Genomic DNA, 114,983 nt, shown 5'->3' with positions numbered 1-114,983 from the left:
ATGTCATGCACCGCGAATGGCTGAACGTGGGAGCCGGGCTGGTGCAGCAGGTCCGGCGCACGCGCGAAGCCGGTGGCCGGGTGATCGGCGTCGGCACCACGGTGGTGCGGGCGCTGGAAAGCGCGATGCGCGATGGCGAACTGCTGCCGTTCGCAGGCGAGACGCAGATATTCATCACCCCGGGATACCGGATCCGCAGCGTGGACGCGATGGTGACCAATTTCCACCTGCCGGAAAGCACGCTGCTGATGATGATCTCTGCGTTCGCCGGCAAGGAGCGCGTATTCGAGGCCTACCGCCACGCCATCGAACAGCGCTACCGCTTCTTCAGCTACGGCGATGCGATGTTGTTGTTCCCGCAGGCGGGTTGAGGCGCGACGCCACCCATGCATGGCGTGGATCTGCCACGTCGCCCCGGCAGCGCCGGGCCATGCCCGGCGAGCGCACCTTGCGGCCCGATGCCCGCCTGGCATGGCCCGGCGCTACCTGTAGGTGCACTGTTTGGGGGACAATAGGCGACTATCTGTCCAAACAGCCGCACCATGTCCCGACTGCAGTTCCAGCTCCAGACCACCGATGGCCGTGCCCGTCGTGGCCGCCTCACGTTCCCGCGCGGAACCGTGGAAACCCCCGCATTCATGCCGGTCGGCACCTATGGCTCGGTCAAGGGCATCTTTCCTGACCAGGTTCGCGCGCTGGGCGCGGAAATCATCCTCGGCAACACCTTCCACCTGTACCTGCGGCCCGGCCTGGATGTCATCGCCGACCACGGCGGCCTGCATGGCTTCGCGCGGTGGGATGGCCCCATCCTGACCGATTCCGGCGGCTTCCAGGTGTTCTCCTTGGCGCACCGGCGCAAGATCACCGAACAAGGGGTCACCTTCGCCTCGCCGACCGACGGGGCGCGGGTCTTCCTCGGTCCCGAAGAAAGCATGAAGATCCAGAAAGTGCTCGATTCGGACGTCGTGATGATCTTCGACGAATGCACGCCGTACCCGGCCACCGAAGACGTCGCCCAGCGCTCGATGGAGCTCAGCCTGCGCTGGGCCCGGCGCAGCCGCGACGCCCATGACGCACTGGGCAACGATGCGGCATTGTTCGGCATCGTCCAGGGCGGCGTGCATCCCGGCCTGCGCAGCCGCTCGGCCCATGCCCTGCAGGAGATCGGTTTTGACGGTTATGCCATCGGTGGCCTGGCGGTAGGCGAGCCGGAGCATGAACGCAATGCCATGCTCGACCACCTGCATCCGGAGCTGCCGGCGGACCGCCCGCGTTACCTGATGGGCGTGGGGCGCCCGGAAGACCTGGTGGAAGGGGTCGCCCGGGGCGTGGACATGTTCGACTGCGTGATGCCGACCCGGAACGCGCGCAACGGCCACTATTTCACCGCGTTCGGCACCGTGCGCATCCGCAATGCGCGCTACGAGCGCGACATGGACCCGATCGAGCCGGGTTGCGGCTGTTTCGCCTGCAACGGCGGCTATACCCGGTCCTACCTGCGCCACCTGGACCGCTGCAACGAAATGCTGGCTCCGATGCTGGGCACCCTGCACAACCTGTTCTATTACGAGAAACTGATGGCCGACATGCGTACCGCCATCGCCGCGGGAACCTTCGATGCCTTCCGCGTGTCTTTCTACGCAGCCCGCGGGGCGTCGGTGCCGCCGTTATAAGTGGCCCGACCCTGCCGAAGGGCCCAAGGACGAACGTCCGGGCCCGTGGCATACTTCACGGCTGACCCCGATCCGCGGTCGACACGCCGCGCCCCCCGGGGCCGGAGCGCCGCCCAACCAAAGGACCCACGATGAACCTGATTGCCTTCCTGATTCCCGCCGCCCACGCCCAGGCCGCTGGCGGCCAACCGCAGGGCATGGGCCTGAGCACGCTGCTGTTCCCGGTCATCCTGATCGCCATCATGTACTTCCTGATGATCCGCCCGCAGATGAAGCGGCAGAAGGAGCACAAGGCCATGCTGGAGAAGATCAAGCGCGGCGATGAAGTGCTCACCAACGGCGGCATCGCCGGTGTGGTGATCGACATCGGCGACAGCTTCGTGACGCTCGAAGTGGCCGAGAACGTGCGCATCCGCGTGCAGAAGGGCGCCGTCGGCAACGTGCTGCCGGCCGGTACCCTGAAGTCGGCCGTCTGAGCCACTCCCTTTCCGATGCACAACCGCGGCGCCGGGGATGGCGCCGCGCGGGACCCTAGCAATGCTCGAATTTCCACGCTGGAAGTACGTCGTCATCCTGATCGTCCTGGCGATCAGTACGCTGTACGCGCTGCCCAACATCTACCAGAAGGATCCGGCCATCCAGATCACCGCCAACCGTGGCGGGCAGATCGATGATGCCCTGCGCGAGCGGGTGCTGGCCGACCTCAAGCAGGCCGGCGTGACGCCGATGGCAGCGGAAGCGGAAGGCGACAGCCTGATCGTCCGCCTGCCGGACCTGCAGGCGCAGACTGCCGCCAATGACGTGCTGAAGCAGAGCGTCGGCGAAGATTACGTGGTCGCGCTGAACCTGGCATCCACCGTGCCGGACTGGCTGTCCAACCTGGGCGCGCGTCCGATGACGCTGGGCCTGGACCTGCAGGGCGGCGTGCATTTCGTGCTGCAGGTGGACCAGAAGGCCGCGCTGGACAAGCGCCTGGATGCCTACACCGAAGACGTGCGCACCAGCCTGCGCGATGCGCGCATTCCGTACCAGTCGGTCGAACGCCGTGCCGACAACAGCATCGTCGCCAACCTGAGCCCGTCGGCGGGCGAGGGTGCCGGCCTGCGTGCCCGCGACGCGCTGTTCAAGTCGCAGCCGACGCTGCGCTACGAGGTCGGCGGCAACCGCGTGACCGTCAGCCTGCCGGATACCGAGCTGAACGAGATCGCCAACGGCGCCATCGAACAGAACGTCAACACGTTGCGCAACCGCGTCAACCAGCTCGGCGTGGCCGAGCCGATCATCCAGCGCCAGGGTGCCGACCGCGTGGTCGTGCAGCTGCCCGGCGTGCAGGACACCGCCGAAGCCAAGCGCATGATCGGCGCGACCGCGACGCTGGAATACCGCGCGGTGATCGAAGGCAATGCCCAGGACGCCATCGCCAGCGGCCGCATCCCGCCGGAAGCCAAGGTGTACCAGCTGCGCGACAACCGCGGGCCGGTGCTGCTGGCCAAGCGCGTGATCGTCACCGGTGACCAGATGGTCGCCGCGCAGGCGATGACCGACCAGAACGGGTCACCGGCGGTCAGCGTCACGCTGAACAACGTCGGCGGCCAGCGCATGTTCGACTTCACCAGCGCCAACGTGAACAAGCCGATGGCGGTGGTCTACACCGAACGCGTCCCGACCGTGGAGACGGTCGACGGCAAGGAAGTCCGCAGCTTCCGGGTCAAGGAAGAAGTCATCTCGGTGGCCAACGTCAACGGTGTGTTCGGCAAGAACTTCCAGACCACCGGCCTGGAGAAGCGTGAGTCCGAAGATCTCGCCAAGCTGCTGAAGTCCGGCTCGCTGGCTGCGCCGATGGACTTCGTCGAAGAGAAGATCGTCGGCCCCAGCCTGGGCGCGGAGAACGTGGAACGCGGTGTCACCGCGGTGGGCTTTGCGTTCCTGTTCACCCTGGTGTTCTTCACCATCTACTACCGCATGTTCGGCGTCATCACTTCGGTGGCGATGCTGTTCAACCTGCTGATCGTGGTCGCGGTGATGTCGCTGTTCGGTGCCACGATGACCCTGCCGGGCTTTGCCGGCCTGGCGTTGTCGATCGGCCTGTCGGTGGATGCCAACGTGCTGATCAACGAGCGTATCCGCGAAGAGCTGCGTGCCGGCATGCCGGTCAAGGCGGCCATCGTGGCCGGTTACGAGAAGGCCTCGGGCACCATCCTCGACGCCAACCTGACCGGCATCCTGGCCGGCGTGGCGCTGTATGCGTTCGGTACCGGCCCGCTGAAGGGCTTCGCGGTGACCATGATCGTCGGCATCATCGCCTCGATGTTCACCGCCATCACCGTTTCCCGTGCCCTTGCCGTGCTGCTGTATGGCCGTCGCAAGAAGCTCAAGACCCTGGCCATCTGACGGGAAAAGGATCAATACCATGAAATTGTTTCCGCTCCACCTGATCCCGAACGACACCAAGTTCGACTTCATGCGCACCCGCTGGATTGCCGTCGGCATTGCAGCGCTGGTGTTCATCGCCTCCCTTGGCAGCATCATCGGCAAGGGCTTCAACTACGCACTGGATTTCACCGGTGGCACCGTGGTGGAAGTACGCTTCGACCGGCCAGCCGACGTCGACGCCGTGCGCGAGCACCTGGAAACCGCCGGTTATGCCGGTGCCCAGGTGCAGAGCTTCGGCAGCGGCAGCGACCTGCTGATCCGCCTGCAGCCGCAGGAAGCGGCTGAAGGTGAAAGCGCTGGCGAGGCCAACAACCGCACTGCCGAGGCGGTGCGCACGGCGGTATCGCTGCAGGACAACGCGGCTGCCGTGTTGTCGTCGGAGTTCGTCGGCCCGCAGGTCGGCAAGGAACTGGCGCTCAATGGCCTGTACGCGGCGCTGTTCGTGCTGGTCGGGTTCCTGATCTACATCGGCTTCCGCTTCGAATGGAAGTTCGCGGTGGTGGCCATCATCACCACGCTGTTCGACGTGCTGGTGGTTGCCGCCTACTTCTCCTTCAGCGGCCGCGAGTTCGACCTCACCGTGCTGGCCGGCCTGTTGTCGGTGATGGGCTTCTCCATCAACGACACCATCGTGGTGTTCGACCGCGTGCGCGAGAACTTCCGCAGCCTGCGCGTGGAGCCGCTGGAAGTGATGAACCGTTCGATCAACCAGACCCTGTCGCGCACCATCATCACCTCGCTGGTGTTCTTCCTGTCGGTGCTGGCGCTGTACCTGTACGGCGGTGGTTCGCTGGAAGGGTTGGCGCTGAGCCAGATGATCGGCGCGGTGATCGGCACGCTGTCCTCGATCTTCATCGCCTGCCCGCTGCTGACCATGGGCATGCTGGCGGTGACCAAGCAGGACCTGCTGCCCAAGGCCAAGGACGTGGAAGCGCTCGCGCGCCGCCCGTAACGCCCCACGCAGCACCGGAGAAAGGAAAAGCCGCACACCGTGCGGCTTTTTCTTTTCTTCCAGGCAGGCATGGCCCCGCTCTACCGCGCCGCACACCGCCTCGGCCGGGGCGCCTGCATACGCCGCCGTCGGTTGTGCATATTGCCCGCGCGCACTACGATTCCAGCGTTTCGTGCACGTGCATTGCGCGCCGCACCTGTCCCGTACCGAGGTATCCATGGTCATCAAACCGCGCGTCCGCGGCTTCATCTGCGTCACCACCCACCCGACCGGCTGCGATGCCGCGGTCAAACAGCAGATCGACTTCATCAAGGGCAAGCCGAAGATCGCCAACGGCCCGAAGAAGGTACTGGTGATCGGCGCCTCCACCGGCTACGGCCTGGCTGCGCGCATCACCGCCGCCTTCGGCAGCGACGCCGCCACCCTGGGCGTGTTCTTCGAAAAGCCGGGCAGCGAAACCAAGCCCGGCAGCGCCGGCTGGTACAACTCCGCCGCGTTCCACAAGTACGCCGCAGAGGCCGGCCTGTATGCCAGGAGCATCAACGGCGACGCGTTCTCCGATGAAGTGAAGGCCAAGGTCATCGAACTGATCAAGGCCGACCTCGGCCAGGTCGACCAGGTCGTCTACAGCCTGGCCTCGCCGCGCCGCAGGCACCCCAGGACCGGTGAGGTGATCAACTCCACGCTGAAGCCGATCGGCGAGCCGATCACCCTGCGCGGACTGGATACCGACAAGGAAAAGCTGACCGAGACCCACCTCGAGCCCGCCAGCGCGGAAGAAATCACGGGCACCGTGGCGGTGATGGGCGGCGAGGACTGGCAGATGTGGATCGACGCGCTGGCCGATGCCGACGTGCTGGCCAACGGCTGCACCACCACCGCCTTCACCTATGTCGGCGAGGAGATCACCCAGGCGATCTACTGGAACGGCAGCATCGGCGCGGCGAAGAAGGACCTCGACCAGAAAGTGCTGGGCCTGCGCGAGAAACTGGCGAAGATCGGCGGCGACGCACGCGTATCGGTGCTGAAGGCAGTGGTGACCCAGGCCAGTTCGGCCATCCCGACCATGCCGTTGTACCTGTCGCTGCTGTTCAAGGTGATGAAGGAAAAGGGGACGCACGAAGGCTGCATCGAGCAGCTGGATGTGCTGTACGACATCCTGTACGGCGGCAAGGCCGAAGGCACCGCAGTTGACCGGCTGCGCCACGACCTTGTCGACGGCCAGGGCCGTCCGGTCGCGCTGATCGACGGCGAAGGCCGCCTGCGTGCGGATTACAAGGAAATGGCGCCGGAAGTGCAGGCGGAAGTGCTCGCCCTGTGGCCGCAGGTGACCAACGAGAACCTGTACGAGATCAGCGACCTGGCCGGCTACAAGGCGGATTTCCTGCGCCTGTTCGGCTTTGGCGTGGAAGGCGTGGACTACGACGCCGATGTCGACCCGGACGTGAAGATCGCCAACCTGGTCGACCTGACCTGACCGATCAGCCCCGCCGAGCATGGCTCGGCGCTACGGAGGCGCGGGCGGCATCCTGCCGGCCGCGTCAACCGAAATCGAACTCCATCCGCGGCGTGGCCACGCCGACGAATTCGCCCTGCACGTAATCCACCCCGGCACTGAACAGCAGGGTCATCGAATTGGCATCGGTGATGAACTCGGCGATGGTGGCGATGCCGGCTTCCTGCGCCCGCGCGGTGATTTCCTTGATCTTGTCGAAGTTCTCGCGGGTGCTGGCCAGGTCGCTGGTGAAGCTGCGGTCCAGCTTCAGGAACTGCGGTTGGAAGTGCGCCAGCAACTGGAACGAATCCAGCCCGGTGCCGAACTGTTCCAGGCCGATGCGGCAGCCCAGCGGGGCGACATCGCGCAGGAACTGCTGGGCATTGCGCAGGTGGGTGAACACCTTGGCTTCCGGTGCATGCAGCCACAGCCGGTTGCCTGCTATCCCCTGCGCCTGCAGTTGCTGGCCCAGGAGGGCGATCAGTTGCGGGTCGGCGAAGGATTCGGGGGTGATCTTCACCAGCATCTGCGTGGCGCGCCCGGCGCGTTGCTGCTCGCCCAGGATGGCGATGGCACGCGACACCACCCAGCGGTTGATGTCTGCCAGCAGCCCGTGCTCTTCGGCAATGCCGAGGAAAGCCGCCGGGCTGAGCAGTTCGCCATTGTGGTCCAGGCGCAGGTAGGCCTCGTACAGCTCCAGCGGCTCGCCCTGCAGGTTCAGTACCGGCTGGTAATGCAGCTGGAAGCCATCGCCGGCCAGCGCCTCGCGGATGCGCGACACCCACAGTGCGATGCGTTCTTCTTCCACGCGGTCGGCAGCGGCAGGGTCGAAGATGCGCACGGTGTTGCCCAGTTCGGCGGCCGATTGCGCGCATTCGGTGGCACGTGCCAGTACCTGTCCGATGCTGGCGATCTTCTCGCCGACCTGTACGCCACCGATGCTCACGGTCACCGTTGCAGAGCGTTCGCCGATGCTGAAGACATGCGCGGCATATGCCTGGCGGATGCGTTCGGCCAATGCAGCGGTATCGGCGTAGGAGCCGTCCAGCAGCACGGCGAAGCTATGCTCGCCAAAGCGCGCCAGCCTGGCCTGGCCGGCGACGGTGCGGTCGAGCAGCGAGGCCAGTGCGCCGATCAGCGCGTCGGCCGAATCCAGGCCGATATCCGGCAGCAGCCGCACGTAATGGTCCGGCTCGACCAGCAGCAGGCCGGAACGGCCTTCGCTGCGCCCGGCCTGGGCCACCGCGTTCTCCACGTGCACCATGAAAGTAGGGCGGTTCAACAGCCCGGTCACCTGGTCGCGCTGGCGCAGGTCCTCCACTTCCCGGGCCAGTTCCGGGTCCAGCTCCAGCCGGCGGCGGAACACCACCTGCAGGCAGGACTCGCCCTCGTACGTGGCCGGGGTGAACTCCATGGTCGCGGCGAATGCGCTGCCATCCTGGTGGCGCGCATCGATCTGGTACTGCGGTGGTGGCGCTTCGCCCTTGCTCAATGCCTTCAGCAACTGCTTGAAGCCGTCCACGTCCTGCGCCGCGACCATGTCCAGCAGCGAAATGCCTTCCACGTCGTCGAAATGCTGGAAGCCGAACATCTCCAGGTAGGCCTCGTTGGCCCGGATGTGCATGCCTTCGTGGATATAGGCGATGGGCTCGCGCGAGGAGGCGATCAAGGCATCGCAGCGCCGCTCGGTTTCGCGCATCTGCGCTTCGATGCGGCGCAGGCCACGCCGCGCCTGCAGGTCCACCCACTGGTCGCGCAGCACCGCAAGCAGGTGCGCGTTGCGTTGGCGCAGCGCCAGCGCACGCACGCCCTGTGCACTGGCTTCCACCAGCGCATCTTCTTCGATGCGATCCACCAGCAGGATCAGCGGCACGTCCTTGCCGCTTGCGGCGATCTGCTGTGCTACCTGCGCCAGGCCGATCGCCTGCACCGGTGCCGCCAGCACCAGGTCGATGGCCTGGCTGGCAAGTACCTGCCCCAGTTCGGCCGCATCCTGCGGCCGCCAGGGCCGCACGGCGATGCCACTGTTGCGCACGGCGCTGACGATGGCCTCGGCGTTGTCGCCGCTGTCATCCACGATCACCAGGCGCAGGGTGATGTCATTCGAGTTCTGCATTCATCGCTCCCCAAGCTGCGCATTACATACACGATGCACGTCCGTCGGTCCATGCGCCAGCCCCCTGCCGTGCGCGCCGATCTACTACGTGCCTACACTACACCGCGCTGCCGGCGGCATGGCCGCTGGCCCACGCCCACTGGAAGTTGTAGCCGCCCAGCCAACCACTGACATCCAGCACTTCGCCGATGAAATGCAGGCCCGGAACGCGCCTGGATTCAAACGTGGACGAAGACACCTGCGCGGTGTCCACGCCGCCCAGGGTGACCTCTGCCGTGCGATAGCCCTCGGTGCCGCTGACCACCAACGGGAATGCGCCCAGCAACTGCGCGGCCTGGCGCAACTGCGGCTCATCGATCTGTTTCACCGGGCGGTCCGGCAACCAGTGTTCGCACAGGCGCTGGGCCAACCGTTTGGGCAACACCTCGGCCAGCACCGTGCGCAGTTCGGCCGATGGCCGGTCGCGCTTCATCCGGCGCAGCCAGTCCCCGGCGTCCTGGCCCGGCAGCAGGTCCAGCTCCAGTGCATCGCCGGGTTGCCAGAACGAGGAAACCTGCAGGATCGCCGGACCACTGACGCCACGATGGGTGAGCAGCATCGAGTTGCGGAATGCCATTCCGTTGCTGCGGGCTTCCACCGGCAGGGCGACACCGGACAGGTCGGCCAGGCGCTGCTGGTGGGTGCCGCTCAGCGTCAACGGCACCAGTCCTGCGCGGGTTGGCAGCAGGTCATGGCCGAACTGGCGCGCGATGTCATGGCCAAAGCCGCTGGCGCCCAGGCTGGGAATGGACAAGCCGCCGGTAGCCACCACCAGCGAGGCGGCGAAGAACGCACCCTGCGCGGTGTCCACGTGGAAGCCATCGCTGCCACGCTCGATGCGCTGCACGGCGCAGTCGGTGCGGATCTGCGCGCCTGCGGCCTGGCACTCGTCCACCAGCATCTTCACGATCTGCTTGGAGGACACATCGCAGAACAACTGGCCCAGTTCTTTTTCGTGGTACGCGATGCGATGGCGCTCGACCATTTCGATGAAGTCGGCCGGGCTGTAACGCGCCAGCGCCGATTTGCAGAAATGCGGGTTGGCCGACAGGAAATTGGCCGGCGTGGTGCCGGTGTTGGTGAAGTTGCAGCGCCCGCCACCGGACATCAGGATCTTCTTGCCCACCTTGTTGGCGTGGTCGATGACCTGTACCACGCGGCCGCGCTGGCCGGCTGTCAACGCACACATCAGGCCGGCCGCACCCGCGCCGATCACCAGTACATCGCAACGGATCGTCGCCACCGCGCTCAGTCCTTGGCGCGTTTGCGCCAGATCGGGGTGACCTCCAGCTGCATCTGGTCGTTGATGAGCTGCACTTCGGTGTCCTGGACCAGCACGCTCCAGCGCATCGCGCGCTGGATCTGCTGGCTCCACAGGTCGACGAAGTCGGCTGGCAGGTCCAGCACGGACAGGTTGCCGAAGCGCTCCAGTGCCTTGCCCTGCTTCTGCCACCAGATGTCCGATGCATTGCCACCGTAGTTGACCACCTGGACCTGCCGGCTGCGGTTGCAGGCCTTGCGGATGCGCGATTCGTCCGGATGCCCCAGGTCTATCCACTGCAGGATGTCGCCGGTGTAGTCGTGCTGCCACAGGTCCGGCTCGTCATCGGTGCTCAGGCCGCGACCGAACTCCAGGCGCTCCTCGGCATTCAGCGCAAACGCCAGCAGCCGCACCATCAGCCGCTCGTCGGTCTCCGACGGGTGCTGGGCCAGGGTGAGGTTGTGCGTGGCGTAATAGCCGCGATCCATGTCGCTGATCTGCAGTTCGGCCTTGCGGATGGTGGCGGTGAGTGCCATGGGTGTTCCGTGGACAAAGAGGCCCATGATAATGGTTGCGCCATGCACCCGTCCGAATCGATCCCGCCTGCCGTCGCGCCCAGCCGCCTGCAGTTGCCACCCGGCGACTGGAGCTGCCTGCTGGATGGGCTGTGCGCACGGTTTCCGGGCATTGCCCGTGAGCAGTGGCTGGACCGTTTCTCCCGCGGCCTGGTGCGCGATGCGCAGGGCCGGGCCCTTGCGGCCACGCAGGCATGGCAGGTCGGGCTGGAAATCCGCTATTTCCGTGAAGTGGCCGACGAACCCGTCATTCCGTTCAGTGAGCGCATCGTGCACCACGACGCGCATCTGCTGGTGGTCGACAAACCGCACTTCCTGCCCGTGGCGCCCGCCGGGCGCTTCGTCCAGCAGACCCTGCTGGCCAGGCTGGTGGCGGCCACCGGGAACCGGCAGTTGGTGCCGCTGCACCGGCTGGACCGCCTTACCGCCGGCCTGGTGATGTTCTCCGCCCAGCCCGGAAGCCGTGACGCGTACCAGCGCCTGTTCCGCGAACGGCGCATCGAGAAGGTCTACGAAGCCCGGGCAGCGGCCTTGCCGGCGCTGCAGTTCCCGCTCCAGCGGCAGAGCCGGCTGCAGCCTGGCGAACCGTTCTTCCGCATGGCCGAGGTGCCCGGCACGGCCAACAGTGAAACCTGGATCGAGGTGATCGATGCGACAGGGCCGGCCTGGCAGTATCGGCTGCGGCCGGTAACCGGGCGAAAACACCAGTTGCGCGTGCACATGGCCGCGCTGGGCGCGCCGATCCTGGGTGATGACCTTTACCCTGGATGCCGGCCGACGGCCGCCGACGATTACGCTCGTCCGCTGCAGTTGCTGGCGCGGGGGCTGGCTTTCACCGACCCGCTGACCGGTGAAGCCCGGCAGTTCAGCAGCACGCGCCTGCTGGCTGCGGGGCAGGGGCCAGGTCCCTTTCCTGCAGCAGAAGGGACCTGACTCCTGCCTTTCAGCGTCGGGGCAGCCTGGCCAGCCACTGGTCCAGCGCATTGGCGAACGCCTGGCGATCACGGGCGTGCAGCGGAGCGGGGCCGCCGGTCTGGATGCCCGCGCCACGCAGTTCTTCCATGAAGTTGCGCATCGACAGGCGCTGGGCGATGGTGTCGGGGGTATACAGCTCGCCGCGCGGGTTCAGTGCCACCGCGTGCTTTTCCAGCACCAGCACGGCCAGTGGGATGTCCTGGGTCACCACCAGGTCGCCGGCCCGGGCCTGGGTGACGATCTCGGTATCGGCCACGTCCAGGCCGTGCGGTACCTGGATGGAGCGCAGCCAACGGGAGGGTGGGGTGCGCAGCCAGTGGTTGGCGACCAGGGTCAGCTCCAGCTGGGCACGCTCTGCGGCCCTGAACAGGATCTCGCGGATCGGCACGGGGCAGGCGTCGGCATCGACCCAGATGCGGGGAAACCGGGGAGTGGATTCAGTCATGGACTCCCAGTCTAGGGTAAGAGAAATCTGAATTGGGCTCCGGTCCACGTCACAGGGGCCCCAAGCCCCTTGCCATGTATGGGTTGCAAGCCCAAAACAATGAATAGCTTCCCTATCGCTTTTTGGGCGAAACACGCGTATCGTTCGACCCACTGTGTTTGCTAGGGTCACCGTAAATCGTGGCCTGGTGCAGTTGATCTCACGATCCGCTCCATCGATCCGCTTTGCCAACGCCTGCAACTCAGTCTCGGCCCCGATAACGGAGGCTGCGATTTATTTCACATTGTTTCAGGAGTTTCAAAGATGTCTGATCGTCAGAGCGGTACCGTCAAGTGGTTCAACGATGCCAAGGGCTTCGGCTTCATCACCCCGGAAAGCGGCCCGGACCTGTTCGTGCACTTCCGTGCCATCCAGGGCAACGGCTTCAAGTCGCTGCAGGAAGGCCAGAAGGTGACCTTCGTCGCCGTGCAGGGCCAGAAGGGCATGCAGGCTGACCAGGTGCAGGCTGACTAATCGGCCTGCTGCCGCAAGGTAGCCAGAAACGCCGGAAGCGAAAGCTTCCGGCGTTTTTTTTGCCCGCTGATTGCCATCACATGCCGGCCGACGGCCGCCCTCTACCATGTACCGGTCGATTTCCCTGCCGCGGAACCTGCGCATGATCACCGTCCACCACCTGGAAAACTCCCGTTCGCTGCGCGTGTTGTGGATGCTGGAGGAGTTGGGGCTGGAATATGCGTTGAAGCAGTACCCGCGCGATCCGAAGACGCTGCTGGCGCCACCGGCATTGCGCGAGGTGCACGCACTGGGCAAGGCGCCTGTCCTGCAGGATGGCACACGCGTGCTGGCCGAATCGGGGGCGATCCTCGATTACCTTGCCGACCGCTATGACAGTGCCCGTGTCCTGTCGCCGCCGCCGTTGCCGGCCGACGCGCAGGAACGCATGGATTACCGTTACTGGCTGCATTACGCCGAAGGTTCGGCGATGCCGCCGATGCTGTTGACCCTGGTGCTGTCGCGGATCCGCAGCGCACCGATGCCGTTCTTCGCCCGGCCGATTGCCCGGGCCATCGCCGACAAGGCGGAGAAGGGCTTCGTCGGCCCGCAGCGACGCCTGCACCTGGAATGGATGGAGCGGCGCCTGGCCGACAGTCCCTGGTTCGCCGGTGATCGTTTCACCGCCGCGGACATCCAGATGAGTTTTCCGATCCAGGCGGCCGCCGGCCGTGGCGACGGCCTGGACGACAAGCCGACCCTGCGTGATTTCCTGCGGCGCATCGAACAGCGCCCCGGTTACCAGCGTGCGGTGGCGCGTGGCGGCAGCCTGGACGCACCGCGCGGTCGCTGACGGCGCTTGCCGCCGGCCTGCGGCGCCCCCATGAAGGTGCCATGGATACCGACGTATTGCATTTCGACAACCAGCTGATCCGCGCATTGCCGGGTGACCCGGAACAAGGCCCGCGCCGCCGTGAGGTGCGCGGCGCGGCGTGGTCGTCGGTGTTGCCCACGCCGGTGACGGCCCCCACGCTGCTGGCGCACTGGCCGGAGGTGGCCGATCTGCTTGGCCTGTCTCCGGCGCTGGTCGCCAGCGCGGATTTCGCCCAGGTCTTCGCTGGCAATGCGTTGCTGGAGGGCATGCAGCCATGGGCGGCCAACTATGGTGGCCACCAGTTCGGGCACTGGGCCGGGCAACTGGGCGATGGCCGCGCCATTTCGCTGGGCGAGGTGCTGGCAGCCGATGGCAGGCGCTGGGAACTGCAACTGAAAGGCGCCGGACCGACACCTTACTCGCGCGGCGCCGACGGGCGCGCGGTGCTGCGTTCTTCGATCCGCGAATTCCTGTGCAGTGAAGCGATGCACTACCTGGGCGTACCGACCACGCGCGCGTTGTCGCTGGTCGGCACTGGCGAGGACGTGGTGCGCGACATGTTCTATGACGGTCACGCACGGCCCGAGCCGGGTGCCATCGTCTGCCGCGTCGCGCCCTCGTTCCTGCGCTTTGGCAGCTTCGAACTGCCGGCATCGCGGGGTGAGGAGGCGCTGCTGCAGCAGATGGTCGATGCCTGCATCGCGCGTGATTTCCCCGGCCTGCAGGGCAGCGGTGAATCGCTGCACGGCGACTGGTTCATGCAGGTCTGCGTGCGGACTGCCGAGATGGTGGCGCACTGGATGCGGGTCGGCTTCGTGCATGGGGTGATGAACACCGACAACATGTCCGTGCTCGGCTTGACCATCGACTATGGACCGTACGGCTGGCTGGAGGATTTTGATCCGGGCTGGACACCCAACACCACCGATGCCCAGGGGCGGCGCTACCGCTTCGGCACCCAGCCGCAGGTGGCGTACTGGAACCTCACCCGGTTCGCCCAGGCGCTGGCGCCATTGTTCGGCGACGTACAGCCGCTGCAGGCAGGGCTGGACGCGTACCAGGCCACGCTGGGCGCCTGCGTGCGACGCGATGCGGCAGCCAAGCTGGGACTGTCCGCCGCCAGCGACGATGACCTGCAACTGCACCAGCGCTGGCAGCAGCTGATGGAGCAGGGCGGCATGGACATGACGCTGGCCTACCGCGCGCTGATGACGCTGGATCCGCAGGCGCCCGATCGCGGCGTGCTGGACCACGTCTTCTATGATGATGCGCGCGCCGCGGCGGTGCATGAACCGCTGGTGGCCTGGCTGGATGATTACGCGGCCCGCGTGCGCGCCGATCCACAGCGGCCGGACACGCGGCAGGCAGGCATGGCACGGGCAAATCCGTTGTACGTGCTGCGCAACTGGCTGGCCCAGGAGGCGATCGACCGGGCCGAGCAGGGCGACCTGGGAGGCGTGCTTGCCCTGCAGCAGGTGCTGCGCGATCCGTATACCGAACGGGCCGGGTTGGCGCATTACGCCGGCAAGCGTCCCGCCTGGGCCGACCACAAGGCGGGTTGTTCGATGCTTTCCTGCAGTTCGTAACGCACGGGGCGGGCCTTGCCAAGGCAGGCAGGGCGCGAAGCGGTTACCCTATGCCGCCATCAGACTGCCGATCCTGCCATGACCGACGCTACCGTCGCCGCACCGACCTGGGCCGCGCGCCTGCGCGACATCGCTGATTTCCCCAAGCCGGGCATCCTGTTCAAGGACATCATGCCGCTGCTCGCCGATGGCGATGATTTCCGCGCGGCGATCGCCGCCATGTGCGCGCGCTGGCGTGGCCAGCGGCTGGATGCCGTGGTGGGAATCGAATCGCGTGGTTTCATCCTCGGTGCGGCAATGGCGCATGAGCTGGGCATCGGCTTCGTGCCGGTGCGCAAGCCGGGCAAGCTGCCGGGCAAGGTGCTGCGCGAGGAGTACACGCTGGAATACCGCAGCGACTGCATCGAAATGCATGCCGACGCGCTGCCGGCCGGCGCCCGCGTGGCGGTCATCGACGATGTACTGGCCACCGGCGGAACGCTGGTGGCGGCGTTGGCGCTGGTACGCCGCCTTGGCGTGGACGTGGTCGGTGCCGGCGTGCTGGTCGAGCTGGACGGCCTCGGCGGCCGCGGCCGCTGGGAAGCGGGCCTGCCGCTGCACGCCGAACTGGTTTATTGACGAAGCGACCGTCTGCGGATCCCCTACCGCCGCGGATCCGTAGCGCCGAGCCATGCTCGGCGAGCGCACTGCGCGGTACCCGACGCCGAGCATGGCTCGGCGCTACCTGTATCGTCGGTGCGCCGGCGTGCTGGTCCGCGGATCCGTAGCGCCGAGCCATGCTCGGCGAACGCACTGTACGGTACCCGACCTACATCACCCGGGTGCGGAACCGGCGGCCCTTGATCTTGCCTTCTTCCAGCCTGGCCATGGCCTTGTTGGCGTATTCGCGGGCGATGGCCACGTAGGAACGCGTCGGGTAGATCGCGATCTTGCCGATGTGCTTGCCGGCCAGCCCGGCATCGCCGGTCAGCGCGCCAAGGATGTCGCCCGGGCGCAGCTTGTCGGTCTTGCCGCCATCGATGCGCAGCGTGCGCATGGCCGCCTGTGGCAGTTCGGCCGGACGCGCGGTCGCCAGTGGTGTCTTCTGCCAGTCCAGCGGCTTGCCGCGCTGTGCTTCCAGTGCATCGGCACGGGACTTCTCACGCCCGGCCACCAGGCTGATCGCCATGCCGCTGGCGCCGGCGCGGCCGGTGCGGCCGACGCGGTGCTGGTAGGTTTCGATGTCGGTCGGCAGTTCGTAGTTGATCACCACCGCCAGGTCTTCCACGTCCAGTCCGCGCGCGGCCACGTCACTGGCCACCAGCACGTTGCAGCTGCGGTTGGCGAAGCGCACCAGTACTTCCTCGCGGTCGCGCTGTTCCATGTCGCCATGCAGCGCCAGCGCCGAGAAGCCGAACTGCTGCAGCGAGTTGGCGACCTCGTCGACATCCTTGCGGGTATTGCAGAACACCACCGCCGATTCCGGCGTGTGCTTGAGCAGCAGGCCGGCCAGCGCCTTCTGCCGGTGCGCAGGCTCCACCTCGCAGAACACATGGCGGATGTCCGGCGCATGGTCGGCGCCGTCCACCGTCACTTCCACCGCATCTCGCAGTACATCGTGGCCGATGGCGCGGATCGCATCCGGGAACGTGGCGGAGAACAGCAGCGTCTGGCGGTCCTTGTGGGTGCGCCCGGCGATTTCGCGGATGGGCTCTTCAAAGCCCATGTCCAGCATGCGATCGGCTTCGTCCAGCACCAGCGTGCGCACCGCGCCCAGGTTCAACGCGCGCTTGCGCGCCAGCTCCTGCACGCGACCGGGGGTACCCACCACCACGTGCGGGTGGTGCGCCTCCAGCGAGGCCAGCTGCGGGGCCAGCGGCGTGCCGCCGGTCAGCACCAGCAGCTTCATGTTGGGGATGCCGGTGGCCAGCTTGCGGATCTGCTTGCCGACCTGGTCGGCCAGTTCGCGCGTGGGGCACAGCACCAGTGCCTGCACCCGCTGGGTGGCCGGATCCAGCGCCTGCAGCACGCCCAGGCCGAAGGCCGCGGTCTTGCCGCTGCCGGTGGGGGCCTGTGCGATCACATCGCGGCGGTCGAGGATGGCTGGCAGGCTGCGCGCCTGCACCTCGGTGAGGGTGGTGTAGCCGAGAGCATCCAGGCCGGGCTGCAGGGCCGGGCTCAACGGCAGGGTAGAGAATTCATTCATGGCGCATTGTACCTGCGTGGATGGGTGTCGCCGCCAACCGCCAACCGCCAACCGCCAACCGCCAACCCGTAGCACCGGGCCATGCCCGGCGAGCGCAGCGGAAGGCTTCCGCTCAACCCAGCATCGTCACGCCCCGGTGGATCGCCCCGCCGCCGATCACCAGCCAGGCGAACAGGCAGGCGGCCAGCAGCAGCGGTTTCAGGCCGGCTTCGCGCAGGGCAGACACCTGCGTGGCCAACCCCAACGCGGCCATCGCCATCGCCAGCAGGATCGTGTCCAGCTGCAGCAGCGCCGCGTGCAGGCTGCCGGGCAGCAGATGCAGGGAGTTCAGTCCGGCCACCACCACGAAGCCGAACGCAAACCAGGGCACCATGATCGGCGCGCGACCGCCGCCGGCCTGCGGTGCCTGCCGTGACAGCGCGGCCGACAGCAGCACCAGGAACGGTGCCAGCAACATGACCCGTACCATCTTGGTGATGACCGCCGTATCGGCTGCGGCTTCGCCAACCGCGCGTCCGGCCGCGACCACCTGGGCGACTTCGTGCACGGTGGCCCCGGTATATACCCCGAACTGCCGCGCATCCATTGCCAGCCAGCCGTGGTCCAGGCCGAACCGGTACAGCGCCGGGTAGAGGAACATCGCCAGCGTGCCGAACACCACGACGGTGGATACGGCGACGGTGACCGCGCTGGCGCGGCCACGAACCACCGGTCCGGCCGCCATCACCGCCGCGGCGCCGCAGATGGCGCTGCCCGCGCCAATCAGCATCGCCGTGTCACGCTGCAGCTTGAACACGCGGGTGCCCAGCCAGCATGCCAGGCCGAACGTGCTGGCCACTACCAGCACGTCGATCGCCACCCCGGCCGGGCCGACCTGGCCGATGTCCTGGAAGGTCAGGCGCAGGCCGTACAGCACGATGCCGGCACGCAGCAGCCAGTGCTTGGCGAATCCAACGCCTGCTTCGCAGAGCCCGGCCATGCCCGCGTACACCGAATTGCCGACCACGATCCCGCCGAGGATGGACAGCGTCAACGCGCTCACCCCATGCGCCTGTGCCCATCGTCCCCCTGCCAGCCACAGCGAGGCCGCTGCCAGCAGCCCGACCAGCAGCAGCCCGGGCAGGCGCGGTCGCCAGTCCGCAAGCGGGGAGGGCAGGTAACGGGACAGCGTGGGCAGGTTCATGGGGGCGGAAGGTAGTGGCAACCGCACCAGCCTGCGCCCGTGCCATTTACCTGTAAAACGCATAAAATTGTTGAGACTGACCAGAAATCAGGTTGATTGCCATGCGCCTCACCCTTCGCCAACTGCAGGTGTTCGTTGCCATCGCCGACGAGGGCAGCACCCATGCGGCCGGTCTGGCCGTGGCGTTGTCGCAGTCTGCGAGCAGCGCCGCACTGCAGGAACTGGAATCGCATTTCGGCACGCCCTTGTTTGATCGCATCGGTCGCCGGCTGGTGATCAACGGCCACGGACGCGCGCTGCTGGAGCCGGCGCGGGTGCTGCTGGCCAACGCGGCAGGGCTGGAACGGCAACTGGCATCGGGGCATGAAGCGGGCCGTGGCATGCCGCAGCGCCTGCTGCTGGCGGCCAGCACCACCATCGGCAACTACCTGCTGCCGCCCCGGATCGCCGCGTTGTTGCGGCAGGTGCCGAAGGCCGAAGTGGACCTGCGCATCGACAACAGTGCCGGGGTGGTGGCGGCCGTGCAGCAGTTGCAGGTGGATGCCGGGCTGATCGAAGGGCCCTGCCACGCGCGTGGCCTGCAGGTACTGCCGTGGCAGCAGGATCCGCTGGTGGTGGTGGCGGCGGTCGATGCGCCGCCGCGCTGGACATTGGCTGCATTGCGCCGTGCGCGCTGGCTGCTGCGCGAACCGGGCTCGGGCACGCGCGAAGTGGTGGACCAACTGCTGCTGCCGCACCTGCAGGGGTTCGGGCAGAGCCTCCAGCTCGGCAATACCGAAGCGATCAAGCAGGCGGCCATTGCTGGTCTCGGCCTGGCCTGCCTGTCGCGGCATGCGGTGGAGGACGCGCTGGCGCTGGGGCACCTGCAGGTGCTTGCCACGCCACTGCCAGCGCTGCGTCGACAACTGTGGCTGGTGCGCCATCCCGGCAAGCGCTGGCTGCCGGGGCTCGATGCGTTACTCGGTCCTTTGCCGGGCCTGTTGCTGGCACGGTAAGCGCGCGGCAGGGTACAGGCCTTACAATAGGCGGATGCCTCTGATTACCTTGCAGAACGTCGACTTCAGCGTCGGCGGCCCGTTGTTGCTGGAAAAAGCCGAATTGTCGATCGAGCCGGGCGAGCGTATCGCCCTGATCGGCCGCAACGGCGCCGGCAAATCCACATTGCTCAAGCTGCTGTCCGGCGATCACAAGCCCGACGACGGCGAAGTCCGCGTACAGCAGGGCGTCCGCGTGACCCGGCTGGAGCAGGAGGTGCCGCACGGCGCCGCCGGCAGCGTGTTTGACGTGGTCGCCGATGGCCTGGGCGAGCTGGGCCAATGGCTGGCCGAGTTCCACCACCTCAGCATGGCGGAAGAATTCGACGGCGATGCGCTGGGCCGCGTGCAGGCGAAGATCGATGCCGCCAACGGCTGGGGACTGGATCAGCGGGTCAGCGAAACCCTGACCAAGCTGGACCTGGACGGCGACGCCGAGTTCGCGCGCCTGTCCGGCGGCATGAAGCGCCGCGTGCTGCTGGGCCGCGCGCTGGTGTCCTCGCCGGATCTGCTGCTGCTCGACGAACCGACCAACCACCTGGACATCGAAGCCATCGACTGGCTGGAAATGTTCCTCAAGAACTGGAACGGCAGCGTGGTGTTCGTCACCCATGACCGCCGCTTCCTGCGTGCACTGGCCACCCGCATCGTCGAGATCGACCGCGGCCAGGTCACCAGCTGGCCGGGCGACTGGGCCAACTACGAGCGCCGCCGCGAAGAGCGCATGAACGCGCAGGCGCAGGAAAACGCACGCTTCGACAAACTGCTCGCGCAGGAAGAAATCTGGATCCGCCAAGGCATCAAGGCCCGCCGCACTCGCGACGAAGGCCGTGTGCGCCGCCTCAAGGCAATGCGCAACGATCGCTCGCAGCGCCGCGAACTCGGCGGCAACGTGCGCATGGAAGCGGCGCAGGCGGAGAACTCCGGCAAGAAGGTGATCGACGTCAAGGACATCTCGTTCGCCTTCGGCGAGCGCGTGATGGTCAAGGACTTCAGCACCGTGATCCTGCGCGGCGACCGCATCGGCCTGATCGGGCCGAACGGCAGCGGCAAGACCACGCTGCTCAAGCTGCTGCTGGGCGACCTGCAGCCGCAGAGCGGCGAAGTGCGCGCTGGTACCAACCTGCAGATCGCGTATTTCGACCAGTACCGTGCGGTGCTGCGCGAAGACTGGACCGCGATCGAGAACGTGGCCGAGGGCCGCGATTTCATCGAGTTCAACGGCAAGCGCAAGCACGTGCACGCCTACCTGCAGGACTTCCTGTTCTCGCCCGAGCGCGCCCGCGCGCCGATCACCCGTTTGTCCGGTGGCGAGCGCAACCGCCTGCTGCTGGCCAAGCTGTTCGCGCAGCCGTCCAACCTGCTGGTGATGGATGAACCGACCAACGACCTGGACGTGGAAACCCTCGAGCTGCTCGAAGAGCTGCTGAGCGATTACACCGGCACGTTGCTGCTGGTCAGCCATGACCGTGACTTCCTGGACAACGTGGTGACCTCCACGATGGTGATGGAAGGTGACGGCGTGGTCGGCGAGTACGTCGGCGGCTACACCGATTGGCAGCGCCATGCTGCACGCGTGGCCGCCGCGGCTGCGTCCGCACCGGTGGTGGCGGCCAAGCCGGTTGCTGCGGCCGCTGCTGCCGCAGCGCCGGCCGAGCCCAAGCGCAAGCTCAGCTACAAGGATGCGCGCGAGCTGGAGCAGCTGCCGCTGAAGATCGAAGCGCTGGAGAAGGACGTCGAGGGCCTGACCGCAGCGATGAACGACCCGGCGTTCTACCAGCGCAGCGCCGCCGAAATGGCAGCGCACAACCAGCAGCTGGCCAAGGTCCAGGCCGAGCTGGATGGCGCCTACGCGCGCTGGGAAGAGCTGGACGCCTGAGTGAGGTAGTGACGGCCGCTGGCCGTCACTTGCGACCGCTGCGTTCGCCGACTACCGATGCGTTCGCTGACTACCGCTGCGCTCGCCGACCATGGGTCGGCGCTACGGGGGCTGGGTCGGCGTTACCGGTGGGCTGGGTCGGCGCTGCCGATGGATCGCGTCGGCGTTACCGGCGGTGCTTCATTTCACCCCGTGCAGGTCACGCAGCTGGGTCGGGCGTGAAGCGAAATACGCGGCCAAGTCGGCGATTTCCTGGTCACTCAGCCCGGTGGCCTGCGGGGCCATCAGCGCGTGCTGGCGGTCACCGGAACGATAGGCCTGCAACGAATGGGCCAGGTAATCGCTGTACTGCCCTCCCAGTTTCGGGTACGTGGGATCGATCGGCGCATTGCCGTCGGCACCGTGGCAGTCGATGCAGCTCTGCCCGGTGGCCTTGCCCTTCACCTGCGCGCGCGCCTCACCGGCGGCAATGCGGCCGCTGGGCAATCCAGCCGAAGAGGACGCTCCAGGCAGGTCGCCACTGGCCTGGCCGGGCTGGTCGGGCGACTGCGTGGACGGATCTTCGTGGGACGGGGAACAGGCTGCCAGCAGCATGGCAACGGACAGGGCGATGGCATGACGCGTGAACGGCGCGGCTTTCGACATGTGGACGTGCCTTACTTGACGGTGGACAGGTAAACAGCGAGATCGGCGATCTCCTGTTCGCTGAAGCTCATCGACTGCGCCTGCATGGTCGGGTGCCGACGCTTGCCATGGCGGTATTCGGTGAGTGCCTGCAGCAGGTACGCCTCGCTCTGGCCGCCGATCTTCGGCACGCGGTAGCTGGGATAGGCGTTCTTGTACCCGGTGATGCCGTGGCATCCCTGGCAGGTGTAGGCGAGCACGCGGCCGTTGTCGAAGTTGCCGGTCAGGGCAGCGGCGGGTGCCGGTGCCTGTGGGGCGGGCAAGGGCGCTTCGGCGGCGGGTGCCGGCGGCGTGGTGGCAGGGGCAGGAGCAGCCCGTACGGCGGCCCCGAGGGGCAGCAGGAGGACGGCCAGAGCAAGACAAGCGGCGAGCGGCTGCGGGCGCATGATGTCATATCCGGATTTCGGGTCTGGTCGTTCCGGCGTGGGGTACGGAACGGCCCGAGTATAGCCGCTCATTTCATCTAGCTGAAATGGGGGCCGGCCGACCGGCGGCGTGAAGTCACCATGACCAATGGGATATGGTGTATCTGTGAAGTGGTGAATTACTTTGCTACCACACCTGCCCACGCATCCCCAGGGACTCGACGATGTCACGCCATGCCTTCCTGCCCACCGGCCGCAGCGGAATCTGCGCCGCTGCGCTGCTCATCACCCTCTCGCTGCCGCTGCTGTTGTCCGGCTGTGCGGCGGGTCCCAACAACGAAGCCAATGCGGCCGAAAGCAAGGATGGCAAGGCTGGCGAGAAGAAGGTCGATGCGGTGCCGGTGGAAGTGGCCGTCGCCAGCCATCGCGGCGTGGCGGCCAGCTATACCGGCACCGCTGCATTGGAGCCGCGCGCTGAATCGCAGGTGGTCGCCAAGACCTCCGGTGTTGCCCTGGCCGTGCTGGTCGAAGAAGGCCAGCAGGTGCGTGCCGGGCAGCCGCTGGTGCGGCTGGACCCGGACCGCGCCCGCCTGGCCGTGGCACAGAGCGAAGCGGTGATGCGCAAGCTGGAAAACAACTACCAGCGTGCCTACAAGATGGTCGGCCAACAGTTGGTCAGCGCGGCCGATGTCGATCAGCTGCGCTATGACCTGGAAAACGCACGTGCGCAGTATCGCCTGGCCACGCTGGAGCTGTCCTACACCACCGTGGTCGCGCCGATTTCCGGTGTGATCGCCCTGCGTTCGATCAAGACCGGCAACTTCGTGCAGATCAACACGCCGATCTTCCGCATCGTCGACAACTCGCGGCTGGAAGCCACGCTCAACGTGCCCGAACGCGAACTGGCTACGCTGCGCGCCGGCCAGCCGGTCACCCTGGTCGCCGATGCATTGCCAGGCAAGCGCTTCACCGGCGAGGTGGACCGTATCGCGCCGGTCGTGGATTCCGGCAGCGGCACGTTCCGCGTGGTCAGCACCTTCGACGGCGGAACGCAGTCGCTGCAGCCGGGCATGTTCGGCCGCATCCGCATCGATTACGACCAGCGCGCCGATGCGCTGGTGGTGCCGCGGCTGGCCTTGCTGGACGACGGCGAGCCGGCGGTGTTCCGCGTGCAGGCTGGCAAGGTGGCCCGCGTGCCGGTGACGCTGGGTTACGCCGAAGGCGCATGGGTGGAGATCCGTGACGGCCTGTCCAAGGGCGACCAGGTGGTCACCGCCGGCAAGGTCGCGCTGCGCGATGGCACCGCCGTGCAGGTGATCGTGCCCAATGAACCGAAGAAGGTCGCCGCCGCCAAGCCGGTCGCCAAGGCCGGGAGCGCGCAATGACCTCGGCCGGCAACGATCACGGTCGCGACCCGCACGACGGCCGCGGCCCCGGTGCCATGGGCGGTGGCCTGGTGGAGTTCGCCACCCGCCGGCGCGTCACCATCGCCATGTGCACGGTCACCCTGATCCTGTTCGGGCTGATCGCGCTGGGCAGCCTGAAGGTGAACCTGCTGCCGGACCTGAGCTACCCCACGCTGACGGTGCGCAGCGAGTACACCGGTGCGGCGCCGTCGGAAATCGAAACGCTGATCACCGAACCGGTCGAAGAGGCCGTGGGCGTGGTCAAGAACCTGCGCAAGCTGAAGTCCATTTCGCGCACCGGCCAGAGCGATGTGGTGCTGGAATTTGCCTGGGGCACCGACATGGACCAGGCCAGCTTGGAGGTGCGCGACAAGATGGAAGCGCTGAACCTGCCGCTGGAGGCCAAGGCCCCGGTGCTGCTGCGCTTCAATCCGTCCACCGAACCGATCATGCGGCTGGTGATTTCCAGCAAGGACGCGCCGTCCTCGGAAGCAGGCGCGATCCGCGAGCTGACCGGGCTGCGCCGCTATGCCGACGAAGACCTGAAGAAGAAGCTGGAGCCGGTCACCGGCGTGGCGGCGGTCAAGGTCGGTGGTGGCCTGGAAGATGAAATCCAGGTGGACATCGACCAGCAGAAGCTGGCCCAGCTCAACCTGCCCATCGATACCGTCATCCAGCGGTTGAAAGAAGAGAACATCAACATTTCCGGCGGTCGCCTCGAGGAAGGATCGCAGCGCTTCCTGGTGCGCACGGTCAACCAGTTCGCCGACCTGGACGAGATCCGCAACCTGCTGGTCACCGCGCAGACCTCCAACGGCAGCGCCGCCGATTCGGCGATGGCGCAGATGTTCGCCATTGCCGCGGCGACCGGTTCGGACGCGGCCATCGCCGCGGCATCCGCGGCACAGAGTGCATCGGGTGGCGGCGGCTCCAGCGTGATCGCCAACGGCGTGCCGGTGCGGCTCAAGGACGTCGCCACCGTGCGCCAGGGCTACAAGGAACGCGAGGCGATCATCCGCCTGGGCGGCAAGGAAGCGGTGGAACTGGCGATCTACAAGGAAGGCGACGCCAATACCGTGGCTACCGCCGAAGCCCTGCGCACGCGGCTGGAGCAGATCAAGGCCACGTTCCCGTCCGATGCCGAGCTGACCACCATCGAAGACCAGTCGCGCTTCATCGAACACGCCATCAGCGACGTGAAGAAGGATGCGATGATCGGCGGCCTGCTGGCCATCCTGATCATCTTCCTGTTCCTGCGCGATGGCTGGAGCACCTTCGTGATCAGCCTGTCGCTGCCGGTCTCGATCATCGCCACGTTCTTCTTCATGGGCCAGCTTGGGCTGAGCTTGAACGTGATGTCGCTGGGTGGCCTGGCACTGGCCACCGGCCTGGTGGTGGATGATTCCATCGTGGTGCTGGAGAGCATCGCCAAGGCGCGTGAGCGCGGATTGGGCATACTGCAGGCCGCCATCGCCGGCACCCGCGAAGTGAGCATGGCGGTGGTGGCATCCACCTTGACCACCATCGCGGTGTTCCTGCCGCTGGTGTTCGTCGACGGCATCGCCGGTCAGCTGTTCCGCGACCAGGCCCTGACCGTGGCGATCGCCATCGCGATCTCGCTGCTGGTGTCGATGACCCTGATCCCGATGCTGAGCTCGTTGAAGGGACGGCCGCCGCTGGCGTTCCCGCAGGAACCCGCCGCGGAAGCCTGGCGGCCGCAGAACCGCTGGTTGAAGCCGGTCGCCGGCGGCCGCCGTGGCTTCGTTGCCATGATCCGCTGGAGCTTCTTCGGCGCGGCTTGGTTGGTGGTGCGCGCCTGGCGTGGCGTGGCGGCGGTGGTGGGTCCGGTGATGCGCAAGGCCAGCGACGTGGCGATGAAGCCATACGCCGGTGCCGAGCGCGGCTACCTGCGCCTGCTGCCCAACGCGCTTGCGCATCCGGGCAAGGTGCTGGGGCTGGCTGCGTTGGCGTTCGTCGCCACCATGGCGGTGGTGCCGATGCTGGGCGCGGACCTGATCCCGCAACTGGCACAGGACCGCTTTGAAATGACCGTGAAACTGCCCGCCGGCACCCCGTTGAAGCAGACCGATGCGCTGGTGCGCGAGCTGCAGCTTGAACATGGGAAAGGCAATGGCATCGACTCGCTGTATGGCGTCAGTGGCAGCGGCACGCGGCTGGATGCCAGCCCGACCGAGAGCGGCGAGAACATCGGCAAGTTGACCGTCGTGATGGCCGGTGGCGGTGACGCGCGCACCGAGGCGGCGATCACCGAACGCCTGCGCGGCACCATGGATGCGCATCCGGGCGTACAGGTGGATTTCGCGCGGCCGGCATTGTTCAGCTTCTCGACCCCGCTGGAAATCGAACTGCGCGGGCAGGACATGGCCGGACTGGAACAAGCCGGACAACGCCTGGCGGCGATGCTGCGCGGCAACCCGCACTACGCCGATGTCAAATCCACGGTGGAGGAAGGGTTTCCGGAAGTCCAGATCCGCTTCGACCAGGAACGTGCCGGTGCACTGGGCCTGACCACGCGCCAGATCGCCGACGTGGTGGTGAAGAAGGTGCGCGGCGACGTGGCCACGCGCTACAGCTTCCGCGACCGCAAGATCGATGTGCTGGTGCGTGCGCAGGAAACCGACCGCGCCAGCGTGGACAGCATCCGTCGCCTCATCGTCAATCCGGGCAGCGCCCGTCCTGTCACCCTGGATGCGGTGGCCGAAGTGGTCGCCACCACCGGACCCAGCGAGATCCATCGTGCCGACCAGACGCGCGTGGCGGTGGTGTCTGCGAACCTGCGCGACATCGACCTGGGCGCGGCGATGCGCGAGGTGCAGGCCATGGTTGCCGAACAGCCACTGGGCGCTGCTGTGGGCATGCACATCGGCGGGCAGGGCGAAGAACTGGCCGAGTCGGCACGTTCGCTGATCTTCGCCTTCGGCCTGGCCATCTTCCTGGTCTACCTGGTGATGGCCTCGCAGTTCGAATCGCTGCTGCATCCCTTCGTCATCCTGTTCACCATCCCGCTGGCGCTGGTAGGCGCCGTGCTGGCCCTGTTGCTGAGTGGCAAGCCGATCTCGGTGGTGGTGTTCATCGGCCTGATCCTGCTGGTGGGGCTGGTGACCAAGAACGCGATCATCCTGATCGACAAGGTCAACCAGCTGCGCGAGGCGGGCGTGGCCAAGCACGAGGCACTGGTGGAAGGTGCGCGTTCGCGCCTGCGCCCGATCATCATGACCACCTTGTGCACCCTGTTCGGCTTCCTGCCGCTGGCGGTGGCGATGGGCGAGGGCGCCGAGGTGCGTGCACCGATGGCGATCACCGTGATCGGCGGCCTGCTGGTGTCGACCCTGTTGACCCTGCTGGTGATCCCGGTGGTGTATGACCTGATGGACCGCAAGGGCGATGCGTACTATCGCGAGCGCGGACGCAAGCTGCACCACGAGGCCGTCCCCACCGCCGTGCTGGCCGGGCAGGGCCCGGAAGGCCATGCCACGGAGGGCAGGGCATGAGCATTGCCGAGTTCTCCATCCGGCGGCCGGTCACCACCATCATGTGCTTCATCTCGCTGGTGGTGGTGGGCCTGATCGCCTCGTTCCGGCTGCCGCTGGAGGCGCTGCCGGACATCACCGCGCCGTTCCTGTTCGTGCAGGTCCCGTATACCGGCTCCACCCCGGAAGAGGTGGAGCGCACGCTGATCCGGCCGGTCGAGGAAAGCCTGGCGACGATGACCGGGATCAAGCGCATGCGCTCGTCGGCCACCTCGGAAGGCGCGAGCATCTTCATCGAGTTCAGCGACTGGGACCGCGACATCGCCATCGCCGCTTCCGACGCACGCGAACGCATCGACGCCATCCGCAGCGACCTGCCCGACGACCTGCAGCGCTACAACGTGTTCAAGTGGTCCAGCAGCGACCAGCCCGTGCTGAAGGTGCGCCTGGCCAGCGATACCGACCTCACCGGCGCGTATGACATGCTGGACCGCGAGTTCAAGCGGCGCATCGAACGCATTCCCGGCGTGGCCCGGGTCAACATCTCCGGCGCACCGCCCAACGAGGTGGAGATCGCCATCGATCCGAACCGGCTCAACGCACATGGGCTGAGCATCAACGAGCTGAGCGACCGCCTGCGCACGCTGAATTTCTCGTTGTCGGCCGGCCAGATCGACGACCATGGGCAGCGTGTGCGGATACAGCCGGTAGGCGAGATCACCGACCTGCAGGAGATGCGCGACCTGGTGATCAATGCCAGGGGGCTGCGCCTGGGTGACATCGCCGAGGTGCGCCTGAAGCCGACCCGGGTGAACTTCGGGCGGCGACTGGACGGCAACCCGGCCATCGGCCTGGACGTCTTCAAGGAGCGCAGCGCCAACCTGGTCGATGTCTCGCGCGCTGCACTGGCCGAGGTGGAGGCGATCCGTGCACAGCCGAACATGCGCGACGTGCAGGTCAAGGTCATCGACAACCAGGGCAAGGCGGTCACCTCCTCGCTGCTTGAACTGGCCGAGGCCGGCGGCGTGGGGCTGATCCTGTCGGTCACCGTGCTGTTCTTCTTCCTGCGCCACTGGCCGTCGACGCTGATGGTCACCCTGGCGATCCCTATCTGCTTCATCATCACCCTGGGTTTCATGTATTTCGCCGGGGTCACCCTCAACATCCTGACCATGATGGGCCTGCTGCTGGCCGTCGGCATGCTGGTGGACAACGCGGTGGTGGTGGTGGAAAGCATCTACCAGGAACGCGAGCGCATGCCCGGCCAGCCACGGCTGGCCTCGATCGTCGGCACCCGCAACGTGGCCATCGCGCTCAGCGCCGGCACCTTGTGCCACTGCATCGTGTTCGTGCCGAACCTGTTCGGCGAAACCAACAACATCAGCATCTTCATGGCGCAGATCGCCATCACCATCTCGGTGTCCCTGCTGGCCTCCTGGCTGGTGGCGGTCAGCCTGATCCCGATGTTGTCCGCACGCATGCAGACGCCGAAGCTGGTGCATTCCGAGGCCGGCGTGATCGCGCGGTTGCAGCGCCGTTACGCCGCGCTGCTGGACTGGTCCCTGCGCCATCGTGGCTGGAGCCTGCTGGGCATCGGCATGGTGGTGTTGATCAGCCTGGTGCCGATGAAGCTGACCAAGATCGACATGTTCGGCGGCGAGGGCGGCCAGGACGTGTACATCGGCTACATGTGGAAGAGCGCCTATACCTACCGGCAGATGTCCGAAGAGGTGCAGCGCGTGGAAGCGTGGCTGGATGCGAACCGCGAACGCCTACACATCACCCAGGTGTATTCCTGGTACAGCGAGGAAGAAGGCAGTTCCACGGTGGTGACGCTGGATGCGGCCCATGCCAAGGGCATCAAGGCGATCCAGGAAAAGCTGCGCGACGGCCTGCCGAAATCCGCGCGCGCGGACTACTTCGTCGGCAACCAGGGCGGCGACTCCGGCGGCAGCCAGGGGGTGCAGGTGCAACTGGTCGGCGACTCCAGCACGCTGCTGCAGGAGATCGGCCAGGAAGTGCTGCCGTTGCTGGCACAGCGCGGGGAACTGCGCGATGTGCGCATCGACAACGGCGAAAAGGGCAGCGAACTGGCGATCAAGGTCGACCGTGAGCGTGCGGCGGCGTTTGGCTTCAACGCCGAACAGGTGGCCAGTTTCGTTGGCCTGGCGCTGCGCGGGGCACCGCTGCGCGAGTTCCGCCGCGGCGACAACGAAGTCCCGGTATGGGTACGTTTCGCCGGTGCCGAACAGAGCACGCCCGAAGACCTGGATGGCTTCAGCGTGCGCACCGGCGATGGCCGCACGGTGCCGCTGTTGAGCCTGGTGTCGGTGGACATCACGTCCTCGGCCACGCAGATCGGGCGCACCAACCGGCAGACCACGCTCACCATCAAGGCCAACCTGGCCGAGAAGGTGACTGCGCCCGACGGCCGCAAGGCGATCGAAGCAGTGCTCAAGCCGATGAACTTCCCGGCCGGTTACAGCTTCACTTTCGACGGTGGCGACTACGGCGATGATGGCGAGGCGATGCAGCAGATGCTGTTCAACCTGCTGATCGCGCTGCTGATGATCTACGTGGTGATGGCAGCGGTGTTCGAATCGCTGCTGTTCCCGGCGGCGATCATGAGCGGCGTGGTGTTCTCCATCTTCGGCGTGTTCTGGCTGTTCTGGATCACCGGCACGTCGTTCGGCATCATGTCCTTCATCGGCATCCTGGTGCTGATGGGCGTGGTGGTGAACAACGGCATCGTGATGATCGAACACATCAACAACCTGCGGCGGCGTGGCATGGCACGCACGCAGGCGTTGGTGGAAGGTTCGCGCGAGCGCCTGCGGCCGATCATGATGACCATGGGCACGGCGATCCTGGCGATGGTGCCGATCTCGCTGACCGACACGCAGATGTTCGGCGATGGCCCGCCGTATTATCCGATGGCGCGCGCCATCGCCGGCGGGCTGGCGTTCTCCACCGTGGTCAGCCTGCTGTTCCTGCCGACCATCTACGCGGTGCTGGATGATGCCCGCGACGCGGCGGCGCGACTGATCCGCAAGGCCCGTGGCCGTGGCGTGGACGCCCCGGTGGTGGAGGTTTGAGGAGGGCTCGCCGACCATGGGTCGGCGCTACCGCCACCCAATCGGCACGCGCTCGGGTAGCGCCGAGCCATGCTTGGCGGAATTCGTGCCGCCCACGTCCCGCTGCGCTCGCCGACCATGGGTCGGCGCTACCAGCACCCAACCGGCACGTGCTCGGGTAGCGCCGAGCCATGCTCGGCGGAATTCCTGCCGCCCACGGTCCGCTGCGCTCGCCGACCATGGGTCGGCGCTACCAGCACCCAACCGGCACGTGCTCGGGTAGCGCCGAGCCATGCTCGGCGGAATTCCTGCCGCCCACGGCCCGCTGCGCTCGCCGACCATGGGTCGGCGCTACCGCCACCCAACCGGCACGCGCTCGGGTAGCGCCGAGCCATGCTCGGCGGAATTCCTGCCGCCCACGGCCCGCTGCGCTCGCTGACCATGGGTCGGCGCTACCTTAGCGGGTCAGCTGGCGACCTTGCCCCACACCTGGAACCCGGTCAGCCACAAACCCAGCATGCTGCCGATGTTGGTCAGCATGAAGGTCAGCACCACGCGGGTGACGCGGTTGCGGTACCAGCCCTTCAGCGTCTGCGCGTCGTCGCGCAGCTTGAGGAAGTCCTCGTAGGCCGGCTTGCGCAGGCGTGCTTCCACCAGCGCGGCGAACGCGCCCGTCGGAATGCTCAGGCGGAACGGCTTGAACGGGGCCACCACAATCGCGGTGAGGATGCTCAGCGGATGGCTGCCTGCCAGCAGGCAGCCCAGCCCGGCCAGGCCGCCGGTGTACATCGCCCACACCGCCAGCAGTTCGGTGCCCACGCCCAGGCCGCCACGGTAGAAACCCACGCCGATGCCGGTGGCCACGATGGCCAGGATGGCCAGGGTGAACCACGGGATGTTGCGCTTCCTGCCCACCGCTTCCAGCTGCGTACGCAGCGGTACCGGCGCTTCGTTGTCCGTTTCCAGGTAGCTTGCCAGGCCGGCCAGATGGCCGGCGCCGACCACCGCCAGCACCTCGCGCTGGGCGGGCTCCACGCCCTGCAGCGCACGTTCTTCACGCAGCCGCGTGGCCATGTAGCGGTCGCGCTCGCCAATGATGGCGTCGTACAGCGCGGGGCTTTCCTTGGCGAACTCGCCGAAGCTCGATTCCAGCATGTCGCCCTGTTTCAACTTCTCGATTTCGTCGCTGCCGACTTCATCGGAAGAGAACAGGCCCGCTGCCAGGCCGGTCATCAGCTTGATCTTGCCGAAGAAGCCCAACTGCTGTGACGCGCGCTTGAAGGTCAGGCCCACCTCGCGGTCGATCAGGTGGACCGGCAGGTCCCGTTCACGGGCCAGGGTCACTGCACGCTTGAGCTCGGCGCCTGGTTCGATCCCCAACTGTTCGGCCAGGCGGCGCTGGTAGGCCGACAACGCCAGGTTGGCGGCGAACAGCGCTACGCGGCCCTTGCGGATCACCTCCACCAGGTCCAGCTTGGCCAGCGTGTCCGGTTCGGTCAGTGCCTGCAGGCGCTGCGGATCCAGCTCCACGGCGACGGCGTCGAAGCGACCACTGTCGATCGCCCGTTCGACGGCCTCCACGCTGGCATGCGAAACGTGCGCCGTGCCGAGCAAGGTGTAACGCACGCCATCGCGTTCGACGATGCGCACAGGCTGTCCGGCGAACAGTGCATCGCCGGACAGGTCGTCGCCGGAAAGGGGAGGGGTGGTTTCAGTCATGCTCTCACTCATTTGAAGGGGCGCTGTCGACGCCGTCACCCAGTGCGCGCTGCATCTGCACCGTGTCCAGCCAACGGCCATGCTTGCGGCCGAGGCCCTGGAACACGCCGACCAGATGGAAGCCGAAGCGCTCATGCAGCTTGATCGAAGCGGTATTGGTCGGTTCGCCGATGACGGCCACCATCTGCCGGTAGCCGCGTTCGGTGCAGGCATCGATCAGCGCCTGCAGCAGCGTGGTGCCGACGCCGCGGCCCTGGAAGCGCGCATCCACGTAGACCGAATTCTCCACGGTCCACTGGTAGGCCACGCGGGTGCGGTAGGTGTTGGCATAGGCATAGCCGGCCACCTCGCCCTCGATCTCGGCGACGATGTACGGAAAGCCGCGGGAGACGATGTCCTGCATCCGTCGCGACATTTCAGCTGCGTCCGGGATGTCGTATTCGTAGGTGTTGACGAAATCGGTCACTTCCACCGCGTAGATCGCGGTGATCGCGGCGATGTCGGCATCGCCGACATCACGGATAAGCATGCCCATGGGTGCGGTTCCGGCAGGAAGTCAGTCGATGTAACGCTTGAGCAGGTCGCCGTAGGCGTCGATGCGGCGATCGCGCAGGAATGGCCAGATGCGGCGCACGTGCTCGCTGCGCTGCAGGTCGACCTCGCACACCAGTACGGTTTCATCGGTGCCCGCTTCGGCGATGAACTCGCCCTGCGGGCCCAGCACGTGGCTGTTGCCCCAGAACTGGATGCCCGATGCACCCAGTGGCGAGGGCTCGTGGCCCACCCGGTTGCAGCTCAGCACCGGCACGCCATTGGCCACGGCATGGCCGCGGTGGCTCAGCACCCATGCATCGCGCTGGCGGTCCTTTTCGTCCTGCGCGTCGTCGGGGTCCCAGCCGATGGCGGTGGGGTAGAGCAGCAGCTCGGCGCCGGCCAGCGCCATCAGGCGGGCGGCTTCGGGGTACCACTGGTCCCAGCAGACCAGCACGCCGAGACGGCCGACCGAGGTGTCGATCGGGGTGAAGCCCAGGTCGCCCGGGGTGAAATAGAATTTCTCGTAGAAGCCCGGATCATCCGGGATGTGCATCTTGCGGTACTTGCCCAGCAGCGTGCCGTCTTTCTCGAAGACCACGGCGGTGTTGTGGTACAGGCCGGCGGCACGACGCTCGAACAGCGAGGCGACGATCACGACACCATGCTGCCTGGCCAGCGCACCGATGCGCTCGGTGCTGGGACCGGGGATCGGCTCGGCCAGGTCGAACTCGTCGACGTTTTCATGCTGGCAGAAGTACGCACCGTTATGCAGTTCCTGCAACAGCACCAGCCTGGCGCCCTGCGCGGCGGCTTCAGCCACGCGCGATTCGATCACGGCGAGGTTGGCGGCGGCATCACCGTGGTTGCGCTCCTGGATCAGGGCGACGGTAAGGGGCTGGCGGGGGCTCATCCGGATGCGGTCCTGCAAGGGAAAACACGCATGTTAACGCGGATGCCGGAACGTGGCGTGGCGGCGGCTGAATGGCGAGATTGGCCGGCCTGCGGTCGGCAGAAACCGAAGCGTAAAGCCGAAGCTGCAGGGCGGGGGTTGGTGGGGCGGGACACGCGCAATGCGGCAGCGGGTAGCGCCGGGCCATGCCCGGCGGAATGGGAGATGGGTAGAGCAGGGCCATGCCCCCGCTGCTCTTGTTTTCGGCATCGCGCGAACGGCAGCGGGGCATGGCCCCGCTCTACCAATTTTTCTTACGTGGCCGGCGGCCCCCGGAACCTGTCAGGGGGCCGGGTGGTGGGGCGGGGTAGGTTGGCGGGACACGCGCAATGCGGCAGCGGGTAGCGCCGGGCCATGCCCGGCGGAATGTATCCGGTCGCCCCAGCGAAGAGCCGCCGAGCATGGCTCGGCGCTACAGATCCCCCAGATCCCCGCAACGTGTCGGGTGGAGGGAGCCCCTGGGTCAGGGGCCACAAGGCCACACAGCCGCCAGCCACGAGGGGCTCAGCCGTTCGCCAGCAACCCCGCCGGCAACTGCATCGTGATGCAATGCAGGCTCCCGTTCTGCCAGATCAGCGCCCGGCACGGAACCTGCACGATCTCGCGGTCCGGGAACGCCGCGGCCAGCACGTCACGCGCCGCATCGTCGGCATCGTCCCCGTAGGCCGGCATCAGCACCGCCCCGTTGATGATCAGGAAGTTCGCATACGATGCCGCCAGGCGACGGCCCTCGTCGATCACCGGCTGCGGCCACGGCAGCGGGAACAGGCGATACGGTTGGCCATCGGCCGTACGCAGTGCGGCCAGTTCATCGCCCATCGCCTGCAGTTCGGCATGGTGGGAATCGGAAACGTCATCGCAGGCCTGGTAGACGATGCTGTCCGCCGACGCGAAACGCGCCAGCGTGTCGATGTGCGCATCGGTGTCATCGCCTTCCAGGTAACCATGGTCGAGCCACAGTACCCGGTCCTGCTGCAGCCAGCCGGCCATGTCGGAACTGAGCGAGGCGCGGTCGCGGTCCGGGTGACGTTCGTGCAGGCACTTCCACGTGGTCAGCAGGGTGCCTGCACCGTCGGTCTCGATGCCGCCACCTTCCAGCGCGAACGGAATGCTCTGCCGTTCGGCGTTGGCGAACACGCCGGCCTCGTGCAGCACGCCAACCAGCTGGTCATCCAGGCTGGCGTCGAACTTGCCGCCCCAGCCGGTGAAGCGGAAATCGAGCAGGTGGAAGCCGCCGTTGGCGCGCTTGAGCGAAATCGGGCCGGAATCGCGCAGCCAGGTGTCGTCGTACTGCGCGGTCACGAAGTGGACGCGGTCCATGTCGATGCGGTTGGAGCGCAGGCGCATCTCGGCATACGTTTCCACGTCATCGTCGGCCACGCAGATCATCACCGGCTGGAAGCGGGTGATCGCCGTGACCAGCGCGATGTACGTTTCTTCCACCTGGCCCAGGCGGTCGGCCCAGTCGGTGTCGGCGGTCGGCCAGGCAATCAGGATGCCGCTCTGGGCTTCCCATTCGGCGGGAAAACGAAGGTTCTGGTTCATGGGCTCGCTACGGATGCCCGCATGGGTGCGGGCGTGGGGTCGTCAACGGATGGCCGGCCGGGGGCCGATCTCGTTCGGGGCCGCCTTGTTGGCCACCACGTCGATCACCTTCTGCTTCTCGAAGTAGACGGTGAACTGCGGGTAGACCCAGCGGTTGATGGTTGGCCATTGGCGCTTCTGCCCGCCGCGCGGATCCAGTTGCTCCGACGGTGCGCCGAACCGGTCCTGTACCTGCTGCATGCTCTGTCCACGCACCGGCAGTGCCCCGGCCGGCTTCCCGGCGGCGCGATCGACCAGCAGCGTATCGGCCAGCGCCGGTGCGGCGGCGGCAAGGGCGGCCATCACGGCCATGGTGTAAAGGTAACGCTTCATCTCGAGCAACTCCCCAGTGGTCAAGAACGGCGATTACAGCATGAATAAAGCAGAAAGCCGCCCTGAGGCGGCTTTCGGCATCAAACCGGCCCCGCGAAGGACCCGTGGACGGCCACGAAGGCCGGCCAACTCAGCGCTGGCGCGCCTTGAAACGCGGGTTCGACTTGCAGATGACGAAGATCTTGCCACGACGACGCACGACCTTGCAGTCACGGTGACGGGCCTTCGCCGACTTCAGGGAGGACAGGACTTTCATGGCATACCTCGGCGTAAACGTAAGTGTTCAAGTGGAGCGTGGCCGCGATATGCGAAAGACAATCGGCGTTGACGCTCGTTCAAGCCCGCCATTCTACCGGGCTTTTTTCCATGGTTTCAAGTGGTTGCACAAAGCAATCGCAGCAGGCGGTCAGGCTGGGGCTAGAATGAGCCCTTCACAGCCGCTGGAAACCCCATGTCCGTACTCGCTTCCGTCCTGACCATCGACGGCCCATCCGGGGCCGGCAAGGGTACCATCAGCCGCATCGTCGCGCGCCGGCTGGGCTGGCATTACCTGGACTCCGGTGCCCTGTACCGGGCGGTGGGCGTGGCGGCCAGCTGGGCCGATATCGACACCTCCGACGCCTCGGCGCTGGTCCGCTGCACCTTCGACACCAAGGTCCAGTTCGTCGAGCAGGGCGAAGGGCTGCGGGTACTGGTGAACGGGACCGACGCGACCGACGAGCTGCGGCTGGAGACCACCGGAGCGCTGGCCTCGGCCATTGCGGCCATCCCGGAGGTGCGCAACGCATTGAAGGAGCGCCAGCGCGCATTCAGGATCGCCCCTGGCCTGGTGGCCGACGGCCGCGACATGGGCACGGTGATCTTCCCTGACGCCCAGTACAAGGTCTTCCTGACCGCCAGTGCCGAGGAACGCGCCGAGCGCCGGCATAAGCAGTTGAAAGACAAGGGGGTTTCTGTTAGCTTTGATGACCTCCTGCGCGAGATCATGGCCCGAGACGCCCGTGATGCACAGCGCACCGTGGCGCCCCTGAAGCCGGCAGACGATGCCGTCCTCATCGATACCACTGGTATCGGCATCGATGATGTCGTTGCACGAGTGATGGATCTGCTTCCGGTTCCGGCTGCCTGATCCGTTCGCGTGGGAGTGCCGCCGGCAATGCCGGTGGTCGCAGTACCAAGGCAACATGCATCGCAATGTAGTAAAAGCTCCGTCGCGCAATGATGCGTGGCGGTTTAACCACTTCACACACGGCCTGCTTTACCGGGGTCGACCAACAGGCGGGCGGCAGGCATTCCTCGAAGGAACCAGCCGACCCATGTGTTCAACAGAGTAAATCTAATGACCGAATCTTTTGCCGAACTGTTTGAAGCCAGCCAGGCCAACCTGGCCAAGCTGAAGCCGGGCTCCATCGTCAGCGGTACCGTCGTGGAAGTCCGCGGCGATGTCGTGGTGATCAACGCCGGGCTGAAGTCCGAAGGCATCGTGCCGATCGAACAGTTCCGTAACGACGCTGGCGAAATCGACGTCGCCGAAGGCGATGTCGTCAAGGTCGCCCTCGACTCCATCGAGAATGGCTTCGGCGAAACCGTCCTGTCGCGCGAGAAGGCCAAGCGCGCGATGGTGTGGGACGAGCTGGAAGAAGCGTTGGAAAAGAACGAAACCATCACCGGCCGCATCAGCGGCAAGGTCAAGGGTGGTTTCACCGTGGACATCAAGGATGTCCGCGCGTTCCTGCCGGGTTCCCTGGTGGATGTGCGCCCCGTGCGCGATCCGGCCTACCTGGAAGGCAAGGAGCTGGAATTCAAGCTCATCAAGCTGGACCGCAAGCGTAACAACGTCGTGGTGTCGCGCCGCGCTGTCGTCGAAAGCGAGCACTCGGAAGAGCGCGAGCAGCTGATGGACAAGCTGCAGGAAGGCGCGATCCTGAAGGGTGTCGTCAAGAACCTGACCGACTACGGCGCGTTCGTGGACCTGGGCGGCATCGACGGCCTGCTGCACATCACCGACATGGCATGGAAGCGCGTGCGCCATCCGTCCGAAGTCGTGAATGTCGGCGACGAGCTGGACGTGCGCGTGCTGAAGTTCGACCGCGAGCGCAACCGCGTTTCGCTGGGCCTGAAGCAGCTGGGCGAAGATCCGTGGGATAACATCTCGCGTCGTTACCCGGCCAACAGCCGCGTGTTCGGCAAGGTCTCCAACGTGACCGATTACGGCGCGTTCGTCGAGATCGAGCCGGGCGTGGAAGGCCTGGTGCACGTGTCGGAAATGGATTGGACCAACAAGAACGTCAATCCGTCCAAGGTCGTGCAGGTGGGTGACGAAGTCGAAGTGATGGTGCTGGATTGCGACGAAGAGCGCCGCCGCATCTCGCTGGGCATGAAGCAGGTTGCCGCCAATCCGTGGGAAACCTTCGCTGCCACCCACAAGAAGGGTGACAAGGTGTCCGGCCAGATCAAGTCGATCACCGACTTCGGCATCTTCATCGGCCTGGACGGCGGCATCGATGGCCTGGTGCACCTGTCCGACATCAGCTGGAACACCACCGGCGAAGACATCGTCCGCAACTTCAAGAAGGGCGACAACCTGGACGCAGTGGTCCTGGCCGTCGATCCGGAGCGCGAGCGCATCAGCCTGGGCGTCAAGCAGCTGGAGCAGGACCCGTTCGGCCAGTTCATGGCGGTCAACCCGAAGGGTTCCAAGGTTGAAGGCGTGGTCAAGGAAGTGGACGCCAAGGGCGCCATCATCGACCTGGCCGACGGCATCGAGGGCTATGTTGCTGCCCGCGATATCTCCGTCGACCGTGTCGACGATGCGACCCAGCACCTGAAGGTCGGCGACAAGATCGAAGCCAAGTTCGTGGGCATGGACCGCAAGGGCCGTACCCTGCAGCTGTCGATCAAGGCCAAGGACGATGCGGAAATGCGCGAAGTGCTGGAAGACTACCAGTCCTCCTCTTCGGCAGGCATGACCCAGCTTGGCGCGCTGCTGCGTGCACAGCTGGGCGGCAACAAGTCCGAGTAATCGGCTTCCCGCTGTCGTAGTTTCCTGGGCGGCCCGGACAGATGTCCGGGCCGTTTCAGGGTTTGAGACCCTCGAAGAGCCCGTAATGACCAAATCCGAACTGATCGAAATCCTCGCGCGCCGGCAGGCGCACCTGAAGGCCGATGATGTCGATCTGGCGGTGAAGTCATTGCTGGAAATGATGGGGGGTTCGTTGTCGGCCGGCGACCGGATCGAGATCCGTGGTTTCGGCAGTTTTTCCCTGCATTACCGTCCGCCGCGGCTGGGGCGCAACCCCAAGACCGGGCAGTCGGTGGCATTGCCGGGCAAGCATGTCCCGCATTTCAAGCCGGGCAAGGAGCTTCGCGAGCGGGTCAGCGACGTGGCTCCGCAGGACGCCGATCCGGCCTGATTCCTGCATGCCGCGTGCGGTCCGGCCATCGAGTCGGATAAGCTACAGCCTTCCGTGACTGGAGCGGTCGCATGAAAGTTTTCCGTTTGCTGGTCCTGCTGGCAGTGCTGGTCGTTGGATTGATCATCGGTGCGGTCAACATGACCGAGATGACGATCAACCTGGTTTTCACCCAATTGCACACTTCGGTCGGCGTGGCGATGATCGCCGCGTTGCTGGTCGGAGTGGTGGTGGGTGCCGGGCTGGTGCTGGTGAGCGTGGTCGTCCCGCTCTACACCCAGTTGCGGCGCGCCAACAAGACCGCCTCGGCATCGCCGGCGGTTCCCCCCGTTTCTACGTTTGATGGACGCTGATCGAAGATGGATTTCGTCACCGAATATTTCTGGTTCTTCCTGTTCGTTCCGCTGGCTGCACTGGCCGGCTGGATCATTGGCCGCCGTGGTGGCCAGCGCCATGGGGACAACCAGGTCAGCCGCCTGTCCAGTACCTATTTCCGTGGCCTGAACTACCTGCTCAACGAGCAGCCGGACAAGGCCATCGAGCTGTTCCTGCATATCGCCGAACTGGACAAGGAAACCTTCGAGACCCAGGTCGCGCTGGGGCACCTGTTCCGTCGTCGCGGCGAAGTGGATCGTGCCATCCGCCTGCACCAGGGGCTGGTCAACCGCTCCGACCTGAGTGACGCGCAGCGCGTGCAGGCATTGCTGGCGCTGGGCGAGGACTACATGAAGTCCGGCCTGCTGGACCGTGCCGAAACCGTGTTCAGCGAGCTGGCGCAGATCGACCAGCGTGCTCCGCAGGCGCTCAAGCACCTGATCGGCATCTACCAGGCCGAGCGCGACTGGGAAAAGGCCATCGACAACGCGACGCGCTTCGAGGAAGTGACCGGCGAGCCGATGGGTAAGCTGGTGGGGCAGTTCGAATGCGAACTGGCCGAGCGTTTCCGCGGTGCCGGCAAGCTGGACGAGGCGCGTGCAGCGATTGCCCGCGCATACCAGGCCGATGCGATGTCCGTGCGTGCCGGCATCATCGAGGGGCGCCTGGAGACTGACGCCGGCAACGCGGAGGCCGCGGTGCGCGCCTTTGAACGTGCCGCGCGCAACGATCCCGAATACCTGCCCGAAGTGCTGCAGCCGTTGATGCAGAACTACCGCAAGGTGGGCGATCTCGGCGGCGCGCGCAGCTTCCTGTCGGAAATGACCGAGCATTACCGCGGCATCGCGCCGGTGCTGGCGCTGACCCGGTTGATGGAAGAGCAGGAGGGTGTTTCGCCGGCGCGGGCCTACCTGGGGCGCCAGCTCAAGGACCGGCCGTCGGTGCGGGGAGAGTCGGCGCTGATCGACCTTACCCTGGCCGAGGGCGCCGACCCCACCGCCACCCTGCATGATCTCAAGCACATCACCGACCAGTTGCTGGTGCGCAATCCGGCTTACCGCTGCACCCGCTGCGGGTTCGGCGCGCGCACCCATCATTGGCAATGCCCCAGCTGCAAGGAATGGGGCACGGTCAAGCCGCTGCTGAACTACGCGGTGTTGTGATCGATGGGGCGTGCTGAAGCGGCGATTGCCCTGCTGGTGCTGGTGCTGCTCGCCGCATCGTTGACGTGGCTGGCGCGCCGTTACGCACTGCATCGGCAACTCGTGGACCAGCCCGGCGAGCGTCGCAGCCACCATGTCGCGACCCCGCGCGGTGGCGGCATCGCCATCGTACTGACCGTGCTGCTGGCCACGCTGGCAGCGGCCTTCTGCTTTCCTGCGGCGGCACCGCGGCTGATCGTGTTCGCCGTTGGCCTGCTGCTGGTGGCCGGCATCGGCTGGTGGGATGACCATCGCCCATTGCCGGCGCTATGGCGATTGCTGGTGCACATGCTGGCCGGGGCGTTGCTGGCCGGGTTGGCCTGGCAGGCCACCGGCAACCTGCTGCAGGCGGTGCTGGTGTTCCTGGTCGCCACCGCGCTGGTGAACCTGTGGAATTTCATGGATGGCATCAACGGCATCGCCAGCAGCCAGGCCGTGGTCGCCGCGCTGGGGCTGGCGGCGGTCATGCCGGCGCCCTACGCCTTCGCTCCGCTGGCGCTGGCGGCCGCCTGCCTGGGTTTCCTGCCGTTCAATTTTCCGCGTGCGCGGATCTTTATGGGCGACGTCGGCAGTGGGGCGCTGGGCTATCTGCTGGCCGCGTTCGTAGCGTTGGCCAGCGTGGCTACCGACATCAATTGGCTGGCGTTGCTGGTGCCCCTCATGGCCTTCCTCGTGGACGCGGGCTTCACACTGCTTTCCCGCATGCTCTCCGGGCAGCGTTGGATGGAGCCGCATACACAGCACGTCTACCAGCGTGCAGTTAAGGCCGGTGCCAGCCACACACGCGTGACCGGCGTGTATATTCTGCTGGGTTTCAGCGGATCGGCGGTACTGGTAGCCATTGCTTCGCTGCCTTCACTGCAGCAAGGTGGCGTGGCGGTCGCCTGGGGTGGGCTGTTGGCCTGCCTGTGGGGTGTCATGCGCGTTCGCCTGCGCAATCATTGAGGATCTGTACTGGTCATGTCATTCAGGCGTAATCGAATCACCGCGCTGTTGCCGCGGGCCGCCATCATTGCCCATGATCTGTTCATGGTCTGGGCGTGCTGGCAGTTGCTGCATGCCGGCCGCTACTCCATCCTCCCCGACGCGCCGGCGCTTCCGCTCTGGAACGTGGATACCTCGCTGGTGCTGGGCATCCAGGCGCTGGTGTTCTGGCGGGTGGGGCTGTACCGCGGGCTATGGCGCTTTGCCAGCGTGGCCGACCTGATCAACATCTTCAAGGCCAGCTTCATCGGCCTGGTCGCCATCGTGCTGACCCTGGCATGGAAGCGCTTCAATGGCGTGCCGATGTCGGTGCTGGTGATCTATCCGTTCGCACTGTCGGCACTGCTGGGCGCGCCCCGCCTGTTGTACCGGGCGTGGAAGGACTACCAGGCGTTGCAGTCCGATTCCAGCGGCAAGCGGGTGCTGATCCTGGGCGCCGGCCAGGCCGCCGAGGCGCTGGTGCGTGACCTGCGCCGATCCGGTGAGTTCGAGCCGGTCGGCCTGCTCGACGATGCGCCGCACCTGCAGGGCGCCAAGCTGCAGGACCTGCCCATCCTGGGCACGCTGGACGATGCCGCGGCCGTCGCGCGCGAAACCGCGGCGCGGCTGATCGTCATCGCCATTCCTTCGCTGGATGCAGTCGGCATGCAGCGCGTGGTCGGCCTGTGCGAAAGCACCGGTGTTCCCTTCCGTACCGTGCCCAAGCTCAGTGACATCCTGCAGGGGCAGTCGCTGCCCGGCCAGCTGAAGGAAGTGGCCATCGAAGACCTGTTGGGTCGCAAGCCGATCCAGCCGGATTGGGCATTGATCCGCAACTGGCTGGGCGGGCGTACCGTGCTGGTCACCGGCGCCGGCGGCTCCATCGGCTCGGAACTGTGTCGCCAGTGTGCCCGCCATGGGGCAGGGCGCATCGTGCTGCTGGAGATGAGCGAGCTGCTGCTGCTGACCATCGAGGCCGAACTGCGCCGCAGCTTTCCCGATATCGAAGTCGAGGCCGTGCTCGGCGACTGTGGCGATCCTGCGGTGATCCGCCATGCGCTGTCGCTGCACCGCGTCGAGGCGACCTTCCATGCTGCCGCCTACAAGCAGGTGCCGGTGCTGGAACGCCAGCTGCGCGAAGCGGTGCGCAACAACATCCTGTCCACCGAAAACGTGGCACGTGCCTGCCTGGAAGCCAAGGTGGAGCACTTCGTGTTCATCTCCACCGACAAGGCGGTGGATCCGGTCAATTCGCTCGGCGCCAGCAAGCGCTATGCGGAGATGATCTGCCAGAGCCTGGACCAGAAATCCACGCACACCCGCTTCGTCACGGTGCGCTTCGGCAACGTGCTGGCTTCGGCCGGCAGCGTGGTGCCGGTATTCCGCGAGCAGATCCTCAAGGGCGGCCCGGTCACGGTCACCGATCCGGAGGTGACGCGCTATTTCATGACCATTCCCGAGGCCTGCCAGCTGATCCTGCAGGCCGCGGCCTCTGCGTCCCACGGCGCCATCTATACGCTGGACATGGGGGAGCCGGTGCCGATCCGGGTGCTGGCCGAGCAGATGATCCGGCTGGCCGGCAAGCAGCCGTACAAGGACATCGCGATCATCTATACCGGGCTGCGTCCGGGCGAAAAACTGCACGAAACCCTGTTCTACTCGGACGAGGACTATCGGCCGACCTCGCATCCCAAGGTGCTGGAGGCCGACGTGCGTACTTTCTCGCGTGACCTGGTGCTGGCCAACGTGCCCCGGCTGCGCGAGGCCATTGCCTCGTATGACATCGAAGCGATCCAGGAAATCCTGTTCGCCACGATGCCCGAGTTCGATCCGCTTCAACAGGATGCTTACATTCCATCCGCTAACGTAGTGCCCTTTCCCGCGCGAGAAGCCAACAGGTAAATGATGAGCAAGCGAGTTCGTAAGGCAGTTTTTCCAGTGGCAGGGCTAGGGACACGCTTTTTGCCGGCAACCAAGACGGTTCCAAAGGAAATGCTGCCGATCATCGATCGTCCGCTGATCCAGTACGCCGTCGACGAGGCCATCCAGGCCGGCTGCGATACCCTGATCTTCATCACTAACCGCTACAAGCATGCGGTGGCTGACTACTTCGACAAGGCCTACGAACTGGAGCAGAAGCTCGAGCGTGCGGGCAAGACCGAACAGCTGGAGCTGGTCCGCCACGTGCTGCCCAACGGCGTGCGCGCGGTATTCGTGACCCAAGCCGAAGCGTTGGGGCTGGGCCATGCGGTCCTGTGCGCGAAAGAGATCGTTGGCGACGAGCCGTTCGCGGTCCTGCTGCCTGATGACCTGATCTACAACCGCGGCGATGGCGCGCTCAAGCAGATGACCGATCTGAACGCCTCGACCGGTGCCAGCGTGATCGCCGTCGAAGACGTGCCGCACGAACAGACGGCCAGCTACGGTATCGTCGCCACCGATGCGTTCGATGGCAGCCATGGCCGCATCTCGGCCATCGTCGAAAAGCCCAAGCCGGAAGACGCACCCAGTGACCTGGCGGTGGTGGGCCGTTACGTGCTCAGCCCGAAGATCTTCGAGCTGCTGGAAGCGACCGGCACCGGTGCCGGTGGCGAGATCCAGCTGACCGACGCCATTGCGCAGCTGCTCAAGAGCGAGCCGGTCGACGCGTATCGTTTCGAAGGGCGTCGTTTCGATTGCGGCACTCATCTCGGCCTGGTGGAAGCCACCATCCGCTTCGCGTTGAACAGCAAGAAGCTGGCCAAGCCGGCCCGGCAGAAGCTGCAGGAAATGCTCGCCGAAGACGATTGATCCGGCGAACGGCTGGGCCCCTCGTGGCTGGCGGCTTTTACGCAGCTGCGGGGTGGGCCGGGCGGTGGGGCTGGTCGGGGGACGGCAAAAGCCGCATCCTGCGGGCCTCGTTTCGCGCCATCCTTGGCGCTCAACGCCCCCGCGAACCCACCCCGACCCGCCAACAGCCCACAGGCTTTTGAAGTTGCCGTTGCCTTGGCTCCAACAGGTTGCCGGGGCGCAGCCCCGGCAACCAACACCACTTACAGCGCTTCGAAGATGCCCGCCGCGCCCATGCCGGTGCCGATGCACATGGTCACCATGCCGTACTTCTGCTGGCGACGGCGTAGGCCATGCAGCAGGGTGGCGGTACGGATCGCACCGGTGGCGCCCAGCGGATGGCCCAGGGCGATGGCGCCGCCCAGCGGGTTCACCTTGTCAGGGTCCAGCCCGCAATCGCGGATCACTGCCAGCGACTGCGCAGCAAACGCTTCGTTGAGCTCGATCCAGTCCAACTGGTCCTGGCTCAGGCCGGCCTGCTTCAGTGCCTTCGGAATCGCGGCGATCGGGCCGATGCCCATCACTTCCGGACGCACGCCGGCGACCGAGAAGCTGACGAAACGCGCCAGCGGCTTCAGGCCGTAATCCTTCACCGCCTGCTCGGATGCCAGCAGCACCGCACCGGCACCGTCGCTCATCTGCGACGAATTGCCCGCCGTGACGGTGCCGCCGAACTGGCCGTTGCGGAACACCGGGCGCAGCTTGGCCAGGCCTTCCGCGGACGAATCCAGGCGTGGGCCCTCGTCGGTATCGACGATCCTGTCGCGGGTGATGATGCGGCGGCCATCGGCCAGGTCGGGCTGGCGGGTACGCACGTCGTAGGGGCTGATCTCGTCCTTGAACTCGCCGTTCTGGATCGCGGCGATCGCCTTCTGGTGCGAGGCCAGCGCAAAGGCATCCTGCTCTTCGCGGGAGACCTTCCATTCCTCGGCGACCTTCTCGGCGGTGATGCCCATGCCGTAGGCAATGGCAACGTGGTCGTTGTCGAACACGCTCGGTGCCATCGCGATCTTGTTGCCCATCATCGGCACCATCGACATCGACTCGGTACCGCCGGCCAGCATCAGGTCGGCGTTGCCCAGGCGGATCTGGTCGGCGGCCATCGCCACGGCCTGCAGGCCGGAGGAGCAGAAGCGGTTGACCGTCTGCGCGGCGATGGTGTCCGGCAGGCCGGCCAGCAGCACGCCGATGCGCGCCACGTTCATGCCTTGCTCGGCTTCGGGCATGGCGCAGCCGATGATGGCATCGTCGATGCGGTTGACGTCGATGCCCGGCGCCTGCGCGACCACGGCCTTGAGCACGTGGGCGAGCATGTCATCGGGACGGGTGTTGCGGAACACGCCCTTGGGCGCCTTGCCAACCGGAGTCCGGGTGGCGGCGACGATGTAGGCGTCCTGGATTTGCTTGGTCATTGCAGTGATCTCTTGAATAGGTTTCGTAGAGTCGAGCCATGCTCGACTGCCACAGCAGGAAGTGCCGACCAGGGTCGGCACCCACCATCAATCAATTACGCAGCGGCTTGCCGGTCTTGAGCATGTGCGCGATGCGGGCCTGGGTCTTTTCCTGCTGGGCCAGTTCGACGAAGTGCTTGCGCTCCAGGGTCAGCAGCCACTCCTCGTCCACCAGCGTGCCGCGATCCACTTCGCCGCCGCACAGCACGGTGGCGATGCGCACGGCGATCTCGTAGTCGTACGGGCTGATGAAGCGGCCTTCCAGCATGTTGACCAGCATCATCTTGAAGGTGGCGATGCCGACGTCGCCGGCCACCTGGATGCGGCGGGCCGGCATCGGCGGACGGTAGCCGCCTTCGGCCAGCGCCAGCACTTCGGCCTTGGCGATATGCAGCGCTTCGAAGCTGTTGAACACCACCTTGTCGGTGGCGCGCATCAGGCCCAGTTCCTTGGCGTTGACCGCCGAGTTGGAGACCTTGGCCATCGCAACGGTTTCGAAGGTCTTCTTCAGTTCGGCGAACACATCACCGCCCGGGCCGGCGGCCTGCGAAGCGCGCACCGCCAGTTCCTTCAGGCCACCACCGGCCGGCAGCAGGCCGACGCCAGCCTCGACCAGGCCGATGTAGCTTTCCAGCGCGGCCACGCTCTTGGCGCTGTGCATCTGGAATTCGCAGCCGCCGCCCAGCGCCAGGCCGCGCACGGCGGTCACCACCGGTACCAGCGAGTACTTGATCGCCTGGCTGGTGCGCTGGAAGTTGTGCACCATCTCTTCGAACTGCTCGACCTTGCCGGCCTGCAGCAGGCCGAGCGCGCCGGCCAGGTCCGCACCGGCGGAGAAGGGTTCCTTCTGCTGCCAGATCACCAGGCCCTTGTAGTCCTGCTCGGCGCGCTTGATCGCTTCCTGCAGGCCGTTGAGCACGTGGTCGGACACGGTGTTCATCTTGGTCTTGAAGCTGACCACGGCGATGCCGTCGCCGTCGTGCCACATGCGCACGCCATCGTTCTCGAACACCGTCTCGCCGGGGCTGAAGGTCTCGCCCAGCAGCGGATCCGGGAAACGCTGGCGCTGGTATACCGGCAGCGAAGAACGCGGCAGCTTGGCGTTGCGCGACGGGCTGTAGCTGCCCTCGGCGGCGTGCACGCCGTCGCGGCCGTCGAACACCCAATCCGGCAGTGGGGCGTTGCTCATGCTCTTGCCGGCGAGGATGTCATCGGCGATCCACTGCGCAACCTGCTTCCAGCCGGCCGCCTGCCAGGTCTCGAACGGGCCCAGCGACCAGCCGTAACCCCAGCGGATGGCCAGGTCGACATCACGCGCGGTCTCGGCGATGTCGGCCAGGTGGTAGGCGCTGTAGTGGAACAGGTCGCGGAAGGTCGCCCACAGGAACTGCGCCTGCGGGTGCTGGCTTTCGCGCAGCTTGGCGAACTTTTCAGCGGGGTTCTTGATCTTCAGGATCTCGACCACTTCCGGCGCGGCGCTGCGGTCGGCGGGGCGGTAGTCCTGCTTCTCCAGGTCCAGCACCACGATGTCCTTGCCGACCTTGCGGAAGATGCCCGCACCGGTCTTCTGGCCCAGTGCGCCCTTGCCGATCAGCGCGTCCAGCCACTTCGGCGAGGTGAAGTACTCATGCCACGGATCATCCGGCAGGGTGTCGCCCATGGTCTTGATGACGTGGGCCATGGTGTCCAGCCCGACCACGTCGGAGGTGCGGTAGGTGGCCGACTTCGGGCGGCCGACCAGCGGGCCGGTCAGGCCGTCCACCTCATCGAAGCCCAGGCCGAAGGCCTGGGTGTGGTGGATGGTGGACAGGATCGAGAACACGCCGATGCGGTTGCCGATGAAGTTCGGGGTGTCCTTGGCGTACACCACGCCCTTGCCCAGGGTGGTGACCAGGAACGCTTCCAGGCCTTCCAGCACGCTGGCGTCGGTGGTGCTGGCCGGAATCAGCTCGGCCAGGTGCATGTAGCGCGGCGGGTTGAAGAAGTGCACGCCGCAGAAGCGGTGGCGCAGCTGTTCCGGCAGCACGTCGGCGAGCTTGTTGATGCCCAGGCCGGAGGTGTTGGAGGCCAGCACCGCATGATCGGCCACGAACGGGGCGATCTTCTTGTACAGGTCCTGCTTCCAGTCGATGCGTTCTGCGATGGCTTCGATGATCAGGTCGCAGTCCTTCAGGTGCTCAAGGCCAGTCTCGTAGTTCGCCGGGGTGATCGCCTCGGCGTAGGACTTGCTGGCCAGCGGGGCAGGGCTGAGCTTGCCCAGGTTGGCGATCGCCTTGAGCACGATGCCATCGGCCGGACCTTCCTTGGCGGGCAGGTCGAACAATACGGTGTCGACGCCGGCATTGGTCAGGTGGGCTGCGATCTGGGCACCCATGACGCCGGCACCCAGCACGGCAGCGCGGCGGACTAGCAGGGAATTGGACATGTCGATAAGCCTTTGTTGTCTGGAAGCCGGGCATGGCCCGGCTCTACGGGGTGGAGAGGGGTGTCGGAGCGGGGGCAGCTGCGCTGGCGCGGAAGCCGGCTTCGGCGAAATGGATCAGTTCCTGGGCGGCATGGGCACGATGCGCCGATTCGGTGACACCTGCGGGTCGCTTGATCAGGCCGAAGTCGGCCATCGCGTAGGTCAGCGACCCGGCCAGGAAGTCCAGCCGCCAGTACAGCTCTTCCTTGCTGAGCTGCGGCACGCAGGCGGCGATCGCCTTGCCGAACTCACGCAATACATGGCCATAGTGATCGGACAGGAACTTGCGCAGGCTGTCGTTCTTTTCCGCGTAGGCGCGGGCGATCACGCGCACGAAGGCACCGCCGCTCTGGCGGTCCTGGGCCATCGCCAGCGCCGGCTCGACGAAGGCGGCCAGCACCGGGCGCAGTTCGCCGGGGTGGTCGATGCGGGCCTTCTCCAGCTGGCCCATGCGTGCGGCGGTCATTTCATCCATACGCCGGCGGAACACCTCGTTGACCAGGTTTTCCTTGGAGCCGAAGTGGTAGTTGACCGCCGCGATGTTCACATCGGCCTGGCTGGTGACCTGGCGCAGCGACGTGCCGGCAAAACCATGCAGCGCGAACAGTTCCTCGGCAGCGCCGAGGATGCGGTCCTTGGTGGAGAAGTGGGCAGGCTTGGCCATGGGCAGGGCAGGGTTCAATCAAACGATTGTTTGATACTAGACCCGTCTGCCGGCTTGCGCATTGTGCGGCGCAACACGGGCCATCCGCCGGGCATGGCCCGGCGCCACGGAAGGGCGTGGCCTAGCTCGGGTAGCGCCGAGCCATGCTCGGCGAGCGCAGCGGCAGCCGTTCGGGCCATCCGCCGGGCATGGCCCGGCGCTACGGAACGGCGTGGCCCGGCTCGGGTAGCGCTGAGCCATGCCCGGCGAGCGCAGCGGCGGCCGTCCGGGCCATCCGCCGGGTATGGCCCGGCGCCACGGAAGGGCGTGGCCCGGCTCGGGTAGCGCCGAGCCATGCTCGGCGAGCGCAGCGGCGGCCGTCCGGGTCATCCGCCGGGCATGGCCCGGCGCTACGGAAGGGCATGGCCCGGCTTGGGTAGCGCCGAGCCATGCTCGGCGAGCGCAGCGGCAGCCGTCCGGGCCATCCGCCGGGCATGGCCCGGCGCCACGGAAGGGCATGGCCCAGCTCGGGTAGCGCCGAGCCATGCTCGGCGAGCGCAGCGGCGGCCGTCCGGGTCTTCCGCCGGGCATGGCCCGGCGCTACGGAAGGGCGTCGGCGCCAGCTGAACCGGTCGCTGGACGCTGTCTGGTTGCAAGCGTTACAATCCGCGCACGTTTATCAGGCTAAGCCCGCGTTTTGACGCGGGTTTTTTTAATGTTACTCTCGGGTCCTTCCGTGGCCCGATCCTCGGAGATACCACCATGGCGCTGGAGCGCACCCTTTCGATCATCAAGCCGGACGCTGTCGCCAAGAACGTCATCGGTGAAATCTACGCCCGCTTTGAAAAGGCTGGCCTGAAGATCGTTGCCGCCAAGTACAAGCAGCTGTCGCGCGCCGAAGCCGAAGGCTTCTACGCCGTGCACCGCGAGCGCCCGTTCTTCAACGCGCTGGTCGAGTTCATGATCTCCGGCCCGGTGATGATTCAGGCCCTGGAAGGCGAGAACGCCGTCCTGGCCCATCGTGACCTGCTCGGTGCCACCAATCCGAAGGAAGCCGCGCCGGGCACCATCCGCGCCGACTTCGCCGATTCGATCGATGCCAACGCCGCCCACGGTTCGGACTCGGTCGACAATGCCGCCAATGAAATCGCCTACTTCTTCGCTGCCACCGAAGTCGTTTCGCGCTGAGAGTGATGCCGTGAACGAGGTCGTACAGACACCCGCCATCCAGCCGCTGCCGAAGACGGCCGCTTCCGCTGGCAAGCAGAACCTGCTCGACCTCGATCGCGAGGGGTTGGAGCGCTTCTTCGCCGACACGCTCGGCGAAGCGCGCTACCGTGCCCACCAGGTAATGAAGTGGATCCACCATCGCTACGTTACCGATTTCGATCTGATGACCGACCTCGGCAAGCCGCTGCGCGCAAAGCTGCACCAGCATGCCGAGGTGCTGGTGCCGAACATCGTGTTCGACAAGCCTTCTGCCGACGGTACCCACAAGTGGTTGCTGGCGATGGGCACCGATGGCAAGAACGCCATCGAAGCGGTCTACATCCCGGACAAGAACCGGGGCACGTTGTGCGTGTCCTCGCAGGTCGGCTGTGCGCTGAACTGCACCTTCTGCTCCACCGCCACCCAGGGCTTCAACCGCAACCTGTCCACCGCCGAGATCATCGGCCAAGTGTGGGTCGCGGCGCGCCACCTGGGCAACGTGCCGCACCAGCAGCGCCGCCTCACCAACGTGGTGATGATGGGCATGGGCGAGCCGCTGATGAATTTCGACAACGTCGTGCGCGCCATGAGCGTGATGCGCGACGACCTGGGCTATGGCCTGGCCAACAAGCGCGTGACCCTGTCGACCTCCGGCCTGGTGCCGCAGATCGACCGGTTGTCCAGCGAGAGCGACGTATCGCTGGCGGTGTCGCTGCACGCACCGAACGACGAACTGCGCGAAACCCTGGTTCCGCTCAACAAGAAATATCCGATCGTCGAGCTGATGGCTTCCTGCGCACGCTACCTGCGCGCCAACAAGCGCCGCGAATCGGTGACCTTCGAGTACACCCTGATGAAGGGCATCAACGACCAGCCCGAGCACGCCCGCCAGCTGGCGCGGCTGATGCGCCAGTTCGACAACGCGGTGCAGGCGGCCAACTCGGGCAAGGTCAACCTGATCCCGTTCAATCCGTTCCCGGGCACCCGCTACGAGCGTTCGGACGAAACCCAGATCCGTGCGTTCCAGAAGATCCTGCTCGATTCGCAGGTGCTGACCATGGTGCGACGCACCCGCGGCGACGATATCGATGCGGCCTGTGGCCAGCTGAAGGGGCAGGTCATGGACCGTACCCGCCGCCAGGCCGAGTTCAACAAGTCCCTGCAGCAAGGGGCCGGGCGCGATGCTGCGGCCTGAGCGCCTGTGGCCGGCCGGCATCCTCTGCCTGCTGGCGCTGGCCGGCTGTGGCGGATCCGGTGGCACCAAGCTGCCCAAGGGCGGAATGGCGGTCGCGCAGACTTACACCGCCCGCGATGGTGACCAGGTGCGTCGCCAGCACCAGTACCAGACCCAGCTGACCCTGGCCGGTTCGGATTTCAGCGCGGGCAACCTGCAGTCGGCGGAAAAGCGTGCGCGCGCAGCGCAGAAACTGGTGCCCGAGCGCCCTGACGCGCTGCTCCTGCTGGCTTCCATCGCCCAGCGCCGCGGCGACACGCAGCAGGCCGGTACCTTGTTGCAGCGTGCGGCCAGCGAGGCCCCGGAGCGCGGCGACGTATTGAACAATTACGCGGCATGGCTGTGCCAGCAGGGGCGGGCAGCCGAATCACTGGGCTGGTTCGATCGTGCCCTGGCGGCTCCCGGTTACGCCACGGCGTCGGTGGCCCTGTCCAACGCGGGCGCCTGCGCCCTCCAGGCCGGGCAGCCGGAACGGGCCGAGCGGGACCTGCGTGCTGCCCTGGTTCGTGACCCCCGTAATGCGCAGGCGCTGGAAGTCATGGCGCAGCTTGCCTTCCAGAAAGACAGCTTCATGGAGGCGCGTGCATTCTCCGAACGTCGGCTTGCGGCTGCATCACCAACACGTTCCGTGTTACAACTGGCGTCGCAAATCGAAACGCGACTGGGCGATGCGGCAGCGGCCGCGCGTTACCAACAACAGATTCGACAGGAATTTCCGCAGGATGCGGACCCCAATTCCAAGGGTTGAAGCATCGTGACCGATAACCAGACCGTGAACGCTTTCGAGACGGCAGCAGGCTGTGGTGAGCGCCTGCGCCAGGCCCGGGAAGCGGCAGGACTGACCCTCGACGAGGTGGCACAGCGACTGCACATGCCTGCACAGGTGGTGCGTTCGCTGGAAGAAGAGCGCTGGCAGCGCCTGGGCGCACCGGTGTTCGTACGTGGCCAGTTGCGCAGTTATGCCCGCCTGCTGGGCGTGGACGTGGGTGAAGTGCTGGAGCAGGCGCAGGTGGGCCCGATCGTGCCGCCCACCCTGGTCAGCCACACCCACACCCCGCGCGCGCGGCGCATCGCCGAAAGCCTGGGGCGCCGCCTGTTGTATGTCGGCATCACCGCCGCGCTGGCCGTACCGGTATGGTTTGCCACCCGCAGCCACCTGGACGCCGGATTGAACACCGCCTCGCTGGATGTGATCCCGTCCACCGTCGCGGTGGCACCCGCCGCCGATGGCGAGGGCGGCCCGGCCGCCGCCCCGAACGGGATGCCACAGCCCCCGGCAGCGCGTCCGGCACCGGCGCCTTACATGGCATCGCTGACGCCGGTGCCGCGTCCGGCGGCCGAACCGGTTGCCGCCGGTCGTGCCCTGGCACTGCAGTTCAGCGGTGACAGCTGGGTGGAAATCACCGCCCCTGATGGCGGCACGGTGGAGAAGGCGCTGATCCCCGCAGGGCAGTCGCGCAGCTTCGCACCGGGCCAGGTGGGCCGGATCGTGCTGGGCAATGCATCGCAGGTGGAGGTTCAGCAGAATGGCGCCATGATTGATCTTGGGCCATATCAGCGAGCCAACGTTGCACGCTTTGCGGTATCCTCTGACGGCTCCGTGGTCCCGGTTTCACACTGAGGCCCGGGCCGGAATCCACAATCCATTGAACAGTCCTCCCCGGCGAGCTTGCCTCCGGCACGGGTAGGGCGAGAGTACGCATGGCGATCGACGACCTGCTCGACGAGCACGAACAAAGTGAACGCGTCCGCACTTGGCTGCGGAAGAATGGCCTGAGCATCATCGGCGGCGTAGTGATTGCCATCGGTGCCATCGGCGGCTGGCAGTGGTGGCAGCAGGAACACGGCAACAAGCTGGCAGCGGCCAACATCGAGTACCAGAAGGTGCTCCAGGGCATCCAGGACAACAAGCTCGACGATGCCGGCAAGGCGGTCAAGGCGCTCGACGCCGGTCCGTCCAACATCTATTCGGAACTGGCTGCGCTGCAGCTGGCCAAGGCCCAGGTGGAAGCCGGCAAGAACGACGACGCACTGGCGACGCTGCGCGCGCTGGACGTGGAAGGCGACCTGAAGCACGTGGTGGACCTGCGCATCGCGCGGCTGCTGGTGGCGACCGGCAAGGGCGCGGAAGCGATCACCCTGCTTGGCCAGGCGACCGACGCCGGCGCGCTGGAGATCCACGGCGATGCACTGGCGGCGCAGGGCAAGCGTGACCAGGCCCGCGAACAGTATGAGAAGGCGCTCAAGACGCTGGACGTGGCGGCGCCGCAGCGGCGCCTGCTGGAAACCAAGTTGATGGATGCTGGCGGCAAGGTCGCGGCAACCGAGGAGTCGGTGTAATGGGTCAGATGGTCATCCTCAAGCGGTTTGCCATGGTTGCGATGCTCGGCATGGCGCTGTCCGGCTGCAGCACGGTGAAGGGCTGGTTCGCCGGCAAGGACGCCGAAGCGAAGAAGTTGCAGGAGCCGGCCGAACTGGTGAAGTTCGACTCGACCGTCAAGGTCGACAAGATGTGGTCGGTGAACCTGGGCAAGGGTGAAGACCGCATCGGCGTCCGCCAGGGCCCGGCAGTGGCCGATGGCCGTGTCTATGCCGCGGCGATCACCGGCGGCGTGCATGCCATCGACCTGCAGACCGGCAAGAACGTCTGGACCTACAAGCCGGCCAAGGAAAAGAAGAAGCCGAAGCTACGCCTGTCCGGTGGACCGGGCGTGGGCGAGGGGCTGGTGGCCATCGGCACGCTGGACGGCCAGGTCATCGCGCTTGACGCCAATGACGGCACCGAGAAGTGGCGCGCCAAGGTCTCGGGTGAAGTGATTTCCGCCCCCTCCATCGGCCAGGGCATGGTGTACGTGCGCAGCAACGATGGCCGCATCACCGCGCTGGATGTATCCAACGGCACCCAGCGCTGGTTCAACCCGCGCGAACTGCCGGCGCTGACCGTGCGCGGCAACGCGCCGATCGTGCCGGGCCCGGGCGTGCTGTTCATCGGCAACGATGACGGCAGCATCTCCGCGCTGGCGTCTGCCGACGGCCGCACCCTGTGGGACCAGGTGGTCGGCAACCCGGAAGGGCGTACCGAGCTGGACCGCATGGCCGACATCGACGGCGCACCGGTGCTGGAAGGCTCCACGCTGTACGCCAGCAGCTTCAAGAACCAGACCATGGCCATCGAAGGCCCGACCGGTCGTCCGTTGTGGGCACGTGACCATGGTGGCGCCGGTGGCGTCGCCCTGTCCTCGTCCTACGCCATCGTCACCGACAACCAGGGCGGCGTGTTCGGCCTGGACAAGCAGAGCGGCACGGCCAGCTGGTCGCAGACCGGCCTGGCGCGTCGCGAGCTGACCGGGCCGGCGTTGCAGGGCGATTATGTGGTCGTCGGCGATCTCGATGGCTACGTGCACTGGCTGCAACAATCCGATGGCGCGATGGCCGCCCGGGCAAAGACCGGCGGGACCGTCAAGGCCCAACCGATAGTCGCCGACGGGGTCCTGCTGGTGCAGAACGTCGAAGGCAAGCTGACCGCCTACCGGTTGGCCAATTAATCACGGAGTAAACGCGATGCTGCCCCTGGTCGCCCTGGTCGGACGGCCGAATGTCGGCAAGTCCACAATCTTCAACGCGCTCACGCGCACCCGCGACGCGCTGGTCCATGACCAGCCCGGCGTGACCCGTGACCGCAACTACGGTGTCTGTCGCCTGGATGAGGACAACCCGTTCCTGATCGTGGACACCGGCGGCATCGCCGAACAGGAGGAAGGCCTGGCCGGTGCTACCGCACGCCAGGCTCGTGCCGCGGCTGCCGAAGCCGACCTGATCATCTTCGTGGTCGACGCGCGTGACGGCACCTCTTCGCTGGACGATGACATCCTGGCCTGGCTGCGCAAGCAGCAGCAGCCCAAGGTGTTGCTGATCAACAAGATCGACGGCACCGACGAAGACACCGTGCGCGCGGAGTTCTCGCGCTACGGCTTCAGCGAAATGCTGACCATCTCCGCAGCCCACCGCCAGGGCCTGGACGATCTTCTCGATGAAGTCGTGCAGCGCCTGCCGGAAGAGGGCAGCACCGAGGAGATGGACAACGATCCGAACCGGGTGCGCATTGCCTTCGTCGGCCGTCCCAACGTGGGCAAGTCGACGCTGGTCAACCGCATCCTGGGCGAAGAGCGGATGATCGCCTCGGAAGTGCCGGGCACCACCCGCGATTCCATCTCGGTGGACCTGGAACGTGACGGCCGCGAGTACCGCCTGATCGACACCGCCGGCCTGCGCCGGAAGGCGCGGGTGGATGAGGCGGTGGAGAAGTTCTCCGTGGTCAAGACACTGCAGGCGATCGAGCAGTGCCAGGTGGCCGTGTTGATGCTGGACGCGCATGAAGGCGTCACCGACCAGGACGCCAGCGTGCTGGGCGCGGTGCTGGATGCGGGTCGTGCACTGGTGATCGCCATCAACAAGTGGGATGGGCTGACCGACTACCAGCGCGAACAGGCCGAGACGCAATTGTCGCTGCGCCTGGGATTCGTTCCGTGGGCGGAGTCGGTGCGTATTTCGGCGATGCACGGTTCGGGCCTGCGCGAGCTGTTCCGCGCGGTGCATCGTGCGCATGCCTCGGCCAACCACGAGTTCAGCACCAGCGAAGTCAACAAGGCGCTGGAAGTGGCCTACGAGACCAATCCGCCGCCGGCCATCCGTGGGCATGTGTCCAAGCTGCGCTACGTGCATCCGGGCGGCGCCAACCCGCCGACCTTCATCGTGCACGGCACGCGCCTGAAGGACCTGCCGGATTCGTACAAGCGCTACCTGGAGAACTTCTTCCGCAAGCGCTTCAAACTGGTCGGCACCCCGGTGCAGTTCATCTTCCGCGAAGGTGCCAACCCGTACGAAGGCAAGAAGAACCCGCTGACCGAACGCCAAGTCAAGGCCAAGCGCCGCCTGATGAAGCACGTCAAGGGTCGCTGACCTGCTGTTGTGACGGGCATGGCCCCGGTAGAGCGGGGCCATGCCCCGCTGCATCTGGCGATGACGGGCATGGCCCGTCACTACCGGGATCCGTGCGACCCGCGCGGTTACGTCGATCGGTGCAGCCCACCCGGTAGAGCGGGGCCATGCCCCGCTGCTCCCGCCATTGCACCCGCCATGGCCGATAATGTCGCCATGAGCATCAAGGAAATCTCCCCGAAGCTGGCCCACGAACGCATCGCCCATGGCGCTGTCCTGATCGACGTGCGCGAAGCGCACGAGCGCGCTGGCGGCATGGCTGAAGGAGCGCGTGGCATCGCCAAGGGCGATCTGCAGGCGGAACCCGCGCTGCACCTGCCGCACCCAGGGCAGGAAATCCTGCTGATCTGCCAGACCGGCAGGCGCTCGCTGAACGCGGCGCAGGCACTGCATGACGCCGGCTATGCCAATGTCGCTTCGGTCGCTGGAGGCACCGTGGCCTGGCGCGTGCAGGACCTGCCGCTGGTGCAGCCGCTGGCCAGCGACGAAGACCGCGACTTCTATGATCGCTACTCCCGCCACATGTTGTTGCCACAGGTCGGCGAAGCCGGCCAGCGGATCCTGCAGCGCGCGCGCGTGCTGGTGGTGGGCGCCGGCGGCCTGGGCGCTCCCGCCAGCTTCTACCTTGCTGCGGCCGGGGTAGGGCATCTGCGCATGGTCGACGACGACCACGTGGAACGCAGCAACCTGCAGCGGCAGATCCTGCATACCGAAGCCAGCATCGGCACGCCGAAGGTGGACTCGGCGCGGCAGCGGCTGCTCGCCCTCAACCCTTCCATCACCGTCGAGGCCATCGCCGAACGGGCGACCTCGGCCAACATCGACGCGCTGCTTGAAGGCATCGACGTGGTGTTGGATGGCTCGGACAACTTTCCCCTGCGCTACCTGCTCAACGACGCGTGCATCAAGCACGCCAAACCGCTGGTCCATGCGGCGATCGAACGCTTCGACGGACAGGTGAGCGTGTTCGATGCCGGCCGGCAGCGTGGCGTGGCGCCCTGTTACCGCTGCCTGTTTCCCGAGCCACCGCCGCCGGAGTTTGCCCCCAACTGTGCCGAAGCCGGGGTGCTGGGGGTGCTGCCAGGGCTGGCTGGCGTGCTGCAGGCCACCGAAGTGGTGAAGCTGCTGCTCGGCATCGGCGAGCCGCTGACCGGACGACTGCTGCGCTTCGACGCGCTGGACATGCGTTTCCGCGAAACCCGCATCCGCCCCGACCCGCAGTGTGCCGTCTGCGCCCCCGGCACGCCGTTCCCCGGTTACATCGACTACGCCGCCTTCTGCAGCGGCGGGTGACGGCTGGCCGCCGCATGCGTTGACCCCGCTTTACCGGTAGTGACGGGCCATGCCCGTCACCGGCAGAAGCAGCGGGGCATGGCCCCGCTCTACCGGGGCGCAGGGTAGTGACGGGCCATGCCCGTCACCGCCAGAAGCAGCGGGGCATGGCCCCGCTCTACCGGGAGGCAGGGTAGTTACGGGCCATGCCCGTCACCGCCAGAAGCAGCGGGGCATGGCCCCGCTCTACCGGGATGCAGGGTAGTGACGGGCCATGCCCGTCACCGCCAAAAGCAGCGGGGCATGGCCCCGCTCTACCGGGAGGCAGGGTAGTGACGGGCCATGCCCGTCACCGCCAGAAGCAGCGGGGCATGGCCCCGCTCTACCGAGACGCAGGGTAGTGACGGGCCATGCCCGTCACCGGCAGAAGCAGCGGGGCATGGCCCCGCTCTACCGGGATGCAGGGTAGTGACGGGCCATGCCCGTCACCGCCAGAAGCAGCGGGGCATGGCCCCGCTCTACCGAGACGCAGGGTAGTGACGGGCCATGCCCGTCACAGCCAGAAGCAGCGGGGCATGGCCCCGCTCTACCGGGACGCACGTGCATGCCCTATCGTTGACGTCAATCAAGTGAATTGAAGGGAACACCGCATGGCGGTAGAAGCAGCGACCAGCGAACTGGTCAAGGTCGTCGCCCTGCTGGGGGCGGCGGTGGTGATGGTGCCCTTGTTCCGGCGTTTCGGCCTCGGATCGGTGCTGGGGTATTTCACCGCCGGCCTGGTGATCGGTCCGTTCGGGCTGGGCTGGTTCTCTGATCCGCAGGCGATCCTGCATACCGCCGAACTCGGCGTGGTGATGTTTCTTTTCGTCATCGGCCTGGAGATGCGGCCTTCGCACCTGTGGAGCCTGCGCAAGGAGATCTTCGGGCTGGGCACGCTGCAGATCACCACCTGCGCGGTGGTATTGACCCTCATCGCCAAACTGTTCGGGCTCCCCTGGCAGGTGGCCTTCATCGGTGCCACCGGTTTCGTACTCACCTCCACCGCCGTGGTGATGCAACTGCTGGCCGAGCGCGGGGACATCGCGCTGCCGCCGGGCCAGAAGATCGTCTCGATCCTGCTGTTCGAAGATCTGTTGATCGTGCCCTTGCTGGCGCTGGTCGCTTTCATGGGCCCGTCTGCCGGCAGTGCCGATGGCGAAGGGTCGCGCTGGCTGTCGATCGTGATCGGTGCCGGGGCAGTGCTCGGCCTGGTGCTGGTCGGCCGCTTCCTGCTCAATCCGTTGTTCCGCATCCTGGCCGCAGCCAAGGCGCGTGAAGTGATGACTGCCGCGGCGTTGCTGGTGGTGCTGGGCGCAGCGCTGCTGATGCAGCTCTCTGGCCTGTCGATGGCGATGGGCGCGTTCCTGGCAGGGGTGCTGCTCAGCGAGTCGACCTTCCGCCACCAGATCGAAGCCGATATCGAACCCTTCCGCGGCATCCTGCTGGGGCTGTTCTTCCTCAGCGTGGGCATGGCGCTGGACCTGGGCGTGGTGGCCGGCAACTGGCCGCTGATCGCCGGCCTGGTGGTGGCGCTGATGGCCGCCAAGGCGTTGTGCATCTATGTCGTGGCGCGGCTGCTGGGCAGCAGCCATGCGCAGGCGCTGGATCGTGGGGTGGTGATGGCGCAGGGCGGGGAGTTTGCTTTCGTACTGTTCGCCGCGGCTGCCAGCGCCGGCGTAATCGACGTGGACATCAATGCCAATTTCACCGCGGTGGTGGTGTTGTCCATGGCGCTGACGCCGCTGGTGGTGCTGGTCCATCGCCGCTTCGCACCGGCAGCGGTGGTCAGCCTGGAAGGCGTGGAGGCAGCCGATGGGCTGTCCGGCAGCGTGTTGCTGATCGGCTTCGGCCGCTTTGGGCAGGTGGCCAGCCAGTCGCTGCTGGCACGCGACGTGGACGTCACCATCATCGACAACGACGTCGAAATGATCCACAGCGCCGAACGCTTCGGTTTCAAGATCTATTACGGCGACGGCACCCGGCTGGACGTGCTGCACGCTTCGGGTGCGGGCACGGCACGCGCCATCGCGGTATGCGTCAACAGCCCCGAAGAGGCCGACCGCATCGTCGAACTGGCGGCGCACGAATTCCCGCAGGCCAAGCTGCTGGTGCGCTCGTTCGACCGCGAACATTCGCTGCGGTTGATCCATGCCGGCGTGGATTTCCAGATCCGCGAAACCTTCGAATCGGCGGTGATGTTCGGCCAGGCCGCGCTGATGGAACTGGGTGCCGAGGAAGACGATGCGCGCGATATCGCCGAGCAGATACGCGAGCGCGATGCCGAGCGTTTCCAGTTGGAGATGGCCGGCGGCAGCCTGCGTGCAGGGGCGCACATGGCGTTCGGCAGTGCGCTGCCTGGCGTGCCGACACCCACCCCGTTCACTGCACCCAAGCGGCAGTCGCGTACCTTGAATGCCGACCAGGTGCCCCCGGAGGCGTAACGTACACGGCACCGGGCAGGGCCGGCCATGACCCGCTGCGCCTGGCTCCGCCACCACGCCAACAGCAGCGGGCGAGGGGCCCGCTCTACAGTCGGCAGGCCCCCAGCACCGGCTGAATCAGGGACAATACCCTCCCGTCGCCCCCACGCCCGCCTTTCGATGACCTTGAACACCGACGCTTCCGCAACCGCCCGCATCCTTGACGGCCGCCGTATTTCCGAGGACCTGCTCGACAGCCTGAAGGTGCGTGTCGATGCCCGCATCGCAGCGGGCGGCAGCCGTCCCGGGCTGGCGGTGGTGCTGGTGGGGGGGGACCCGGCTTCGACGGTCTACGTGCGCAACAAGCGCCGCGCCGCAGAGAAGGTCGGCATCGAAGCGCACGATTTCGACCTGCCGGCCGGCACCAGCGAAGCCGAGCTGCTGGCCCTGATCGACCAGCTGAACGCGGACCCCAGGATCCACGGCATCCTGATCCAGCTGCCGCTCCCGGGCATCCCCGATGCACGCCGGCTGATCCAGCGCATCGACCCGCGCAAGGACGTGGACGGCTTCCATCCGGAGAATGTCGGCCATCTGGCCCTGCGTGAGTTCGGCCTGCGGCCGTGCACGCCGCGCGGCATCACCACCCTGCTTGGCCATACCGACCAGCCGGTGCGGGGCCGCAATGCGACCATCGTGGGGGTCAGCAACCACGTGGGCCGCCCGATGGGCCTGGAGCTGCTGATCGCCGGCTGCACCGTCACCAGCTGCCACAAGTTCACCCCACGGGACGTGCTGGAACAGGCCGTGCGCAACGCCGACATCCTGGTGGTGGCGGTGGGCCGTCCGGATATCGTGCCGGGTGAATGGGTGAAGCCGGGTGCGGTGGTGATCGACGTCGGCATCAATCGCCTGGATGACGGCCGCCTGGTGGGAGACGTCGGTTTCGAGGCAGCCGCCTCGCGCGCCAGCTGGATCACGCCGGTGCCGGGCGGGGTAGGGCCGATGACCGTGGCCACGTTGATGCAGAACACGATCGAAGCCGCGGAAGCATTCTGACGGTAGCGCCGGGCCATGCCCGGCGGATTCCCCGCAGCGCCGTTGTGCTCGCCGGGCATGGCCCGGCGCTACCGGGGTGTCGCCAGTGCGACACTGCGTCGCATCCGCCCCCTGCCATTGCGGCGCGAATCAGGGTAAAATGACGCGCTTCCCCACATCTCGGGTATGCCGATGCTGCGCATCCAGGCTGAAGCTCTTACTTACGACGACGTCTCGCTCGTCCCCGCACACTCCCTGATCCTGCCCAAGGATGTCAGCCTGGAAACCCGGCTGACCCGCGACCTGCGGCTGAAGCTTCCGATCCTCTCGGCTGCCATGGATACGGTCACCGAAGCCCGCCTGGCCATCGCCATGGCCCAGCTCGGCGGCATGGGCATCATCCACAAGAACCTCAGCGTGGAACAGCAGGCCGCCGAAGTGGCGAAGGTCAAGAAGTTCGAGGCCGGCGTCATCCGCGATCCGATCACCGTCGGCCCGGAAACCACCATCCGCGACGTGCTGGCACTGACCCGTGCGCGCAACATCTCCGGCGTGCCGGTGGTGGATGGCGGCCAGCTGGTGGGCATCGTGACCCACCGCGACATGCGCTTTGAAACCGAGCTGGACGATCCGGTCCGCCACATCATGACCAAGAAGGATCGCCTGATCACGGTCAAGGAAGGCGCCGCTTCGGAAGAAGTGCAACTGCTGCTGCATCGCAACCGCATCGAGAAGATCCTGGTGGTCAACGATGATTTTGCCCTGCGCGGCCTGATCACCGTCAAGGACATCCAGAAGAACACCGACTACCCGAACGCCGCCAAGGACACCGCCACGCGCCTGCTGGTCGGTGCTGCCGTGGGCGTCGGCGGCGATACCGACCATCGCGTCGAAGCGCTGGTCGCCGCCGGCGTGGACGTACTGGTGGTCGACACCGCGCACGGCCATTCGCAGGGCGTGCTGGACCGCGTGAGCTGGGTCAAGAAGAAGTTCCCGCACGTGCAGGTCGTCGGTGGCAACATCTGCACCGGCGAAGCGGCACTGGCGCTGCTGGACAGTGGTGCCGACGCGGTCAAGGTGGGCATCGGCCCGGGCTCCATCTGCACCACGCGCGTGGTTGCCGGCGTCGGCGTGCCGCAGATCACCGCCATCGACCTGGTGGCTGAAGCGCTGCAGGACCGCATCCCGCTGATCGCCGACGGTGGCATCCGTTACTCCGGCGACATCGGCAAGGCGCTGGCCGCCGGCGCGTCGACCATCATGATCGGCGGCCTGCTGGCCGGTACCGAGGAATCGCCCGGCGAAACCGAGTTGTTCCAGGGCCGTTCGTACAAGAGCTACCGTGGCATGGGCTCGCTGGCCGCGATGGAGAAGGGGTCCAAGGACCGTTATTTCCAGGACGCCTCCAGCGCCGACAAGCTGGTACCGGAAGGCATCGAAGGCCGCGTGCCGTACCGCGGTCCGGTCGGCGGCATCATCCACCAGCTGATGGGCGGCCTGCGCGCCACCATGGGTTACGTGGGCTGCGGCACCGTCGAAGACATGCGCAGCAAGCCGAAGTTCGTCAAGATCAGCGGTGCCGGCCAACGGGAGAGCCACGTCCACGACGTGCAGATCACCAAAGAGCCGCCGAACTACCGCGCCTGACGCGGCATGAGCAAAGAGGAACGAGGAAGCTGATTCCCGTTCCTCTTTCTCTATCCGCCGCCGGTTCCGTTTTTGTATCCACTCCTGCATTGCCCGGGCACCATGACCAACATCCATAACGACAAGATCCTGATCCTCGATTTCGGCGCGCAGTACACGCAGCTGATCGCCCGCCGCATCCGCGAGATCGGCGTGTACTGCGAAATCTGGGCCTGGGACCACGATCCGGCGGAGATCGCTGCGTTCGGTGCAAAGGGCATCATCCTGTCCGGTGGCCCGGAATCGACCACGCTGCCCGGTGCGCCGGCCGCGCCGCAGGAAGTATTCGACAGCGGCCTGCCGGTGTTCGGCATCTGCTACGGCATGCAGACCCTGGCCGCCCAGCTCGGTGGTGCCACCGAAGCGGCCGACCAGCGTGAGTTCGGCCACGCCGAGGTCAACGTCGTCGCCCCGGATTCGCTGTTCAAGGGCCTGAGCGATCACCCGGGCGAGGCCCGCCTGAACGTATGGATGAGCCACGGCGACCACGTCTCCGTCGCTCCCCCCGGCTTCACCGTCACCGCCACCACCGACCGCATCCCGGTCGCGGCGATGGCCAACGAAGAGAAGCGCTGGTACGGCGTGCAGTTCCACCCGGAAGTGACCCACACCCTGCAGGGCCAGGCGCTGCTGCGCCGTTTCGTGGTGGATGTGTGCGGCTGCGAAACCCTGTGGACGGCGGCCAACATCATCGACGACCAGATCGCCCGCGTGCGCGAACAGGTGGGCGACGATGAAGTGATCCTGGGCCTGTCCGGCGGCGTCGATTCGTCCGTCGTGGCCGCGCTGCTGCACAAGGCGATCGGTGACAAGCTGACCTGCGTGTTCGTCGACACCGGCCTGCTGCGCTGGCAGGAGGGCGACCAGGTGATGGCGATGTTCGCCGAGCACATGGGCGTCAAGGTGATCCGCGTGAATGCCGCCGACCGCTATTTCGACAAGCTCGAAGGCGTGGCCGACCCGGAAGCCAAGCGCAAGATCATCGGCAACCTGTTCGTGGACATCTTCGATGAAGAGTCCAACAAGCTCAGCAACGCCAAGTGGCTGGCACAGGGCACCATCTATCCCGACGTGATCGAGTCGGCCGGCAGCAAGACCGGCAAGGCCCACGTGATCAAGAGCCACCACAACGTCGGCGGCCTGCCGGAGCACATGAAGCTGGGCCTGGTGGAACCGCTGCGCGAACTGTTCAAGGACGAAGTGCGTCGCCTCGGCGTCGAACTCGGCCTGCCGCGCAGCATGGTCTACCGCCATCCGTTCCCGGGCCCCGGCCTGGGCGTGCGCATCCTGGGCGAAGTGAAGCGTGAGTACGCCGAGCTGCTAGCCAAGGCCGACGCGATCTTCATCGATGAACTGCGCAAGGCCGACCTGTACGACAAGACCAGCCAGGCGTTCGCGGTGTTCCTGCCGGTGAAGTCGGTGGGCGTGGTGGGTGACGCGCGTGCCTATGAGTGGGTGATCGCACTGCGTGCGGTGGAGACCATCGATTTCATGACCGCGCACTGGGCGCACCTGCCGTATGACTTCCTGGGCACGGTGAGCAACCGCATCATCAATGAACTGCGGGGCGTGTCGCGGGTGGTGTATGACATCTCCGGGAAGCCGCCGGCTACGATTGAGTGGGAGTGAGGCGGCGTTGACTGGTGTGGCGCGGTGTGATGCTGCGTCACCAGCCCGCGATTTCCGAGTTGATGGAAGCGCGCCATTGAACGCGTAGTGCATTTACTTCATGCCCGGCCAAGCATGACAGAGTGACTCGCCCCCATCCTACGAAAGAATAATCACAAGTGCTGCCGGCCATACCGTGGGCCGGCCTCGACGGCGGCCCAGCCTGCCGACCCGACGGCCGTGCAGAACAGGCAAGACCAGAAGGAGGCGTTCCAGCAAGCCGGAACCACGGAAACCCGTAATTCCGGCAGCCTGCAAATGCCCGCATCGCCGTATCAGGTGATGGCCGGAACGGTGGTCACCGGGGCTCTGGTCACAGGCATCAAGTCGGACTTGCCGGGCGATGTGATCGCCACGGTGACGGAGCCGGTCTATGACACGGCCGCCGGGCGCTTCCTGCTGATTCCGCAGGGTTCGCGCATCCTCGGCCGCTACAACAGCCAGGTCAGCTACGGGCAGAGCCGCGTTCAAGTCGTCTGGAACCGGATCATCCTGCCCGACACGTCCTCGCTCACGCTCGACAACTTGGTCGGCACTGACCCGGCCGGCTACGCCGGCCTGGAGGATGGCGTCGATTGGCATTGGGATCGCATCTTCGCCGGTGCGGTGCTGACCACGCTGCTGGGCGTCGGCGCCGAACTGGCCGCGCCGGAGAACCGCCAGGACGGTGATCGCATCATCATCGCCGGGCGCGATAGCGCACAGGACAGCATCAATCAGGTCGGCCAGATGACCCGGCGCAACCTCAACATCCAGCCCACCTTGACCGAGCGGCCGGGCCTGCCGGTTCGCATCATCGTCAACCGGGATCTGGTGCTGCGGCCGTACCAGCCGCTGTTCTTCAATCGGGGGACTTCACGATGAGCACGACCAAGAAGCTGCGGCTGGGGCGGCTGCTCAAGACCGAGAGCGTCAAACTGACCTTCGCCTGCCCGGCCAGCCTGAAAGCCGACCTCGACCGCTACGCCGCGCTGCACGCGCAGGCGTATGGCGAGGCGGTTGATGCGGTAACGCTGATCCCGCACATGCTGGAGGCGTTCATCGCCGGCGACCGGGGATTCAAAAAGGGCGATACGAGCAAGCCCAAGGCCGCCGTTTGAAATCATCTGACAATCATGGTGCCTGTGACGGGGGCGTCGTTGGTGCCTGCAAGGACGGAAAAGAGGGCAGTACGAACTCGGCGAGTTCCTGCATGACCTCATCGGCGGGCCGCGTACTGTGCCGCAGGTTGAAGGCGACGTGATGAACGCCTGCCTTCGCGAACGCGGTGAGCTCCTCAACCAGACGATGGCGACCGAGCCGGTAGCCCAGGAAGATCGGTGAAGGTGCTGTGTCCGGATCTTCGGCGAGGTCAATGAACATCGACTCGGTAAAAGGCAGGAAGGTACCCTCGGCGATCGACTGGACGGTGCGATTCCAAGTATCGATCCGAGGCCGCTGCTGTTCCAGCGGGCGGAAGTAGGTGACCCACCCATCAAGATGGCGGGCGATCCATTGCAGGCTCTGCTGCGCGCTGCCGACTGCCAGTAGCGGCAGGTGCCCGTCGGTTGCCTTGGGCAACAGATCCAGGTTACGCAGGCTTCCGAACGTGCCTGATAGCTCTGGGTAATCCTCGGAGGTGCTGCGGCGAATGACCTCGATATATTCGCGATAGGCCTCGCCGCGCGATGCATGTGACCGGTCGAAGGCGGGGTATTCGCTTGCACGGTCACCTGATGCCGCCCCCAGCAGAAATCGTCCGCCGCTGACCGCATCAACCGAGGCGGCTGCCTTCGCGGTATGCAGCGGGTGCCGAAGCGGGAGCACGATGCCGGCGCTGCTCAGGGCAATGCGTCGAGTCACGGCTGCCAGTTGGCCGAGCCAAACCCACGGATCGTAGATTTGCCCGGCATCGTTGAACTCCGGGTCAAACAATGGGACGTCCCGCACCCATAGCGCCGCGAAGCCCAGCGCGTCAGCCCGGGCGGCCAGCGCGAGTTGACCCGCCATGTCCGGGACACCGTTGATCAACGGCGCCATGGGTTGCATCAATCCAAGCGTCAGCCGGTCGGGCTGAAACATCCGGGCAAAACCCGGATGCTGCGTGAGTGTTGAAGGGCGCATCGTCGTGCCCCTCAGCCGATCGAGCAGGCGCCGCCAGTGCAGGCGTCGTCCTGTTCCATGGCGCGCTGTAGGGCAGTGGTGAAGGTCTGTACGGATTGCGCACCACTGATGATCTCCCCGCCGATGTCGAACAGCGGAACGCTGCGAACGCCCCGGCCCTGGCCATCCCGCTCGGCGGCGCGGACCTCTTCCACTCCTTCTTCTCCAGCCAGAAAGGCCTCTGTCTGTTGACGGTCCAGACCGTTCTCCGTCGCTATGTCGACCAACGTGGCGACGTTGCCGATGTCACGACCGTGCTCGAAGTAGGCGGAAAATACGGCCCGGGCGACTTCCGTTGCCAGCCCATGGTGTTCGGCGAGCCGCATCAACCGATGCGCAAGGAAGGTGTTGGGTGTCTTCTCCATCGCGTCGTAGTTGAAGGCTATGTCGTCGCCGCGGGCGGCGACTGCGGTTTGTGCGTCCATTAGCTGGCTGCGTTCCCAACTACCGAACTTCAGCGACCGATAAGTCTTGCGGTTTAAACCCTCAGAACGCATATCGGGATTCAACTCAAATGGGCGCCATTTCAACTCGACGGCGGTGTCAGCTGGCAGGGCCTGGATCGCCTTGGCTAAACGGCGTTCGCCGATGAAGCACCAGGGGCAAATGAAGTCGGATGTGACGGTGATGTGAATGGTCATGATGGTTCTCCTGTTTGCAGTGGAGTCATCTTGCTCGCATTCACTTGAGTTGATAATTCAGTAAAATTAGACTTCTTCATTGCGTGGAGTGCAAAGGTCGCCATGGATCGTTTTGCAGCATTGAGCGCGTTTGTGGCGGTGGTCGAACAAGGCGGCTTCGCTCCGGCGGCGCGCCGACTGGGCGTCGCGCCTTCGTCGCTGACGCGGCAACTGAACGCGCTGGAGGCACACCTGGGAGCGCGACTGATGAACCGCTCGACCCGCAGCGTGACGTTGACGGAAGAGGGTCGCCAGTATTACGAGGACGCCCGGCGCATCCTGGAGGAACTGGAGGGTGCCGATCGGACGGTGAGCGAGGTATCCGGTCCCCCTGCCGGCTTGTTGCGCGTCGCTATGCCGGTCGCATTCGGACGCTTGCACGTGGGGCCCACACTGCCTGGATTCCTGCGGGAGTACCCGGGCATCCAGCTCGACATCCGCTTGTCTGACACGGTGGCCGACTTGGCGATGGAGCGCATCGATGTGGCTATCCGCCTCGGACCCATGGCATCCACGGAGCTGATTGCCCGCAAGCTGGCGCCGCATTGCCGGGTGATATGCGCGAGTCCCGACTACCTTGGCCAGCATGGTGCCCCGGCTAAGCCCTCCGACCTGGCACAGCACAACTGCCTTCAATTCGACTACCTCAATGGCAGTCCTACGTGGATTCTCGCGCGCGACGGCAAAAGCGAAAAAGTGACGGTGTCGGGCAATCTAAAGGCCAATGGCTCGGAATTGCTGCGCGAGGTCGCGATCGGGGGGGGCGGTCTGCTGTTGATGCCAACCTGGCTGGTCGGTGAGGATTTGGCGGCGGGTCGGTTGATCCGAGTGCTGGAAGATTGGACGGCTACGCCCGGCGCCACCGAAGGCGCCATCTGGGCGGCCTATCTCCCCAACCGGCGTGGATCAAAGAAGTTGGCCTGCTTCCTGGATTTCATGGAGAAGCATTTCGGCAGCCCGCCGTATTGGGACCGCTACACGCAGACGGCTTCCTTGTCGGCTGTCGGTTCGGCCTAAGGCTGGCAGGATCGATCTTTGCGCATAGCGCAAAGGAGAAGATGAAAACCTCCTGATTATCATCGTTAGTGGTTTGGAGCAAAGTGGCAACACCGAAACGGAGTTGCCCATGAACATCCCAACATCCACACCTTCCAGTAGTCCCCGAGCGCTGGTTATTGGCGGCTCGCTCGGCGGTCTTTTTGCCGCCAACCTGCTGCGTCGGATCGGCTGGGACGTCGACGTCTTCGAGCGCTCGACCAACGACTTGGACAGCCGCGGCGGCGGCATCGTCCTGCAGCCCGATGTGGTCGAAGTATTTCGGCGCAGCGGCATCGATCTTGGTTCGTTGAACCTGGGTGTCCAGTCGACCCATCGCACTGTATTTCGGCCGGACGGCTCGATACAGTCCAAGCACTATGCGCCACAGATGCAGACCTCCTGGTCTTTGATCTACACCACGCTGCGCGCGGCGTTTGGCGATGCGCACTATCACCAGAGCAAGACGCTTGAGCGAGTCGAGCAGGATAGAGATGCTGGAACCGTCACGGCCCACTTCACGGATGGCTCGGTAGAAGTCGGTGATCTGCTGATTGGGGCCGACGGCGGCAACTCGTCCGTGCGCCAGCAGTTCTGGCCCGAGATGCAGCCCGCTTACGCTGGCTACCTGGCTTGGCGCGGATTGGTGCCGGAAGACGAAATGCCGCTGCCGGCGCGCCAAGGCTTGCATGGCGATTTCGGCTTTGCCAACAATGCTGGCTCGCACATCCTGGGCTACCTCGTCCCCGGCGAAAACAATGACGTGCGCGAAGGCCACCGCCTGTACAACTGGGTGTGGTACCGCGTTGCCGACAGTGCGTTGCTCGGCGAGATCATGACCGACCGGCAGGGACGCCAGCGCGGCTATTCGGTCCCCGAAGCCCAACTGGCCGACCGATGGAAAACGCAGATCCTGCGCGACGCCGAAACACTGTTGCCGCTGCCGTTCCGTAGCATCGTCGAAGCAACCAAAGAGCCCTTCGCCCAAGCCATTCGAGATCTGGCCTCGGACCACATGGTGGCCGGGCGAGTGCTCATTCTGGGCGACGCCGCCGCGATTCCAAGGCCTCACACCGCCGCGAGCACCTCTAAGGCCGCCGCCAACGCGCTGGCGCTTGCCGATGCTTTGCAGGCAACGCCAAACGATGTGGAAGGCGCGCTGCGGCGCTGGGAACCGGCGCAGATCCGCTATGGAAAGTACCTGGAAACCCAAGGGCGTCAGAGCGGGGACTACCTGCTCTTCAAGCACCCACCGGCCGTACGGATCGGCTAGATGGCCGGCCTGTGCGACACCACACATTGATGTTCCATCCCCCACTGTTTTTCAACCGAGGAGAATCACCATGAGCTTTATCACCACCCAAGACGGTACCCGCATCTTCTACAAGGACTGGGGCCGCAAGGATGCCCAGCCGTTCGTGTTCTCGCATGGCTGGCCGCTGAGTGCCGATGCCTGGGACGGGCAGATGCTGTTCCTGGTACAGCAGGGTTACCGCGTGATCGCTCACGACCGGCGCGGCCACGGACGCTCGGATCAACCCGCAGTCGGCAACGACATGGACACGTGGGCCGATGATCTGTCCACCGTCATCGAATCGCTTGATCTGAAGGAGGCCATCCTGGTCGGGCACTCGACCGGCGGTGGCGAAGTGGCCCGCTACATCGGCCGACACGGCACCAACCGCGTGGCCAAGGTGGTACTTCTGGGGGCGGTGCCCCCGATCATGGTCTCTACAGAACAGTGGCCCGGCGGCCTGGACATTTCCGTGTTCGATGGCATTCGCAAGCAGGTGTTCGACAACCGCTCCAATTTCTACCTGGACTTGGCCATCCCATTCTTCGGGTTCAATCGCGAAGGCGTAGAGATCAACCAGGGCTTGCGCCAGGGCTTCTGGCAGCAGGGCATGAACGGCGGCATTCTTGCCCAGTACGCCAGCGTGCATGAGTTCTCCGAGGTCGATTACACCGAGGATCTCAAGAAGATCAACGTACCGACGTTGGTGATCCACGGCGATGACGATCAAATCGTACCGATCGGCCACGCCGGCAAGCTGACAGCCACGATCGTGTCCAATGCCACGCTGAAGGTCTATGCCGGCGCACCGCATGGCCTGGCGGCAACACATCAGGATCAGCTAAATGCGGATCTGCTTGCTTTTGCCAGAGCGTGAAGGATTGATCGCCGGACTTCGGCTTAAGCCGACGGTCCGGCGAATCCGCTTCTTGGCCGTCATGGCAGATCCGAGCGCCGCATGTCAACTTGCGTGCCGCATTCGAAGCTATCGCCACGCTGGAATACACGCCAGCTTCGATCAATGCGTAGCCGTGGTCGGGGACTCCTTGGGCGAGCTGTAGCCTCTTCGAACTAGGTCATTCCCCGTCGTATTGGAGCGCGCTAAAATGCATCCTGATCGACAATAAGCTCGGAAATGTCGACGCCGCGCGAATCCCTCCATAACCCGCGCCAACCTTAAACGCGCGATTTTGACGGTAGATGGCGACGGTATGGAATTTGTCGATCACAGGAAATCCCTTAAATCATAGGGACTTATGAGGCCCGTTGATGACAGAGTGGGAGTGATTTGACGTCCTTCGAGGACTATCGCCAGCTCTCGAAAAACTGCCGTAACGTGTTGACTTGTTATGTGAATACGTCACGGCATCTATCGGTCGCTATCGCCGGCTTGCGACCACTTGGGCAACGCCCGCGGATTGAGGCCAAAGCATCTCGGGCAGAGCGGCCTGATCAACGCTGGGCGACGGATTTGTGCCGTGTATGGGCCGGCGCAAGGATGGCTGGTTGAGCCTGGTGCTGGTGATCGACTGCAGCACGCGTCAGTTGCTGGGCTGGCACCTGTCGCGCACTGGCAGGGCAAGTACGGCATCAGCAGCACTGGAGCAAGCCCTTATCACGCGTTTGGGGACGCTGGGACGGGTGCAGAAGCGGTTTCTTCTGCGCTCGGACAGCGGTTTGGTCTTCACCAGCCGTGACTACACGCGTCTGGTGCGCAGCTATGGGTTGCAGGAGTTCATCACCCCGCATTGCCCGCAGCAGAATGGCATGGCGGAGCGCGTGATCAGCACACTGAAGGAGCAGTGCGTGCATCGCCATCGCTTCGAAAGCCAGACGCACGCCCTGAGGTCATCGCGGACTGGATTGCGTTCTACAACGGCCAGCGACCACACCAGGCATTGAAGATGATGGCGCCCGATGCGGCCTACGGCGCTACATTAACCGCATGACCTGAGCAGAAACCGGTGGGTCATTACATGCTCACCGACAACGGCATTCCCACGCGATCCACGGCGGACAGGACGCCTATCCGGGATGTTCTCCTCCGGAAAGTAATGCTGTATCCGTTCCCAGTGAGTGTCTGGAATCTTGAGAATGTGCCAATTTTAAAGGCGTCTTATGCCAATTCTCGATTCGGGGACAGGTGCTAGTTATATATAGCTCTTGCAAAGTATGGAGACTGCTCGCAATGCTCGATCAGCAGCTCGGTAAGGATTCGTACCTTCCGTGAAGGGCGCTGGCTTGGCGGGCGCACAACATACGCACCTGCGGGAGCGACCGGATAACGTCTCATGACTGGAACTAGCGCCCCTGAGGCCAGGTGTTCATGAATCAGGCCCTCTGGCAGACGTGCAACTCCAAGTCCTGCCGTAGCGGCCGAAATCAGGGCGATGCTGTTATCGGCCTTGAAGCGTCCTTGTGGGCGAACCATGATGATCTTCTCACCATCCATGAGTTGCCACGTTTCGGTTCCTTGCATGAGGATCTGATGCGTCAGGAGTTCTTCAACTGTCTCGGGCGACCCATGCATTTCGGCATAGCTTGGGCTTGAAACGAGCGTTCCGTAGATCGTTCCGACGCGCCTTGCAAGCAGGGTTGAGTCCGGGAGATAGCCTAGCCGTATCGCGCAATCGTAGCCTTCTGCGATGAGATCAGTGAGGTGATCGCTGTAGCAGGTATGGATGTGGAGTTGCGTGTGGCGTCGAGCCATTTCCGCAATTACGGGTGCGAAGTGGGTTGGGCCAAAAGAAAGGTTTGCTGTTATTCGCAAGCGGCCACGAAGCTCGTCGGCAGGCAGGATCGTTTCCCTAGCGACGTCGATTTCAGCACAGACCCTGGCTGCGTAGTCCCGAAATATGCTTCCTGCTTCCGTTAGGGCTGCGCCGCGTGTGGTCCGGGCAAGAAGCTGGATACCCAATTCCTGTTCAAGTCGCAGGAGGCGCCGACTGACGATCGACTTGGCTACGCCGAGTCGAAGCGCTGCAGGCGAAATCCCGCCTGCGTCGGCAACTTCCACGAATGTCCGGAGATCTTCGATGTCCAACACTGGCGTTCCTGAGTGTGCGGCACATTCTGACATGAAGATGTCCAAGTGCCCGTTCCAGATAACGCGACGCAGTTATACAGGGAATGACACTACCGGGTCATGGATTAGGGTGGCAACGTTTGTCTGGCCTGGACCAGCTGGCCGCGCTTGCACAAGTGGCTACCGCTCCCAAGAACACAACAGAGTTTCCCCATGTGTCGCATATCTGACGGAGCAGCAGTTGCTCAATACGCCGGTGCCGAATGTTGCAGGTTGATTTGAACCGGGCAGGGGAGCTCGGGCCATGCCCTTTTCTCCCATTCAGTTCAATGAGTACTGAATCCATCACCAACCACAAGTAATCCAAGAAGGAAGAGATAAGCCAAATGGCAAGTGAAGAAATACGCAATTCACAGACGGATCAGCTGCTCACTCCCGCGAATTCGGCTTTCATCATCATCGACTACCAGCCGATCCAGGTTTCGTCGATCCGGTCGATACCGCGCGATGAGCTTGTCTTCAACATCGTGAGCACGGCCAAGGCCGCGCTGAACTACGACCTCCCGATCATCCATTCAACGGTCAACGTCGCTACCGGACGCAACAAACCGCCAATCCAGGAATTGCAGGACGTGCTTGGGCATTTGCCAACGTACGACCGCACCTCGATCAACAGCTGGGAGGACATCGGGTTCAAACAGGCCGTGAAGGCGATCGGACGCCGCAAGCTGATCATGACCGCCTTGTGGACCGAGGCTTGCCTTACCTTCCCCGCGCTCGACGCGATCCAGGAAGGTTATGAGGTCTATGTCCCTGTCGATGCGGTGGGCGGCACCTCTCTCGCCGCCCACGAAGCGGCATTGCGGCGCTTGGAGCAAGCCGGCGCCAAGCTCATCAGCCGCGTGCAGATGTACTGCGAACTGCAGCGCGACTGGGCACGCGAGGCAACGGTTCCAGGCTTCATGGGTGTCTTCGACAATTTCGATGGATTCAATCCGGAAAAGGCCGCGCAAGAAAAAACAACGCCATGAACGCGATTACCCGCACAGTCTCACTTGGCCTATTGGCCATGTGCATGTCCCTGCAGCCGGATGTCCACGCCCAGACTGCCCAAACCGCTTCGAAACTCCCCATGATGCAAACGACCAGCACCATCACTACGCTCGATGGCGTACAGCTGTACTACAAGGATTGGGGTCCGAAGAACGGCCCAGTTGTGACCTTTAGCCACGGTTGGCCGCTGAGCTCGGATAGCTGGGAAGCGCAGATGCTTTTCCTTGCCGACCATGGCTATCGCGTCGTCGCGCACGACCGCCGCGGACACGGCCGATCGAGCCAGCCGTGGCACGGCAACGACATGGACCATTACGCCGACGACCTGGCAACGGTGATTGAAACCCTGGACTTGAAGGGCGTCACCCTGGTCGGTTTCTCTACCGGCGGTGGCGAAGTGGCTCGCTACATCGGCCGACATGGCACCTCGCGCGTCAAGAAGGCGGTGCTGGTCAGCGCGGTACCACCGCTGATGCTGAAGACCACTGACAACCCGGCTGGCTTGCCGATCGAGGTATTCGATGGTATCCGCAACGGTTCGCTGGAGAACCGCGCGCAGCTTTACCTGGATATCGCGTCGGGTCCGTTCTTCAACTTCAACCGCCCGGGAAACAAGCCGAATGAAGGACTGATCCAATCGTTCGTGGTGCAGGGCCTGCAGGCTGGTCACAAGAACGCCTACGACTCCATCGAGGCATTCTCGGCTACCGACTTCCGCGAGGACATGAAGAAGTTCGACGTGCCCACCCTGGTGATCCATGGCGACGACGACCAGATCGTACCGATCGACGCTGCCGGCAAGGCCTCTGCCAAGTTGATCAAGGGCGCGAAGTTGCTTGTGTATCCAGGTGCACCGCACGGCCTGGCAGACACGCACAAGGACCGCCTCAACCAGGATTTGCTGGCGTTCTTGGAGGACTAAGCTGAGCGCAATACATGGCTGAATTGCCCCGGGCATTTCATGAGTATCCTGCTTCCTTATCAGCTTTGAACGCTGAGTGGCGCAAGGCATGGAATGCTCGGGATTTTCATGTCATTACCTGTCCAATCAGACGCCAAGCCCCATCATTTTGCAAACGCGCTGTCGAAATGGAGCCATGCAGGCATGAACGGGCAGATCATCGCCGGCAGCGCTTAAGGATGGAAATGCCAGAGGCCGACAATGCGGAGCTCATCCTGTTGCCTGAGAAGCCGAGCCAACGGCATCAGAGGGGGCGCGGGTTGCGTCCCCAAATCGGCGAATTGCGATTGCAAGTCTTATTGAAGCGCTGAATTTTCCTCCTGGAGAAACACAATGGAAACACCCGAGTTCATCATCACCCCGGGGTTTGGTGAGACTTTTCGGCGAACCCTGCATTTTTCGACCGCCGTCAAGACCGGGAACCGGGTAGAGACATCCGGCCAGGGTGGCTGGAACGATGACCTGCAAATCCCAATAGCGATCGAGGACGAGATTGCCGCCGCATTCGGCAATGTCGCACTCGTTCTGGCGAGTGCCGGGGCGACGTGGGATCACGTCATTCACATCAATACCTACCATGTCGGCGGCTTTCCCCCGGTCGTCAACGACACGATCGTCAAGCTGTATCGCCAGTACATGCCCAACCACGCGCCGATCTGGACGCAGTTGGGGGTTGAGGCCTTGGGCCTGCCGACGATGCGCTTCGAGATCCGCGTCACCGCGATCATCCATTGAGTGCGTCGAAACGACCACGCCACGACGCGCAATGTTGGCTCCGCGTTGATCGCGATGGGTTTGCACGGCGCATGGCTAATCAATTAAATGGAAAGATTGAACATGACAGGCAAGAACTTCACCCGACTTCATATTTCCCAGGAACGCGGCGTCGCCAGAATAACGATAGACAATCCGCCAGTTAATGTCCTTGACGTACCCTTGATGGGCGAGATTCGTCGCTATCTTCTATCAGTCCGCGATGATCCATCCGTTCGCGTGATCGTCTTTCAAAGCGCAGATCCGGAGTTCTTCATCGCGCATGTCGACATGAAACTGATCGATGAGCCGCATGCCTTCAACGAGGTTGCCCGTGATGCACCCGAAGGTCTCAACCCGTTCCAGGCATTCGGCGAACTCCTGCGTGAACAACCGCAGGTGACGATTGTCAAGCTCGCCGGGTTCGCACGTGGTGGCGGTGCGGAGTTCGTCGCCGCCGCCGACATGGTGTTCGCAGCCGAAGGTCGGGCGTGGCTGGCCCAATGCGAGGCATTGATGGGCATCACGCCGGGAGGTGGCGCCACCCAGTATCTATCCAGCCGAATGCCACGCGGACGTGTTCTGGAAGTGGTCCTCGGCGCCGATCTTTTCGACGCTGCGACGGCGGAACGCTACGGTTGGATCAACAGGGTGTTGCCGGAGACTGAACTTAATGGCTTCGTTGACGACTTGGCGAACAACATCGCCGCATTGCCGGAAGGCGTGATTGCTGCGGCAAAGAAGGCTTTGCCCCCGGAAGACTTGAGGGACGGCTTTCTTCGCGAACATGATGCGTGGGTCGAACTCTTCCAACGTCCCGCCGCCGCAAGCCTTATTCGGGGTGGACTCGAGATCGGCGCTCAGACGAAGGACGGCGAGCGGAGACTCGAAGATCTGCTTCGTGGGCTGCAGATATGAGTTACGCCTCCGAGCTTGGAGCAAACTCCGCCTTTGCGCTCCGCGTTGGAAATGTTCCAATAAGAATCTTTAAGGGCATTAAATGTCCCTATAGGGGCGTGACGGAGGGGGGCTGTCCGGTAGGATTGAAGCGAGCAGCGGGATCTCTGCGAGCTTGTGCTTTCGGCTCACCATCATTTCAACCTCCAATGGCGCGCACGCCGTTATCACGCGCTGGCTTCGACGCGGCTCACCTGCAGATGAAGGCGCTTTGGAGAAGCTTCAGGCCAAGGCGGATTGACCCATCGGCCCGGGATCGTGGCTGAGCGTGGCGCGCAGCGTCGCAGCATCATCACTGGGTGTCAGATCGAAAAGACGGCGATAGTCGCGATTGAACTGCGATAGGCTCTCATAGCCGACTTCGTAAGCTACGGCCGAAATGGTGCTGGCACTCGACAGGCCACGACGCGCTTCCTGCAACCGCACTCGTTTCTGGAATTGGAGCGGCGACATCGACGTCACCGCCTTGAAATGCCGGTGAAAGCTGGGGACGCTCATATTCGCCAGGGAGGCGAGGTGGGGGATGTTCAGCGTCCCGGCGTAATTCTCTCTGATCCAGGTGGTTGCTCGACCGACCCTCGTTGCGTGTCCATTGGCAAACGCAAGCTGGCTGAGCAACGGTCCATGTTGGGTGTGCAACAGTTTCCAGGTAATTTCACGCCGGATCAGCGGAGCCATGACCGGGATGTCGCGTGGCTGCTCCAGCAATGACACCAACCGAATAAGAGGGTCGTAGAGGTCGGGGTCGAGAATGTATTTTCGTGCCATGGCGGTGTCGCCGGTTTTCGGGCGCAGGCCGGACTGCTCACGCAGCAGGTCGGCGACGACCGCCGGATCAATGTCTAGATGGATCGCCAGATAAGGGGCAGACCGGCTAGCTTCGGTGACCTGCGATGTGACGGGAACGTCGGCCGCGCATAAAAGGGATTCTCCGGCCGCGTACCGAAACGGAGTTTCGGCGATCATCATCTCCTTCACGCCTCTTCCGACCAGCCCGAATGAAGGCTGATAGATGGAGTGCCCGACTTCGGAGGGTTGATCCGCTCTTCCAACCTTCAATCCGTCGATCGGCGTCACATAGTCATACCTCGCATGTCGCTCCATGACATTCAGTAGGTCGGAAAATTCTGGTTTCATCATGGGATTGGTGTCCTACCTGAATTGAGTAGTCAGTCTCGAAACCGCAGCCACGCACCTTGTTCAACCGGATGGGTTGGTGCGTGGGCAGCCTCTCTGATGCCCCTTCGAGTTCACCGCTGAATAGCATTGAGTGCTATGCAGATTCTATCAGGGGCGCGCTCGATCATCTCAACCAGGCCTCGATGATGGCAATCGACCTGCAGGCGGTAAGCACCCGTTGGCGGTGCCTTGATCGCGTTGAGAGAAGTGCATCAATCGCTGATTGGAACCGCATAGCCGGCGGCTGAAGTCGGCCCTAATAATCTTGCGACGGAGCCGACCGGCGCGTGCCAGGCAGGCCCACGCAATGGATTCGCGAAATCCATCATCAACCATGCCCAACGAGGCAAATATTTCTGGAGCACAACATGCATCGCGACTACGACGATAACGAAATCCAGGCGACCAGGCGGAGCGTCATGCTTGGCGCAGTTACTGCCGGCGTAGCCGCATTCGCCGGCCCGGCTTTTTCCGCAACGGCATCCGGACCACAGCCACAAAAGCGAGGTGCCCAGGGTGACGACCTGCGTGGAAAGCGTGCCCTGGTCACCGGCGCATCTCGTGGCATTGGTGCAGCGATCGCTCTCGCGCTTGCGGATAGGGGCGCCGATGTTGCCATCACTTACTTGAATTCGACCGATCGTGCGGCTGAAGTTGTTCAAGCGATCGAAGCGAAAGGTGGGCGTGGCCTCGCTATCCAAGCCGACAGCGGAGACCCTGCAGCCGTGACACGGTCGATCGAGGAAACCGTCGGCAAGTTCGGCGGCCTCGATATTCTCGTCAACAACGTCGGAAATGCGTACTTCGGGACGTTTGCCGACATGTCGCTTGCTGACGTCGATAAGCTTCTGGCTGTGAACGTTCGTGCCGCGATGCTGGCTACCCAGGCGGCGCTGCCTCACCTGGGCCAGGGCAGCCGCATTATCACCACGGGTTCAAATGCAGCCGAGCGTGGACCGTTCCCTGGCATTACGGCATACGCAGCGACCAAGTCCGCCCTGCTTGGATTGACGCGTCATCTCGCCCGCGAATTGGGGCCTCAAGGGATCACTGTCAACTTGGTGCAGCCAGGACCTGTCAACACCGATCTGAACCCTGATGACGGCAGCGAACTGTCCCTCAAGAACCGACAGCTGACGTCGTTGGGCCGCTACGGCCAGCCGACCGACATCGCAGCAGTCGTTGCCTTTTTGGCGAGCTCCGCTTCGAGCTTCATGACCGGTTCCATTGTCACAGCGGATGGCGGCTACAACGCCTGATTCCGGGACGAGAATGTGCGGGTGGTCGTATTGGCGTCGCAGGCGGCCATTCCGTATTTCGAGCACGGGGGCGCATCATCACCATCGGCTCGTCGATGGCCGAGCGCATCCTGTTCCCGGGCTTGACGGTGTATGCGCTGAGCAAGTCGGCGCTCCTGGCCTTCATGCGCTGCCTCGCGTGCGAGGTCGGGGCTCAGGCCATCACGAACGAGGTGGCGCCAGCCATGCAAGTTCAGGACGTTCTGCTCGGGCAGGTCGCCGGCGTTCTCGGCGTTCCGCCCGACGGCCGCTCACGCCTTGGCAAGCATCTTCGCCAGCTCCGGCGCCTGTTCGAAACACTCGATCAGCAGCTCGGTGAGCGCCCATACCTTCCGTGCGGGGTGCGGGCTCGGTGGGCGAACGACATAGATGCCGGCCGGAGGCAGCGGATAACGCGTCATGAGCGGAACAAGCGCGCCAGAGGCCACATGCTCGTCGGTAACGCCGTCCGGTAGCCAGGCGATGCCGAGTCCCGCCACTGCGGCGGAGGCGAGGGCGCTGGCATCGTCCGCCTTGAAGCGCCCGTGCGGATTCACGCTGATGATCTCCTTGCCATCCATGAACTGCCAGGTTTCCGTTCCCTTCATCAGGGCCTCATGGGCAAGGATGTCCTGCGGTGTTTCAGGGGATCCATGCGCCGCGATGTAGCCCGGACTTGCGACGAGCTTGCCGTGGATCGGGCCGACGCGTCTTGCGAGCAGGTTGGGCTTCTGCAGGTAGCCGACCCGGATCGCACAATCGAAACCCTCCGCGATGAGATCGACGAAACGATCGCTGTAGCTGGCATGGATGCTGAGCCGGGGATGGCGTTGCGCCATTCTCGCCAGCACGGGGGCGAAGTGGGTCGGGCCGAAGGACAGCGGCGCGGCGATTCGTAACCGTCCGCGGAGGTCATCGGCAGGCAGGATCATTTCCCTGGCGACGTCGATCTCGGCGCAGGCCTTGGCGGCATGTTCCCGAAACGCGGCCCCGGCTTCGGTAAGGGAGGCGCCACGGGTGGTGCGCGCAAACAGTTGGACGCCAAGCTCCGCCTCGAGGCGGGCGAGCCGTCGGCTGACGATCGACTTGGACACGCCAAGCCGGTGTGCGGCAGGGGAAATGCCGCCTGCATGAACCACTTCCACGAATGTCCTCAGCTCTTCGATGTCCAAGGTCGCGCTCCCGGTTTCCCACCACAGAGTGGCACGGAAAATGTCCACGCTCCGTTCCAGTTCCCGCGACACAGTTCGACGCGAAAGGGTACTACCGCGTCCCCGACAGGAATGACAAGGTTTGCGCCGATGCAATGCACCGATGACGCATGCCTGCACACCCACCTGGACGACAGCAAAGGATGTATCCATGACGTTCCGCAATGGCCTTGATGGGCTCCTTTGTCTCGGCGGCATCGCATATCGTGGCGAGCAGCAGCTGCCCGGTATTGCCGTCGGCAGCAAGGCGGGCTGACCGGGATGGATGGCAAGGACAGGCCCAGCACGGTGATGCTCGCCATCGTTCCTGATCGGGTCGGGAGCACGTCGCGGCGTCTACCGCGCCGCGCCGGCAGTCGACGCACCGCTGCGCGGCTGGCGAACGCCAGAGGGTGGTTGATGTCCATTGCCGCGGCCACGCCCTTCGCGGCCAGCGCGCAGGTATCGACCAATCTGGAGCGCGCCCCGACGCTGACGATCGAGCGCTATTCCGAAGACTGGACCGCGTTCGCCGATCCGGAAAACCGCAAGGGGCGGTGGACGGAGCGATTCAAATACATTCCCCTCAGCGACGACGGCACGATCTATCTCACCACCGGCGTCGAGGCACGATCACGCTACGAAAGCTATGAGAACGTGAACTGGGGCGCAGCGCAGGACGACAGCTACGTCTGGAACCGGCTGATGCCCTACGCTGATCTTCATGTCGGCAAGGTCCGGGTGTTTGCCCAGCCGATCCTGTCGGCGATATCAGGGACAGACCGCACCAAGGGGCCGGCAGACTCGACGGGCATCGACATGCTGCAGGCATTTGTCGATGTCGAGCTTGCGGTGCCGGGTGACGCCTCGCTCCAGCTGTCGGCAGGACGGAAGCTGGTTTCGTTTGGATCGGGGCGCTTCATCGACAGGCGGTATGGAACCGGCGTTCCGCTGCCCTTTGACGGCGTGGAGGCGATCCTCACCGGCGAGGTACATCAGTTGACCGGCTTCTACCTCCAGCCGGTCGACACGAAAACCGGTGGGTTCAACGACCGGCGCTCGCGCAATAAAGCAGTCTGGGGGCTTTATGCCACGCAATGGTTCGATGCGAAGCATCTGAACGGCTTCGATGTCTACTACATCGGCCTGCGAGACCGAAATGCGGTCTTCGACCAGGGCGCGGGCAAGCAACTGGCGCACACCCTCGGTTCCAGGCTCTTCGGTGACGACGGCGCCTGGCACTGGAACGCCGAGGCGGCGATCCAGCTCGGTACATTTGCAGGTCATCGCTCAGCGGCGTGGGGAGCGGGAGCGGAGATGGGGTATCGCTTCCGCAACAGGCCGCTGCGACCGGAGGTCGCCCTCACCGCTGATGTCGTCTCGGGTGACCGCGATCCAGACGATCCGAAGCTGGGAACGCTGAACTCGCTTTTCCCGAACGGGAAATATTTTGGAGCGCTATCGCCGATCGGCCCGCGCAACCTCATTCACCTGCGTCCCTCGATCTCGGTGTATCCACACAAGGATGTCGCGGTGTCGCTGACCGGGGTGGCCTACTGGCGCCAGAGTACTGCCGACGGAATCTACGCCATCCCCGGATTGCTGGTGCGCAGCGGCCGGGAAAGCGACGCGCGCTTCATTGGCAAGCAGGTCGAACTGGCCACGAGCTGGCAGGTAACACCAGAGCTGAACCTGACCGCGTCGCTCAGTGCGTTTGATCCCGGCTCGTTCATTCGTGACACCGGATCCGCGCGCACCATCAGGATGGCCGGCGCCCAGGCAACCTTCAGGTTCTGACCTTCGGTAGTGACGGGCCATGCCCGTCACCGCCAGAAACAGCGGGTCATGGACCCGCTTTACCGGGGGCGACAGCCCCGTCGAGGATAGGATGATCAGGAAAATACTCATTACGCTTGTTGCGATCTCCTCGCTCTCCGGGGTCCATGCGCAACCAGCGCAGGAGGACGCCGGCGCTGACCTGGTCGTCGTCAACGCCAGGATATTCACCGGCAATCGCGCGCAACCCGAAGCATCGGCGTTGGCCGTCAAGAGTGGCCGCATCTTTTCCGTTGGCTCTGATGCGGACATTCTTTCGCTGAAGAATTCCACGACCAAGGTGATTGATGCGCGCAGCCGCAGGCTGATCCCCGGCATCATCGATGCACATACGCACGTGCTCAACGACCTGGCCTACAACTACAACGTCCGGTGGGATGGCGTGCCGACGTTGCGCCGTGCGTTGGCCATGCTCGGCGAGCAGGCCAAACGCACGCCGGAGGGGCAGTGGGTCAAGGTGATCGGCGGCTGGTCCCCCTATCAGTTCGAGGAGAACCGCTTTCCCACCCTGGCCGAACTGCGCAAGGCCGTGCCCAACCGGCCCATGATCGTGCAATACGCCTATAACCGTGCTTTCTTGAACCCGCAGGCGATGGAGGCACTTGGCGTGGGTACCGACCGGTTCCCGACGTTGCCGGACATCGAATTCGAGAAGGACGGTCGCGGCAATCCCACCGGGGTGGTCCACGGCTACACGTGGCTGTTCCTCGCATTGGAAGCCATGGTGCCGCAGCCCACCTTCGACGAACAGGTGAACTCGATTGTCTACAGCGTCCGTGGACTGAACCGGTTCGGCGTGACGTCCATCATCGACAACGGCGGCAGGTGGCCATACCCCGAGGCCCAGGCCAGGGTGGACGTGCTGGCACGGGACAACCGACTGAACGTGCGCATGCCCTTCGTGGACCTGCAACTCGGCGACGGCGGTCCGGTGAACATGGTGGATCTGGAACTTGACGCCATCACGAAAACCGCGCCGATAAGTCCAGGGCAGAACCTGCATCCCAGCTTGGCCCATGGCCATGAATATCGGGGCGCCGGGGAGGTGCTGAGCGGGGAAGTGCATGATCATGAGAACTTCGACCGTCCAGCGGTCATCATCGAGCCCGGGAAGATGCGGCGCTTCGTCGAGCAGGATGTGATGAAGCTGGTACAGCGGCGCATCCCCTTCCGCATGCACGCCAGTTATGACGAGAACATCTCGTCCTTTCTCGACGGCCTGGAAAAGGTCAACGAAACCGTCCCGCTCGATGGCCTGCGATGGAGCCTGGAACACGCCGAAACCATCAGTCCGGAAAACATCGCTCGGGTGAAAAAGCTGGGCGGCGGTATCGCCCTGGACGCCAAGATGGCGTTGCACGCCGATGGCTTCATCAAGACCCATGGCCGCGAAAAAGCCCTGGAGACACCGCGCCTGCGCGCGCTCGTGGATAGCGGCATCCCGCTGGCCATGACCACCGACGCATTCCGGGCCGCCACGTTCAACCCGTGGGTCGGCATAAGCTGGATGGTATCGGGCAAATCTGTGTCCGGATCGGAGGTCCTCGCCAAGGACAACAGGCTCTCCCGCATCGAAGCACTGGCGCTGTTCACCCGTGGGGCGACGTGGTTCATGGATGCGGAAGCCGAGCTGGGCATGATCGCACCGGGAAACCTGGCAGATTTCGCCGTGCTCGACAGGGACTACTTCGCCGTGCCGGAAGATCAGATCGAATCCATCTCTTCCGTTCTGACGGTCATGGACGGCAAGGTCGTGTTTGGCGCGCAGGACTACGGCCATCTGTCGCCGCAGCTGCCTGCGATCCTTCCGGCGTGGTCGCCGGTGAAGTACTTCGGCAGCTACTACGGGGATGAATGACGTCAGCGCGATGGCGTCGCCGATGCAATCGGCTGCGCCTGCCCGAAGCAGTCGACCAGCAGTTCGGTCAGCACGCGCACTTTCCGCGCCGGATGCAGGCTGGGCGGGCGGACGACATAGATGCCTGCCGGCGGCGGCGGGTGGTGGGGCATGACCGGCACCAGCGCACCGGATGCCACGTGCTCGTGGGTGAGGCCATCAGGTACCCGGGCGATACCAAGCCCGGCCACGGCGGCAGCGACCAGTGCTACGCCGTTGTCGGCCTTGAAGCGGCCCTGCGGCCTGATCGTGATGGTCCTGTTGCCATCCATGAAGTGCCAGCTTTCAGTCCCCTGCATGAGCGCCTCATGGGAGAGGAGCTCTTCGGGCGTCTCAGGCGTGCCATGCGCCTTGAGGTAGTCCGGGCTCGCGAAAAGATTGCCGTGGATGGGGCCGACCCGCCTGGCGAGCAGGTTGGAGTCCTGCAGGTTGCCGACCCGGATCGCGCAGTCAAAACCTTCGGCGATGAGGTCGACGAAGCGATCGCTGTAGCAGGTCTGGATATGGAGCCGGGGGTGCTGCCGTGCCATTTCAGCAAGCACGGGAGCGAAATGGACCGGGCCGAAAGATAGCGGCGCGGCAACCCGGAAGCGCCCGCGTAGTTCACCTTCAGGCAGCATGGTTTCCTTGGCCACCTCGATCTCCGCACAGGCCCTGGCAGCATGGTCACGGAACATGACGCCGGCTTCGGTCAGGCCAGCCCCGCGCGTGGAGCGTGCAAGCAGCTGCACGCCAAGCTCGGCTTCAAGCCGGGCGAGCCGACGGCTGACGATCGACTTGGATACGCCCAGCCGGATCGCGGCAGGTGAAATACCCCCGGCATCGGCAACTTCCACGAATGTCTGCAGTTCCTCGATGTCCAATCCGGCGTTCCTCATTCAGCAACACAGCGCACCCCGAAATGGTACTACCCCGCCGGATGGGGCAACAGCACACTGCTGCGAATGAGCCGACGCTCACCTCCTTCTTCGACCAACCAACAGGAACCCGAACATGGCGACGCTCACCACCCAGGACGGCACCCGCATCTTCTACAAGGATTGGGGTCCGAAAGATGCCCGGCCCATCGTGTTCCATCACGGCTGGCCATTGAGCGCGGACGACTGGGACAACCAGATGCTGTTTTTCCTCGGCAAGGGCTACCGTGTCATCGCGCACGACCGTCGCGGCCACGGTCGTTCCGATCAAAGTGATACCGGCAACGAGATGGATACCTATGCCGCCGACGTCGCCGAGCTGGTCCGCGCACTCGACCTGGAAGATGCCGTCCATGTCGGGCACTCCACCGGTGGCGGCGAAGTCATCCGCTACGTCGCTCGCAGCGAGCCCGGCCGGGTTTCCAAAGCCGTGTTGATCGGTGCGGTGCCCCCGATCATGCTGGCCACGCCACGGTACCCCGGCGGGCTGCCCATGGCGGTGTTCGACGGATTCCGCGAAGCGCTGCTCCGCAACCGCGCGCAGTTCTTCCTCGATGTTCCCACCGGTCCCTTCTATGGTTTCAACCGCGAAGGTGCCGAGGTGAGCGACGGACTGATCCGCAACTGGTGGCGACAGGCCATGATGGGCGGCGCGAAGGCCCATCATGATTGCATTGCCGCCTTCTCCGAAACGGACTTCACCGAGGATCTGCAGGCCGTTTCTTTGCCGGTGCTGTTGATGCATGGCGAAGACGACCAGGTGGTGCCGATCGATGCGTCGGCACGCAAAGCGATCGCGCTGCTGTCCAACGGCACGCTGAAGACCTATCCCGGCCTGTCGCACGGCTTGTTCGCCACCCACCCCGATGTCATCAATGCTGATCTGTTGGCATTCATCGAGTAACGGACAGGAGCCATGACATCGTGATGACCACATTGAATTCCGGGGCACCTGCCAAAGCCATGTTGGCTGCGGCGATCGCCCTGGCCACCGCAGCCTGCCTCCCGGCGTACGCAACGACAGCGGCCGATCAATCGGGACAGGATGCTTCCACGCAGCAGTCTTCGGCAGCGTCTCCATCTGGATCGGACAAACCGGTACGGATGCCATCGCAGCCGCAGGTCATTCCCTTCGAACTCAAGGACAACCTCGTCCGCATCGAGGTGGAGGTGAATGGAAGGAAGCACAGCGGCGTGCTGGACAGTGGAGCGGGGGCGATCCTCGTCGACCGCCAGGTCAGTGCAGGACTGGGGCTGCAGGAGGGCAGCCCGGCTGGTGATGCAGCGGGCGCCGGTGCCGAGGCCAAGGCGCTCATGCCGGTAACCATTGCCAGGCTGGTGGCCGGTCCGTTGGCATTTGCAGATGTCGCCGGCTACGCCATGGACCTGGGCCACCTGTCATCGTCAGCGCAGTTTCCCGTCGATGTGCTGCTCGGTGCGCCTGCCTTCAAGTATGGCGCGGTGAGCGTTGACTACGCCAACCAGCAGGTAACGTTCGGTCCGTCCGGGAGCGGCGTGGAATGCGCTGCACCGATCCCGCTGGACGTCGTGCATGATGCGCCCGTCGTGGAGCTGGAAGTCTGGCCATCCCTGGACCAGCCCCCCGTTCGCCTGAAGGTCCTGGTCGACCTGGGTACCCGGCATGGTGCGCTGGTGCTCGGTGGGCCTTTCGTTCGCAGCGAAGTGGGCAAGGCCCTGGTGCAGGGGGGAGTCTCGAAGCAGGTCGGACATGGCGTCGGCGGGGAAGTGCAGGGCACGGTCGCCCGCGTGGCGGAAGTCCGCGCCGGCACAACCCGCTTCGGCGCATTGGACGTCAGCCTGACCTCCAATGTGCCTGCCTTCGAACAGGGCGTGATCGACGGAACGCTGGGCGTGCCGCTATGGAGCGGTGGCGTGATCGCATTCGATTACCCCCGTCGACAGATCTGCATCACGCGCCGATAAACCAACATGCCGTCGGCCGGGTTGGGCCCGGCCACGGTCCAGGAAACCCGCAATGACAACCCCGCGGTGTACCCGGCACGGTTTATTACATGACGAAAGCCGCGCTCCAGGCATTCAATCGTGGCCTTACGGTGAGCCGGCATCCCGCCAGGATGTCGGCTCGGCGTTGTTGAGCATCCGATCACGGCCCGACATGGCGTCCCCCTGCACCTGTTCGGACAGGCGCTCGCCATCCCGTTGGCGGATGTCCCCGGCTGCCTCCTCTATATCGACCTCGGCATAGCCCAGCGCTCGAAGGCCTTCCGCCCCCATCAGGTAGGCCGATTCCACCGTCTCCCGTATCTGGTAATCCACTCCTGCGCGGATCAGCTCCACCGCATGGTCACGGTCAAAGCTGCGAACCAGCAGCCTGGCCTGCGGAAACTCGTGCCGTGCCAGTTCCACGATCTGCATCGCATCCTTCGGGGCGTCGATGCAGACCATGATGGCATCCGCTTCGCCTGCACCGGATTGGCGCAGGGTATCCAGCCGGGCCCCATCGCCGAAGAACACCTTGAACCCATAACGGCCCGCATCGCGGATCCGTCCGGGGTCCTTGTCGATGACCGAAAGCTTGACGCCCTTCGACAGGAGGAGCTGGGAACTGATCTGGCCGAAGCGGCCAAAGCCGATCACCAGTATCCGCCCCTTCAGGTCGCGGGCGGCGTCCACGCCGTCCATCGATGCATCGGTGCGCAGCAGCCGGTCGGCCGCGATCATCAGCAGCGGGGTCATGGCCATGGACAGGATCACCACGGTGGCGAACAGCACGTTTTCCCGTGCATCGATCACGCCGCCCGAGACGGCCGCGGCGTACAGCACGAAAGCGAATTCCCCGCCCTGCAGGAACATGGACGTGCGGTGCAGCGCCTGGTGGTTGGATCCGCCGAACAGGCGCGCCACGGCATGGACGACGATGCCCTTGGCGACGGTGAAGACGGCCAGCATGGAAAGCAGGAGCGGCCATTCGGCCACGACCACCGACAGGTCCAGCGACATGCCGACCGCCAGGAAGAACAGCCCCATCAGCAGGCCGCGGAACGGCTCGATGTCACTTTCTATCTGGTGCCTGTAGTTCGAGCTCGACAGCATCACCCCGGCCAGGAACGCGCCCATCGCCATCGACAGGCCAGCCACGTCCATCAGCAATGCCGCGCCCAGCACCACCAGCAGCGCACCGGCCGTCATCACCTCGCGTGTCCGCGTCCTTGCCAGCAGTGCGAAGAACGGATTCAGGCCCCAGCGCGACACCGCCAGCAGCACCAGCAGCGCGGCAAGCGCCAGCAGCACGTCGGTCCAGCCGGATTGTCCCTGTGACAGCGGCGACAGCACGGCGACCACGGCCAGCAGCGGCACGATCATCAGGTCTTCGAACAGCAGGATCGCGACCGACTTCTGTCCTTCCGTGCCCGACAGCTCGCTGCGGTCCTGCAGCACCGACATGATGACGGCGGTCGAGGACAGGACGAAGCCGGAACCGGCAACGAAGGCAACCGGGGCGGAAAGGCCGAAGATCGCCACGCCTGCCAGTGCAAGCACGGTGATCGCGGCGGCGACCTGCACAAGCCCCAGCCCGAAGATCTGGCCGCGCATCGCCCACAGTTTGTACGGGCGCAGTTCCAGCCCGATCACGAACAGGAACATCACCACGCCAAGCTCGGAGAAATGCAGGATGGACTGGGCATCGGTGAACACCCCGAACACCGAAGGACCCACCAGCACGCCGGCAGCAAAATAACCCAGCACCGAGCCAAGGCCCAGGCGCCGGAACAAAGGCACCGCGACCACGGCTGCTGCCATCAGCACCACTGCCGGTCCAATCGTCTGCCCCAGGCTCGCTTCGGCCATCAACCCACCTTCCTGATCATGGGGCCATCCACGCTGGCGGCCTCCGTATGGCGACACAGCTTTGCATGAAAGCTGCCGGTTCTTCGTTCCAGTTTCGGCGACACAGCGCGACGCGAAACGGTACTACCGCGTCGCGCGATGCGGATGGCAAGGTCTTTACCGAGGCAGCGCACCGAGCGTGCATGTCTGCCCGCATGTCCACTTCACCCATGACCACAGAAGGATGTATCCATGACGTTCCGCAATGGCCTTGATTCGCTGCTTCGTCCCGAAGATTCCGTGCTCGTCCTGATCGACCACCAGCCCTACCAGCTGGCGAACCTCAACAGCCACGATCCGCATGCGGTGGTCAACAACTCCACCGCGCTCGCCAAGACCGCCAAGGCATTCGGCGTACCGACCATCCTCACCAGCGTGATCGCAGAACGCGGCGGCCTGATCTTCCCGCATATCACCGACGTCTTCCCCGGCCAGGAAGTGATCGACCGGACTTTCATCAACACCTGGGAAGACAAGAAGGTGGTGGACGCGGTCAAGGCGACGGGCCGCAAGCAACTGATCATCGCCGGCCTGTGGACCGAGGTCTGTGTCGCGATGCCGACCATCCAGGCGCTCGGCGAAGGCTGGGACGTGACGGTGGTGACCGATGCGTCAGGCGGCACGTCCGTCGAAGCCCACCAGGTCGCCATCCAGCGCATGATCGCCGCGGGCGCGAACATGATGACCTGGATGGCGGTGGCCTCGGAGTGGCAGCGTGACTGGGCACGCACCGAACACGCCGCCGAGCTGACCGAGGTCCTCAAGCAGCATGCCGCCGGCAGCGGTGTTGCCTACCTGTGGGAGCAGCAACTGCTCAACACGCCGGTAGCAGGCAACGCCGGCTGAGCCGACATGTCATCCGCGCCGGCTGCCTGGGTACAGGCGGCCGGCGTCGATATCCCCGTCGCGAGCAATTCCAATGACAGAAAAAATGACCGGCAGTGCAGGCCACACCCTGTCCCGGGTGACGGCACATGTCGAAGACGTGCCTTACGCCGTGACGATGGATGTTGGTGGCCACGTGATCGTCGCTGACGAGCCAAAGGGGCAGGGCGGCAGGAACGCCGGGCCGTCGCCGTTCGGCCTGCTGCTTTCCGCGCTCGGCGCCTGCACGGCGATGACACTCCGGATGTATGCCGAGCACAAACAGTGGCCGCTTGCCTCGCTGCAGGTGGAGCTGCGCCACCTGCGCCCTCGCGGGGGTGGGCCAAACCGCATCGAACGTGTACTGGTGATATCCGGACTGGACGCACAGCAGCGTGCGAAGCTGGCCGACATCGCCGAACGGACGCCGGTAACGCTGGCCATCAAGGGCGGTGTCGCCATCGATACCCTCCTCGGCAAGGAGACCTCGGCATGACGCTGGCGCGGCCCCAAAAGCGCATCATGGGTGCTTCCCGTGCGGCGCCGCGTGCAGCCGCCACCATTCCGCCCGGAGGAGTATCGAGGTGAATCGATGAAAGCCGCCATCTACGACCATCCTGGTGCACCGGGGGTGCTGCGTTATGCCGATGTACCTGATCCGGCCTGCCAGCCGGACGGCGTCGTCATCCGCGTCGAAGCCATCGCCATCGAAGGCGGTGACCTGATCCATCGGGCCTCGTCCATCCCGCCAGGGCCGTCTTTCGTGGTTGGCTTCGCGGCCGCAGGCGTGGTCGTCGCCGTTGGCCGGGATGTGCGGGATCGTCAGGTGGGCCAGAAGGTCACCAGTTTCGATCTCTCCGGATCGCATGCCGAGCTGCGTGCGGTTGCCGCCAGTCGGACATGGCCGGTGCCGGATGGCCTGGACATGGCGGCAGCAGCAGCGCTGCCAATCGCGTTCGGGACCGCCCACCACTGCCTGTTCGCGCGTGGTGGCCTGCAACGGGCAGAAACGGTCCTCGTACAGGCAGGCGCCGGTGGCGTTGGCCTGGCCGCCATCCAGCTGGCGCATCATGCAGGTGCCACGGTGCTGTCCACGGTCTCAGGCACCGAGCGGATCAACCGACTGATCGCGTTGGGGCTGGATCACGCGATCGACCATCGCGTCGTGGATGTCGCCGAAGAGGTAGCGCGGCTCACGGCAGGGCGAGGGGTCGACCTGGTCATCGACCCGGTCGGCAGCACCTTGCAGGCATCCCTGGCGGTGCTCCGTGCGGAAGGGCGGCTGGTCTTTGTAGGCAATGCCGGTGGGGCGAAGCTCGATCTCGATCTGTGGCCGGCATTACAGGAAAACAAATCACTTTTCGGCGTCTTCATGGGCACGCAGTTCGAGAAATCGGCTGTATATGAAACGGTCATCCAGCTGCTCGATCAGGCGGCGCGCGGCGATCTCGACGTGGTCGTCGACCGGACCTTTCCGCTTGCCGAGGCGGCAGCAGCCCACGCCCATGCCGAAGGCAGTGCCCGGCTTGGGCGCGTCGTCCTCATCCCGTGATCACTGCGGCCATGCGTTCGATGGCGTGGCCGGCGCGCGGGCACCCGGTGGCCCGAAAGCTTTCCACGCAGCGCCCGCCAGGGCCCCGAGGGCGAGGAACTCGAACAGGAACTGGCTCCAACTGAGCATGCCGGGCAGCGGCGGCTGGGTCATGAAGAAGCTGTAGAGGAAGGTCATGCCGACGACTCCCTTCACCAGCGCGACCATCAGCGCGAGCACCGCCAGCCGCGCCGGCCTGGATGCCGGCAGCCGGTCCCAGGCCAGCATCAGCAACGCAGCGGTGCCCATCACCGGCTCGGCAAACGTCAGATAGGCCAGGAAGGTGACATGGAACGGATAGGGAAACGCGTATGCCTCCGGGCGCCCCAACGACGCAACCAGTTCCGTGAGCGGCGAAAGCACCAGGCCCAGCAGCAGTTGCAGGGCCACGTACGCTGCACCCACCACCAGCGCGGCGATGGCCAGGGACGCCGCGCTGCGGACCCACCGGACTGCGATCACGCTCAGCAGTGAAAGGAGCAGGGCACTGGCCACGGGCCGCACAAGGCTCAGTGCCGACGCCATCCAGGCGGTCGTCACCACGCCGGTCATGATCCGCGCCCGCAGCGTTTCCTGGATCGCCATCAGGATGCAGGCGATGATCAGCGTGCGCGCCAGCACGCCCATGTGGCCGACGCGTGGATGCGCGAGCCGGAGCAACACCAGCAGGGCGCTGGCGACCAGCGCGTTGCTGAGCCAGCGCGCCCACGTCGGCGGTTGCGCCAGCGGGAACGGGACCCCCGCGGCCAGCATCCCGACGTGGATGCTGAACGCGGCGACGCCCGCCAGTGCCAGGCTGGCTGCCAGCAGCAGGGGCTTTCGGGGAGGTGGGAATGCTGGGATCGACATGGGAATGCTCTTGTCGGCGGTGATGTTCGGCGGCAAAGCGTGGCACGAAAGCCATCGATTCTTCGTTCCAGTTCCTGCGACACAGCACGACGGGAAAAGGCACTACCGCATCGCCTCGCCGCGATGGCAAGGTCTTTCCTGCGCACCAGCAAAAGGACATCCATGGAAATCGGGGTAGACAGTTTCGCCGCCATCCTTCCGGATCCGCTCACCGGCAGGCTTCCGTCGGCAGCCGATCGCATGGCCGACCTGCTCGCGGAGGTCGAAACCGCCGATCGTGCCGGACTCGATGTATTCGGCATCGGCGAGCATCATCGCGCCGAGTTCCTCGACTCCGCGCCGGCGATCATCCTCGCGGCGGCAGCAGCACGCACCGATCGTATCCGCTTGACCAGCGCGGTGACGGTGTTGAGTGCGGCTGACCCGGTCCGGGTTTTCCAGGAGTTCGCGACCCTCGACCTGATCTCCAGGGGGCGTGCGGAACTCGTCGTCGGTCGTGGTTCGTTCGGCGAGGCATTCCCGTTGTTCGGCCTGGACACAGGCGCCTATGACGAGCTCTTCGCCGAAAAGCTGGAGCTGTTCCTGCAGTTGGGTGACACGCCCCATCCCACCTGGAAGGGGCGGTTCCGCCCAGCGCTCAGTGGCCAGGGCGTTTTCCCGCGACCGCACCAGCCACGACTGCCGTTATGGATTGGCGTTGGCGGCACGCCGCAATCCTTTGTTCGTGCCGGCACGCTTGGCCTTCCGCTGATGATCGCGATCATCGGCGGAGATTTCGCGCGTTTTCGTCCGCTCGTGGACCTCTATCGCGAAGCGGGCATGCGCGCCGGACATGCAGCGGAAAAACTGGTGGTGGGCGTGCACGCGATGGGATTCGTCGCGGAAACCGATGCGGCGGCCCGGGATGCCTTCTTCCCCGGCTGGGCGCACCTGACCGCGAGGGTCGGCCGTGAACGTGGCTGGTCCCCGCCGACACGCCAGCAGTTCGACAGCATGGCGGGGCCGGAGGGGGCATTCCTGATCGGAGATCCGGCGACCGTCGCCGCCAAGATGCTCCGTGCCGATGAAGTGCTTGGCGGTGTCTCGCGCATCACCTTCCAGATGAGTACCGCCTCCCTCGAAACGGCGGCGATGAAGCGTTCCATCGAACTTCTGGGTAATGCGGTCGCGCCGATCGTCCGCGCGGCACCCGGGCAGGGGACACGCCAGGACTGACAGGGGACTTCGCCATGTGCCTGCGGGCGCCTGGTGTCGCGGCAATGCCTGCCTAGCGAGGCCCTGGAATCGTGAAGCCGCCATCCACCAGGATCGACTGGCCAGTGATGAAACGCGCTTCGTCGGTACAGAGCCATACGGCGACGCCGGCGATATCCTCCGGTGTGCCGACCCTTCCCAGCGCCGCCCTGGCGGCGAGCGGCGGGATGATGGCTTCGCCATGCGAACGCAGCATGGGCGTGTCGATCACGCCAGGATTGATGTTGTTGACGCGGATACCGTGTGGTCCGGCCTCCAGCGCGATCGCGCGGACCATGGCATCGAGCCCCGCCTTGCTGGCGGAATAGGCAGAGGTGCCGACCGTGGCGGCCGTCGACAGGAAGGACGATGTGTTCACGATTGCGCCCGGCCGGCCGGAGGGAATCATGACGCGCAGGGCCGCGCGGGTCATCAACCATGGGCCTTTGAGGTTGATGGCGATAAGCTCGTCGAAGGCGGCCTCCGCCATTTCGATGATCGGCCCGCCCGTGCCTTGAATGCCGGCATTGTTGAAGACGTGGTCGAGCTGACCGAACTGGTCGATCGTGCGGGCGATCACGGCGTTCACGTCATCCGCATCGGAGACGTCGCTTGCCACGACCAACGCCTCGCCACCGGTGGCTTGGATCGCGTCCGCAACGGCGGCCAAGGGCGCTTCCCGCCGGCCGACCAGCACGACCCTGGCGCCGTCGCGGGCAAAGGCGCGTGCGGCTGTCTCGCCGATGCCGGAGCCTGCGCCGGTGACGATTACGACGTTGCCTGCGAGGCGTTGAAATCCTGGATTGTTCATTCTGAACCATGTTTTCATGTTGGACCGATAACCCAAGATAGGCCTGGGCACACGGCAGGACAATGCACGGGAACGCAACAGGTTGATGGGTGATACTCAGCAATGAACAGACGTCTGAAGCCGGGAGAATATGCCGAGGTACGCGCCTTCGCCGCGGTGGCGGAGGCACGCAGCTTCCGCCGGGCAGCGCTCGATCTCGGCCTGACAGCGTCCACGTTGAGCCATGCGGTCCGCGCCCTGGAGAATCGGCTGGGTCAACGCCTGCTCAACCGGACCACAAGGTCGGTGACGCTGACCGAGGCCGGCGCCCGGCTGTTGCAGGATCTGGCACCGGCGCTGGCGCTGCTGGATAACGCGGTCGCGGCGGTCGGCACCCCTGGAGATGCGCCCATGGGCACGGTACGGCTGGCTGCCCCGCGGCTCGCCATCCAGATGCTCGTCGCGCCGGTGATCGGGCGGCTTGCGCGCGACTACCCGCATGTGACGCTCGATGTCCGCACGATCGAACGTCCGGGCGACCTGGTCGAGGGCTTCGACCTCGGTATCCAGCTTGGCCATGAGGTGGCGCAGGACATGGTGGCGGTGGCGGTGACAAAGCCATTCACAACGGCCGTGGTCGGTTCGCCGGGCTATTTCGCTACCCATCCGCCTCCGGTACATCCTGCCGATCTGGCGCGCCATCAATGCATCGGCTGTCGCAGCGGACCGGGAGGCGCGCTCTTCCGCTGGTCGTTCGAGCGCGCAGGCGAGACCATCACGCTCGATGTCGACGGCACGCTGGTGGCCGACGACAGTGACCTCATGCTGTACGCCGCGCTCAGCGGAATTGGCTTATGGCACGGCGTCGACCGTATCGCGCAACCGATGATCGACGAGGGACGGCTGTTGCGGGTGCTGGCGGACTGGTCGCCGACCTATCCCGGATTCCACCTCTACTACGCGGCAGGCGCGCCGCTTTCGCCTGCCGTGCGCGCGGTGGTGGACGCACTTAAAGCAGGCGATCCGTAACCGGTCGCAGATACCTGGCCCACCATGGCAGGCGCCTGCTGTTGATGGCACCCTGCGCCGGGGGGCATTCCGGGCGATTTGGCGGTACGATGCGCGGGTCAGCCAGCGATAAGCCAGCCGGGAACTGGACACGGGGAACGCCTCCGTTGTCCAAGCGTGGATGCTGCACCGGTACCTGATGAGCCGCCCTTCCTCCAGATTGATCGACAGTTTCCTTGAACTGTACGATGACCTTGTCCGGCATCTGCGTCGCCGCACCGGCGATCGCGACCGGGCCGAAGATGTTGTCCAGGACACGTATCTGCGGCTGCTGGAAACAGCGTCCCGGCCAGGGCGCGAAGAAGACATCCGCGACGAGCGCGCCTTCATCTACCGGGTCGCCGGCAACCTGGCCATCGACGCCGCGCGCCGCGAGCAGCGCAGTTCCGGCAGTGGTGAACCGGATGTCTCGTTGCCGGACCCGGCGCCGGATCCGGAACGGCAGGCACTGGCGCACGATCACCTGCAGCAACTGGACCGCGTATTGCGCGAGCTGCCTCCCAATGCCCGCCTGGCCATGCTGTTGTTCCGTGTCGATGGCCTGCCGCATGCGGAAATCGCCCGCAGGCTCTCGGTATCCGAAAGCATGGTCGCCAAGTACCTTGCCCAGGCCCTGCGCCATTGCCGCAACCGCCTGCCGCCGCCCTGAGCGCCACACCACGATCCCGGCGTCACCCCGGTTGCTGCAATTTTGTGTCGGCCTGGTCGTCTTAAGGGTATACGTGACATTCCCAGCGTCCCTCCATCCAGCGCAGCCGACCGCCACGCCTCAATGCTCGACCACTTCCGATCCCGCAACAACACACTCAGCGACGAGGCGATCTCGTGGGTGGTCCGCATGGCCGGCCATCCGACGCCAGCGGAGCGGGCTGCGTTCGAACAATGGTGCGGACGGTCCCCGGCGCATGCCGCGAGCGTCCGCCATGCCCAGGCCCTGCTGGACGATATCGGGCGGACCGAGGTCGCCGACGAACACCGGCGCTGGGTGCAGGCGCTGTCTCCCGCGCCACGCCGCCGCATCAGCCGCCGTGCGTTCCTGGCCGGCGGGGTATCTGCCGCTGCCGTGGCAGGACTGGCCGCCAGTGGCCTGCTGCTGCCGCCTGCCAGCCTGTTTGCGGACCAGCGCACGCGCACCGGCGAACGCCGGCAGTTCGCGCTGCCCGATGGCTCGCAGGCCTGGCTCAATACCGCAAGCGCGCTCTCGGTGGCCTTTTCAGCAACCCGTCGGCACGTATCGGTTGCGTCCGGCGAGGTCCTGTTCGACGTGGTCGCCGATGCCGGCAGGCCATTCGTGGCCCAGTGCCGTGACGGCGAGATCCTGATCGGTTCCGGGCGCTGTTCGCTGCGCCGCGAATCCCGTCGCAGCACGCTCACCGTGCTGGAAGGCAGCGCCGAAGTACACAACGCGGCAGGCAAGGCCACGCTCGCCGCGAACCAGTGCATGGCCTTCAGTGCGGACGTGCTGGGCCTGGTCGAAGCGGTCGATGCTGAAGCATTGACGGCCTGGATCCGCGGCAAGCTGATCTTCAACCGGCAGCCACTGGCGACGATTGCGGCTGAACTGGAGCGCTATGTGGCCGATCGGGTGGTCGTGCTCGGCGACGGCCTTCGCCGGATGCAGCTCAGCGGCGTGTTCGACCTGGAAGATCCGGATGCCCTGCTGCGCACGGTCGCCGCGCTGGCCGATGCCCGGATCGTGCGCCTGCCGCTGATGACGCTGATCCGCTGAGCAGGCGCACGGCGTAGCCGGTGGGGCCAGATGGGACTGCAATTTTGCCCAGCCCGGTTCGTCTATAGGAATGAGAGCTATTTGCATCTGAGGCACTCCCGCTTACGGGGGCCCATTCCTACAACTGATCGGACACATGAGAGCTTCCGCGCCACTTCGTTACCGCACCTGCCTGCGCTCGCTGCTGGCAGTCAACATCCTGCTGGCCCTGTCCGCACCGGCCCTGGCCCAGGCGCCGGCGTCACCCGCTGGCGCAGAGTCGGTCATCCGCTTCGACCTGCCGCCGCAGTCGCTGGACACGGCACTTACCCGGCTGGCCGACCAGGCCGATGTCCGCATCCTGTTCGCATCCGACGATGTGGCGGGCGTGCAGGGCAAGCCGATCACCGGAAGCTTCACGGCCGGCCAGGCACTGGCGCGGCTGTTGGATGGAACCGGCCTGGCCTGGCGTTGGCGCGAGCCGGGCATCGTGGTGGTCGGCAGGGGAGCGGCGCCCAACGGCCAACAGGTGGGCGAGGGCGTAGTCACCACCGATTCGCTTACCGTGGCAGGCCAGCGCGCCGAAGCGGCGACAGGTGCGCAGCGCGATGTCAAAGGCTACGACGATGTCTACGATCTGGATATCTCCACCTCCTACATCGGGCGCATCGAAGTAGAGCGTTACAAGGGCAAGACGCCCTCCGACCTGGTCAATGGCGTGCCGGGTGTATTCAGCGGAGACGCCCGCAACAGCGGCGCGCTGGACCTGAACATCCGCGGCATCCAGGGCCGTGGCCGCGTGCCGGTCACCATCGATGGCACCGAGCAGGCGCTTACCGTGTGGCGTGGCTACAACGGCGCCACCAATCGCAACTACATCGATCCGTTCCTGATCGGCGGCATCCAGATCATCAAGGGCCCCGGGATGGTGCGCAACGTCACCACCGGTATTGGCGGTGCGATGGCGGTCAAGACCCTGGACGTGGACGACATCGTCCCGGAAGGCGAGCGTTTCGGCGGCGAGTTCAAGATCGAAGGCAGCAGCAACGCGGTCAAGCCGCGCCTGCCGAGCCTGCACACCGGCGAAGACTACCGCACGGTGGACGGCTACCCGCAGAACTCGGGCGTCACCCCCAACGACGACCTGACGCTGCGGGTAACGCCGAAGACCGGTGGAGGAGGCCACAACGTCTTCGAAGGCGAGGACTACGCCTATCGCCTCGCACTGGGCTGGAAATCCGACAAGCTGGACCTGCTTGGCGCTTACGCCTATCGCGAGCGCGGCAATTACTTTGCAGGCAGGCACAACGCGGGCTACTACTCGCACGAACAGGCCAACTGGGTCGACGATGTCATCTCCTGGTTGGCCACGCGCCTTCCGCCGGGCAACGAGATGACCAACACCTCCAGCCAGATGGAATCCTGGCTGTTCAAGGCTACGTGGCGTCCCAGCGACGACCAGGAACTGCAGTTCGGCTACCGCGACAGCCTCTCGCACTATGGCGAGATCATGCCATCGCGCCTGTTCGCATCATCGTTGCCCGGTTCGGTGCAGTGGCCGTTGAGCCGCGTGGATGGCAAGGCCTACAACCTGGAATACACCTTCACGCCCAAGGACAACCGCTGGATCGACCTGTACGCCAACCTGTGGCGCACCGATACGCTCAGCGCCACGTACAGCGCAGGCGGCTTTCCAAACTACGCCGAAGGCGCCCACCGCGACGACGTCATCCTGCGCAACACGGCCATTTCCAACGCCACCAACACCCGCAACGGCATCACCCTCAGCAACAAGTTCGGCATCACCGACGCGCTGGACCTGACCGTGGGGGGCGAGTTCCAGCACGAGAAACTGCGCTCCAACGACGTGATATCGCCCAACGACGGGTGGCGCAGCTATCCGCGTGCCGGACGTCGCGAGGAATGGAATGCCAGCTTCAACTTCGACTGGCGTCCGACCGACTGGCTGCAGGTCAGCGCCGGCATGCGTTATGTCGACTACTGGGCCTACGACGATTACGTGGCGGAAAATCCCGGCCGGTTCGTCAACAGTGCCACCGTCAGCCGGCAGGCCTCGTACTGGACGCAACGCACCGAATTCGACCAGGCCGAATACGATCTGATCGCAGAGGCGGTGGCCGAAGCGGAAGCCAACCGCGAAGCGTTCGAAGCCGATGGAATCGACCTGGATGCGTTGATCAAGGAAGCATGGGACGCGCTGCAGGTGCGGACGGTACGCGACGAGCACAACCTGCCCTGGGAGCCCAACGCGGACGGCAAGTACAGCGCAGCGACCAATCCATGCCTGAACGGCCAGTTCCTGCAGGATGCACAGCAGTACCTGCAGGCCGGCGGCGGACTGTCGACAAGCAACGGTGGCGACGGCAGCTACTGCAGCACCAGCCCGGTCAATGAGTACGTTACCGCAACGGCCGAGAAGAAGCGCGGCCATCGCTGGGTGCCGGCATTCTCCACCACGGTCAACTTCAGCGATTACGACCGCGCCTATTTCCGCTATACCGAGGCCGTCCGCTTCCCCAGCCTGTTCGAAAGCACCATCGGTTTCTCGGCCAACATCAATCCGTTCCGCGGCTTGAAGCCGGAGCACGCCTACAACTGGGAAGTGGCCTACGTCCACGACTTCAGCCACCTGCTGCAAGCGGAGGGCAGGGCGGACGTCAAGCTGGCGTATTACTCCAACAAGACCCGCAACGTCATCGAGCGCGACAACCGCCTGAGCTTCAGCAACATCGACAAGCAGAACATCCGCGGCGTCGAGCTGACCGGTCGTTACGACGGCGGTCGCTTCTTCACCGACCTGGGCATGAACTACATGCTGGAAAACGAGGTCTGCGATGCCAGCCACGCGCTGTTGACCAGCATCCCCAATGGGGAAAACGTCGATATCGACGGGAATGCTTCCAACATCTTCCTGCCGGATTGCGTCAAGTACGGTTTCCTGCAGGGCTACCTGCTGACACAGGCCACGCCAGAGTTCTCGGCCAACTGGTCGCTGGGTGGCCGGTTCCTGGAAAAGCGCCTGGAAATCGGTGGCCGGGTGACGTTCTACAGCCAGTACAAGAACAAGGACCTGGATTTCTACCGCGCCAACACCATCAGCAACGGCGGCGGGTTCCTCGCTACGTCGAACTTCCCGTATTCCTGGGGCGAGACGCTGCTGTTCGATGCCTACGCCAGCTACCGGCTGCGCGACAACCTGGTGCTCGAACTCGCCGGCACCAACCTGACCGACCAGTACTACATCGACCCGGCCACGCGTGGCCTGGTTGCCGCACCGGGGCGCACGTTGAAGCTCAGCCTGACGGCGGGGTTCTGAGCGCCTTGCCATGCATGCAGGAGCAGTTGCTTCCTGGACAGGACGTCCTTCCCCTTCGTTGCATCACCCATCAATGAGGTTACGCATGAAAACGCAACGCAAACTGTCCACGCTTGCCCTGGCCCTGGCGGCCATGAGTATCGCCGGGCTGGCCCAGGCACAGTCCGCCGAAGCTCCGTTCTTCGGTGGCACCAGCAATGATGTCAATGTCAAAGTGGGCAAGTCCGATGTGTCCGCCGGTACCGTGCATACGCCGGGCCTGGCCGGTATTTCCGTGAAGGCCAGTGGCATCGACCTGCAGGTCGATTTCCAGGGCCTGTCGCGTTACTCCGGCACCGGGCCGGTCTACCAGCTCAGCATGCCGGCCGACGCCGACCATCCGAACAACCTGGGGGTGTTCACCTTCGCCCGCGCAGGCACCGGCGATGTGTGGTTCGGCGAGTGGTCGAGCACCGGCAATGTCAGCACTGGCGACCACACCGTCTACTACGTCGGCGACACCACCGGCACCACCTTGCCGACCAGCGGCACCGCCACCTATGCGGTCACCGGCATCAACAATTCCGGCGGCGGCAGCGTGCTGAGCGGAAACTTCACCGCCAACTTCTCCACCAACCGGCTCAGCGGCAGCCTGACCCGCACCGGTTCCAGCACGGTCAACACGCTGGCGCTGGGCAGCAGCACGCTGGTCAACTACGTGTCCATCAATCCGACCAGTGCCAGCTTCAGTGGCGCGGCCCGGGCCGATGCGACCGCAGGCACCGTCGAAGGCCGTTTCTACGGCGCCAACGCGGCGGCCCTGGCCGGCATCGCGACCTTCGCCGACAGGTCCAAGGACGTGGCGTTCGGCGGCGCGCGGTAACACCAGCAGTGCCTTGCCGATCCATGGCAGGGATTCGTTGTAGTGACTGAAGCAGTGCAAGGACCAGCCAGCCGCCAGTCCTTGCCACCGTCCAGATGACCCCATACATGCAACCAGCCTTGCCTGCCCCCTGCCGGACATCGTGCCGGGTAGTGGTGTTGATCCTCCTCTTCCTGGGCAGCGCCGCGGCCCAGGCGCAGCAGGAAGACATCCGTCGCATCCTCGATCAGCGTACCCAACGCCAGGGCATTGAACGCGAGCGCCACCTGCTGCAGGACGAGCTGGAAGCAGACCGTCCCACCATCACCGTGGACGGGCAGACCTACACCGTCGCACATAATGCCAACGACGTAGGGCGGGCCCTGTACCTGTCCCTGCAGAGCCGCGAATGGCAGGCCGCAGCGCGGTTCCTCGACGAATACATGGACCTGCCGGACCGTGATCCGATGCTGGCGCACTATGCGCAGGGCATGCTGGCGCGCCTGCAAGGCCGCCATCGGGAGGCCGTGCACGAATTCCGCCAGGTGCTGGCCATCCAGCCGCAGTTCCTGCTCGGCCGCCTGGAACTGGCGCGGACGCTGTTCGAGGACCAGCAGGACCGCGAAGCCGCCGAACTGTTCGAGGCCATCGAAACGTCCATCGATACCACCGATCCCAAGACGGAGGGAGTGCGCAGGTCTGTTGCCACCTTCCGCAAGGCGCTGGAAAGCAGGCGCTCCTGGAACGGGACGTTCGCGCTGGGGCCGGCGTGGAGCGACAACGTCAACCGCACCTCGGCCAGCCATACCTGCCTGGTCGCCGACAGCAGCGGCTTCTGCTATGTCGACCGCAAGCTGCCCGACGCCATCGTCGCCACGGGCGTGGACTACGATGCCAGCCTCAACAGGCGCCTGCCGCTGGGCGGCCACCACGGCCTGTACCTGCGCTCGTTGCTGTTCGGCCAGGCCTACCGCAACTACAGTGCCTACAACGAGGCGACCCTGGCCACGCAGGCCGGTTACAGCTTCCGCAGTGCACGCCACGGCATGGCCCTCGCGTCCACGTTCGATTACCAGGCACTTGGAAATTCCGCGCTGTATGGCGCCTGGGGGATCCACGCGGAATGGAATTACACCCTGTCCCCGGCGTCGATGCTGAAGCTTGAAGCGGACTGGAAGGAACTGCGTTATCGCCAGGCCAGCTACGCGCCTTATTACGATGGCGCGTCACGTTCGGTCTACGCCACGTACTTCCGCAGCCTGGGGCAGCGCTGGACGCTGTTCGGCGGCGTGGACATCGTCGACAACGATACGCCGCTGGCGGTCACCGCCTATCGGCAGAAGGGCATTCGCCTGGGCGCATCGCTGCAATGGCCGGAGGGCTTCAACAGCACCCTGTTCACCTCCTACAGGCGGCGCGAGGATGGCGCCAGCAATGCACTGCTGGAGGCGCAGCGCAAGGACGACGAGCAGAGTTACATCTTCATCGTCAAGGCAGCCCGCTGGGCGATGGCAGGTTTCACGCCCTTGCTGACCCTGCGCTACAACAAGGTCGACAGCAGCGTCGACTGGCTCTACAGCTACGACAGAAGCACGGTCAACCTGAAGCTTGAACGCATGTTCTGAATGTCCGGCCCCCCACGTGGGAACTTCCCATGCAATCCAACCTCCTGCCATTTCCCGCATTTCCAAGAGCGCCCGTCATGAATGAACACGTCGCTGATTCCATTCCAACCCGCAGCCAGCGCCTGAAGGCAGCCACCCACACCGTCCACGATGCCTTGGACAAGCGCATCATGGATGCCGACATTTTTGCCAGCCGCGGCAAGTTCTCCGGCTTCCTGCGCGTGCAATACCGTTTCCATCGTGACGTGGACACGCTGTATGCCAACCCGCAGCTGGCCGAGCTGATCCCCGCGCTGGCACAACGGCGTCGGCTGCTGCTTGTTGCCAATGACCTGGGCGACCTGGGGGGGCCATTGCCCGCCGCCGTGGCTGGCAGGCTGGACATGCACGCCACGCTGCCCGCTGCGCTGGGCTGGTTGTACGTGGCCGAGGGATCGAACCTGGGCGGTGCGGTCCTGTTCAAGCTGGCGCGGGACAGGCTGGGGTTGGCCCACAATTTCGGCGCACGCCATCTGGCCGCGCATCCGGATGGAGCGGCGCGGCACTGGCGCCAGTTCACCACGGCACTGGATACGGTCGCCTTGACGCAGGCACAGGAGGATGAAGCGGTGCAGGCCGCGGAAGAGGCGTTCCGTACCGTTCGCAGGTACGTCGAAGAAGAGCTGCCGCTGGATGGCGGCGCGTTGCCGATGACGCGATCCTCGCTGCGTGCATGAAACCGGCCGCATCCGAACCGATGCCGAAACCACCGGCCAGCGGACTGCGACGCCTGTTGCTGCAGGTACTGGCCGTGGTTTTCCTGGGCCTGGCATTCGTGGGAGTGGTGACTCCCGGCTTGCCGACGACCGAGTTCGTGCTGCTGGCCGCATGGGCGGCGGCACGCAGCTCGCCGCGGTTGCATGCCTGGATCCTGCGCCACCGCCTGTTCGGTCCACTGCTCGCACACTGGCAGGCGGGCAAGCTGCCGCGCCGTGCCAAATGGGCGGCGACGTTCACCATGTGCCTGGCCGGTACTTTCTCGGCACTGACCATCCCGCACTGGCCCAGCGTGGCGATCATCATCACCTGCATGGCCTGCGTGCTGCTGTGGTTGTGGTGCAGGCCGGAGCCATGAGCGGAACCGGAGATGCCGCGCGTTGGCCACGACGTGCCCCCGTTGCCACGGTCCGCCGTGGCCTTTCCTTCCCGACCTGAGCAATGGGATCGACCCGATGCAGAATACACACGTGAACCTTCCGCCCGACCTGGGCCCATGGCAGATGTTCCAGCACGCCGATTGGGTGGTGCAGGCGGTGATGATTGGATTGGCGCTGGCGTCGTTCGCCACCTGGACGGTGCTGGTAGCCAAGAGCTGGGAGCTGCGTTCCATCCGGCGCGCATTGCGTGCCGCGCACGCGACCCTGGCGCAGTCCACCGTGCTGTCCGATGCCGACGGCCATCCCCACCTGGCTGGCGGCATCGCCCACGAGCTGGTGGCCCAGGCACATGCCGAGCTTCGGCAATCGGAGGGGCTGGCGGACAAGGCGGGAATCAAGGAACGCATCGCCTCGCGGCTGGAGCGCAGCGAACTCGCCTATATCCGCCACCTGCGCACCGGCATCGGCATCCTGGCCACGGTGGGGGCAACGGCCCCGTTCGTGGGATTGTTCGGCACGGTATGGGGAATCATGAACAGTTTCGTCGGCATCGCCAGGTCCAACACCACCAACCTGGCGGTGGTGGCGCCGGGCATTGCCGAGGCCCTGCTGGCCACAGCAATGGGGCTGGTCGCTGCCATCCCGGCGGTGGTCATCTACAACCACTTCAGCCGCAGCCTGGGTGCCATCAGGGGCAACCTGGGCGACCTGTCGGCGGGCATACAGCAAGTGGTCTCGCGCGATCTCGACCGCTACGCGGCGTCCACGGCCGGTGCGGCAGTTCTTCCACGGGACTGACGAGGGACATCCATGGCCATCACCCCACGCAACGAAGACGACGAGCTGGAAGAGAACCACGACATCAATGTCACCCCGTTCATCGACGTCATGCTGGTCCTGCTGATCATCTTCATGGTGGCCGCACCGCTGGCTACCGTTGATGTGCCCGTGGAGCTGCCGGCACTCAACGCCGCGCCACAGGCCAGGGACAGGGATCCGATCTATCTCACGGTCCAGGACGATCTGTCGCTGAGCCTGAACCAGGATGCGATCACCGGGGCGGAGCTGAAGTCGAAGCTGGATGTCCTGACCGGCGGCGACCCCGCCGAACGGATATTCCTGCGGGCGGACAGCGGCGTACCGTATGGGGACCTGATGCAGGTGATGAACGCGCTGCGCGATGCAGGCTACCTGAAGGTGGCGTTGGTGGGCCTGGAGCAGGGCAGCCCATGAACGTGCTGCGGCAGGACCGCCAGGCAGTGCGCTGGCTCGCCAGCATGGGCGTGGTGCTGCTGGTGCATGTGCTGGTGGCTGCCGCCATCCTGTGGTGGCACGTGCCGCGCGTGCAGGAACCTTTGCCGCTGCAGGCAGTGGCGGTGATGGTGGAACTGGCGCCGCTGACGCGTGCACCATCGACCCCGCCGACCGAACTGCCACCGGGGCCGCCCCGGCAGGAGCAGGAACGACGCAAGCGGCAGCCCAGCGTGGCGACGGTGCAGCCCAGCCCCGCCGTGCCACGGCAGGTGTTGCAGGATGCCGATGCAGCGCTGGCCCGGCAGGTATCGGAGCCGCAGCAACAGGACAGCGCCAGCAGCACCGAAGCCAGCGCCCCGCCCAGCGTGCCGGCACCGGACAGCAATCGCCATGCGGCCAGCCAGGCGCTGGCCGGCACCGTCAGCCAGGCACTGGCCAACTGGCAGGTGCAGGTGCTCGGTCACCTGGAGCAGTTCAAGCGCTTCCCGCGCGCGGCACAGCGCCGGCGCTACGAGGGAGTGGTGCAGGTGCTCTATGCGGTGGACCGGCGGGGCAACGTGCTTTCTGTCAGCCTGGCCCGCAGCAGCGGCCATGAGCCGCTGGATACCGAGGCACTGGCGGCGGTGCGCCGCGCCAGCCCATTGCCGCCACCGCCAGCGGACGTGCCGGGCGACCCGGTCGACGTCACCACGCCGGTGGAGTTCTTCCTGCGTTGAGCCGCCGGTGCAGGCAGGGCGGACGTTCGCGCGTGCCGGCAACGCAGGGGAACTCGGCGGGGATGCTAACCTGATTGCCAGGACGGGCATCGTGCCTGCAGGTCGTCCAGGCGCGGGTTGGGCCTGGGGAAGTAAAAGGAAGTCAAAGGAAGTCCGTGGTTCCTCTGCCTAAGTGGGTCTGGATCGGTGGCGTGTCGCTGTCTGCGGTGGCAGGCCTGGTGAACGGTGTCTGCTACCTGGGGGTATCCCACCAGGTTGTCAGCCACCTCACCGGCCCCACCAGCATGCTGGGTGTTTCGATTGCGCGTGGTGACTGGGCTGGCGTGGGTTTTCTGTGGGGCGTACTCATTGCGTTCTGCGCCGGTGCCGTGCTCAGTGGGCTGATCGTCCAGGACAGTGCGCTGCGCCTCGGCAGGCGGTATGGCCTGGTGCTCCTGATCGAGTCGGGGTTGATCATCGCCAGCATTCCATTTTTCCAGCAGTCTTCGGAATGGGGCGTGTGGTTGGCGGCGATGGCATGCGGCCTGCAGAACGCCATGGCGACCACTTACAGCGGCGCGATTCTCAGGACAACGCACCTGACCGGCATGTTCACCGACCTGGGCATTGGCCTGGGCCACCTGCTGCGGGGCCTGTCGTTGCCATTCCGGCGGCTCACACTGAGTGGCCTGGTCATAAGTGGTTTCCTGCTGGGCAGCATAAGCGGGGCCTGGCTGTTCCAGTCGCTGCGCTACGAAGCGTTGTACGTTCCCGCAGCCATCACCGGCGTGAGTGGCGCGGTGTATGTCGCGTACCTGCAATGGCTGCGACGGGACGGTAGAGCGGGTCCATGACCCGCTGCTTTTGCCGGTGACGGGCATGGCCCGTCACTACCAAGGCCATTCCAGTAGCCATCACTACCGAGGTAGAGCGGGTCCATGACCCGCTGCTTTTCGCGGGGTGACGGGCATGGCCCGTCACTACCAAGGCCATTCCAGCAGCCATCACTACCGAGGTAGAGCGGGTCCATGACCCGCTGCTTTTCGCCGGGTGACGGGCATGGCCCGTCACTACCAAGGCTATTCCAGTAGCCATCACTACCGAGGTAGAGCGGGTCCATGACCCGCTGCTTTTCGCCGGGTGACGGGCATGGCCCGTCACTACCAAAGCCGTTCCCGCAGCCATCACTACCGAGGTAGTGCGGGTCCATGACCCGCTGCTTTTCGCCGGTGACGGGCATGGCCCGTCACTACCAAGGCCGGGTCACGGACCCGCTTTGCCCACTGCGCCGAACCTGTCGCTGTACAACTCCAGTGCCCAATCAATGAAGACGCGCACCCGCGGCGAGAGCTGCCGATGGAACGGATACAACGCGCAGACGGGCAGGGTGGGACAGTCCCATTCGGGCAGCACCTGCACCAGGCGTCCTGCCTGCAGATGTTCCTCAAGGCGGAATCGGGGCACCTGGATCAATCCACATCCGGCCAGCGCCGCGCTGGTGTAGCACGCGGCATCACTCACGGAAATCCAGCCTTTCGCCTCCCATTCCGTGACGTGTCCTTCCATCATGATGGTGAAGGGATAGCGGCTTTCGTTGCCGCGTGAGAAGAACCCGATGGCCTGGTGTCCGCTCAGTTCGCGGGGGTGCATCGGCGTGCCGTGCTGTGCCAGGTAGTCCGGGCTGGCGCAGATGATTTCCGGCATGTCGGCCAATCGCCTGACTACCAGCGAAGAGTCGCGGGGCTGTCCTGCCCGTACCACGCAGTCGATGCCCTCCTTGACCAGGTCCACCAGGCGGTCGCCGCTGCTGATGACCAGGTTGATCCCCGGATAACGCGCTTTGAACTCGCCAATGCGCGGCAGGATGATCTTCGTCGCGTGCGTCCCATGCAGGTCCAGGCGCAGCGTCCCGTGGGGATTGGCCACATGGGTGCTCAGTGATGTTTCTGCATCTTCCAGTTCAGCCAGCACGCGCTTGCTGCGTTCGTAGAACGCCTGGCCGTCCAGGGTGGGCGTTACCTGGCGCGTGGTGCGATCCAGCAGGCGTGCCCCCAGGCGTTTTTCCAATGCCTTGATCGCATGCGTCGCCGTCGCGCGGGGCACGTCCAGCGTTCCGGCAGCTTCGGTGAAGCTGCCCAATTCCACGATCCGCGTGAACAACTGCAGCGCATCAAAACGGTCCATGGCGATCCAATTGTTGATGTTTATTGAATTAACAAGTCAATTTGATCTTATTTATTCATTCCGGGTCAATCGTGATCATGGCTCCCGTGTCCACAGCAGGGAAAACGCCCATGAGTTCTCATACGACCTTCAGTGAACCGCAGACCGCCATCGTCACCGGCGCTTCCCGTGGCATCGGACGGGCCATCGCGTTGCGCCTGGCCGCTGACGGCTTCCGCGTCGCCGTCAACTACGCCGGCAATGCCGCCTCGGCCGAGGAGGTGGTCCAGGCCATCCACGCCGCAGGAGGCAGCGCCATTGCAGTGCAGGCTGATGTCGCGCGTGCGGAGGATGTGCAGCGGCTGTTTGCCACCACGCTGGATGCGTTCGGCCGCGTCGATGTCGTCGTCCACAGCGCCGGTGTGATGACACTTGTTCCGATCGCCCCCGACAGCCTCGATGCATTCGATCATGTCGTCGGCACCAACCTGCGCGGCGCATTTCTCGTCCTCGGTACCGCCGCCCAGCATCTGCCGGCGGGCGGAAAGATCGTCGCCGTTTCAACCAGCGTGATCGCCAAGTCCTTCCCGCAGTACGGCCCCTACATCGCCACCAAGGCCGGGGTCGAGGGCCTGGTGCATGTACTGGCCAACGAACTGCGTGGCCGGAACATCACCGTCAATGCCGTTGCGCCCGGCCCTGTCGCCACCGAACTGTTCCTCGAAGGCAAGACCGACGAGCAGGTCGTGCAGCTCGGCAAGCTCGCACCGCTGGAACGGCTGGGGCAACCAGAGGACATCGCGCGCGTCGTGTCGTTCCTGGTTGGCGCCGATGGCGGCTGGGTCAACTCCCAGGTCGTGCGCGCAAACGGCGGATTCGCCTGATCCCGTTCCTCCACGCTGGCAGGAGATATTCCATGAACCATACGATCCTCATTACCGGCGCTTCCAGTGGTTTTGGTGCGCTGGGCGCGCGTGCCCTGGCACTGGCGGGGCATACCGTTTACGCCGGCATTCGCCAGACCCGAGGGCGCAACGCCGCGCAGGTAGATGCGTTGCACGCCTTCGCCGCCGAACACCAGGTCGCGCTGCAGGCGATTGAGCTGGACGTGCAGTCCGACGCCTCGGTGCAGGCGGCGGTCGACCAGGTCATTGCCGTACAGGGACGGCTCGACGTGCTGGTCCACAATGCCGGGCACATGGTGTTCGGTCCCGCCGAAGCGTTCACCCCGGAACAGTACGCGCAGCTGTACGACGTGAACGTGCTGGGCACGCAGCGGCTCAACCGCGCCGCGTTGCCGCATCTGCGCAGGCAGGGCAGTGGACTGCTGCTGTGGGTGGGAAGCAGCAGCCATCGGGGTGGCACGCCGCCGTACCTGGCACCTTACTTCGCGGCCAAGGCGGCGATGGATGCGGTGGCGGTGAGTTACGCCGGCGAACTGGCGCGCTGGGGCATTGAGACCAGCATCCTGGTGCCGGGCGCCTTCACCAAGGGCACCCAGCACTTCGCCCATGGCGGACGTCCTGCCGACACCGAGCGCGAGCAGGCATACGCGCAGGGAGCCTATGCGGAATTCGAACAGCAGGTGCTGGCCGGACTGGCGGCCTGTGAACCCGAAGATGCCGATGTGGCCACCGTAGCGCAGGCCATGGTGGACATCGTGGGCCAGCCGCTGGGTCGTCGTCCTTTCCGTGTGCATGTAGATCCCTCCAGCGATGGCTGCGAAGTGGTCAATGCAGTGGCCGATCGCATCCGCGCCGAGTTCCTGCGCCGTATCGGCCTGTCCGACCTGCTGGCGCCACGGCCGCTCGCCGCCGCCGTGGAGGTGGATCATGGGCGGTAATGCATTTACCACCCACGTGAAAGTGGTGGTCGGCGAATCCGTCGTGGCTTCTTCGGCGGCCATGCTCAGCGTGATGGTGTTTGAAGTGCCGGTGTGGGCCATGTTCGTCGGCTGGATTTCATACTTCACCCGTGGGTTGGACCTGAAACAGGGCGCGATCAACCTGGCCTGCGTGCTGGTCGGGGTGATGCTGGGGATCGGTGCGGCGCACGCGCTGGCGGTGCTCACGCCACACCTTGGCAGCTACGCCCTGGCGGCGGTCGTTTTCGCCATCACGGTGGTGGCGCTGTCGCTGGCCAAGGCACCGGTACTGAACAACGTACTTGGCTTTTTCCTCGGGCTGGTGGCGTATTTCGCCTCGCATCAGCCGCCTTCGCTGGATACCTTCCGGATGCTGGCGGTGGCTGCGGCGCTGGGCGCGGTTGCGGGTTTCCTCGCCCATGCGCTGCAGAAACGCCTGGCGCAACAGGGCAGCCACTGATGGTGAAGACCATTCGTGCCAGCATGCAGGGGCTTCCTGCACGCATCGAACCGATGGCCTATGCGTTGCTGCGTCTTGGGTTCGGCATCGTCCTGTTCACCCACGGCCTGCCGAAGGCGTTGGGGATTTCCCATGGCAGCATGGCCGACCCGATGGCCGGTTCCATCCGTCTGATCCAGGACGTGATGGGGCTGCCCTTTGCGCCGCAGTTGGCGTTCCTGGTGATGCTGCTGGAAACCGTGGGCGCGCTCATGCTGGCTTTCGGCCTGTGGACGCGGTGGGTTGCGATGGCTTTCTTCCTGGAGATGATCGGCATCTGTGTTGCATTGGGGCCGACGTGGCCGTGGATCGACCGCGGGATCGAGTATCCCGTGCTCATGGCCTTGCTCGCGTTTTACATCGCAGTACGCGGCGGTGACGGGCATGGCCCGTCACTACCAAGGTAGAGCGGGTCCATGACCCGCTGCTTTTGCCGGTGCCGGTATGGCCGGTCACCACCAAGGTAGAGCGGGTCCATGACCCGCTGCTTCTGCCGGTGCCGGTATGGCCGGTCATTACCAAGGTAGAGCGGGTCCATGACCCGCTGCTTCTGCCGGTGCCGGTATGGCCGGTCATTACCAAGGTAGAGCGGGTCCATGACCCGCTGCTTTTGCCGGTGACGGTATGGCCGGTCACCACCAAGGTAGAGCGGGTCCATGACCCGCTGCTTCTGCCGGTGACGGGCATGGCCGGTCATTACCGAGGTAGAGCGGGTCGATGACCCGCTGCTTTGCCGGTGACGGGCACGGCCCGTCATTACCCGTTTCCTGTCAGCCGGCAAGGACATCGGCGAGGTAGACGCCGTGCGACAGGCCCTGTTTGACCTGGCGCGATGGTTCATCAACGGCGATCTCTTCCTCGCCGGCTTCCAGTGCGTCCAGCGTGCGGCGCACGACGTCTTCGGGCGTGGCTTTGGGCGCGTCGAATTCGCGCACCAGGTCGGTGTCGATGAAACCGGCGTGGAAGCCCAAAACCTGGGTGCCCTGTGCACGCAGCTCATGGCGCAGACCGTTGGTCAACGACCACGCGGCAGCCTTGGAGACACTATAGGCCGCCAGGGCCGGAGCGTTTATCCAGCTCACCACGGACAGGATGTTCACCAGCGCACCGCCGCCATTGCGGCCCAGCGTGCCGGAAAAAGCACGGCTTGTGTTCAGTACGCCGAAGAGATTGGTGTCCAGGTGCCCGCGCAACAGCGCGTCGGCATCGTTGGCGAGCAATCCACCCAACTGGGCAATGCCCGCGTTGTTGATCAGCAGGGTGACATCTCCACATGCACGCGCCGCCTCCGCCACCTCTTCAGGCTTGGTCACGTCCAGGCGGATCGGCACCACGCCGGGCAGCGTGACCGTGGCCGGATCGCGCGCTGCGGCATAGACCTTCGCCGCACCGCGTGCCAGCAGTTGCTTGGAGAATTCGAGGCCGAGGCCGCGGTTGGCTCCGGTGACCAGGACGACAGCACCTTCGATTTTCATGGGATTTCCTTCTGCGCTGGGCGCTCTTGTTTATATGATCGACGTAATATAAAGATTCAAAAAAAAAGCCCACCTTGCCGATCACGCAGCGACGGCGCGCAGGGTGCAGTCCAAGGGCAGGGCACTGGTTCAGTCGCGTGCCGGTTTCTGTGGGCGCTCCATCACCAGCAGGGTTGAAGTCGCACTTGCGTAGATGCGGCCATTGGCGTCCTTCAGCGTCGCTTCTGCAAAGGCGGCGCGGCGGCCGACAGACAGGGTGCGTCCCTCGGCGCGGAGCGGGCCGGTATCCGTCGTGATTGGGCGGAGGTATGAGACTTTCAGCTCCAGCGTTGTGTAGGCCTGGATCGCTGACAACTTGGAATGAACCGCGCATCCACATGCGGAGTCGAGCAGCGTCGCCGCATATCCTCCGTGGATCGTGCCGATCGGGTTGTAGGCGCCGATACCGGGCGTGCCGGTGAAAACCGCCCATCCATCGCCCGCCTCGGTAAAGGTGAAGTCGAGTGAATCGCCGATGGGAGGGCGGCCTCCCGCCGCAATGAGTGCCTGCAGGGTCTCAAGCCCGGAAAGGCCAGGCGCAATTTCGTCAACGAGATTCACGGGCAGGTCTGCAATGTGAGCCGGTGCAGGATCGCCGAGCGGCTTCGAGCAAGAATGGCGTCCGAGCGCAACCGGTCTGGTTCGGCACGCGCAAGAACCATCGCGCCGATGATTTCAGCCACGCACGACGATGCTTCGTCCTCCGCGTCAGCGTAGCCGAGGGCTTCCAGATGCCGGGCGAGATATCCGCTCAGCGCGCTGGCTCCTTCAGCCACGCGCTCCCGGATGTCCTGGGGAAGCCTCGGTGCATCTGCGACAAGGAAAGGCAGGGGGCATCCCCCTTCGCGCGTGTCCCGGTGCGCGGGTGACAGGTAGAAGTCCACGAAGTTCGCCACCGATTCGGCCGGGGACTGGCTCTGGTCGCGCAGTGCGGAGAACGGGCTGTCGTCGAACATGCGCTCGACGGTCGCGCGCAGGAATGCGTCCTTGGACGGGAAGTGCGCGTAGAAGCCGCCGTGGGTCAGGCCGGCATCGGCCATGACGCGAGCAAGCGCCATGCGCGCCGGGCCACGTTCGCGCACTTGCCTCGCAGCGGTTTTCAACACCCGGTCACGGGTGACTTGCTTCTGGTCTGGGCGGTATCGCATGGGGCCTCCCTTTCATATGTCGTCCATCATATGAAGATTCCGGGCGTTGGCGCAATACCGGTGGGTGGGCCCTGTTGTTGGTGACGGGCATGGCCCGTCATTACCAAGGTAGAGCGGGTCCATGACCCGCTGCTTTTTGTCGGTGACGGGCATGGCCCGTCACTACCGGGCGGGTACGCCTTCGTGGGTCATCTTTACCGGCAGGATGTGGCCCTGCGCATCGAAGTACATGCGGTCGATGGCGGTAACCCGATGGTGGCGGCTGGTCTCGCCCAGCGGGCGGCGGTGGTAGACGATGTACCAGCTGTCGTCGTCCGCTGCGTGGATCAGCGAATGGTGGCCGGCGCTGGTGGCGATCTCCGGGTCCTGTTGCAGGATCGTGCCGATCCGCTTGAACGGTCCGGTCGGCTTGTCGGCGATGGCGTAGGCCACCGCATAGTCCGGCTCGCCCCAGCCGCCTTCGGACCACATGTAGTAATAGCGGCCGCCGCGCTTGAACATCAGCGAGCCCTCCACGTATTCCGGCGCCGGGGTGATCTCCTTGAACAGGGTGCCGTCGGCCAACGGTTGCACGCCGCTGAAATCATCCTTCAGGCGCACGATGTTGGCGTGCTTCCAGCCGCCGTAGATCATGTACCACGCGCCATCGTCGTCCTTGAACACGAACTGGTCGATCGGCTGCGCGCCGTTGTGGAACGTGCCGACCAGCGGCTTGCCCAGCAGGTCGCGGTATGGCCCCTCGGGCTTGTCGGCCACCGCCACGCCGATGCCACCGACCTCGTCGTCGTTCTTGATGTCGTTGGCGGAAAAGAAGAAGTAGTACCTGCCGTCCTTCTCGACCACCGACGGCGCCCACAACGCCTCTTTGGCCCAGGAGATCGCTTCGATCTTCAATACGTCGGGATGACGGGTCCAATGGACCAGGTCGGGGGAGGAAAACGCATCGAATCCCACCTGCTCGGCATAGGGCTTGGAGGTGGTCGGATAGATCCAATAGGTCTTGCCGAACACTGCGGCTTCCGGGTCGGCGTACCAGCCGGGCAGGATCGGATTGCCGGACATCGGCCGGTCGGGAGCGTCCTGCTTCGGCGGCGCTGCCAGTGCGCCGAACGGTATCGCAACTGCCAACGCTGCAGCCATCACCACCTTGCCCAGTGCCATGTCCCGTGCCCTCGTGCCAGATCGATGGCCGAGTTTAGATCGATTTAGGTCGGCCTGCACCGATATCGGTCACGTTTCTCCAGCCGCTCGGGCTTCCTCAGCAGCCGGCCAAAGGTGCCGGGGAAAGGCTCCGGCGATGCTGGTTGCGGTACTCGGTGGGGCTGGCCTCTGCCTGCCCGCGGAAATGTCGCCGGAACGACTCCTGCGATCCGAACCCCGCCTGCTCGGCCACCCAGTGCAGGGGACGGTCGGTGGTCTCCAGCAGTTCGCGTGCATAGGCCACGCGCTCGCGGATCAGCCAATCGATCGGGGACAGGCCGGTCGCTTCCAGGAACTGCCGCTGCAATGTGCGTTGGCTCAGCGCTGCCTGCTCGGACAGGCTTCTCAGCGAATGGGTTTCGCGCAGGTTGCGGCGCACCCATTCCATCAGCCGCGCCAGCCGCGTCGGCTCGCCGAGCGGAATCGTGCGCGCCACGCGCTGGCTGCGCTCGGCATCGCGCCAAGGGGCCAGCACCAGCCGCTCGGCGACCAGGTTCGCCACCCGTGCACCGTAATCCTTGCGCACCATGTGCAGCATCATGTCCATGCCGGTGGCCGATCCGGCCGAAGTGATCACGCTGCCCGCGTCCACGTACAGCACGTCCTCGCGCACGGTGATGTCGGGGAACGCCTGGGCGAGGGTTTCGGTCAGCCGCCAGTGGGTGGTGGCGCAGCGCCCATCCAGCAGCCCGGCCCAAGCCAGCACGAAAGCCCCGGAACAGATCGAGGCGATGCGTGCGCCGCGGTTGTGCGCGCGGGTGATGGCATCCAGCAACGCCTGCGGTGGCCGCTCGGCCGGGTCGCGCCAACCGGGTACGACCACGATGTCGGCGTGATCCAGCGCTTCCAGCCCATGCGGCAATTGCACGTGGGCATTGCCGAGCATGCGCAGTGCACCGGGTTCGGCAGCGCACAGCTGGGTGGCATACCAGGACACGCCCAGTTCGGGGCGGACCGGGGCGAACAGGCCGACCGCGCAGCCGAACTCGAACAGCCCCTGGCCGTGGCAGGCCACGATGGCGACAGTCGGTGCGGCATGCGGGTCGATGGGGGAGGGCATGGGGTGATGCTACTGAGCGGTCGCAGGCCGAGGGGTGTCGCGTGGTCCTGACGACATTCCCAACGGGCATATCGAGGGCAGGGACGGGGTGATGGGAATGGGAATGGGGATGGGGATGGGGAACGGGGGATGGGGGGAATGGGGTAGCGCCGAGCCATGCTCGGCGGATTGCGTGGCGGCCGCTGCGCTCGCCGAGCATGATGAGGCGGCCCTGAAGGACTATGGCATGACCGTGGAC

102 protein-coding genes and 3 pseudogenes (1 of these 105 running past the window's edge) are annotated in these 114,983 nt (G+C 65.1%); 73 read left to right on the top strand and 32 right to left on the bottom strand.

The genetic code is table 11. The features are described 5' to 3' along the window. The 6 genes from queA to fabV form a co-directional block, all read left to right on the top strand. Positions 1-371, top strand: the end of a protein-coding gene (gene queA, locus H4O11_RS12895; protein WP_182339829.1) for a tRNA preQ1(34) S-adenosylmethionine ribosyltransferase-isomerase QueA. It extends 697 nt beyond the left edge of the window; only the last 371 of its 1,068 coding nucleotides appear in the window; its start codon lies beyond the left edge, outside the window; its stop codon occupies positions 369-371. A gap of 171 nt (positions 372-542) precedes the next feature. Beyond that, on the top strand, positions 543-1,673 hold the full coding sequence (gene tgt, locus H4O11_RS12890) for a tRNA guanosine(34) transglycosylase Tgt (RefSeq protein ID WP_182339828.1): 1,131 nt from the start codon (positions 543-545) through the stop codon (positions 1,671-1,673). A 131-nt stretch (positions 1,674-1,804) separates the two neighbouring features. Continuing rightward, positions 1,805-2,149 (top strand): preprotein translocase subunit YajC, encoded by a 345-nt coding sequence (gene yajC / locus H4O11_RS12885; protein ID WP_182339827.1) that lies wholly within the window; start codon positions 1,805-1,807, stop codon positions 2,147-2,149. 61 nt (positions 2,150-2,210) lie between these two features. Next, the gene (secD, locus tag H4O11_RS12880; protein ID WP_182339826.1) at positions 2,211-4,064 is read left to right on the top strand and encodes a protein translocase subunit SecD; all 1,854 of its coding nucleotides are present in this window, start codon (positions 2,211-2,213) and stop codon (positions 4,062-4,064) included. 19 nt (positions 4,065-4,083) lie between these two features. Next, on the top strand, positions 4,084-5,058 hold the full coding sequence (gene secF, locus H4O11_RS12875) for a protein translocase subunit SecF (protein ID WP_182339825.1): 975 nt from the start codon (positions 4,084-4,086) through the stop codon (positions 5,056-5,058). 217 nt (positions 5,059-5,275) lie between these two features. Continuing rightward, on the top strand, positions 5,276-6,535 hold the full coding sequence (gene fabV, locus H4O11_RS12870; protein ID WP_182339824.1) for an enoyl-ACP reductase FabV: 1,260 nt from the start codon (positions 5,276-5,278) through the stop codon (positions 6,533-6,535). A 64-nt stretch (positions 6,536-6,599) separates the two neighbouring features. Here fabV and H4O11_RS12865 read toward each other — a convergent pair whose 3' ends face one another. From H4O11_RS12865 to H4O11_RS12855, 3 genes are all read right to left on the bottom strand, one after another. Further along, the gene (locus H4O11_RS12865) at positions 6,600-8,669 is read right to left on the bottom strand and encodes a GGDEF/EAL domain-containing response regulator (protein ID WP_182339823.1); all 2,070 of its coding nucleotides are present in this window, start codon (positions 8,667-8,669) and stop codon (positions 6,600-6,602) included. A 97-nt stretch (positions 8,670-8,766) separates the two neighbouring features. Next, positions 8,767-9,951: an aminoacetone oxidase family FAD-binding enzyme gene (locus H4O11_RS12860; RefSeq protein ID WP_182339822.1), complete on the bottom strand. Its 1,185-nt coding sequence runs from the start codon at positions 9,949-9,951 to the stop codon at positions 8,767-8,769. Between the two features lie 5 nt (positions 9,952-9,956). Then, positions 9,957-10,505 (bottom strand): YaeQ family protein, encoded by a 549-nt coding sequence (locus H4O11_RS12855; protein ID WP_182339821.1) that lies wholly within the window; start codon positions 10,503-10,505, stop codon positions 9,957-9,959. 42 nt (positions 10,506-10,547) lie between these two features. Between H4O11_RS12855 and H4O11_RS12850 the strand changes: the two genes are divergently transcribed. Continuing rightward, the gene (locus H4O11_RS12850; RefSeq protein WP_182339820.1) at positions 10,548-11,477 is read left to right on the top strand and encodes a pseudouridine synthase; all 930 of its coding nucleotides are present in this window, start codon (positions 10,548-10,550) and stop codon (positions 11,475-11,477) included. Between the two features lie 10 nt (positions 11,478-11,487). On the opposite strand, the gene H4O11_RS12845 is transcribed toward H4O11_RS12850, so the two are convergent. Next, the gene (locus H4O11_RS12845; RefSeq protein WP_182339819.1) at positions 11,488-11,964 is read right to left on the bottom strand and encodes a YaiI/YqxD family protein; all 477 of its coding nucleotides are present in this window, start codon (positions 11,962-11,964) and stop codon (positions 11,488-11,490) included. Between the two features lie 303 nt (positions 11,965-12,267). Between H4O11_RS12845 and H4O11_RS12840 the strand changes: the two genes are divergently transcribed. The 4 genes from H4O11_RS12840 to H4O11_RS12825 all read left to right on the top strand — a co-directional run bounded on the left by H4O11_RS12840 (position 12,268) and on the right by H4O11_RS12825 (position 15,534). Further along, positions 12,268-12,477: a cold-shock protein gene (locus tag H4O11_RS12840; RefSeq protein ID WP_182339818.1), complete on the top strand. Its 210-nt coding sequence runs from the start codon at positions 12,268-12,270 to the stop codon at positions 12,475-12,477. A 142-nt stretch (positions 12,478-12,619) separates the two neighbouring features. Continuing rightward, the gene (locus tag H4O11_RS12835) at positions 12,620-13,309 is read left to right on the top strand and encodes a glutathione S-transferase family protein (RefSeq protein WP_182339817.1); all 690 of its coding nucleotides are present in this window, start codon (positions 12,620-12,622) and stop codon (positions 13,307-13,309) included. Between the two features lie 41 nt (positions 13,310-13,350). Then, complete coding sequence (locus H4O11_RS12830) at positions 13,351-14,916, top strand: protein adenylyltransferase SelO (RefSeq protein WP_182339816.1); 1,566 nt, start codon at positions 13,351-13,353, stop codon at positions 14,914-14,916. A gap of 78 nt (positions 14,917-14,994) precedes the next feature. Next, on the top strand, positions 14,995-15,534 hold the full coding sequence (locus tag H4O11_RS12825) for an adenine phosphoribosyltransferase (RefSeq protein WP_182339815.1): 540 nt from the start codon (positions 14,995-14,997) through the stop codon (positions 15,532-15,534). Between the two features lie 190 nt (positions 15,535-15,724). On the opposite strand, the gene dbpA is transcribed toward H4O11_RS12825, so the two are convergent. Then, on the bottom strand, positions 15,725-17,101 hold the full coding sequence (gene dbpA / locus H4O11_RS12820) for an ATP-dependent RNA helicase DbpA (RefSeq protein WP_182339814.1): 1,377 nt from the start codon (positions 17,099-17,101) through the stop codon (positions 15,725-15,727). Positions 17,102-17,213: 112 nt separating this feature from the next. Next, the gene (locus H4O11_RS12815; protein WP_182339813.1) at positions 17,214-18,284 is read right to left on the bottom strand and encodes a YeiH family protein; all 1,071 of its coding nucleotides are present in this window, start codon (positions 18,282-18,284) and stop codon (positions 17,214-17,216) included. Between the two features lie 101 nt (positions 18,285-18,385). On the opposite strand from H4O11_RS12815, the gene H4O11_RS12810 reads away from it, so the two are divergent. Both H4O11_RS12810 and H4O11_RS12805 read left to right on the top strand, forming a co-directional pair. After that, positions 18,386-19,279: a LysR family transcriptional regulator gene (locus tag H4O11_RS12810; RefSeq protein ID WP_182339812.1), complete on the top strand. Its 894-nt coding sequence runs from the start codon at positions 18,386-18,388 to the stop codon at positions 19,277-19,279. A gap of 34 nt (positions 19,280-19,313) precedes the next feature. Next, positions 19,314-21,197 (top strand): ATP-binding cassette domain-containing protein, encoded by a 1,884-nt coding sequence (locus H4O11_RS12805; protein WP_182339811.1) that lies wholly within the window; start codon positions 19,314-19,316, stop codon positions 21,195-21,197. A 180-nt stretch (positions 21,198-21,377) separates the two neighbouring features. Here H4O11_RS12805 and H4O11_RS12800 read toward each other — a convergent pair whose 3' ends face one another. Beyond that, complete coding sequence (locus H4O11_RS12800; RefSeq protein ID WP_182339810.1) at positions 21,378-21,842, bottom strand: c-type cytochrome; 465 nt, start codon at positions 21,840-21,842, stop codon at positions 21,378-21,380. Between the two features lie 11 nt (positions 21,843-21,853). Next, a complete protein-coding gene (locus tag H4O11_RS12795; protein ID WP_182339809.1) occupies positions 21,854-22,267 on the bottom strand; it encodes a c-type cytochrome in 414 nt (137 codons plus the stop codon). A 203-nt stretch (positions 22,268-22,470) separates the two neighbouring features. Between H4O11_RS12795 and H4O11_RS12790 the strand changes: the two genes are divergently transcribed. From H4O11_RS12790 to H4O11_RS12780, 3 genes are read left to right on the top strand one after another with little or no spacing between them, the layout of a single operon-like run. After that, entirely contained in the window at positions 22,471-23,631 is a 1,161-nt protein-coding gene (locus H4O11_RS12790; protein WP_182339808.1) for an efflux RND transporter periplasmic adaptor subunit, read from the top strand. Further along, positions 23,628-27,164 (top strand): efflux RND transporter permease subunit, encoded by a 3,537-nt coding sequence (locus H4O11_RS12785; protein ID WP_246333468.1) that lies wholly within the window; start codon positions 23,628-23,630, stop codon positions 27,162-27,164. Before H4O11_RS12790 ends, H4O11_RS12785 begins: the two co-directional genes overlap by 4 nt. Then, positions 27,161-30,238, top strand: coding sequence for an efflux RND transporter permease subunit (locus tag H4O11_RS12780; RefSeq protein ID WP_182339807.1), 3,078 nt, complete (start codon positions 27,161-27,163; stop codon positions 30,236-30,238). The genes H4O11_RS12785 and H4O11_RS12780 overlap by 4 nt, the downstream gene beginning before the upstream one ends. Before the next feature lie 444 nt (positions 30,239-30,682). Here H4O11_RS12780 and H4O11_RS12775 read toward each other — a convergent pair whose 3' ends face one another. From H4O11_RS12775 to ykgO, 6 genes are all read right to left on the bottom strand, one after another. Next, positions 30,683-31,936: a TraB/GumN family protein gene (locus tag H4O11_RS12775; RefSeq protein ID WP_182339806.1), complete on the bottom strand. Its 1,254-nt coding sequence runs from the start codon at positions 31,934-31,936 to the stop codon at positions 30,683-30,685. 4 nt (positions 31,937-31,940) lie between these two features. Continuing rightward, entirely contained in the window at positions 31,941-32,471 is a 531-nt protein-coding gene (locus H4O11_RS12770; RefSeq protein ID WP_182339805.1) for a GNAT family N-acetyltransferase, read from the bottom strand. A gap of 21 nt (positions 32,472-32,492) precedes the next feature. Then, on the bottom strand, positions 32,493-33,380 hold the full coding sequence (locus H4O11_RS12765; protein WP_182339804.1) for a carbon-nitrogen hydrolase: 888 nt from the start codon (positions 33,378-33,380) through the stop codon (positions 32,493-32,495). Positions 33,381-33,923: 543 nt separating this feature from the next. After that, positions 33,924-34,964: an agmatine deiminase family protein gene (locus H4O11_RS12760; protein WP_182339803.1), complete on the bottom strand. Its 1,041-nt coding sequence runs from the start codon at positions 34,962-34,964 to the stop codon at positions 33,924-33,926. A 42-nt stretch (positions 34,965-35,006) separates the two neighbouring features. Further along, positions 35,007-35,336 carry a hypothetical protein gene (locus H4O11_RS12755; protein WP_182339802.1) on the bottom strand — a complete coding sequence of 110 codons (330 nt, stop codon included), beginning with the start codon at positions 35,334-35,336 and terminating at the stop codon, positions 35,007-35,009. Positions 35,337-35,466: 130 nt separating this feature from the next. Beyond that, entirely contained in the window at positions 35,467-35,592 is a 126-nt protein-coding gene (ykgO, locus tag H4O11_RS12750) for a type B 50S ribosomal protein L36 (RefSeq protein ID WP_005409283.1), read from the bottom strand. A gap of 195 nt (positions 35,593-35,787) precedes the next feature. Between ykgO and cmk the strand changes: the two genes are divergently transcribed. From cmk to galU, 8 genes are all read left to right on the top strand, one after another. After that, positions 35,788-36,465, top strand: coding sequence for a (d)CMP kinase (gene cmk / locus H4O11_RS12745; protein WP_182339801.1), 678 nt, complete (start codon positions 35,788-35,790; stop codon positions 36,463-36,465). A 210-nt stretch (positions 36,466-36,675) separates the two neighbouring features. Beyond that, on the top strand, positions 36,676-38,358 hold the full coding sequence (gene rpsA / locus H4O11_RS12740; RefSeq protein WP_182339800.1) for a 30S ribosomal protein S1: 1,683 nt from the start codon (positions 36,676-36,678) through the stop codon (positions 38,356-38,358). 85 nt (positions 38,359-38,443) lie between these two features. Next, positions 38,444-38,749, top strand: a complete 306-nt coding sequence (locus H4O11_RS12735; RefSeq protein WP_182339799.1) for an integration host factor subunit beta — start codon at positions 38,444-38,446, stop codon at positions 38,747-38,749. Positions 38,750-38,820: 71 nt separating this feature from the next. Then, positions 38,821-39,102, top strand: a complete 282-nt coding sequence (locus H4O11_RS12730; RefSeq protein ID WP_182339798.1) for a lipopolysaccharide assembly protein LapA domain-containing protein — start codon at positions 38,821-38,823, stop codon at positions 39,100-39,102. Positions 39,103-39,108: 6 nt separating this feature from the next. Then, positions 39,109-40,287: a lipopolysaccharide assembly protein LapB gene (gene lapB, locus H4O11_RS12725; RefSeq protein WP_182339797.1), complete on the top strand. Its 1,179-nt coding sequence runs from the start codon at positions 39,109-39,111 to the stop codon at positions 40,285-40,287. A 3-nt stretch (positions 40,288-40,290) separates the two neighbouring features. After that, positions 40,291-41,271 (top strand): MraY family glycosyltransferase, encoded by a 981-nt coding sequence (locus tag H4O11_RS12720; protein ID WP_182339796.1) that lies wholly within the window; start codon positions 40,291-40,293, stop codon positions 41,269-41,271. Positions 41,272-41,286: 15 nt separating this feature from the next. Beyond that, positions 41,287-43,191, top strand: a complete 1,905-nt coding sequence (locus tag H4O11_RS12715) for a polysaccharide biosynthesis protein (RefSeq protein ID WP_182339795.1) — start codon at positions 41,287-41,289, stop codon at positions 43,189-43,191. Positions 43,192-43,194: 3 nt separating this feature from the next. Next, the gene (gene galU, locus H4O11_RS12710; RefSeq protein ID WP_182339794.1) at positions 43,195-44,079 is read left to right on the top strand and encodes a UTP--glucose-1-phosphate uridylyltransferase GalU; all 885 of its coding nucleotides are present in this window, start codon (positions 43,195-43,197) and stop codon (positions 44,077-44,079) included. Positions 44,080-44,321: 242 nt separating this feature from the next. Here galU and H4O11_RS12705 read toward each other — a convergent pair whose 3' ends face one another. The 3 genes from H4O11_RS12705 to H4O11_RS12695 all read right to left on the bottom strand — a co-directional run bounded on the left by H4O11_RS12705 (position 44,322) and on the right by H4O11_RS12695 (position 48,697). Further along, positions 44,322-45,530, bottom strand: a complete 1,209-nt coding sequence (locus H4O11_RS12705) for an acetyl-CoA C-acyltransferase (protein ID WP_182339793.1) — start codon at positions 45,528-45,530, stop codon at positions 44,322-44,324. Positions 45,531-45,621: 91 nt separating this feature from the next. Further along, a complete protein-coding gene (locus H4O11_RS12700) occupies positions 45,622-47,994 on the bottom strand; it encodes a 3-hydroxyacyl-CoA dehydrogenase/enoyl-CoA hydratase family protein (protein ID WP_182339792.1) in 2,373 nt (790 codons plus the stop codon). A gap of 43 nt (positions 47,995-48,037) precedes the next feature. Then, complete coding sequence (locus H4O11_RS12695; RefSeq protein WP_182339791.1) at positions 48,038-48,697, bottom strand: TetR/AcrR family transcriptional regulator; 660 nt, start codon at positions 48,695-48,697, stop codon at positions 48,038-48,040. Between the two features lie 741 nt (positions 48,698-49,438). Here H4O11_RS12695 and ndk point away from each other — a divergent pair. The 14 genes and pseudogenes from ndk (at position 49,439) to H4O11_RS12625 (ending at position 65,340) form a co-directional block, all read left to right on the top strand. Beyond that, complete coding sequence (ndk, locus tag H4O11_RS12690) at positions 49,439-49,864, top strand: nucleoside-diphosphate kinase (protein WP_182339790.1); 426 nt, start codon at positions 49,439-49,441, stop codon at positions 49,862-49,864. Between the two features lie 10 nt (positions 49,865-49,874). Further along, positions 49,875-51,080 carry a dual-specificity RNA methyltransferase RlmN gene (gene rlmN / locus H4O11_RS12685; RefSeq protein ID WP_182339789.1) on the top strand — a complete coding sequence of 402 codons (1,206 nt, stop codon included), beginning with the start codon at positions 49,875-49,877 and terminating at the stop codon, positions 51,078-51,080. Further along, complete coding sequence (locus tag H4O11_RS12680; protein ID WP_182339788.1) at positions 51,067-51,867, top strand: tetratricopeptide repeat protein; 801 nt, start codon at positions 51,067-51,069, stop codon at positions 51,865-51,867. Before rlmN ends, H4O11_RS12680 begins: the two co-directional genes overlap by 14 nt. A gap of 6 nt (positions 51,868-51,873) precedes the next feature. Further along, positions 51,874-52,740, top strand: coding sequence for a RodZ domain-containing protein (locus tag H4O11_RS12675; protein WP_182339787.1), 867 nt, complete (start codon positions 51,874-51,876; stop codon positions 52,738-52,740). Positions 52,741-52,820: 80 nt separating this feature from the next. Further along, positions 52,821-53,459 carry a YfgM family protein gene (locus tag H4O11_RS12670; RefSeq protein ID WP_182339786.1) on the top strand — a complete coding sequence of 213 codons (639 nt, stop codon included), beginning with the start codon at positions 52,821-52,823 and terminating at the stop codon, positions 53,457-53,459. Continuing rightward, entirely contained in the window at positions 53,459-54,664 is a 1,206-nt protein-coding gene (bamB, locus tag H4O11_RS12665; RefSeq protein ID WP_182339785.1) for an outer membrane protein assembly factor BamB, read from the top strand. Before H4O11_RS12670 ends, bamB begins: the two co-directional genes overlap by 1 nt. Before the next feature lie 16 nt (positions 54,665-54,680). Beyond that, a complete protein-coding gene (gene der, locus H4O11_RS12660) occupies positions 54,681-56,078 on the top strand; it encodes a ribosome biogenesis GTPase Der (RefSeq protein WP_182339784.1) in 1,398 nt (465 codons plus the stop codon). A 195-nt stretch (positions 56,079-56,273) separates the two neighbouring features. Beyond that, the gene (gene moeB, locus H4O11_RS12655; protein ID WP_182339783.1) at positions 56,274-57,410 is read left to right on the top strand and encodes a molybdopterin-synthase adenylyltransferase MoeB; all 1,137 of its coding nucleotides are present in this window, start codon (positions 56,274-56,276) and stop codon (positions 57,408-57,410) included. A gap of 629 nt (positions 57,411-58,039) precedes the next feature. After that, complete coding sequence (locus tag H4O11_RS12650) at positions 58,040-59,869, top strand: monovalent cation:proton antiporter-2 (CPA2) family protein (RefSeq protein ID WP_182339782.1); 1,830 nt, start codon at positions 58,040-58,042, stop codon at positions 59,867-59,869. 165 nt (positions 59,870-60,034) lie between these two features. After that, a complete protein-coding gene (gene folD / locus H4O11_RS12645) occupies positions 60,035-60,907 on the top strand; it encodes a bifunctional methylenetetrahydrofolate dehydrogenase/methenyltetrahydrofolate cyclohydrolase FolD (RefSeq protein ID WP_246333466.1) in 873 nt (290 codons plus the stop codon). A 171-nt stretch (positions 60,908-61,078) separates the two neighbouring features. Continuing rightward, on the top strand, positions 61,079-62,533 hold the full coding sequence (guaB, locus tag H4O11_RS12640; RefSeq protein ID WP_182339780.1) for an IMP dehydrogenase: 1,455 nt from the start codon (positions 61,079-61,081) through the stop codon (positions 62,531-62,533). A 102-nt stretch (positions 62,534-62,635) separates the two neighbouring features. Further along, entirely contained in the window at positions 62,636-64,201 is a 1,566-nt protein-coding gene (gene guaA / locus H4O11_RS12635; protein ID WP_182339779.1) for a glutamine-hydrolyzing GMP synthase, read from the top strand. A 177-nt stretch (positions 64,202-64,378) separates the two neighbouring features. Continuing rightward, positions 64,379-65,104: pseudogene (locus H4O11_RS12630) on the top strand (TraB/TrbI/VirB10 family type IV secretion system protein); the annotation flags it as partial. Next, positions 65,101-65,340 carry a DUF2274 domain-containing protein gene (locus H4O11_RS12625; protein ID WP_182339778.1) on the top strand — a complete coding sequence of 80 codons (240 nt, stop codon included), beginning with the start codon at positions 65,101-65,103 and terminating at the stop codon, positions 65,338-65,340. The pseudogene H4O11_RS12630 and the gene H4O11_RS12625, both read left to right, overlap by 4 nt. 13 nt (positions 65,341-65,353) lie before the next feature. Here H4O11_RS12625 and H4O11_RS12620 read toward each other — a convergent pair whose 3' ends face one another. Together H4O11_RS12620 and H4O11_RS12615 are read right to left on the bottom strand one after the other, a co-directional pair. After that, entirely contained in the window at positions 65,354-66,343 is a 990-nt protein-coding gene (locus H4O11_RS12620) for an LLM class oxidoreductase (protein ID WP_220466730.1), read from the bottom strand. Positions 66,344-66,354: 11 nt separating this feature from the next. Then, the gene (locus H4O11_RS12615; protein WP_182339777.1) at positions 66,355-67,023 is read right to left on the bottom strand and encodes a DsbA family oxidoreductase; all 669 of its coding nucleotides are present in this window, start codon (positions 67,021-67,023) and stop codon (positions 66,355-66,357) included. Between the two features lie 102 nt (positions 67,024-67,125). Here H4O11_RS12615 and H4O11_RS12610 point away from each other — a divergent pair, with 102 nt between their 5' ends. The 4 genes and pseudogenes from H4O11_RS12610 to H4O11_RS19505 all read left to right on the top strand — a co-directional run bounded on the left by H4O11_RS12610 (position 67,126) and on the right by H4O11_RS19505 (position 71,340). After that, positions 67,126-68,079, top strand: coding sequence for a LysR family transcriptional regulator (locus H4O11_RS12610; protein WP_182339776.1), 954 nt, complete (start codon positions 67,126-67,128; stop codon positions 68,077-68,079). A 109-nt stretch (positions 68,080-68,188) separates the two neighbouring features. Beyond that, positions 68,189-69,370 (top strand): FAD binding domain-containing protein, encoded by a 1,182-nt coding sequence (locus tag H4O11_RS12605; RefSeq protein ID WP_182339775.1) that lies wholly within the window; start codon positions 68,189-68,191, stop codon positions 69,368-69,370. Between the two features lie 70 nt (positions 69,371-69,440). After that, positions 69,441-70,268, top strand: coding sequence for an alpha/beta fold hydrolase (locus tag H4O11_RS12600; protein WP_182339774.1), 828 nt, complete (start codon positions 69,441-69,443; stop codon positions 70,266-70,268). A 605-nt stretch (positions 70,269-70,873) separates the two neighbouring features. Further along, positions 70,874-71,340: pseudogene (locus H4O11_RS19505) on the top strand (transposase). 197 nt (positions 71,341-71,537) lie between these two features. Here H4O11_RS19505 and H4O11_RS12590 read toward each other — a convergent pair. After that, a complete protein-coding gene (locus tag H4O11_RS12590) occupies positions 71,538-72,434 on the bottom strand; it encodes a LysR family transcriptional regulator (RefSeq protein WP_182339773.1) in 897 nt (298 codons plus the stop codon). 368 nt (positions 72,435-72,802) lie between these two features. On the opposite strand from H4O11_RS12590, the gene H4O11_RS12585 reads away from it, so the two are divergent. From H4O11_RS12585 to H4O11_RS12570, 4 genes are all read left to right on the top strand, one after another. Next, positions 72,803-73,447: a hydrolase gene (locus H4O11_RS12585; RefSeq protein ID WP_182339772.1), complete on the top strand. Its 645-nt coding sequence runs from the start codon at positions 72,803-72,805 to the stop codon at positions 73,445-73,447. Continuing rightward, a complete protein-coding gene (locus tag H4O11_RS12580) occupies positions 73,444-74,391 on the top strand; it encodes an alpha/beta fold hydrolase (RefSeq protein WP_182339771.1) in 948 nt (315 codons plus the stop codon). The genes H4O11_RS12585 and H4O11_RS12580 overlap by 4 nt, the downstream gene beginning before the upstream one ends. A 372-nt stretch (positions 74,392-74,763) precedes the next feature. Beyond that, entirely contained in the window at positions 74,764-75,165 is a 402-nt protein-coding gene (locus tag H4O11_RS12575; protein ID WP_182339770.1) for a RidA family protein, read from the top strand. Positions 75,166-75,267: 102 nt separating this feature from the next. After that, positions 75,268-76,101, top strand: a complete 834-nt coding sequence (locus H4O11_RS12570) for an enoyl-CoA hydratase/isomerase family protein (RefSeq protein WP_182339769.1) — start codon at positions 75,268-75,270, stop codon at positions 76,099-76,101. A 261-nt stretch (positions 76,102-76,362) separates the two neighbouring features. Here H4O11_RS12570 and H4O11_RS12565 read toward each other — a convergent pair whose 3' ends face one another. Continuing rightward, a complete protein-coding gene (locus tag H4O11_RS12565) occupies positions 76,363-77,280 on the bottom strand; it encodes an AraC family transcriptional regulator (RefSeq protein ID WP_220466729.1) in 918 nt (305 codons plus the stop codon). A 407-nt stretch (positions 77,281-77,687) separates the two neighbouring features. Between H4O11_RS12565 and H4O11_RS12560 the strand changes: the two genes are divergently transcribed. After that, a complete protein-coding gene (locus H4O11_RS12560) occupies positions 77,688-78,578 on the top strand; it encodes an SDR family NAD(P)-dependent oxidoreductase (RefSeq protein WP_220466728.1) in 891 nt (296 codons plus the stop codon). Next, a pseudogene (locus H4O11_RS19585) lies at positions 78,575-78,793 on the top strand (SDR family oxidoreductase); the annotation flags it as partial. The gene H4O11_RS12560 and the pseudogene H4O11_RS19585, both read left to right, overlap by 4 nt. A gap of 75 nt (positions 78,794-78,868) precedes the next feature. On the opposite strand, the gene H4O11_RS12550 reads toward H4O11_RS19585, so the two are convergent. Then, entirely contained in the window at positions 78,869-79,768 is a 900-nt protein-coding gene (locus tag H4O11_RS12550) for a LysR family transcriptional regulator (protein WP_182339768.1), read from the bottom strand. Between the two features lie 438 nt (positions 79,769-80,206). On the opposite strand from H4O11_RS12550, the gene H4O11_RS12545 reads away from it, so the two are divergent. Together H4O11_RS12545 and H4O11_RS12540 are read left to right on the top strand one after the other, a co-directional pair. After that, positions 80,207-81,583, top strand: a complete 1,377-nt coding sequence (locus H4O11_RS12545) for an alginate export family protein (protein WP_182339767.1) — start codon at positions 80,207-80,209, stop codon at positions 81,581-81,583. 19 nt (positions 81,584-81,602) lie between these two features. Next, a complete protein-coding gene (locus H4O11_RS12540; RefSeq protein WP_220466727.1) occupies positions 81,603-83,480 on the top strand; it encodes an amidohydrolase in 1,878 nt (625 codons plus the stop codon). A 2-nt stretch (positions 83,481-83,482) separates the two neighbouring features. On the opposite strand, the gene H4O11_RS12535 is transcribed toward H4O11_RS12540, so the two are convergent. Continuing rightward, complete coding sequence (locus H4O11_RS12535) at positions 83,483-84,397, bottom strand: LysR family transcriptional regulator (RefSeq protein WP_246333464.1); 915 nt, start codon at positions 84,395-84,397, stop codon at positions 83,483-83,485. A 115-nt stretch (positions 84,398-84,512) separates the two neighbouring features. Here H4O11_RS12535 and H4O11_RS12530 point away from each other — a divergent pair, with 115 nt between their 5' ends. Together H4O11_RS12530 and H4O11_RS12525 are read left to right on the top strand one after the other, a co-directional pair. Next, entirely contained in the window at positions 84,513-85,340 is an 828-nt protein-coding gene (locus H4O11_RS12530) for an alpha/beta fold hydrolase (RefSeq protein WP_182339766.1), read from the top strand. 200 nt (positions 85,341-85,540) lie between these two features. Continuing rightward, positions 85,541-86,380: an aspartyl protease family protein gene (locus tag H4O11_RS12525; RefSeq protein WP_182339765.1), complete on the top strand. Its 840-nt coding sequence runs from the start codon at positions 85,541-85,543 to the stop codon at positions 86,378-86,380. A gap of 126 nt (positions 86,381-86,506) precedes the next feature. On the opposite strand, the gene H4O11_RS12520 is transcribed toward H4O11_RS12525, so the two are convergent. After that, positions 86,507-88,267, bottom strand: a complete 1,761-nt coding sequence (locus H4O11_RS12520) for a monovalent cation:proton antiporter-2 (CPA2) family protein (RefSeq protein WP_182339764.1) — start codon at positions 88,265-88,267, stop codon at positions 86,507-86,509. A 231-nt stretch (positions 88,268-88,498) separates the two neighbouring features. Between H4O11_RS12520 and H4O11_RS12515 the strand changes: the two genes are divergently transcribed. The 3 genes from H4O11_RS12515 (at position 88,499) to H4O11_RS12505 (ending at position 90,722) form a co-directional block, all read left to right on the top strand. Beyond that, positions 88,499-89,152: a hydrolase gene (locus tag H4O11_RS12515; protein WP_182339763.1), complete on the top strand. Its 654-nt coding sequence runs from the start codon at positions 88,499-88,501 to the stop codon at positions 89,150-89,152. Between the two features lie 73 nt (positions 89,153-89,225). After that, on the top strand, positions 89,226-89,666 hold the full coding sequence (locus H4O11_RS12510) for an OsmC family protein (protein ID WP_220466726.1): 441 nt from the start codon (positions 89,226-89,228) through the stop codon (positions 89,664-89,666). Between the two features lie 96 nt (positions 89,667-89,762). Further along, positions 89,763-90,722: a quinone oxidoreductase family protein gene (locus tag H4O11_RS12505; protein WP_182339762.1), complete on the top strand. Its 960-nt coding sequence runs from the start codon at positions 89,763-89,765 to the stop codon at positions 90,720-90,722. On the opposite strand, the gene H4O11_RS12500 is transcribed toward H4O11_RS12505, so the two are convergent. Then, a complete protein-coding gene (locus tag H4O11_RS12500) occupies positions 90,723-91,646 on the bottom strand; it encodes a hypothetical protein (protein WP_182339919.1) in 924 nt (307 codons plus the stop codon). Positions 91,647-91,733: 87 nt separating this feature from the next. Between H4O11_RS12500 and H4O11_RS12495 the strand changes: the two genes are divergently transcribed. Continuing rightward, positions 91,734-92,825 carry an Atu2307/SP_0267 family LLM class monooxygenase gene (locus H4O11_RS12495; RefSeq protein WP_343042835.1) on the top strand — a complete coding sequence of 364 codons (1,092 nt, stop codon included), beginning with the start codon at positions 91,734-91,736 and terminating at the stop codon, positions 92,823-92,825. A 52-nt stretch (positions 92,826-92,877) separates the two neighbouring features. Here H4O11_RS12495 and H4O11_RS12490 read toward each other — a convergent pair whose 3' ends face one another. Next, positions 92,878-93,672, bottom strand: coding sequence for an SDR family NAD(P)-dependent oxidoreductase (locus H4O11_RS12490; RefSeq protein ID WP_220466723.1), 795 nt, complete (start codon positions 93,670-93,672; stop codon positions 92,878-92,880). Between the two features lie 84 nt (positions 93,673-93,756). On the opposite strand from H4O11_RS12490, the gene H4O11_RS12485 reads away from it, so the two are divergent. From H4O11_RS12485 to H4O11_RS12430, 12 genes are all read left to right on the top strand, one after another. Next, positions 93,757-94,662, top strand: coding sequence for a LysR family transcriptional regulator (locus tag H4O11_RS12485; protein WP_182339760.1), 906 nt, complete (start codon positions 93,757-93,759; stop codon positions 94,660-94,662). 178 nt (positions 94,663-94,840) lie between these two features. Continuing rightward, the gene (locus H4O11_RS12480; RefSeq protein ID WP_182339759.1) at positions 94,841-95,350 is read left to right on the top strand and encodes an RNA polymerase sigma factor; all 510 of its coding nucleotides are present in this window, start codon (positions 94,841-94,843) and stop codon (positions 95,348-95,350) included. A gap of 123 nt (positions 95,351-95,473) precedes the next feature. After that, positions 95,474-96,430 (top strand): FecR family protein, encoded by a 957-nt coding sequence (locus H4O11_RS12475; RefSeq protein ID WP_182339758.1) that lies wholly within the window; start codon positions 95,474-95,476, stop codon positions 96,428-96,430. A gap of 136 nt (positions 96,431-96,566) precedes the next feature. Then, a complete protein-coding gene (locus H4O11_RS12470; RefSeq protein WP_182339757.1) occupies positions 96,567-99,746 on the top strand; it encodes a TonB-dependent receptor in 3,180 nt (1,059 codons plus the stop codon). An 85-nt stretch (positions 99,747-99,831) separates the two neighbouring features. Continuing rightward, the gene (locus H4O11_RS12465; protein WP_220466722.1) at positions 99,832-100,608 is read left to right on the top strand and encodes a Slam-dependent surface lipoprotein; all 777 of its coding nucleotides are present in this window, start codon (positions 99,832-99,834) and stop codon (positions 100,606-100,608) included. A 155-nt stretch (positions 100,609-100,763) separates the two neighbouring features. Beyond that, a complete protein-coding gene (locus H4O11_RS12460; RefSeq protein ID WP_343042828.1) occupies positions 100,764-102,212 on the top strand; it encodes a surface lipoprotein assembly modifier in 1,449 nt (482 codons plus the stop codon). Positions 102,213-102,289: 77 nt separating this feature from the next. Continuing rightward, positions 102,290-102,928 carry a biliverdin-producing heme oxygenase gene (locus H4O11_RS12455; RefSeq protein WP_182339755.1) on the top strand — a complete coding sequence of 213 codons (639 nt, stop codon included), beginning with the start codon at positions 102,290-102,292 and terminating at the stop codon, positions 102,926-102,928. Further along, the gene (locus H4O11_RS12450; protein ID WP_182339754.1) at positions 102,925-103,326 is read left to right on the top strand and encodes a YbaN family protein; all 402 of its coding nucleotides are present in this window, start codon (positions 102,925-102,927) and stop codon (positions 103,324-103,326) included. The genes H4O11_RS12455 and H4O11_RS12450 overlap by 4 nt, the downstream gene beginning before the upstream one ends. A 145-nt stretch (positions 103,327-103,471) precedes the next feature. Next, complete coding sequence (gene exbB, locus H4O11_RS12445) at positions 103,472-104,146, top strand: tonB-system energizer ExbB (protein ID WP_182339904.1); 675 nt, start codon at positions 103,472-103,474, stop codon at positions 104,144-104,146. Positions 104,147-104,158: 12 nt separating this feature from the next. Further along, entirely contained in the window at positions 104,159-104,581 is a 423-nt protein-coding gene (exbD, locus tag H4O11_RS12440) for a TonB system transport protein ExbD (RefSeq protein WP_182339753.1), read from the top strand. Then, the gene (locus H4O11_RS12435; RefSeq protein WP_182339752.1) at positions 104,578-105,318 is read left to right on the top strand and encodes an energy transducer TonB; all 741 of its coding nucleotides are present in this window, start codon (positions 104,578-104,580) and stop codon (positions 105,316-105,318) included. Before exbD ends, H4O11_RS12435 begins: the two co-directional genes overlap by 4 nt. A gap of 155 nt (positions 105,319-105,473) precedes the next feature. Beyond that, positions 105,474-106,151, top strand: coding sequence for a DUF1275 family protein (locus tag H4O11_RS12430; RefSeq protein WP_182339751.1), 678 nt, complete (start codon positions 105,474-105,476; stop codon positions 106,149-106,151). A gap of 409 nt (positions 106,152-106,560) precedes the next feature. Here H4O11_RS12430 and H4O11_RS12425 read toward each other — a convergent pair whose 3' ends face one another. Continuing rightward, positions 106,561-107,481 (bottom strand): LysR family transcriptional regulator, encoded by a 921-nt coding sequence (locus tag H4O11_RS12425; protein ID WP_182339750.1) that lies wholly within the window; start codon positions 107,479-107,481, stop codon positions 106,561-106,563. Between the two features lie 110 nt (positions 107,482-107,591). Between H4O11_RS12425 and H4O11_RS12420 the strand changes: the two genes are divergently transcribed. From H4O11_RS12420 to H4O11_RS12405, 4 genes are read left to right on the top strand one after another with little or no spacing between them, the layout of a single operon-like run. Next, positions 107,592-108,344 (top strand): SDR family oxidoreductase, encoded by a 753-nt coding sequence (locus H4O11_RS12420; RefSeq protein ID WP_220466738.1) that lies wholly within the window; start codon positions 107,592-107,594, stop codon positions 108,342-108,344. A gap of 32 nt (positions 108,345-108,376) precedes the next feature. Continuing rightward, positions 108,377-109,303, top strand: a complete 927-nt coding sequence (locus H4O11_RS12415) for an SDR family NAD(P)-dependent oxidoreductase (protein WP_182339748.1) — start codon at positions 108,377-108,379, stop codon at positions 109,301-109,303. After that, positions 109,293-109,784: a DUF1097 domain-containing protein gene (locus tag H4O11_RS12410; protein ID WP_182339747.1), complete on the top strand. Its 492-nt coding sequence runs from the start codon at positions 109,293-109,295 to the stop codon at positions 109,782-109,784. Before H4O11_RS12415 ends, H4O11_RS12410 begins: the two co-directional genes overlap by 11 nt. Next, complete coding sequence (locus tag H4O11_RS12405) at positions 109,784-110,230, top strand: DoxX family protein (RefSeq protein ID WP_182339746.1); 447 nt, start codon at positions 109,784-109,786, stop codon at positions 110,228-110,230. The genes H4O11_RS12410 and H4O11_RS12405 overlap by 1 nt, the downstream gene beginning before the upstream one ends. Before the next feature lie 363 nt (positions 110,231-110,593). Here H4O11_RS12405 and H4O11_RS12400 read toward each other — a convergent pair whose 3' ends face one another. From H4O11_RS12400 to H4O11_RS12380, 5 genes are all read right to left on the bottom strand, one after another. Then, on the bottom strand, positions 110,594-111,298 hold the full coding sequence (locus H4O11_RS12400; protein ID WP_182339745.1) for an SDR family oxidoreductase: 705 nt from the start codon (positions 111,296-111,298) through the stop codon (positions 110,594-110,596). A 129-nt stretch (positions 111,299-111,427) separates the two neighbouring features. Then, on the bottom strand, positions 111,428-111,898 hold the full coding sequence (locus H4O11_RS12395) for a hotdog fold thioesterase (protein ID WP_182339744.1): 471 nt from the start codon (positions 111,896-111,898) through the stop codon (positions 111,428-111,430). Then, positions 111,895-112,485: a TetR/AcrR family transcriptional regulator gene (locus H4O11_RS12390; protein ID WP_182339743.1), complete on the bottom strand. Its 591-nt coding sequence runs from the start codon at positions 112,483-112,485 to the stop codon at positions 111,895-111,897. Before H4O11_RS12390 ends, H4O11_RS12395 begins: the two co-directional genes overlap by 4 nt. 162 nt (positions 112,486-112,647) lie before the next feature. Beyond that, positions 112,648-113,646, bottom strand: a complete 999-nt coding sequence (locus tag H4O11_RS12385; protein WP_182339742.1) for a glycoside hydrolase family 43 protein — start codon at positions 113,644-113,646, stop codon at positions 112,648-112,650. A gap of 97 nt (positions 113,647-113,743) precedes the next feature. After that, a complete protein-coding gene (locus H4O11_RS12380; RefSeq protein WP_182339741.1) occupies positions 113,744-114,745 on the bottom strand; it encodes a helix-turn-helix domain-containing protein in 1,002 nt (333 codons plus the stop codon). A gap of 34 nt (positions 114,746-114,779) precedes the next feature. On the opposite strand from H4O11_RS12380, the gene H4O11_RS19265 reads away from it, so the two are divergent. Next, positions 114,780-114,983, top strand: a 204-nt coding sequence (locus H4O11_RS19265) for a hypothetical protein (RefSeq protein WP_220466721.1), incomplete at its 3' end; no start/stop codon positions are given.

Source organism: Stenotrophomonas tumulicola, assembly GCF_014117215.1.
In the GTDB taxonomy this organism is placed as follows: Bacteria; Pseudomonadota; Gammaproteobacteria; order Xanthomonadales; family Xanthomonadaceae; genus Stenotrophomonas; species Stenotrophomonas tumulicola.
Note: the sequence above shows the minus strand (reverse complement) of the source record. Positions and strands in the feature narration are given on the sequence as shown.

Excerpts from the sequence above, each read along its gene's own strand:
- H4O11_RS12520 (WP_182339764.1), bottom strand. The coding sequence starts at position 88,267 with ATGGCCGAAGCGAGCCTGGGGCAGACGATTGGACCGGCAGTGGTGCTG.
- H4O11_RS12505 (WP_182339762.1), top strand. The coding sequence starts at position 89,763 with ATGAAAGCCGCCATCTACGACCATCCTGGTGCACCGGGGGTGCTGCGT.
- H4O11_RS12480 (WP_182339759.1), top strand. The coding sequence starts at position 94,841 with ATGAGCCGCCCTTCCTCCAGATTGATCGACAGTTTCCTTGAACTGTAC.
- H4O11_RS12735 (WP_182339799.1), top strand. The coding sequence starts at position 38,444 with ATGACCAAATCCGAACTGATCGAAATCCTCGCGCGCCGGCAGGCGCAC.
- bamB (WP_182339785.1), top strand. The coding sequence starts at position 53,459 with ATGGGTCAGATGGTCATCCTCAAGCGGTTTGCCATGGTTGCGATGCTC.
- H4O11_RS12855 (WP_182339821.1), bottom strand. The coding sequence starts at position 10,505 with ATGGCACTCACCGCCACCATCCGCAAGGCCGAACTGCAGATCAGCGAC.
- H4O11_RS12810 (WP_182339812.1), top strand. The coding sequence starts at position 18,386 with ATGCGCCTCACCCTTCGCCAACTGCAGGTGTTCGTTGCCATCGCCGAC.
- H4O11_RS12805 (WP_182339811.1), top strand. The coding sequence starts at position 19,314 with ATGCCTCTGATTACCTTGCAGAACGTCGACTTCAGCGTCGGCGGCCCG.
- moeB (WP_182339783.1), top strand. The coding sequence starts at position 56,274 with ATGAGCATCAAGGAAATCTCCCCGAAGCTGGCCCACGAACGCATCGCC.
- H4O11_RS12385 (WP_182339742.1), bottom strand. The coding sequence starts at position 113,646 with ATGGCACTGGGCAAGGTGGTGATGGCTGCAGCGTTGGCAGTTGCGATA.
- H4O11_RS12560 (WP_220466728.1), top strand. The coding sequence starts at position 77,688 with ATGCATCGCGACTACGACGATAACGAAATCCAGGCGACCAGGCGGAGC.
- H4O11_RS12410 (WP_182339747.1), top strand. The coding sequence starts at position 109,293 with ATGGGCGGTAATGCATTTACCACCCACGTGAAAGTGGTGGTCGGCGAA.
- H4O11_RS12490 (WP_220466723.1), bottom strand. The coding sequence starts at position 93,672 with ATGAAAACATGGTTCAGAATGAACAATCCAGGATTTCAACGCCTCGCA.
- H4O11_RS12420 (WP_220466738.1), top strand. The coding sequence starts at position 107,592 with ATGAGTTCTCATACGACCTTCAGTGAACCGCAGACCGCCATCGTCACC.
- ndk (WP_182339790.1), top strand. The coding sequence starts at position 49,439 with ATGGCGCTGGAGCGCACCCTTTCGATCATCAAGCCGGACGCTGTCGCC.
- H4O11_RS12435 (WP_182339752.1), top strand. The coding sequence starts at position 104,578 with ATGAACGTGCTGCGGCAGGACCGCCAGGCAGTGCGCTGGCTCGCCAGC.
- H4O11_RS12700 (WP_182339792.1), bottom strand. The coding sequence starts at position 47,994 with ATGTCCAATTCCCTGCTAGTCCGCCGCGCTGCCGTGCTGGGTGCCGGC.
- H4O11_RS12455 (WP_182339755.1), top strand. The coding sequence starts at position 102,290 with ATGAATGAACACGTCGCTGATTCCATTCCAACCCGCAGCCAGCGCCTG.
- guaB (WP_182339780.1), top strand. The coding sequence starts at position 61,079 with ATGCTGCGCATCCAGGCTGAAGCTCTTACTTACGACGACGTCTCGCTC.
- H4O11_RS12400 (WP_182339745.1), bottom strand. The coding sequence starts at position 111,298 with ATGAAAATCGAAGGTGCTGTCGTCCTGGTCACCGGAGCCAACCGCGGC.
- H4O11_RS12795 (WP_182339809.1), bottom strand. The coding sequence starts at position 22,267 with ATGCGCCCGCAGCCGCTCGCCGCTTGTCTTGCTCTGGCCGTCCTCCTG.
- H4O11_RS12720 (WP_182339796.1), top strand. The coding sequence starts at position 40,291 with ATGGGGCGTGCTGAAGCGGCGATTGCCCTGCTGGTGCTGGTGCTGCTC.
- H4O11_RS12850 (WP_182339820.1), top strand. The coding sequence starts at position 10,548 with ATGCACCCGTCCGAATCGATCCCGCCTGCCGTCGCGCCCAGCCGCCTG.
- fabV (WP_182339824.1), top strand. The coding sequence starts at position 5,276 with ATGGTCATCAAACCGCGCGTCCGCGGCTTCATCTGCGTCACCACCCAC.
- H4O11_RS12535 (WP_246333464.1), bottom strand. The coding sequence starts at position 84,397 with ATGAGGAACGCCGGATTGGACATCGAGGAACTGCAGACATTCGTGGAA.
- H4O11_RS12790 (WP_182339808.1), top strand. The coding sequence starts at position 22,471 with ATGTCACGCCATGCCTTCCTGCCCACCGGCCGCAGCGGAATCTGCGCC.
- H4O11_RS12680 (WP_182339788.1), top strand. The coding sequence starts at position 51,067 with ATGCTGCGGCCTGAGCGCCTGTGGCCGGCCGGCATCCTCTGCCTGCTG.
- H4O11_RS12510 (WP_220466726.1), top strand. The coding sequence starts at position 89,226 with ATGACAGAAAAAATGACCGGCAGTGCAGGCCACACCCTGTCCCGGGTG.
- lapB (WP_182339797.1), top strand. The coding sequence starts at position 39,109 with ATGGATTTCGTCACCGAATATTTCTGGTTCTTCCTGTTCGTTCCGCTG.
- galU (WP_182339794.1), top strand. The coding sequence starts at position 43,195 with ATGAGCAAGCGAGTTCGTAAGGCAGTTTTTCCAGTGGCAGGGCTAGGG.
- H4O11_RS12785 (WP_246333468.1), top strand. The coding sequence starts at position 23,628 with ATGACCTCGGCCGGCAACGATCACGGTCGCGACCCGCACGACGGCCGC.
- yajC (WP_182339827.1), top strand. The coding sequence starts at position 1,805 with ATGAACCTGATTGCCTTCCTGATTCCCGCCGCCCACGCCCAGGCCGCT.
- dbpA (WP_182339814.1), bottom strand. The coding sequence starts at position 17,101 with ATGAATGAATTCTCTACCCTGCCGTTGAGCCCGGCCCTGCAGCCCGGC.
- H4O11_RS12800 (WP_182339810.1), bottom strand. The coding sequence starts at position 21,842 with ATGTCGAAAGCCGCGCCGTTCACGCGTCATGCCATCGCCCTGTCCGTT.
- H4O11_RS12530 (WP_182339766.1), top strand. The coding sequence starts at position 84,513 with ATGGCGACGCTCACCACCCAGGACGGCACCCGCATCTTCTACAAGGAT.
- H4O11_RS12515 (WP_182339763.1), top strand. The coding sequence starts at position 88,499 with ATGACGTTCCGCAATGGCCTTGATTCGCTGCTTCGTCCCGAAGATTCC.
- rpsA (WP_182339800.1), top strand. The coding sequence starts at position 36,676 with ATGACCGAATCTTTTGCCGAACTGTTTGAAGCCAGCCAGGCCAACCTG.
- H4O11_RS12650 (WP_182339782.1), top strand. The coding sequence starts at position 58,040 with ATGGCGGTAGAAGCAGCGACCAGCGAACTGGTCAAGGTCGTCGCCCTG.
- H4O11_RS12525 (WP_182339765.1), top strand. The coding sequence starts at position 85,541 with ATGCCATCGCAGCCGCAGGTCATTCCCTTCGAACTCAAGGACAACCTC.
- H4O11_RS12405 (WP_182339746.1), top strand. The coding sequence starts at position 109,784 with ATGGTGAAGACCATTCGTGCCAGCATGCAGGGGCTTCCTGCACGCATC.
- H4O11_RS12600 (WP_182339774.1), top strand. The coding sequence starts at position 69,441 with ATGAGCTTTATCACCACCCAAGACGGTACCCGCATCTTCTACAAGGAC.
- H4O11_RS12625 (WP_182339778.1), top strand. The coding sequence starts at position 65,101 with ATGAGCACGACCAAGAAGCTGCGGCTGGGGCGGCTGCTCAAGACCGAG.
- H4O11_RS12615 (WP_182339777.1), bottom strand. The coding sequence starts at position 67,023 with ATGACCATTCACATCACCGTCACATCCGACTTCATTTGCCCCTGGTGC.
- exbB (WP_182339904.1), top strand. The coding sequence starts at position 103,472 with ATGTTCCAGCACGCCGATTGGGTGGTGCAGGCGGTGATGATTGGATTG.
- H4O11_RS12780 (WP_182339807.1), top strand. The coding sequence starts at position 27,161 with ATGAGCATTGCCGAGTTCTCCATCCGGCGGCCGGTCACCACCATCATG.
- secF (WP_182339825.1), top strand. The coding sequence starts at position 4,084 with ATGAAATTGTTTCCGCTCCACCTGATCCCGAACGACACCAAGTTCGAC.
- H4O11_RS12475 (WP_182339758.1), top strand. The coding sequence starts at position 95,474 with ATGCTCGACCACTTCCGATCCCGCAACAACACACTCAGCGACGAGGCG.
- H4O11_RS12495 (WP_343042835.1), top strand. The coding sequence starts at position 91,734 with ATGGCAAGGTCTTTCCTGCGCACCAGCAAAAGGACATCCATGGAAATC.
- H4O11_RS12865 (WP_182339823.1), bottom strand. The coding sequence starts at position 8,669 with ATGCAGAACTCGAATGACATCACCCTGCGCCTGGTGATCGTGGATGAC.
- H4O11_RS12610 (WP_182339776.1), top strand. The coding sequence starts at position 67,126 with ATGGATCGTTTTGCAGCATTGAGCGCGTTTGTGGCGGTGGTCGAACAA.
- H4O11_RS12470 (WP_182339757.1), top strand. The coding sequence starts at position 96,567 with ATGAGAGCTTCCGCGCCACTTCGTTACCGCACCTGCCTGCGCTCGCTG.
- H4O11_RS12705 (WP_182339793.1), bottom strand. The coding sequence starts at position 45,530 with ATGACCAAGCAAATCCAGGACGCCTACATCGTCGCCGCCACCCGGACT.
- H4O11_RS12845 (WP_182339819.1), bottom strand. The coding sequence starts at position 11,964 with ATGACTGAATCCACTCCCCGGTTTCCCCGCATCTGGGTCGATGCCGAC.
- H4O11_RS12755 (WP_182339802.1), bottom strand. The coding sequence starts at position 35,336 with ATGAAGCGTTACCTTTACACCATGGCCGTGATGGCCGCCCTTGCCGCC.
- H4O11_RS12840 (WP_182339818.1), top strand. The coding sequence starts at position 12,268 with ATGTCTGATCGTCAGAGCGGTACCGTCAAGTGGTTCAACGATGCCAAG.
- H4O11_RS12765 (WP_182339804.1), bottom strand. The coding sequence starts at position 33,380 with ATGAGCCCCCGCCAGCCCCTTACCGTCGCCCTGATCCAGGAGCGCAAC.
- H4O11_RS12465 (WP_220466722.1), top strand. The coding sequence starts at position 99,832 with ATGAAAACGCAACGCAAACTGTCCACGCTTGCCCTGGCCCTGGCGGCC.
- H4O11_RS12380 (WP_182339741.1), bottom strand. The coding sequence starts at position 114,745 with ATGCCCTCCCCCATCGACCCGCATGCCGCACCGACTGTCGCCATCGTG.
- H4O11_RS12835 (WP_182339817.1), top strand. The coding sequence starts at position 12,620 with ATGATCACCGTCCACCACCTGGAAAACTCCCGTTCGCTGCGCGTGTTG.
- secD (WP_182339826.1), top strand. The coding sequence starts at position 2,211 with ATGCTCGAATTTCCACGCTGGAAGTACGTCGTCATCCTGATCGTCCTG.
- H4O11_RS12570 (WP_182339769.1), top strand. The coding sequence starts at position 75,268 with ATGACAGGCAAGAACTTCACCCGACTTCATATTTCCCAGGAACGCGGC.
- H4O11_RS12585 (WP_182339772.1), top strand. The coding sequence starts at position 72,803 with ATGGCAAGTGAAGAAATACGCAATTCACAGACGGATCAGCTGCTCACT.
- H4O11_RS12485 (WP_182339760.1), top strand. The coding sequence starts at position 93,757 with ATGAACAGACGTCTGAAGCCGGGAGAATATGCCGAGGTACGCGCCTTC.
- ykgO (WP_005409283.1), bottom strand. The coding sequence starts at position 35,592 with ATGAAAGTCCTGTCCTCCCTGAAGTCGGCGAAGGCCCGTCACCGTGAC.
- H4O11_RS12620 (WP_220466730.1), bottom strand. The coding sequence starts at position 66,343 with ATGCGCCCTTCAACACTCACGCAGCATCCGGGTTTTGCCCGGATGTTT.
- H4O11_RS12715 (WP_182339795.1), top strand. The coding sequence starts at position 41,287 with ATGTCATTCAGGCGTAATCGAATCACCGCGCTGTTGCCGCGGGCCGCC.
- guaA (WP_182339779.1), top strand. The coding sequence starts at position 62,636 with ATGACCAACATCCATAACGACAAGATCCTGATCCTCGATTTCGGCGCG.
- der (WP_182339784.1), top strand. The coding sequence starts at position 54,681 with ATGCTGCCCCTGGTCGCCCTGGTCGGACGGCCGAATGTCGGCAAGTCC.
- H4O11_RS12450 (WP_182339754.1), top strand. The coding sequence starts at position 102,925 with ATGAAACCGGCCGCATCCGAACCGATGCCGAAACCACCGGCCAGCGGA.
- H4O11_RS12415 (WP_182339748.1), top strand. The coding sequence starts at position 108,377 with ATGAACCATACGATCCTCATTACCGGCGCTTCCAGTGGTTTTGGTGCG.
- H4O11_RS12775 (WP_182339806.1), bottom strand. The coding sequence starts at position 31,936 with ATGACTGAAACCACCCCTCCCCTTTCCGGCGACGACCTGTCCGGCGAT.
- H4O11_RS12825 (WP_182339815.1), top strand. The coding sequence starts at position 14,995 with ATGACCGACGCTACCGTCGCCGCACCGACCTGGGCCGCGCGCCTGCGC.
- H4O11_RS12390 (WP_182339743.1), bottom strand. The coding sequence starts at position 112,485 with ATGCGATACCGCCCAGACCAGAAGCAAGTCACCCGTGACCGGGTGTTG.
- H4O11_RS12770 (WP_182339805.1), bottom strand. The coding sequence starts at position 32,471 with ATGGGCATGCTTATCCGTGATGTCGGCGATGCCGACATCGCCGCGATC.
- H4O11_RS12815 (WP_182339813.1), bottom strand. The coding sequence starts at position 18,284 with ATGAACCTGCCCACGCTGTCCCGTTACCTGCCCTCCCCGCTTGCGGAC.
- H4O11_RS12540 (WP_220466727.1), top strand. The coding sequence starts at position 81,603 with ATGCCCGTCACCGCCAGAAACAGCGGGTCATGGACCCGCTTTACCGGG.
- H4O11_RS12565 (WP_220466729.1), bottom strand. The coding sequence starts at position 77,280 with ATGATGAAACCAGAATTTTCCGACCTACTGAATGTCATGGAGCGACAT.
- H4O11_RS12670 (WP_182339786.1), top strand. The coding sequence starts at position 52,821 with ATGGCGATCGACGACCTGCTCGACGAGCACGAACAAAGTGAACGCGTC.
- H4O11_RS12545 (WP_182339767.1), top strand. The coding sequence starts at position 80,207 with ATGTCCATTGCCGCGGCCACGCCCTTCGCGGCCAGCGCGCAGGTATCG.
- cmk (WP_182339801.1), top strand. The coding sequence starts at position 35,788 with ATGTCCGTACTCGCTTCCGTCCTGACCATCGACGGCCCATCCGGGGCC.
- H4O11_RS12830 (WP_182339816.1), top strand. The coding sequence starts at position 13,351 with ATGGATACCGACGTATTGCATTTCGACAACCAGCTGATCCGCGCATTG.
- H4O11_RS12605 (WP_182339775.1), top strand. The coding sequence starts at position 68,189 with ATGAACATCCCAACATCCACACCTTCCAGTAGTCCCCGAGCGCTGGTT.
- H4O11_RS12425 (WP_182339750.1), bottom strand. The coding sequence starts at position 107,481 with ATGGACCGTTTTGATGCGCTGCAGTTGTTCACGCGGATCGTGGAATTG.
- H4O11_RS12580 (WP_182339771.1), top strand. The coding sequence starts at position 73,444 with ATGAACGCGATTACCCGCACAGTCTCACTTGGCCTATTGGCCATGTGC.
- tgt (WP_182339828.1), top strand. The coding sequence starts at position 543 with ATGTCCCGACTGCAGTTCCAGCTCCAGACCACCGATGGCCGTGCCCGT.
- H4O11_RS12760 (WP_182339803.1), bottom strand. The coding sequence starts at position 34,964 with ATGAACCAGAACCTTCGTTTTCCCGCCGAATGGGAAGCCCAGAGCGGC.
- H4O11_RS12730 (WP_182339798.1), top strand. The coding sequence starts at position 38,821 with ATGAAAGTTTTCCGTTTGCTGGTCCTGCTGGCAGTGCTGGTCGTTGGA.
- exbD (WP_182339753.1), top strand. The coding sequence starts at position 104,159 with ATGGCCATCACCCCACGCAACGAAGACGACGAGCTGGAAGAGAACCAC.
- H4O11_RS12695 (WP_182339791.1), bottom strand. The coding sequence starts at position 48,697 with ATGGCCAAGCCTGCCCACTTCTCCACCAAGGACCGCATCCTCGGCGCT.
- H4O11_RS12575 (WP_182339770.1), top strand. The coding sequence starts at position 74,764 with ATGGAAACACCCGAGTTCATCATCACCCCGGGGTTTGGTGAGACTTTT.